Annotated in this window: 89 protein-coding genes and 1 riboswitch (1 of these 90 running past the window's edge); of the genes, 41 read left to right on the top strand and 48 right to left on the bottom strand. The window is 42.5% G+C overall.

What is annotated here, in order from left to right; genetic code table 11:
• The 3 genes from AC1DU2_RS19490 to AC1DU2_RS19480 all read right to left on the bottom strand — a co-directional run.
• On the bottom strand, positions 1–2,029 hold the 5' portion of the coding sequence (locus AC1DU2_RS19490; protein ID WP_477386183.1) for an ABC transporter permease. The gene continues 326 nt to the left of window position 1, outside the view; only the first 2,029 of its 2,355 coding nucleotides appear in the window; its start codon is at positions 2,027–2,029; its stop codon lies off the left edge, out of view.
• A gap of 250 nt (positions 2,030–2,279) precedes the next feature.
• The gene (locus tag AC1DU2_RS19485) at positions 2,280–2,957 is read right to left on the bottom strand and encodes an ABC transporter ATP-binding protein (protein ID WP_090652755.1); all 678 of its coding nucleotides are present in this window, start codon (positions 2,955–2,957) and stop codon (positions 2,280–2,282) included.
• A gap of 243 nt (positions 2,958–3,200) precedes the next feature.
• Complete coding sequence (locus AC1DU2_RS19480) at positions 3,201–4,454, bottom strand: efflux RND transporter periplasmic adaptor subunit (RefSeq protein WP_477386181.1); 1,254 nt, start codon at positions 4,452–4,454, stop codon at positions 3,201–3,203.
• Positions 4,455–5,024: 570 nt separating this feature from the next.
• Between AC1DU2_RS19480 and AC1DU2_RS19475 the strand changes: the two genes are divergently transcribed.
• The 5 genes from AC1DU2_RS19475 to AC1DU2_RS19455 all read left to right on the top strand — a co-directional run bounded on the left by AC1DU2_RS19475 (position 5,025) and on the right by AC1DU2_RS19455 (position 11,713).
• Complete coding sequence (locus tag AC1DU2_RS19475) at positions 5,025–6,383, top strand: sigma-54-dependent transcriptional regulator (protein ID WP_477367866.1); 1,359 nt, start codon at positions 5,025–5,027, stop codon at positions 6,381–6,383.
• Positions 6,373–7,722 carry a sensor histidine kinase gene (locus AC1DU2_RS19470; protein ID WP_477367863.1) on the top strand — a complete coding sequence of 450 codons (1,350 nt, stop codon included), beginning with the start codon at positions 6,373–6,375 and terminating at the stop codon, positions 7,720–7,722. Before AC1DU2_RS19475 ends, AC1DU2_RS19470 begins: the two co-directional genes overlap by 11 nt.
• A 702-nt stretch (positions 7,723–8,424) precedes the next feature.
• Positions 8,425–8,946, top strand: coding sequence for an NADPH-dependent FMN reductase (locus AC1DU2_RS19465; RefSeq protein WP_477386179.1), 522 nt, complete (start codon positions 8,425–8,427; stop codon positions 8,944–8,946).
• 230 nt (positions 8,947–9,176) lie between these two features.
• A complete protein-coding gene (gene htpG, locus AC1DU2_RS19460) occupies positions 9,177–11,060 on the top strand; it encodes a molecular chaperone HtpG (protein WP_477386177.1) in 1,884 nt (627 codons plus the stop codon).
• A 128-nt stretch (positions 11,061–11,188) separates the two neighbouring features.
• Complete coding sequence (locus tag AC1DU2_RS19455) at positions 11,189–11,713, top strand: DUF4251 domain-containing protein (RefSeq protein WP_477386175.1); 525 nt, start codon at positions 11,189–11,191, stop codon at positions 11,711–11,713.
• A 74-nt stretch (positions 11,714–11,787) separates the two neighbouring features.
• On the opposite strand, the gene eutC is transcribed toward AC1DU2_RS19455, so the two are convergent.
• The 13 genes from eutC to AC1DU2_RS19390 form a co-directional block, all read right to left on the bottom strand.
• On the bottom strand, positions 11,788–12,540 hold the full coding sequence (gene eutC / locus AC1DU2_RS19450; protein ID WP_477386173.1) for an ethanolamine ammonia-lyase subunit EutC: 753 nt from the start codon (positions 12,538–12,540) through the stop codon (positions 11,788–11,790).
• Positions 12,541–12,626: 86 nt separating this feature from the next.
• A complete protein-coding gene (locus tag AC1DU2_RS19445; RefSeq protein WP_477386171.1) occupies positions 12,627–14,006 on the bottom strand; it encodes an ethanolamine ammonia-lyase subunit EutB in 1,380 nt (459 codons plus the stop codon).
• A 124-nt stretch (positions 14,007–14,130) separates the two neighbouring features.
• A complete protein-coding gene (eat, locus tag AC1DU2_RS19440) occupies positions 14,131–15,477 on the bottom strand; it encodes an ethanolamine permease (protein WP_477386169.1) in 1,347 nt (448 codons plus the stop codon).
• 411 nt (positions 15,478–15,888) lie between these two features.
• Complete coding sequence (locus AC1DU2_RS19435) at positions 15,889–16,821, bottom strand: sugar phosphate isomerase/epimerase family protein (RefSeq protein ID WP_477367841.1); 933 nt, start codon at positions 16,819–16,821, stop codon at positions 15,889–15,891.
• A 412-nt stretch (positions 16,822–17,233) separates the two neighbouring features.
• Positions 17,234–19,831 carry an MGH1-like glycoside hydrolase domain-containing protein gene (locus AC1DU2_RS19430; RefSeq protein ID WP_477386167.1) on the bottom strand — a complete coding sequence of 866 codons (2,598 nt, stop codon included), beginning with the start codon at positions 19,829–19,831 and terminating at the stop codon, positions 17,234–17,236.
• A gap of 154 nt (positions 19,832–19,985) precedes the next feature.
• Positions 19,986–21,056, bottom strand: coding sequence for a dipeptidase (locus AC1DU2_RS19425; RefSeq protein ID WP_477386165.1), 1,071 nt, complete (start codon positions 21,054–21,056; stop codon positions 19,986–19,988).
• Between the two features lie 11 nt (positions 21,057–21,067).
• Positions 21,068–22,180 carry a D-TA family PLP-dependent enzyme gene (locus AC1DU2_RS19420; protein ID WP_477386163.1) on the bottom strand — a complete coding sequence of 371 codons (1,113 nt, stop codon included), beginning with the start codon at positions 22,178–22,180 and terminating at the stop codon, positions 21,068–21,070.
• Between the two features lie 94 nt (positions 22,181–22,274).
• The gene (locus AC1DU2_RS19415; protein WP_477367826.1) at positions 22,275–22,739 is read right to left on the bottom strand and encodes a RidA family protein; all 465 of its coding nucleotides are present in this window, start codon (positions 22,737–22,739) and stop codon (positions 22,275–22,277) included.
• A 205-nt stretch (positions 22,740–22,944) separates the two neighbouring features.
• Positions 22,945–24,051, bottom strand: coding sequence for a hypothetical protein (locus AC1DU2_RS19410; RefSeq protein ID WP_477367822.1), 1,107 nt, complete (start codon positions 24,049–24,051; stop codon positions 22,945–22,947).
• Positions 24,052–24,147: 96 nt separating this feature from the next.
• Positions 24,148–24,963 carry a hypothetical protein gene (locus tag AC1DU2_RS19405; protein WP_477386161.1) on the bottom strand — a complete coding sequence of 272 codons (816 nt, stop codon included), beginning with the start codon at positions 24,961–24,963 and terminating at the stop codon, positions 24,148–24,150.
• 29 nt (positions 24,964–24,992) lie between these two features.
• The gene (locus AC1DU2_RS19400; protein WP_477386159.1) at positions 24,993–26,546 is read right to left on the bottom strand and encodes a vanadium-dependent haloperoxidase; all 1,554 of its coding nucleotides are present in this window, start codon (positions 26,544–26,546) and stop codon (positions 24,993–24,995) included.
• A 26-nt stretch (positions 26,547–26,572) separates the two neighbouring features.
• Complete coding sequence (locus AC1DU2_RS19395) at positions 26,573–27,505, bottom strand: hypothetical protein (protein ID WP_477386157.1); 933 nt, start codon at positions 27,503–27,505, stop codon at positions 26,573–26,575.
• A gap of 245 nt (positions 27,506–27,750) precedes the next feature.
• Positions 27,751–28,299 carry a hypothetical protein gene (locus tag AC1DU2_RS19390; protein WP_477386155.1) on the bottom strand — a complete coding sequence of 183 codons (549 nt, stop codon included), beginning with the start codon at positions 28,297–28,299 and terminating at the stop codon, positions 27,751–27,753.
• Between the two features lie 264 nt (positions 28,300–28,563).
• On the opposite strand from AC1DU2_RS19390, the gene AC1DU2_RS19385 reads away from it, so the two are divergent.
• Positions 28,564–29,151, top strand: coding sequence for a TlpA family protein disulfide reductase (locus AC1DU2_RS19385; RefSeq protein WP_477386153.1), 588 nt, complete (start codon positions 28,564–28,566; stop codon positions 29,149–29,151).
• A gap of 199 nt (positions 29,152–29,350) precedes the next feature.
• Positions 29,351–30,907 (top strand): alpha-N-arabinofuranosidase, encoded by a 1,557-nt coding sequence (locus AC1DU2_RS19380; protein ID WP_477368306.1) that lies wholly within the window; start codon positions 29,351–29,353, stop codon positions 30,905–30,907.
• A 71-nt stretch (positions 30,908–30,978) separates the two neighbouring features.
• Here the strand turns inward: AC1DU2_RS19380 and AC1DU2_RS19375 are convergent, their stop codons facing one another.
• From AC1DU2_RS19375 to AC1DU2_RS19365, 3 genes are all read right to left on the bottom strand, one after another.
• Positions 30,979–32,433 carry a phytoene desaturase family protein gene (locus AC1DU2_RS19375; RefSeq protein ID WP_477386151.1) on the bottom strand — a complete coding sequence of 485 codons (1,455 nt, stop codon included), beginning with the start codon at positions 32,431–32,433 and terminating at the stop codon, positions 30,979–30,981.
• 65 nt (positions 32,434–32,498) lie between these two features.
• Positions 32,499–33,116, bottom strand: coding sequence for a beta-class carbonic anhydrase (locus AC1DU2_RS19370; protein WP_477368300.1), 618 nt, complete (start codon positions 33,114–33,116; stop codon positions 32,499–32,501).
• A 39-nt stretch (positions 33,117–33,155) separates the two neighbouring features.
• On the bottom strand, positions 33,156–33,797 hold the full coding sequence (locus AC1DU2_RS19365; RefSeq protein ID WP_477386149.1) for a peroxiredoxin family protein: 642 nt from the start codon (positions 33,795–33,797) through the stop codon (positions 33,156–33,158).
• A 423-nt stretch (positions 33,798–34,220) separates the two neighbouring features.
• Here AC1DU2_RS19365 and AC1DU2_RS19360 point away from each other — a divergent pair, with 423 nt between their 5' ends.
• Positions 34,221–35,873, top strand: coding sequence for a L,D-transpeptidase family protein (locus tag AC1DU2_RS19360; RefSeq protein ID WP_477386147.1), 1,653 nt, complete (start codon positions 34,221–34,223; stop codon positions 35,871–35,873).
• Positions 35,874–36,001: 128 nt separating this feature from the next.
• Here AC1DU2_RS19360 and AC1DU2_RS19355 read toward each other — a convergent pair whose 3' ends face one another.
• From AC1DU2_RS19355 to AC1DU2_RS19345, 3 genes are all read right to left on the bottom strand, one after another.
• Entirely contained in the window at positions 36,002–38,284 is a 2,283-nt protein-coding gene (locus AC1DU2_RS19355) for a GH92 family glycosyl hydrolase (RefSeq protein ID WP_477386145.1), read from the bottom strand.
• A 62-nt stretch (positions 38,285–38,346) separates the two neighbouring features.
• Complete coding sequence (locus AC1DU2_RS19350) at positions 38,347–40,464, bottom strand: alpha-L-fucosidase (RefSeq protein ID WP_477386143.1); 2,118 nt, start codon at positions 40,462–40,464, stop codon at positions 38,347–38,349.
• Positions 40,465–40,473: 9 nt separating this feature from the next.
• Positions 40,474–42,771: a family 20 glycosylhydrolase gene (locus AC1DU2_RS19345; RefSeq protein WP_477386141.1), complete on the bottom strand. Its 2,298-nt coding sequence runs from the start codon at positions 42,769–42,771 to the stop codon at positions 40,474–40,476.
• A 346-nt stretch (positions 42,772–43,117) separates the two neighbouring features.
• Between AC1DU2_RS19345 and AC1DU2_RS19340 the strand changes: the two genes are divergently transcribed.
• Positions 43,118–43,441: a hypothetical protein gene (locus AC1DU2_RS19340; RefSeq protein WP_477386139.1), complete on the top strand. Its 324-nt coding sequence runs from the start codon at positions 43,118–43,120 to the stop codon at positions 43,439–43,441.
• A 2-nt stretch (positions 43,442–43,443) separates the two neighbouring features.
• Here AC1DU2_RS19340 and AC1DU2_RS19335 read toward each other — a convergent pair whose 3' ends face one another.
• A complete protein-coding gene (locus AC1DU2_RS19335; protein WP_477386137.1) occupies positions 43,444–44,145 on the bottom strand; it encodes a uracil-DNA glycosylase family protein in 702 nt (233 codons plus the stop codon).
• Positions 44,146–44,220: 75 nt separating this feature from the next.
• Here AC1DU2_RS19335 and AC1DU2_RS19330 point away from each other — a divergent pair, with 75 nt between their 5' ends.
• Complete coding sequence (locus AC1DU2_RS19330; RefSeq protein WP_477386135.1) at positions 44,221–44,847, top strand: LysE family translocator; 627 nt, start codon at positions 44,221–44,223, stop codon at positions 44,845–44,847.
• A 61-nt stretch (positions 44,848–44,908) separates the two neighbouring features.
• Here AC1DU2_RS19330 and AC1DU2_RS19325 read toward each other — a convergent pair whose 3' ends face one another.
• Complete coding sequence (locus AC1DU2_RS19325; protein ID WP_477386133.1) at positions 44,909–46,540, bottom strand: carboxylesterase/lipase family protein; 1,632 nt, start codon at positions 46,538–46,540, stop codon at positions 44,909–44,911.
• 123 nt (positions 46,541–46,663) lie between these two features.
• On the opposite strand from AC1DU2_RS19325, the gene AC1DU2_RS19320 reads away from it, so the two are divergent.
• The 3 genes from AC1DU2_RS19320 (at position 46,664) to AC1DU2_RS19310 (ending at position 48,351) form a co-directional block, all read left to right on the top strand.
• Positions 46,664–47,404 (top strand): NUDIX hydrolase, encoded by a 741-nt coding sequence (locus AC1DU2_RS19320; RefSeq protein WP_477368007.1) that lies wholly within the window; start codon positions 46,664–46,666, stop codon positions 47,402–47,404.
• A 120-nt stretch (positions 47,405–47,524) separates the two neighbouring features.
• The gene (locus AC1DU2_RS19315; protein ID WP_274213482.1) at positions 47,525–47,956 is read left to right on the top strand and encodes a VOC family protein; all 432 of its coding nucleotides are present in this window, start codon (positions 47,525–47,527) and stop codon (positions 47,954–47,956) included.
• Positions 47,957–47,967: 11 nt separating this feature from the next.
• Positions 47,968–48,351: a DoxX family protein gene (locus tag AC1DU2_RS19310; protein WP_477386131.1), complete on the top strand. Its 384-nt coding sequence runs from the start codon at positions 47,968–47,970 to the stop codon at positions 48,349–48,351.
• 138 nt (positions 48,352–48,489) lie between these two features.
• Here the strand turns inward: AC1DU2_RS19310 and rlmB are convergent, their stop codons facing one another.
• The gene (rlmB, locus tag AC1DU2_RS19305; protein WP_477368000.1) at positions 48,490–49,257 is read right to left on the bottom strand and encodes a 23S rRNA (guanosine(2251)-2'-O)-methyltransferase RlmB; all 768 of its coding nucleotides are present in this window, start codon (positions 49,255–49,257) and stop codon (positions 48,490–48,492) included.
• Between the two features lie 306 nt (positions 49,258–49,563).
• On the opposite strand from rlmB, the gene dnaB reads away from it, so the two are divergent.
• On the top strand, positions 49,564–51,126 hold the full coding sequence (gene dnaB / locus AC1DU2_RS19300) for a replicative DNA helicase (protein ID WP_147059983.1): 1,563 nt from the start codon (positions 49,564–49,566) through the stop codon (positions 51,124–51,126).
• Positions 51,127–51,281: 155 nt separating this feature from the next.
• On the opposite strand, the gene chrA is transcribed toward dnaB, so the two are convergent.
• Positions 51,282–52,481, bottom strand: coding sequence for a chromate efflux transporter (gene chrA, locus AC1DU2_RS19295; protein WP_477386129.1), 1,200 nt, complete (start codon positions 52,479–52,481; stop codon positions 51,282–51,284).
• A 175-nt stretch (positions 52,482–52,656) separates the two neighbouring features.
• Positions 52,657–52,998, bottom strand: coding sequence for a tetratricopeptide repeat protein (locus AC1DU2_RS19290; protein ID WP_477367994.1), 342 nt, complete (start codon positions 52,996–52,998; stop codon positions 52,657–52,659).
• Positions 52,999–53,043: 45 nt separating this feature from the next.
• Between AC1DU2_RS19290 and AC1DU2_RS19285 the strand changes: the two genes are divergently transcribed.
• The 5 genes from AC1DU2_RS19285 to AC1DU2_RS19265 all read left to right on the top strand — a co-directional run bounded on the left by AC1DU2_RS19285 (position 53,044) and on the right by AC1DU2_RS19265 (position 58,012).
• Positions 53,044–53,781: an electron transfer flavoprotein subunit beta/FixA family protein gene (locus AC1DU2_RS19285; RefSeq protein ID WP_477367991.1), complete on the top strand. Its 738-nt coding sequence runs from the start codon at positions 53,044–53,046 to the stop codon at positions 53,779–53,781.
• Between the two features lie 36 nt (positions 53,782–53,817).
• The gene (locus tag AC1DU2_RS19280; protein ID WP_477386127.1) at positions 53,818–54,795 is read left to right on the top strand and encodes an electron transfer flavoprotein subunit alpha/FixB family protein; all 978 of its coding nucleotides are present in this window, start codon (positions 53,818–53,820) and stop codon (positions 54,793–54,795) included.
• Between the two features lie 24 nt (positions 54,796–54,819).
• A complete protein-coding gene (locus AC1DU2_RS19275) occupies positions 54,820–55,425 on the top strand; it encodes a bifunctional nuclease family protein (protein WP_147059973.1) in 606 nt (201 codons plus the stop codon).
• A gap of 236 nt (positions 55,426–55,661) precedes the next feature.
• Complete coding sequence (locus AC1DU2_RS19270; RefSeq protein WP_477386125.1) at positions 55,662–56,921, top strand: nucleoside permease; 1,260 nt, start codon at positions 55,662–55,664, stop codon at positions 56,919–56,921.
• A gap of 53 nt (positions 56,922–56,974) precedes the next feature.
• The gene (locus AC1DU2_RS19265) at positions 56,975–58,012 is read left to right on the top strand and encodes a DUF3667 domain-containing protein (protein ID WP_477386123.1); all 1,038 of its coding nucleotides are present in this window, start codon (positions 56,975–56,977) and stop codon (positions 58,010–58,012) included.
• 79 nt (positions 58,013–58,091) lie between these two features.
• Here AC1DU2_RS19265 and AC1DU2_RS19260 read toward each other — a convergent pair whose 3' ends face one another.
• On the bottom strand, positions 58,092–58,805 hold the full coding sequence (locus AC1DU2_RS19260) for a ThuA domain-containing protein (protein ID WP_477367979.1): 714 nt from the start codon (positions 58,803–58,805) through the stop codon (positions 58,092–58,094).
• 489 nt (positions 58,806–59,294) lie between these two features.
• On the opposite strand from AC1DU2_RS19260, the gene AC1DU2_RS19255 reads away from it, so the two are divergent.
• Positions 59,295–59,996 (top strand): DUF3291 domain-containing protein, encoded by a 702-nt coding sequence (locus AC1DU2_RS19255; protein WP_477386121.1) that lies wholly within the window; start codon positions 59,295–59,297, stop codon positions 59,994–59,996.
• A gap of 3 nt (positions 59,997–59,999) precedes the next feature.
• On the top strand, positions 60,000–60,248 hold the full coding sequence (locus tag AC1DU2_RS19250; protein WP_477386119.1) for a hypothetical protein: 249 nt from the start codon (positions 60,000–60,002) through the stop codon (positions 60,246–60,248).
• A 228-nt stretch (positions 60,249–60,476) separates the two neighbouring features.
• Here AC1DU2_RS19250 and AC1DU2_RS19245 read toward each other — a convergent pair whose 3' ends face one another.
• From AC1DU2_RS19245 to AC1DU2_RS19225, 5 genes are all read right to left on the bottom strand, one after another.
• Positions 60,477–61,193: a Dph6-related ATP pyrophosphatase gene (locus AC1DU2_RS19245; RefSeq protein WP_477386117.1), complete on the bottom strand. Its 717-nt coding sequence runs from the start codon at positions 61,191–61,193 to the stop codon at positions 60,477–60,479.
• Between the two features lie 46 nt (positions 61,194–61,239).
• Entirely contained in the window at positions 61,240–61,929 is a 690-nt protein-coding gene (locus tag AC1DU2_RS19240; RefSeq protein ID WP_477386115.1) for an SIR2 family NAD-dependent protein deacylase, read from the bottom strand.
• Between the two features lie 73 nt (positions 61,930–62,002).
• On the bottom strand, positions 62,003–62,581 hold the full coding sequence (locus tag AC1DU2_RS19235; protein ID WP_477386113.1) for a DUF6580 family putative transport protein: 579 nt from the start codon (positions 62,579–62,581) through the stop codon (positions 62,003–62,005).
• Between the two features lie 180 nt (positions 62,582–62,761).
• Entirely contained in the window at positions 62,762–63,856 is a 1,095-nt protein-coding gene (locus tag AC1DU2_RS19230) for a YncE family protein (RefSeq protein WP_477386111.1), read from the bottom strand.
• Positions 63,857–63,867: 11 nt separating this feature from the next.
• Entirely contained in the window at positions 63,868–65,895 is a 2,028-nt protein-coding gene (locus tag AC1DU2_RS19225) for a TonB-dependent receptor plug domain-containing protein (RefSeq protein ID WP_477386109.1), read from the bottom strand.
• A 112-nt stretch (positions 65,896–66,007) separates the two neighbouring features.
• Positions 66,008–66,204, bottom strand: a riboswitch (cobalamin riboswitch).
• 127 nt (positions 66,205–66,331) lie between these two features.
• Here AC1DU2_RS19225 and AC1DU2_RS19220 point away from each other — a divergent pair.
• Entirely contained in the window at positions 66,332–67,141 is an 810-nt protein-coding gene (locus tag AC1DU2_RS19220; RefSeq protein WP_477386107.1) for a tRNA pseudouridine synthase A, read from the top strand.
• 103 nt (positions 67,142–67,244) lie between these two features.
• A complete protein-coding gene (locus AC1DU2_RS19215) occupies positions 67,245–68,537 on the top strand; it encodes a DEAD/DEAH box helicase (protein WP_477386105.1) in 1,293 nt (430 codons plus the stop codon).
• Here the strand turns inward: AC1DU2_RS19215 and AC1DU2_RS19210 are convergent.
• Positions 68,534–68,758, bottom strand: a complete 225-nt coding sequence (locus AC1DU2_RS19210; protein WP_477368032.1) for a VF530 family protein — start codon at positions 68,756–68,758, stop codon at positions 68,534–68,536. The genes AC1DU2_RS19215 and AC1DU2_RS19210 overlap by 4 nt on opposite strands.
• Positions 68,759–68,952: 194 nt before the next feature.
• Between AC1DU2_RS19210 and AC1DU2_RS19205 the strand changes: the two genes are divergently transcribed.
• Positions 68,953–73,260, top strand: coding sequence for a hybrid sensor histidine kinase/response regulator (locus AC1DU2_RS19205; RefSeq protein ID WP_477386103.1), 4,308 nt, complete (start codon positions 68,953–68,955; stop codon positions 73,258–73,260).
• A gap of 1 nt (position 73,261) precedes the next feature.
• Here the strand turns inward: AC1DU2_RS19205 and AC1DU2_RS19200 are convergent, their stop codons facing one another.
• Positions 73,262–73,756 (bottom strand): hypothetical protein, encoded by a 495-nt coding sequence (locus AC1DU2_RS19200; protein ID WP_477368038.1) that lies wholly within the window; start codon positions 73,754–73,756, stop codon positions 73,262–73,264.
• Positions 73,757–73,772: 16 nt separating this feature from the next.
• Positions 73,773–74,426 carry a YceH family protein gene (locus AC1DU2_RS19195; RefSeq protein ID WP_477386101.1) on the bottom strand — a complete coding sequence of 218 codons (654 nt, stop codon included), beginning with the start codon at positions 74,424–74,426 and terminating at the stop codon, positions 73,773–73,775.
• A gap of 160 nt (positions 74,427–74,586) precedes the next feature.
• Here AC1DU2_RS19195 and AC1DU2_RS19190 point away from each other — a divergent pair, with 160 nt between their 5' ends.
• Positions 74,587–75,405, top strand: a complete 819-nt coding sequence (locus AC1DU2_RS19190) for an MBL fold metallo-hydrolase (RefSeq protein ID WP_477368044.1) — start codon at positions 74,587–74,589, stop codon at positions 75,403–75,405.
• Here the strand turns inward: AC1DU2_RS19190 and AC1DU2_RS19185 are convergent.
• Positions 75,402–76,178: a M90 family metallopeptidase gene (locus tag AC1DU2_RS19185; protein WP_477386099.1), complete on the bottom strand. Its 777-nt coding sequence runs from the start codon at positions 76,176–76,178 to the stop codon at positions 75,402–75,404. The genes AC1DU2_RS19190 and AC1DU2_RS19185 overlap by 4 nt on opposite strands.
• Positions 76,179–76,194: 16 nt before the next feature.
• Complete coding sequence (locus AC1DU2_RS19180; protein WP_477386097.1) at positions 76,195–76,905, bottom strand: DUF92 domain-containing protein; 711 nt, start codon at positions 76,903–76,905, stop codon at positions 76,195–76,197.
• Between the two features lie 61 nt (positions 76,906–76,966).
• On the opposite strand from AC1DU2_RS19180, the gene AC1DU2_RS19175 reads away from it, so the two are divergent.
• Positions 76,967–77,656: a class I SAM-dependent methyltransferase gene (locus AC1DU2_RS19175; protein ID WP_477386095.1), complete on the top strand. Its 690-nt coding sequence runs from the start codon at positions 76,967–76,969 to the stop codon at positions 77,654–77,656.
• Here the strand turns inward: AC1DU2_RS19175 and AC1DU2_RS19170 are convergent.
• Entirely contained in the window at positions 77,653–78,579 is a 927-nt protein-coding gene (locus AC1DU2_RS19170; protein WP_477368056.1) for an AraC family transcriptional regulator, read from the bottom strand. The genes AC1DU2_RS19175 and AC1DU2_RS19170 overlap by 4 nt on opposite strands.
• Before the next feature lie 150 nt (positions 78,580–78,729).
• Positions 78,730–81,609 (bottom strand): TonB-dependent receptor, encoded by a 2,880-nt coding sequence (locus AC1DU2_RS19165; RefSeq protein ID WP_477368059.1) that lies wholly within the window; start codon positions 81,607–81,609, stop codon positions 78,730–78,732.
• Between the two features lie 636 nt (positions 81,610–82,245).
• On the opposite strand from AC1DU2_RS19165, the gene AC1DU2_RS19160 reads away from it, so the two are divergent.
• The 3 genes from AC1DU2_RS19160 (at position 82,246) to AC1DU2_RS19150 (ending at position 89,770) form a co-directional block, all read left to right on the top strand.
• Entirely contained in the window at positions 82,246–85,794 is a 3,549-nt protein-coding gene (locus AC1DU2_RS19160) for a carboxypeptidase regulatory-like domain-containing protein (RefSeq protein ID WP_477386093.1), read from the top strand.
• 2 nt (positions 85,795–85,796) lie between these two features.
• Entirely contained in the window at positions 85,797–88,289 is a 2,493-nt protein-coding gene (locus AC1DU2_RS19155) for a hypothetical protein (RefSeq protein ID WP_477386091.1), read from the top strand.
• Positions 88,290–88,594: 305 nt separating this feature from the next.
• The gene (locus AC1DU2_RS19150) at positions 88,595–89,770 is read left to right on the top strand and encodes a DUF5009 domain-containing protein (protein WP_477386089.1); all 1,176 of its coding nucleotides are present in this window, start codon (positions 88,595–88,597) and stop codon (positions 89,768–89,770) included.
• 114 nt (positions 89,771–89,884) lie between these two features.
• Here the strand turns inward: AC1DU2_RS19150 and AC1DU2_RS19145 are convergent, their stop codons facing one another.
• The 5 genes from AC1DU2_RS19145 to AC1DU2_RS19125 are packed head-to-tail and all read right to left on the bottom strand — an operon-like array spanning position 89,885 to position 96,247.
• On the bottom strand, positions 89,885–90,643 hold the full coding sequence (locus AC1DU2_RS19145) for a ThuA domain-containing protein (protein ID WP_477386087.1): 759 nt from the start codon (positions 90,641–90,643) through the stop codon (positions 89,885–89,887).
• A gap of 52 nt (positions 90,644–90,695) precedes the next feature.
• Entirely contained in the window at positions 90,696–92,531 is a 1,836-nt protein-coding gene (locus AC1DU2_RS19140; RefSeq protein WP_477386085.1) for a glycoside hydrolase family 9 protein, read from the bottom strand.
• Between the two features lie 57 nt (positions 92,532–92,588).
• Positions 92,589–93,527 carry an alpha/beta hydrolase gene (locus AC1DU2_RS19135; protein ID WP_477386084.1) on the bottom strand — a complete coding sequence of 313 codons (939 nt, stop codon included), beginning with the start codon at positions 93,525–93,527 and terminating at the stop codon, positions 92,589–92,591.
• Between the two features lie 2 nt (positions 93,528–93,529).
• Positions 93,530–94,057, bottom strand: a complete 528-nt coding sequence (locus AC1DU2_RS19130; RefSeq protein WP_477386082.1) for a hypothetical protein — start codon at positions 94,055–94,057, stop codon at positions 93,530–93,532.
• Positions 94,058–94,108: 51 nt separating this feature from the next.
• Positions 94,109–96,247, bottom strand: coding sequence for a prolyl oligopeptidase family serine peptidase (locus AC1DU2_RS19125; RefSeq protein ID WP_477386080.1), 2,139 nt, complete (start codon positions 96,245–96,247; stop codon positions 94,109–94,111).
• Between the two features lie 191 nt (positions 96,248–96,438).
• Here AC1DU2_RS19125 and AC1DU2_RS19120 point away from each other — a divergent pair, with 191 nt between their 5' ends.
• The 12 genes from AC1DU2_RS19120 to AC1DU2_RS19065 all read left to right on the top strand — a co-directional run bounded on the left by AC1DU2_RS19120 (position 96,439) and on the right by AC1DU2_RS19065 (position 108,873).
• On the top strand, positions 96,439–96,900 hold the full coding sequence (locus tag AC1DU2_RS19120) for a nuclear transport factor 2 family protein (protein WP_477386078.1): 462 nt from the start codon (positions 96,439–96,441) through the stop codon (positions 96,898–96,900).
• Positions 96,901–97,255: 355 nt separating this feature from the next.
• The gene (locus AC1DU2_RS19115) at positions 97,256–98,434 is read left to right on the top strand and encodes a sensor histidine kinase (RefSeq protein WP_477386076.1); all 1,179 of its coding nucleotides are present in this window, start codon (positions 97,256–97,258) and stop codon (positions 98,432–98,434) included.
• Between the two features lie 143 nt (positions 98,435–98,577).
• Positions 98,578–99,273 carry a LytR/AlgR family response regulator transcription factor gene (locus AC1DU2_RS19110; RefSeq protein WP_477386074.1) on the top strand — a complete coding sequence of 232 codons (696 nt, stop codon included), beginning with the start codon at positions 98,578–98,580 and terminating at the stop codon, positions 99,271–99,273.
• Between the two features lie 111 nt (positions 99,274–99,384).
• Positions 99,385–99,762 (top strand): response regulator, encoded by a 378-nt coding sequence (locus AC1DU2_RS19105; protein WP_147059908.1) that lies wholly within the window; start codon positions 99,385–99,387, stop codon positions 99,760–99,762.
• Positions 99,763–100,005: 243 nt separating this feature from the next.
• On the top strand, positions 100,006–100,254 hold the full coding sequence (locus AC1DU2_RS19100) for a PqqD family peptide modification chaperone (protein ID WP_147059906.1): 249 nt from the start codon (positions 100,006–100,008) through the stop codon (positions 100,252–100,254).
• Positions 100,254–101,306 (top strand): ATP-grasp domain-containing protein, encoded by a 1,053-nt coding sequence (locus AC1DU2_RS19095; protein WP_477360936.1) that lies wholly within the window; start codon positions 100,254–100,256, stop codon positions 101,304–101,306. The genes AC1DU2_RS19100 and AC1DU2_RS19095 overlap by 1 nt, the downstream gene beginning before the upstream one ends.
• A 10-nt stretch (positions 101,307–101,316) precedes the next feature.
• Positions 101,317–102,672 (top strand): hypothetical protein, encoded by a 1,356-nt coding sequence (locus AC1DU2_RS19090; RefSeq protein ID WP_477386072.1) that lies wholly within the window; start codon positions 101,317–101,319, stop codon positions 102,670–102,672.
• Positions 102,669–104,828 (top strand): urea transporter, encoded by a 2,160-nt coding sequence (locus AC1DU2_RS19085; RefSeq protein ID WP_477386070.1) that lies wholly within the window; start codon positions 102,669–102,671, stop codon positions 104,826–104,828. Before AC1DU2_RS19090 ends, AC1DU2_RS19085 begins: the two co-directional genes overlap by 4 nt.
• Positions 104,810–105,994: a tetratricopeptide repeat protein gene (locus AC1DU2_RS19080; protein WP_477386068.1), complete on the top strand. Its 1,185-nt coding sequence runs from the start codon at positions 104,810–104,812 to the stop codon at positions 105,992–105,994. The genes AC1DU2_RS19085 and AC1DU2_RS19080 overlap by 19 nt, the downstream gene beginning before the upstream one ends.
• Positions 105,982–106,602 (top strand): tetratricopeptide repeat protein, encoded by a 621-nt coding sequence (locus AC1DU2_RS19075; RefSeq protein WP_477360928.1) that lies wholly within the window; start codon positions 105,982–105,984, stop codon positions 106,600–106,602. The genes AC1DU2_RS19080 and AC1DU2_RS19075 overlap by 13 nt, the downstream gene beginning before the upstream one ends.
• A gap of 148 nt (positions 106,603–106,750) precedes the next feature.
• Positions 106,751–107,833, top strand: a complete 1,083-nt coding sequence (locus AC1DU2_RS19070) for a hypothetical protein (RefSeq protein ID WP_477386066.1) — start codon at positions 106,751–106,753, stop codon at positions 107,831–107,833.
• Positions 107,834–107,967: 134 nt separating this feature from the next.
• A complete protein-coding gene (locus AC1DU2_RS19065; protein WP_477386064.1) occupies positions 107,968–108,873 on the top strand; it encodes a PepSY-like domain-containing protein in 906 nt (301 codons plus the stop codon).
• Between the two features lie 131 nt (positions 108,874–109,004).
• Here the strand turns inward: AC1DU2_RS19065 and AC1DU2_RS19060 are convergent, their stop codons facing one another.
• Genes AC1DU2_RS19060 through AC1DU2_RS19050 form a run of 3 tightly spaced genes read right to left on the bottom strand, consistent with a single transcriptional unit; the run spans position 109,005 to position 114,729 of the window.
• The gene (locus tag AC1DU2_RS19060; RefSeq protein ID WP_477386062.1) at positions 109,005–110,573 is read right to left on the bottom strand and encodes an FG-GAP-like repeat-containing protein; all 1,569 of its coding nucleotides are present in this window, start codon (positions 110,571–110,573) and stop codon (positions 109,005–109,007) included.
• An 8-nt stretch (positions 110,574–110,581) separates the two neighbouring features.
• Complete coding sequence (locus AC1DU2_RS19055) at positions 110,582–113,257, bottom strand: glycoside hydrolase family 2 protein (protein ID WP_477386060.1); 2,676 nt, start codon at positions 113,255–113,257, stop codon at positions 110,582–110,584.
• Between the two features lie 32 nt (positions 113,258–113,289).
• The gene (locus AC1DU2_RS19050; protein WP_477386058.1) at positions 113,290–114,729 is read right to left on the bottom strand and encodes an alpha-L-fucosidase; all 1,440 of its coding nucleotides are present in this window, start codon (positions 114,727–114,729) and stop codon (positions 113,290–113,292) included.
• Between the last annotated feature and the right edge of the window lie 614 nt (positions 114,730–115,343).

Genomic DNA, 115,343 nt, shown 5'->3' with positions numbered 1-115,343 from the left:
AGCCAATACAGCAGATAAAAATTGCCAGGCCGGCAAATATATTGGTGATGCGGCTGATCAGTTCTTCGGTGATGAATTTTTTGCCAAATTCCTGGTCAACAAACTGGTATTCGAAAATATTTTCGGGGTTATATTTTTTAAAAATGGTTTGCAATGCTTGTATGCCAGCCTGTGGCTTTACGCCATCTTTTAACCGCACAGTTACCCTGTTTGATCCGTTGGGGCTATAGTAAACCATCAACGGCTCAACAGGCTTATAAGGCGATTCCATTACTATGTTTTCAATAACGCCGGCCACAGTATATTTACGCGGACCGTAACGCATTACCATACCGATAGGATTTTTAAGGTTCATGGCATCAACAGCGGCCTTATTTAACAGCATCACGGCCGAATCGCCGGGCGTGGCGTTAAAATCGCGCCCCAACAGCACTTTGGTTCCCATGGTTTTGGTAAAATCAACATCGGTACTTAAGCCCGAAAAAATGATGGCGCCAGCAGGCTTGCCATCATAATCCGGCGATCCGGATTTCCACCAAACCTCAGTTATAGGCGCAGATGTACGGGTAACGGCGCTAATCAGGTTGGTGTTAAATAATTCCTGCTTAATGGCCACATAGTTTTTATCAACCGCCTGCGATGATGGTATCATTACCAGGTTATTGGGGTTATATCCTATGCCGCGGCTTTTAATATGCTGAATTTGCTGGTACACAATGATAGTAGCCGAAATGAGCAATATCGACATTACAAACTGCCCTATTACCAGGATGCGCCTTGGTAATACTGCGCTTTTACCGGCCGCAAAAGTGCCTTTCAATACCTTAACCGGGTTAAATGACGACAGGTATAACGCAGGGTAACTGCCCGCTACAACACCGGTAAACAGGATAATAGTTACCATACCTGTTAAAAAGAACCTGTCGAAAATTGCGAGGTGAAGGTTTTTGCTCACCAACGTATTAAACAACGGCATCAGCAGGTATACGCTTACGATGGCAAATACAAAGGCGATGCAGGTAAGAATAATTGATTCAAAAAAGAACTGGATAATTAATTGTTTTTTATCCGATCCCAATGTTTTGCGGATACCTACCTCTTTGGCGCGTTTCTCAGACCGTGCGGTTGATAGGTTCATGAAGTTTACACAGGCTATCAGGAGGATAATGATTGCTATTACGGTAAACATTTTTACATACTCAATCATGCCGCCTATGTTTTTACCATCCTTAAATTCGCTATACAGATGCCACCTGTTCATGGCGAAGGTGTAATAGGTGCTTATAGCATCGTGCGTATCGTTTTTGTGCTTAACATCATTAACATACTTATCTAAGGCTTGCGGATTGGTGCCGGGTACAGCTTGTATAAAAACAAAATTAGATGAATTTGTCCACTCATGCATGCGGGCTTTACTATCGGCAGATGAATACTCAAAAGGAGCTATAAAATCAAACTGAAAGGTAGAATTGCCCGGAGGATCGGCAATTACGGCGCTTACTTTAAAGTTAAGCTGGTTATCAATTTTAATTACTTTATTGATGGGGTCGTCGTTTCCAAAAAATGCCTTGGCGGCCGATTGGGTAATGACGATTGACCGCGGATCATTAATAGGCGTTTTAGCATCACCCGTGATAAACTTCCACGAAAACATTTTAAAAAACTGATCGCTTACCTGGTAACCTGTTTTATTTAGTTTTATATTACCATACTGCGCCATGTGTGTTTCCTGGTGCGATGTCATTACCGCATATTTTATTTGCGGGTTGCCGGTTTCCAGGGCTTTGGCCAGTGGGAAAGCCATATTCTCGTCGGTAAATATGCTGTTCTTAAAATCCCGGTTGGCCATTAACTTATAAATATTGTCATGGCTGGTGTGGAACTTATCGAACGAGACCTCATCCTTCACCCATAAAAAAATGAAGATGGAACAGGTCATGCCAATAGTCAATCCCAGAATATTGGTTAATGAGAACCCCTTATTCCTGATCAGGTTTCTCCACGCAATCTTTAAATAATTCTTTATCATGTTAATTGGTCATTAGTCATTCCGCTGCGCTGTCATTCGTGATTTGCAAGCGGGGTTTATTGGTACGCTATGGCCATCAACATCCGGAATAGTCCATCAAACAAGTCCAATGACTAATGACCAGTGACTAATGACCGCCTTAAAAGAGGGCAAAAACAAGCTTACCCCTCCATCGCGGAGGGGTATTAGCTTTTAACAACATTAACTTATATAAACTATCTTTTTATTGGGGCAGACGACACTTTTGGTTTTATACCATAATGTTTTCTACAACGGCCTGGCCGTCAAGTAACCTGATAATGCGGTGGCTGTAACGGGCGTCATGCTCAGAGTGCGTAACCATGATGATGGTTGTACCCTGCTCGTTCAGGTCGGTTAACAGTTCCATTACATCGTTACCATTGGTACTATCCAGGTTACCGGTAGGCTCATCCGCCAGGATTAGTTTTGGCTTGTTTACAACTGCACGGGCAATGGCCACACGTTGTTGCTGACCGCCCGATAACTGCTGCGGATAGTGGTTACGGCGGTGCATAATCTGCATTTTATCCAGCACCTCTTCTACCCTTTTAACACGCTCGGCCGATGGTACCCCGGTGTAAATCAACGGTAATTCAACGTTTTCAAATACGGTTAACTCGTCAATAAGGTTAAAGCTCTGGAAAACAAAGCCGATGTTGTGCTTGCGCAAATCGGCGCGTTTACGCTCGGTAAAATGTGCTACTTCAATATCGTTAAAAACGTAGCTGCCTTCATCCGGGTCGTCCAACATGCCCAGGATATTTAACAATGTTGATTTACCACAACCAGACGGGCCCATTATGGCCACAAACTCGCCCGTAGCAATTTCAATTGATAGCTTGTTTAAGGCTATCGTCTCTACCTCTTCTGTGCGGTAAAATTTTTCGAGATTAGTAATTTTTATCATTTGCCCCTCCTGAATAATCTGCCTTTCGGCAGACGATGTTTGTTTGATTTGGTTTATATTATTATTTATTAAATTAATTATCTGTTTATATGACGTTTAGCATCAGCGTTTCGTTGCAGCCGCAAATCATTTTATCTAAGTGCCGGCCCTATAAATCTCCACCCCGTTAAGGGGAAACTTTTTATCAGTTTCATTTTAAACCCTTCTTTTACCTCCTCCCCATCAGGGGAGGCCGGGTAGGGCCTATTTTTTCAGCACCAGTTCCTGTATATCACCATATGTTTCATAGCTGGATGTAATTACTTTATCGCCGGGATTCAAGCCATCGGTTACCACAAAATAGTCAGGGCTTTGGCGGCCAAGCTGAATGTTTACTTTGTAAGCACGCTTACCGTCTTCGGCTACTTTAAATATCCAGTTGCCACCGGTTTGCTGGAAAAAGCCGCCTTTAGGCACCAGTACTGCTGTGGTTTCATCGCTAAGCGCCAATCTAACCTGTAGCGTTTGCCCTTTACGAATCCCTTTAGGCACATAGCCTACAAATTGCATATCAACCTGGAACCTGCCGGCAGTTACCGTTGTAAAAACCTTTTTAATTACCATGTTATATGTTTTTTCGGCAAACTGAAAATCGCCTTTTAAACCCGGAAACACCCGTGATAAGTAATGCTCATCAATATCAACCCGTACTTTAAAGCCCGATTGTACGTCAATCTGGCCTAAACGTACGCCTTTGGTTTTGCTTTGGCCAACTTCGGCATCAAGGTTAGTTAACTGGCCGTCAATAGGCGCCGTTAGGGTAAGGCTGGCTACTTTTTTACGCATTAGGGCCAATGCTGTTTTCATTTGGGCATAATGCTCCTGCGATTGCTGGTCCTGCTGTTTTACCAGGGTGGTATCCTGTTTCAATATCTGGATAGCCAGTTTCCTGCGGTTTACCTGGTATTCATAATTATTTTTTGCCGATTGGTAATCCTGCAAACCCAAAGCTTTTTGTTCATAAAGCTTTTTATTAAGATCATAAATCCTTTTGGCTTCCTTGTAGGCATTATCTACATCGGCCATGGTGTTTAATTTATTAATGGTAGCCTGGCTGGCATTGTTATGTGAAATTTGCATCTGAGTTTGCTCTGCAAATACTGCCGACTCCTGTGTAGCCAGGTTAAGCTCTTCGTCAACGTTGCTTAGTTTCAGTATCGGATCTCCCTTTTTCAGCATGGCACCATCATCAACATAGCGCTCTTCAACCTCGCCGCCTTCTGTTGCGTCAAGAAAAATGGTGGTCAATGGCATCACGGTACCGTTAACAGGTATAAACTCCTGGAACGGGCCTTTAGTTATTGTACTGATAGTTATGCGTTCGGTATCAACATCTAATTTGCTTTTGCCCGATGTAAAATAAATACTGCCCCCTATTAATAAAATTATGCCTGCAATACCAGCAATAGTTAATATTCGTTTGCTGTTCCAGGTCTTTTTCTCAATTTTTCTGTCCACTGTAGTTTATGATATTTTGGATAATGGTTACAAAAACACATGCCACAAATTAAAACACTGTTTTTCAGCAATTTAAATACTTATTACCAGTTTAAGGCGTACGCTTCTGTTACATCAAGTGTTCGGTATTGATACACTAAAATAGCGCGGGTACACCCCGTAACCTATATATTTACCAATACTAAAATTACTAATTTTATCGCCCCTAACTATATTAATAATTGTATTTATACTAAGGGAGTGAAACTTATGCATTCAATTATTAATTTGCAGAAAGTTTTCATTAATTCATGGTTAATCGTCGACGGTTTATGGCAAATGGGGTTATTGTTGGTGCATGGTTGTGAAAGATCATGATTCGTAGTATAACTTACCGCAGTAGGTAACCACCATTGTAGCGATGAGTTTAAAACCCATCGCCACCTTGCAGATTGCTATAATAAATTTAAACTTGAGTAACGAAAACCAAAGATCATGCGTCTACTATGACAGCATCATTAACAGAACCAACAAGCAACACGAATCAAAAATCTTGATACTTGATACTTACTACTTGATACTACCCAAAAAATGATACTAAAAAAAGCTACTATTCTTATTGTTGACGACGACCCGGATGTGCTAACGGCCGTAAAGCTGTTGTTAAAAACCCAGGCCGGCGAGGTGATAACCGAGAAGAATCCCGAAAACCTGAACTGGCTGCTGCAACGCAACGAGGTTGACCTGGTTTTGCTTGATATGAACTTTAACAGCGCCATTAACACCGGCAACGAGGGTTTGTACTGGCTGCGTAAAGTAAAAGACTGGAAACCCAATGTTTGCGTAATAATGATTACAGCCTATGGTGATATTGACCTGGCCGTACGCTCCTTAAAAGAAGGCGCCGACGACTTTGTGGTAAAACCATGGCATAACGAAAAGCTGATAGGCACCATAAAAGAGTTATTGGATAAAAAGGAGGGTGGCGCCAAAGCCACCAAAGCACCTGCCAAAAATACGGCGGGGGATACATCGATATTGGGCGAATCGGAAGTGATGCAGGATATTTTTTATAAAGTAAATAAAATAGCCCCTACCGATGCCAATATTTTGCTATTGGGCGAAAACGGCACAGGTAAAGATTTGATGGCCAAGGCCATTCATGAACGCAGTTTACGTGCCGATAAACCTTTTGTTAAGGTAGATGTAGGTGCGCTTACCGATACTTTGTTTGAAAGCGAATTGTTTGGCCACAAAAAAGGCGCTTTTACTGATGCACGCGAAGACCGCGCCGGCCGTTTTGAAGATGCCCAGGGTGGCACCCTGTTTTTAGACGAGATTGGCAACATCAGTTTACAGCAGCAGGCCAAATTGCTCACTATACTGCAAAACCGGCAGGTTACCCGCTTAGGTACCAATAAGGCAGTGGATATTGATATCAGGCTGATATGCGCTACCAACGTACCCATGAGCGAACTGGCAAATGAAAACCGTTTCAGGAAGGATTTAATTTACCGGATAAATACCGTAGAGATTAATATGCCGCCCTTGCGCCGCCGCAGCGAGGACATTGTGATTTTGGCCAAACATTTTGCCAAACTATATGCCAGCAAATACCTGAAGCCTGCCATGGATTTTGACGCGCCGGCTTTAACAAAATTAAAATCATACAACTACCCGGGTAACGTTCGCGAACTGCAATATACCATTGAGCGCGCAGTTATTATGGCCGATGATAGTACATTGAGACCCGATGACCTTATCTTTTCGATACTGGAAACATCGACAGATAATAATATTAATGACGATAACATTCAGTTGAGCACACTTGAGAAGAATGCTATTTTAAAAGTAATTGAAAAACATAACGGCAACATTACCCGTGCTGCCAAAGAATTGGGACTAACCCGTACTGCCCTGTACCGCAGATTAAGCAAATATGATATTTAACCGTTACGAATGGCGGCTGTTGCTGCGCGTTTTTTTATTGTTCCTGGCACTTACAGCCGCCGCTTATGTAACGGTTAAAGGCCAGCCCCTATACCTGGTGATATTTATACCCCTGGTAATTTACGCGGTGATTGAGATGATACGCTTTCAAAAAAAGGCGCAGGACGAGGTAAACCAGTTTGTCGAATCCATTCACTACCGCGATTTCTCGCGCCATTTTGATGTGCGCAAAGCGCCAAACGAATTAAAACCGCTGCGTAAGGGATTTAATGACATCAACACCACTTTTAAACTAATAAGCCGGGAACGCGAAACGCAATACCATTACCTGCAAAAGATATTGGAGCTGGTAGATACGGGCATCCTATCGTACGAGGAAGAAACCGGCACCATCAGCTGGATAAATGAGGCCTTTAAAAAACTCCTCAGCATCCCCTACCTCAAAACCATCCAGTCGTTAGAAAAACGGGAACCGGAGCTTTACAACGAGTTACTTAAACTAAAACCCGGCGAAAGCAATATCATCAGCGTTACCCGCAACCAGCAGATGGTAAAAATTTTAATAACATCAAGTATGATGCGCAGCGACGACAAGCTGTACAAGCTGCTGGCATTTCAAAACGTGAGCGAAGCGCTGGACGAAACGGAATCAAAAGCATGGTCGAAATTGCTGAACGTGATGACGCATGAGATTATGAACTCGGTTGCGCCAATTTCGTCATTGGCAGATACCTTGAAAAACCGTTTACAAAGCCCCGAAATTACCGACACCATGGAAGCCTCGGAACTGGAAGACCTGGAGCTGGGCATAGATACCATTAAACGCCGTAGCGATGGCTTGCTGAAGTTTACCGAAAGTTACCGCAGCCTGAACAAGATAACCAAGCTGGAGCGCGACAGGATACTGGTGCGCAACCTGTTCGAGAACCTAAACAGCCTGATGAAGCCAACGCTATCTAAAAAGAACATCGAACTGGAAATTATCCTGCGCGACCCCGCCCTGGCCATTGAGGCCGATATAAACCTGATAGAGCAGGTAATGATTAACCTGCTGGTGAATGCCATTGAAGCCGTTAAAGACCGCGATGAGCCGCGAATCACCTTATCTGCCGAGGCCCAAAACAACAGTAAAACCCTGGTTAAAATAACCGATAACGGCATGGGTATGCCGCACGAGCTGCTGGATAAAATTTTCATCCCCTTCTTCAGCACCAAAAAAACCGGCAGCGGTATAGGGCTTAGTTTATGTAAACAGATCATGCTGCTACACAAAGGCAACATCCAGGTATTATCTACCGAGGGGAAAGGATCATCATTTATATTGCAGTTTGTACCGTAGGGCAGCCCCCTAACCCCCTGAAGGGGGAACTTTTGAATTGCAGGATTGATTATCAAAAAACAAAAAAGCTGTCATCCTGAGGTACGAAGAATCTATTCGTCGCTAATGCATAACCGCCGGAAAAGTTCGCTGGTAGATGCTTCGTTACTACCGACGACATGTTGAATTTTCGAGATGCGTAGGCCTATCCCCCTGAGCCTGTCGAAGGGCCGCGCGGAGAGGCCTTTGCCTGCTATGCTTCGACGGGGCCTCCCATGACATGTTTTCTTTTCGAGGTGCCCGGGCCCATCCCCCTGAGCCTGTCGAAGGGCCGCGCGGAGAGGCCTTTGCCCGCTATGGTTCGACAAGCTCACCATGACAGCCCTTTTAACTATGTCATTCTCACTTCAGAATTTCGCGAAATTTTACCACTCAGCATGACTGGAAAAAAAACGTTTTTTCCCGATGCCTGTGTCCTCACAGGCATCTTCCCGACATGTCGTCGATTATCGGTTTAGCAGTCAGGGATTGTAGATTAATATAGGTATTTATTACCATTTAAAGCCCGAAGTCATTTGCTAAACCATTTTAGCTTGAATTTTATCTCATTGTTTGTTCGGCCCTCCGAAAACATAAAAAGAATTGAACCTGATTACGATGGAAACTTACGAAGTTTTAAAAACTTCGTAAGTTTGGTTAGGCTCGAACAAATAACTATTTACCATGAAACACATCCTGGCCATTCCCGGCAGCCTCAGGGCCGGTTCAACAAATCATAATATCCTGAAACACTTAGGTGCCCTGGTACCTGCGGATGTTGATTACAGTATTTACAACGATTTGGCACTCATCCCCCCATTTGACCCCGGCAACGATGATGATTACCCGCCCGAACCCGTTTTTGAATTAAGGGAACTGTTAAAACAGGTCGATGGTGTTATCATCTGCACACCCGAATATGCATTCGGCGTACCCGGCCAGTTAAAAAACATGTTGGACTGGACGGTATCCAATGGTTCATTCTCCGAAAAGCCGGTCGCCCTCATCACCGCATCCTTAGGCGGCGAAGCAGCCCATGCCGCCATGCTATTGATCCTGGGCGCACTAAACGCGCAGGTTGCCGATGGCGCAAAGCTGAATATATCATTTATCAGGTCGAAGATGGATGTGGAGGGTAATGTTACAGATCACGATACTTTGAATTCATTGAACGTGGTTTTGAAAACGTTTTTGAGTAATATTTAAAATTCGTCGTTTATTTGGTCTTACCGGCTTTATCGCCGCTCCGGTTAATGACCTTAAATACCGTTATTGGCATTGTAGCCGGTACCTGTTGCATCGCACCCGGATTGCTGGAAGCCGGTTTACATCCGTTCAAATTATTAGTCTGCCAATTTGACAACTTCGCCTGCTTTGGAACATGCATTGATGGTTGCAGGTAGAAATTAATATTAATCCATTTATATATCAATATTATGCAAGAAAAAGGCAGCATTTCAATCCACACCGAAAACATTTTTCCGATAATTAAGAAATTTCTTTACTCTGATAATGAGATATTTTTGCGCGAGCTGGTATCTAACGCTGTAGATGCTACCCAAAAAATAAAACGCCTGGCTTCTTTAGGCCAATATAACGGCGAACTTGGCGATCTGCGCGTTGAAGTTGCATTTGACGAGGTTAAGAAAACCATCACCATTAGCGATAATGGCTTGGGTATGACCGCCGAAGAAATAAAAAAATACATTAACCAGATCGCATTTTCGGGCGCTACTGAGTTTATGGAAAAATTCAAGGAAGCTAAGGATGCCAACGAGATTATCGGCCGCTTTGGTTTAGGCTTTTACTCCGCTTTCATGGTGGCCGACAAGGTTGAAATACAAACACTTAGCTACCAGGAAGGTGCCGAACCAGCTTATTGGGTTTGCGATGGCAGTACCGAATTTGAAATTGGCGAAGGTATTTTGGCCGAGCGTGGTACCGAAATTACCTTGTACATCAACAGCGAATCGGAAGAGTTTTTGAGCAAATATAAATTGCAGGAAATTCTTGACAAATACTGTAAATTTTTACCTGTGCCTATTAAATTCGGCACCAAAACCGAATCTGTTGAGGATGGTGTTGACGAAGAAGGCAAACCTAAATACATTGACGTTCAGGAAGATAATATCATTAACGACACCAACCCTATCTGGACAAAAGCACCATCTGAGTTAAAAGACCAGGATTATCTTGACTTTTACAAACAGCTTTACCCTTTCAGCGAAGACCCACTATTCTGGATCCACCTGAATGTTGATTATCCTTTCAATCTTACAGGTGTATTGTACTTCCCTAAGCTGAAAAATGACTTTGAGATCTCGAAAAACAAGATCAAGTTGTTCAGCCGCCAGGTATTTATTACCGATGAAGTGAAGGATATTGTCCCTGAGTTTTTGATGCTATTACATGGTGTAATTGATTCGCCTGATATTCCTTTGAACGTTTCTCGCAGCTTTTTACAGGCCGATAGCAACGTTAAAAAAATAAACAGCTACATCACCAAAAAGGTAGCTGATAAACTGTCAGAACTATTTAAAGCCGACCGCAAAGCTTACGAAGAAAAATGGACCGACATTGGCCTGTTTGTAAAATACGGCATGGTGAGCGAAGATAAGTTTTATGATAAAGCCAAGGATTTTGTTTTAGTAAGTAACACCAAAAAAGAAAACTTTACTTTACCGGAATACAAGGAAAAAGTTGAAGCCATCCAAACCGATAAAGACGGTCAGCTGGTTTACATTTACACCAACGATCCGGCTAAACAGGATTCATTTATCCAATCGGCCAACAAAAAAGGTTACGATGTATTGGTGATGAACTCGCCTATTGATAATCACTTCATTAGCCAGCTGGAGCAAAAACTGGAGAAAACTTCGTTGAAACGCGTTGATGCTGATGTGGCCGATAAGCTGATTAAAAAAGACGAAGCGCCTGAATCAGTTTTAACCGATGAGCAATCAACAAAGGTCAAAGACATCTTCAACAAAGCGATTAACAAACCAGCGTATAGTGTTCAATTAGAGAGCCTTAACCCGAATGAATTACCGGTAACTGTAACCATGGATGAGTTTATGCGCCGCATGAAAGATATGGCAGCGATGGGTGGTGGCATGGGCTTTTATGGTAATATGCCCGATAATTACAAAGTAATTGTTAACGGAAACCACAAGTTGATAACCCGCATTTTACAGGAAGAGGATGAAACAGTACAAGCCCAGTTATCAAAACAGGCATTTGACCTGGCCCTGCTTTCGCAGGGGTTATTAACCGGCGCCGAACTTACTGAATTTGTAAACCGTAGTGTTAACTTGATATAACAATTATTGCCGATATAATAAAAGCCGCCTGCAAAAACAGGTGGCTTTTTTATTTAAATATTATTTAAATTTGATATGGAATAAACCTTACAACTGCATCCTTGTCATAAATATTAAATCATTTGGATATGAAACTATTAAAGAGATTTTCGTTATTGATAGCGATGGTATTGATGGGCACAGCTATTGTTAACGCTCAAACTACCCGTAAAGAAAAAAAAGCGGCCCACGTTGCCGAAATAAAGGCCATTGTTGAAGCCCAAAACTTTGTATTTAACGCCAACTATGTAAACCCAACACGCTTAAACAGCAGGGCGCTCACTTCAAGCTATGACCTTACAGTTACCAAGGATACTATCATCGCCTACCTACCCTACTTTGGCGTGGCCACGGTTGCGCCGACATACGGATCGTCTGAAGGAGGAATTAAATTTACTACCACCAAGTTTACTTATATAGCTAAACCCGGCAAAAAGGATGGCTGGAATATCACCATCAAACCAACGGTAAAAAATGTCAGTGATTCAAGGGATGTGCAATCCATGTACTTAACTATTAGCTCTGACGGATATGCTTCATTACAGGTTATCAGCACCAACCGTGATCCTATTTCCTTTAACGGCACAATTGAAAAAAGGCCAGCGAAAAATTAGCTCAAAGCTGAAGGCTTAAAGCTAAAAGCTTTTAATGGAGATGCTTTCTGCTTTAAGCCCTCGGCTTTGGGCTTTCAGCTTAATAACCCTGCATTGTCCTTTAAGTCTACACCCGATAACTTGCGTTTAAAAGCTTCGCTAATGAGGTAGAAGATTTTTTTGGCCGCCTTTTTATAGGTAAGACCTTTGGGGCGGATATTGGAAACGCAATTTCGGGATTCGTCTGTCAGCCCGGGTTTAGGGGCGTAAGTAAGGTACGCTCCTACACTATCTGCCGAGCTTAATCCGGGCCTTTCGCCAATAAGCATCAGAGATAGTTGCGCTTTAAGGTTATAGCCTATATCGTCGCCGATAGCTACCCTGCCCTGTTCAACAAGGCTTATTGGCGCAAACTTAAAACCAGCTGCCAATAACAGTGGAATAAGCTCTTTTAGCAATCCAAATGTATTTTCATTTACGGCCGTTGCCGAAAGCCCATCGGCTATAATGATGGCGATGTCGGTTTGAATAAAATAATCTTCCAATTGGCTTAACGAAGCTTCATTTAGTTTACGGCCAAAATCCGGGCGTTGAAGGTATTGCCGGCGGTGGGTTACCCGGCTGTGCAGCTGCAGAATGGGCAAATTAAACTGTTTAAATACTTCTGCTAAATGATTGATATCCAATTCCGAATAAACCGCGTCGCGGGCGTGGGCATGGGCCAGTTTAAAATCAAGCGATTGTTTCAGCGGGATACTTGTACCCACACGGCCAATTGCTATGCGGGCAGTAGTAAACTCCTGCAAGGCCTTCAAAGGCTCTATTTCGTGGGGAATGTTTCTTTTCATATTTCTATATACGAGAAAAAGGCTGGTTTTTCGATTATCCTTTACCCGGCCCTTTTTTCCTTTCACCTTTATCCTTTTACCTCTTACTAAACCATCGCTCCTAACAACCCATGCCCGGAGTTGATTGGTATCATATTACCTTTGGCGTCGATAATTCCTTGCTTTATCAACCATTGTTCAAATTCGGGCGCTGGTTTTAAGCCAAGTACTTTGCGCAAATATAGGGCGTCATGAAATGAGGTGGATTGGTAATTAAGCATGATATCATCGGCACCCGGAATGCCCATTACAAAGTTACAACCAGCCACACCCAACAGAGTTAGCAGGTTATCCATGTCATCCTGGTCTGCCTCGGCATGGTTGGTGTAGCAAACGTCGCAGCCCATGGGCAAACCAAGTAGTTTACCGCAAAAATGATCTTCTAACGCTGCGCGAATTATTTGCTTGCCATCATATAAATATTCAGGTCCGATAAAGCCAACAACAGTGTTCACCAACAGGGGTTTAAACTTTCGCGCCACAGCATATGCCCTTACCTCGCAGGTTTGCTGGTCGACGCCAAAGTTGGCATTGGCAGATAGTGCGCTCCCCTGTCCCGTTTCAAAGTACATCACATTATTGCCCACCGTGCCACGGTTAAGTGAAAGCGTTGCCTGGTAAGCCTCTTCAATTAAATTGAGGCTGATACCGAAACTTGTATTGGCTTTTTCGGTACCTGCTATTGATTGAAAGCAAAGATCCACTGGTGCGCCTTCATTAATCAGTTGCAAAGTGGTGGTAATATGGCTTAATACACAGGTTTGCGTGGGGATATTAAACTGTTGCCTAACATTGTCCATAAGCATCAATAAGCTACTTACCGCGGCGGGGCTATCAGTAGCAGGATTTATCCCGATGGTAGCATCGCCGCTGCCATGTAGCAGGCCATCAATAATGCTGGCCGCTACCCCTCTCGGATCGTCTGTCGGATGGTTTGGCTGTAAACGCGTGCTAAAATGTCCGCTTAACCCAATTGTATTGCGAAACCGCGTAACTACCCTGCATTTTTTTGCTATCGCGATCAAATCCTGGTTACGCATTAGTTTAGATACCGCTGCAACCATTTCGGGCGTCAGCCCATCGGCAATATCAGTTAGGGTTTGGGTATCTGTTTCATCACTTAACAACCAATCGCGTAATTCGCCAACAGTTAAATGGCTTATTTGATTAAATGATTTAAAATCATGACTATCAACAATTAAACGGGTTACTTCATCATCTTCGTAAGGGACAACAACCTCATTTAAAAATGTTTTGAGTGGCACATCAGCCAGGGTTATTTGCGCGGCAACCCGTTCTTCATAACTACCGGCGCAAACGCCGGCCAGCTCATCGCCCGACCGGTAGGGCGATGCCTTGCCCAACAAAGTTTTCAGGTCACGAAACTTGTAAACTTTATGTCGTATGGTGTGGCGGTAGTTAGTCATTGGTCATTTGCTTCGCGTCATTGGTCATTAGTCATTTGCTTCGCGTCATTGGTCACTGGGTCATTTGCTTCGCGTCATTAGTCATTGTATAAAAAATGACCTAATGCCCCAATGACTTAATGACCTAATCAGGCGTCGCCATCATTTCGTCTGTAAGGGCTACTTTGTGTTTACCCATAAGGATAAATATAACACTGATCAGGAGCAGGCCTGCAAAAAATATAATGCTCACCGTAAAGTTAAACCACGTAATGGCAAATAAACTTATTATTGTTATAAGCAGCGCTATACCCGGAAACCAGGGGTACACAGGTGCCTTAAATGGTCGTGGAAGCTTCGGCTCCTTTTTCCGTAGGATGAACAAACTCACCATACACATAATGTACATGACAACAGCCCCTAAAACCGACAGAACCAAAATTTGTGAGGTGCCATTTTTGGTATGGGTACCAATATAAATGGCTATAAAGCTAACAGCACCGGCCACAACCAGCGCCCAATGCGGGGTTTTAAACCGGTGGTTTAGGTTATCTAATCCTTTTGGTAGATAACCGCTCCTGGCCATTGCAAATACTTGCCTTGACGATGCCAGAATGGTGCCATGAAGCGATGCTATCAGCCCAAATAAGCCGATGCTGGCAAATATTTTGGTTAAGCCGCTTGCCTTACCCAGCACAATACCTATTGCTTCGGGTAAGGGGTAATCTAAAGTACTTAGTTTGCGCCAATCGGTTATCCCGCCGGTAACAATCATTACGCCTAATGCCAATGCTACCAGTGTAGCCAGTGCACTGATATAACCTTTGGGTATATCTTTTTTGGGGTCTTTCACTTCTTCGGCAACCATGGCTACGCCTTCAATAGCAAGGTAAAACCATATGGCGAACGGAAGGGCAGCAAACACACCTGCCCAGCCAAAAGGCATTGGATTGCTCATGTAGTTACTCATTTTAAAATGAGGCGAAACTATACCTAAATACAAAACCAATTCGGCAACCGCCAAAATGGTAATGAACACCGAAAATGCAGCAGATTCTTTTACACCGAAACCATTAAGCAACAGGAATGCCGCATTAAATACCAGGGCCGAGTGCATAACCGGGATTTCCGGGTATAAAAAGTGAAGGTAACTCCCTAACGAAATAGCTATTGCGGGCGATGCAAAAAGAAAATCAATAAGCGTGGCATAACCAGCTATCAGGCCGCCAAATGGGCCCATCGCCCGGTAACCGTAAGCAAAGGCCCCGCCTGCATGCGGAATTGCCGTGGTAAGTTCTGTGTAACTGAAAATGAACGTGATATACATCACCGTTATAACCACTGTGGCTATAAGCATCCCGATTGTACCGGCAACATCCCACCCAAAATTCCAGCCGAAGTATTCACCTGAGATAACCAACCCTACAGCTATCGCCCATAAATGGACTGGTTTTAAAACTCTCTTTAGTTGCTCTGCCGGGGGTGTTGCCATACGTTTTGATTTGCCGCCTTAAGATACTTATTGCGGGCCGAATATCAAAATTGACGTATGTTATGGAATTGTTAACGCAGCCCCCTCTAAATCTCCCCCTGAAAGCTGCTGTGTATACACATCTCTCTAAGTAAAGAAAATTGTCATTTCGATAGAGCATGCGTGGGGTTGTGCGGGAGAGCGAAAGAGAAACCTTATACGATTTGCATCGCACCGCGCAAGTTTGCAAGCATGACGTATAGGATTTCTCCTCACGCCAACGCTTAAAGCCCACCCCAGTTCGTTCAAAATGACATTTTTCTATTTATTGATAAGTTTCCAAAAGATGTGTACACACAGTAGCCCCTGAAGGGGGAGACTTTTGAGTAGCTTTCTTTAAGTCCTCCCCTTCAGGGGAGGATTTAGGTGGGGCTAAACCTTCAGCGTATTTTTCAAATAACCTATACTGCTGGTAATGCTGGCCAACGGATCTTTCGGGCCATCGTGTTCAACAAAGAAATGTTTCATGCCGGCTGATTTTGCAGCTGCGAAGATTGGCTTAAAGTCGATAGTGCCACTGCCCACCGGTAAAATAGTTTTACGCTCGGCATCCAGATCTTTTACGTGCCACAGCGGAAAACGGCCGGGATGTTGTTTAAACATTGCTACAGGGTCTTTGCCGCCTTTAACGGCCCAGGCCAGGTCAAGCTCCATCTTTACATTCTGTGGATCTGTTTCGCTCAACAAAAGATCATAAGGAACTTTGCCGTCAACGGCATGAAATTCCATATCATGATTATGATAGGCAAATTGGATACCTACCTTTTTGGCAGCCTCCCCCGTTTTGTTCAATACTTCTATGGTCGATTTAATTTCTTCGAGCGTTGCTGTTGGCGAATTAGCGCAAACCAGGTATTTAATACCACCTGCGGCTGCATCATCAACCAGCTCCTGCATATTATCGCGCAGGTTTTTCATTGGCGGTATAACCATCGGTTTGCCATCTGCGCCGTTTGGCAATTTTGTTCCGGGCGGGAGTTTAAATGGTGCGCCTAACACGTGGTGCGATGTCCAGTTCATGCCCAGGTCATTTACCATGGCTTTAAACTCTTTGGGTGTCATACCATAGTAGCCTCCTTTTTTGCTAAAGGCCGATTCCATGTCTTTGAAGCCAAGGGCTGCAATTTTCGTAAGCGTGCCTTTTACATCTTCGTCAATAACACCAAAAAAAGTGAATAGCTGCAAACCAATGGCATGCGGAGCAGCCATATTGCTTAATAAGGAAGCAGCCCTGCCAGATAAGGCCATACCGCCAAGCACCAAAGCCCCGGTGCTTTGGATAAATTTTCTCCTGTTGTAATTCATGCTGATAATTTAGTTTTAAGTGGTACAGTAAATCTAAATAATAATTATCAGCAAATTAAAGTTTATTGTGTCTTTTTTACACATTAACTCATCTAATCATCCACGGTAGAGAAAAGCTTATGATGTCGGGGACAAAAAAGCATCAAATGACACCTTGCTTTTTACTGCCTGAGCCTGGTTAAAAAACCCAAACCACCGCAACTATTTTGGCCAACAGGCACACAAATGGCGCTGCGTTTAATTTGCCCAAAACGTGAATTTCATGTTAACCATGAATAAAATACAAATAATTGACTACCAAATATTTATATCATATTTCATTCAAAATGTGTTAAGTTATGTTAACCCAGTTAAATGCTTTTATGCGGCATTTACATTTGATTTTAGCGCTCGTAAAGCGCTGTCATGGCGCCTATTTATGCAAACAATTAGCTATCAACCCCGTCCACCCGGTTTGGTGTGATGCGCCGATACCCCGCCCGGTATCACCATCAAAATATTCGTAAAACAGTATGTAATCTTTAAAATCAGGGTCGGTTTGCATCTTTTGATTATCGCCAAATATTGCCCGGTTACCCTTTTCGTCCCTCAAAAACAATCGTGATACCCTGTTATAAAGCTCGCCCGCAACTTCCCCTAAATTCATAAAAATACCAGAACCGGTGGGGCATTCCACTTTAAAATCGTCGCCATAATAATGATGAAAACGATGCAGGCTATCGATGATCAGGTAGTTTATCGGCATCCAGATAGGGCCGCGCCAATTGCTATTGCCGCCAAACAGCCCACTATCGCTTTCACCGGGGACATATCCAATACCAAATTGCATCCCGTTAACCTCAATGTTGTAGGGATGGTCTTTATGATATTTTGACAGCGAACGAATCCCGTAATCGCTCAGAAATTCTTTTTCATCCAGCATATATTTCAGGATGGATTTCATACGGTAGCCGCGTAGCAGGCTAATCAGGTGTCGCCCCGTACTGCTCCGCTCATTCCAGCGGGATACAAGGGATGCCAGGTCTGGTCGCTTTTCGGCAAACCATTTCATGCGTTCGGTAAAAATAGGACTATCTACGATATCTCTTTCATCTAAAACTTCGGTGGCAAATAACGGGATCAGGCCTACAATACTGCGTACCTTCATTTTTACAGAACCATCATCAGGAAACCGGAGCTGGTCATAAAAGAAACCGTCATCCTCGTCCCACAAACCCTGGTTGTTTTCACCGAGGTTTGACATCGCTCCAACTATATAAATAAAGTGCTCAAAAAACTTAGAAGCGATGTCTTCATAAGCCTTATCTGTTTCGGCAAGCTCGGTAGCAATCCGCAGCAGATTTAATGAATACATGGCCATCCAACTGGTGCCATCGGCTTGTTCCAAATGCTGGCCAGATGGTAATTTGGTGTTCCTGTCAAACACGCCAATGTTATCCATCCCCAGGAAACCGCCTTCAAAAATATTGTTACCCAAGGCATCCTTGCGGTTTACCCACCAGGTAAAATTGAGCATCAGTTTGTGAAAAACCCGTTCCAGGAAATAGGTGTCGCCTTTGCCTGCGTTAGCTATTTTATCGGTTTTGTAAATATTCCAAACCGCCATAGCGTGTACAGGAGGGTTTACATCGCCAAAATCCCACTCATAGGCAGGTAGCTGCCCGTTGGGGTGCATGTACCAGTCGCGGGTAAGCAATATGAGTTGATTTTTGGCGAAGGCCATGTCAACCGTTGCCAGCGGCAGGCAGTGAAAAGCAAGATCCCAAGCGGCAAACCAAGGGTATTCCCACTTATCGGGCATCGAAATAACATCCTTAGTGTTCAGGTGCTTCCATTTACTGTTGCGTGCTGTTTTCCGTTGCGCGGGCGGCTTTGGCTGCGACGGATCGCCATGCCGCCACTGGCGGATATCTGAATAATAAAACTGCTTGTTCCACAGCATTCCGGCAAAAGCCTGGCGTTGTATCATGCACCTATCGGCATCATCTTTATTACTATAGGTATCATTGTAAAACTCGTTAGCCTCCGTTAAACGAACATCAAATATGTGGTCAAAATCCTCGAAGCCATAATTGGCATCGGGCGATAACCTTAACCTAAAGCTAATACTTTGTTTAGCGCGTATAGTGATATCATAATTGACAGCAGCTTTAGTGCCGGTATTTTTAGGATTTAGCGTATCGGCGCCGTGAACAATGTAGTCATTGATGCCATCTTTATGGTATTTAAGCCCATCATCATAATTGTACAGTTTGCTGCCATTTGTTTCGTTATCGCAAAACAAAACTTGCGGGTTTCCCTCGGCATGCAGCCAAAGCTGGCCAAGATCTTTATGAAAAATGCCTGTTACGCCATTACCATTAGCGGTAAGGGCTGGTTTGTAAGGATCATAGCCCCAACTCCAGGTATTACGGAACCACAGCGTAGGCATTACATTTAAGGGAGCATCCACATCGCCCCTGTTGTGTATGGTAATTTTTATAAGGATATCATCCTGGGCGTTCTTGGCATATTCTGTAAAAACATCGAAGTATTCGTCCTTGTCAAAAATGCCGGTATCCATCAGCTCAAACTCGGGATCGTTGCGGGTGCGGCGCTTGCTTTCGTTAACCAGCCAGGCGTAGGGAAACTCGGTTTGCGGGTACTTGTACAAAGTTTTCATGTACGAGTGGGTTGGCGTGCTATCCAGGTAATAGTATAATTCTTTTACATCTTCGCCGTGGTTTCCCTCGGGATTACTGAGGCCGAAGTAACGTTCCTTGATGATGGGATCTTTTTTATTCCAAAGGGCCAAGGCAAAACAAAGATTTTGCTGGCGGTCGCAAATGCCGGCTATGCCTTCCTCGCCCCAACGGTAAGCTTTGCTGCGGGCCATATCATGGGTTATGTAATTCCAGGCATCGCCATTGGCGCTATAATCTTCCCTAACGGTACCCCATTGGCGGTCGCTTACGTAGGGCCCCCACTTTTTCCAGGTTGCATCCTTTAATCTTGCTTGTTCTGCATTCATTAATGCAAAGTAGGCTTATTTGCAATAATTAACAGAATTATAGGACATGTTTTACACGAGGGTGAAAAAGAAGAATCAAGATTTGAGTAAAATGTTTCCGGGCCTTTTACTCCAGAAACTAATAAAAACATTTAACAACATGGTTATTCAAATTCTATCCCCAGGCCTTCCTCAAAAACCTTAACCAGTTACCGTGCATCATGTTTTCAATATCAACATCGGTATAACCTCGTTTTTTTAACATATCCGGCACTTTTTGTAAATCGGCTATTGTCTCCAGGTCATATGGGCATTGTTCGCGGCCAAAGGCGCCATCAAGATCGGTGCCCATGCCAACGTGCAGGGCGTTACCGGCTATCTGGCAAATATGATCGATATGATCTATCATCACCTCCATATTGCAATTCATCCCTTTGGGGGTTGATACGCCCCTCACCCATCCCGGCACCATCATCCAGGCATCCAATGCAGCACCAATTACCGCCCCGCGATCAACCAACGCTTTAATCATCTCATCGCTGTACTGCCTGTTGTGGTTCACCAGTGCACGACAGTTGTTATGGCTGGCCCAAACGTGGCCGTTAAAATGATCAAGCGCCTCCCAAAAACTATCATCGCACAAATGCGTTGCATCCAGTATGATATTCAGGCGCTCCATTTCTTTGAGCAGTTCATGCCCTTTGGGGCCCATGTAGCCGGTGGCATCTGTGCCTTGCGCATACCTGCCCGGGCCATAATGTGCCGGGCCTACAGCCCGCAGTCCATAGTTGTAGGCGCGTTCCAGGTGTTGTACGGTTATAATAGAATCCGCGCCTTCCAAACTCAGTATATACCCAATAGCTTTATCGGCCATGGGTGCCCCATCGTTCCAATAAGCAAGATTTTTTTCTAAAGATGCTAAATCGTTTACCTGCACCATCTCGCCGGCATCTTCCATGGCTTTGTACCAGGCCACCTGCCCTTGTGTTTGCGCCCAGGCCTGTTCGGGTGAGTGCCAGCCGGGCAATGGGTTGCCAGGCGCCACGTAACGGCCAATTTGTGTAGCCACCACCAAACCAATATTGCCTTTACGTAATTCCGGTAGCGTAACAACGGCTTTGGCACGGTCGGGTTTGTCTGTAAGCCCTGCTTCACGCTGGTTTAATTCGGCCAGCGGGCGGGTAAGGTCGCGGTTCCACTCCAGCGCGTTCATGCTCAGATCTAAATGGGCATCAATTACAAACATATTTTTGGGTATCAGATGGTTATTTTACGGTCGCGGGCCAGGTTAAGCCACTCGCCGCTAAGTGTATTATTTTCGATGGTATAAACGCGTTCGTATAAGGCCACTGTTGGGCATACATGATGTGGGATGCCATAAAGCACGTCGCCTACCTTATAGCTATGGCCCTTGCCAGCATCAACAACCAAATGCTCTTCGCTTTGCCCAACGGGCACCAGTTGGGGCGCATTCAAAAAGTAAATTCGCTTGCTCAGTTCATTTTCGGCCGAAATAGATTTATGCCCAACATCTAGGCAAAGTTTGGTTGCATCGGGCAACGATACCACCCGTGTAACTACCAATACTGCCGGCAAAAAGGCCTGCTCTGGTATGTTCAATTTATAGCCCCTGTCCCAATAAACAAAAGTACCCGGGCTGCATTCTACAACAGGTCTTTTTGAATGGATGGTAAAGGTCGGCGAGCCACCGGCAATAATCACCGGTTCGGGATAATCTTTTGCTTTCAGATCCTGTTGCAGCTTTAATACAGGTGTAAAACCGGCGTCGCAGCGCTCTTTTCGTTTTGTCACATCAACATCGTGAATGTGGCCGTCATAGGCATGCAAGCCAACCGGCGTAATCCCGGGCAATACGGCGCAATCCATATACAATTGCAATGCATCAAAACCGGGCGCAATACCTGTACGGTTCATGCCAACATTTAAGTCGAGATAAACATCAAAGGTAGTTTTACCAGCCACGGCAGCATCCGAAATCTCTTTAGCTGCCGTATCGTTATCAACCAAACACGAAAACCGTGTTTGTGGGTAAGCGTGAATTAGTTTAATAAACCTAGCCAGCTTGGGGCCAACAGGCTGATAAGCCAGCAAAACATCCGGAGCTTTACACATACCAAGCAACTCCGCTTCGGCAATAGTAGCGCACTTGAACTTGTTAATCCCGGCTTCAAGCAATAGCTGTGTAACCTGTTTGTTTTTGTAGGTTTTAATATGCGGGCGCAACCGTGCAACATCATCAATCATGGTTTTAAGCAAATTGATGTTGGCCTGTACCCTATCGGGATAAACAACCAAAGCCGGAGTATCCAGCTTATCAATATTATCTATCGTGAACCAATGTTGATCCATATTTTGTCTGAACCGGAATTAAACGAATTAAAGAATTTTCAGAATTCCCCTTGCTAAGGTCTTGATACTTGATACTAACTACTTGATACTAAAATCAAATCAGTTCAAACAAAGCCTCAATTTCAACAGGAATATTATCGGGTAACGATCCCATGCCTACCGCGCTACGCACACCAATGCCATTTTCTTCGCCCCAAATTTTGGCAAAAAGTTCGCTGGCTCCGTTAATGATGAAGGGATGCTTTTCAAATTCGGGAGTGCAGTTAACCATACCCAATACTTTTATTACCCTTTTTACTTTGTCAAAACTGCCTATGTTTGCTTTTATAGTGGCAAGCATAGCTAATCCAACCTGACGGGCAGCAAGCTTCCCATCTTCCATATTAATAGTATCTCCAATACGGCCGATAATCAGGGTACCATCATCCTGTACTGTTCCGTGGCCAGAAAGGTAAAGGTATTTTCCATCAACTAAACATGGTTTATAAACGCCAAGCGGCTTTGGTGCAGGTGGCAGGTTTAAACCCAACGCTGCAAAATTTTCTTCGGGAGTGTTCATGTTGTAAAACTATAGTATTTTCAAATCTATAAATACTATTGACAAAGTTGCACAAACATATTTAAATATTTTAAAAACTTACGATATGGTAACTAGTGAATTAAAAACGATAAAAAGAAGAAGCATAATGTAAAAGTGTTTGCTATAAAAACAAAAAAAGCCGGGGATCTCAAGCCCGGCTTTTACTTAAACCATTGAATCAACTTTATTTAAATCTGTACGTAATTCCAATATTAACAGCGTAGTCGGCAAATGCCGCATCGCCTTGTGTGTATGTTCCGGTAAGACCGGTTGAGATTTTATCAGGAACACTTTGTGTACGTTCACGGCGCAGTGCAACAGGCACAAATGCATAAATAGAAAGTGTTTTTAAACGGAATGTAACCCCAGGCTCGGCCGAAAGGATATTACCAGGCCTTCTGAAACCGTTACTGCCACCTACAAGATCATGCACTGGTAAGCACTCATAACGTGCGCCTGCCGAAAAATCAAATTTACCTGTTCCATAACTTGCACCGGCCCTAAGCATAACCTGGTCTGGCACACTCATAATATCGCTGCCGTTAGCAATAGCTTTGGCACTTGCAGTACCACCGCGGGCTGTTGACACACCATTTTGCTCGCGTGGGCTTACCAGGTAATAAAAGCCACCATATACTCCAAATTTGTGTGTAAAATTGTAATAGGCATTAATTTCGGTTGTGATACCTGTACCGCCATCACCCAGCTGGATTGATTGATCAACCGGGCCAAGTACTTTAGCATCGGTTGTGCCCTGGTGGTAAAAATAATCCTGGTAGTTATAAGCGCCGGTAGCCAGTTTTAAGCCTAAGCCTACCTGTATATTTCCCTTACGGGCTTTAGCCGGATTTAATAACCAGGCATAAGCAGTTAACCTAACATCGCCCAAACCAAAGGAGTGTGTGTTTAAGCGTTCTTTACCGCCATGCTCATATAATGATGAACGACTGTTATCCACAATGGGTACATCCACCGCAAACGACCAGCGGTTGTTAAAAATACGGGTTAGCGTTATGTCATTGGTGTAGGAATGGTTAATAACATTGGTACCTAAAGCTATACGTTGTTTTTGTTCGGCTGTACCAACAAAATGTTTGTACGATCTGAAATAACGGCTATTGCTATTCAACAACCAGCTTCCCGCAGCAGCGCTGGCACTATCCGGATGTTCGTCCATCGCGCACAAACCACCTGTACTCCTGATGGCAACACAGCCCTGGGCGTTTACTTTTGTCGTGGTAAAAAGTGCAAATAATACGACTACACAGCTCAATTTTAAAATTACTTTCATAGTTTTTTTAGTTTTTATTATTGTTTAGATAATTGAATATTAAGGCCGGGTGATAAAACCCAGCTAAAACCTGCTTTTTACAGGGTATTAGGTTAATTAATTTGTTTGTAAATGCGACGATTTTTTAAAAGACCATGATAAAAAACCAGTAGGCGACCGCTTGACGGCAAACCATAGGGATAACAATACCCCATAGCTGCCGCCGCGCTCAACCCATTCAAATATTTCGTATTTAGGATAAAATAGTTCGCTTGTTATTTTCCAGATGATAAACACCAGCAGAACATTTGCAAAAGGGCGTATTAGTACAGAAAACGCTGCTAAAACTTCAAACATGCCAACTATTAGCGCAGTTTTACCCGGGTCTTTAAAACCTAAAGCATGGTATTGGTTAATTAAACCTTGCTTTTGGATAAGGTTTAACCAACCATGGCCCAACAGCAGCAGGAACGCGAACAGCCTTAAACAAGTTAAAACATTTTTTAAGGTATGTGCATCAAGGTTTACGTCGTCATTCATCCGGCCGAACCATTTTTTTAGCGGCATTTTAAAACCACCCTGCAATAGTAACAGCACGAAGGGAGCACCAAAATTACCTGCGCGTTCAATAAACTCGGCAAAAGGCTCACCCGATAAAGGACGCATGGAGGCTGTTATTATCCCCCACACTACCAGCCAGCCTGCTACCGCACGTATTGGATATACCAATAACGACAAACCAAACACAATATCCATCATGCCCACATATGGCATCAACGTGTACGACATATCGTGCCCAATACCAACTACTGCAAAATAGTTACACCATATTTGTTTGGTGATGATGCCAAAAGCACCATGACCTATAAAACACATTGCTGATGCAAATCTGAGCGTGTAGTATATATTTTTATCTGAAATTAAACGCGACATTTTATTGTATCTTAAACTCTCCCTACTCGTTATAATCCTGCTCCGTCTGCCTTACCCCTGTTAACCGCGAATTGACCTACTGCTTTGCCGGTTACCAAACCAACTTCACAGTCGCTGCGGAAGTGGATACCGCCATACAACCTCGACATGGCAGCTGCCTGGGCCAAATCTGTAAACTTAGATCCCCTATCAGGTAATAAATAAGTTAATACAGTGGCAGCTGCGCCGCTAAAGTTAGAGTGCCCCGATGTATAAGCCGGGAAATTTGGCACACCTGTTAGCGTTTTAATCAGCGGATCAACCTGCGATGGGCGTTGGTTAAAGTAAAAATATTTTGTATCCCAGCAAACTATAGCTGCATCCATCTCGGCCATATTTAGTAAGGCAAAGTTACGGGCCCAGCGTACTTCGCTATAATTTTGTTTCACAAACTCATCGGCAGCAATAGCATTCCAATGGCCGGCCGGCGTATAAGTTGCAATCCCATCGGCCCAAAAAGCAACTTGCTCTTCATGTGCGCGGCTATGGTCTTTGCTCATCGATAATACTTCATCAACTTCTTTCTTAAATTCGGCTGAAGTAGATAAATAAGGTGGGGCCGGGCGCAATGAAACAACAGTTAATGTATCAAACAAAAACGGGAGCACTTTTGAAAATAAAGGTAACATTGGCGGCCTTTTAGGTGTTTCTAAACTCACCCAAAACTTTCCTGATTCAAATGCTGTGCTTTGTAAAGTTGCCCAAACAGCCGGGGTACCAATTGCTTTACCTGCACGGTCTCCACGGGCGCGGGTCGCAAACAAGGCCGCAACCTGCTTTCCTAATGATTCGCCTGCTGTGATTTCGCCACGTGTATTAGCACCTGCCATTATGCGGTATTCTTTTTCTTCCTGCGCTTTTTGGTTGATATAAGCCAATTCGGTAGGGAACAATAATTTCATCAACTCGACCGTGGTACCGGCAACAACGGCATCCTCACTTGGGTACGATGGCAACTCGGAAACCGGCACCAGGGCTTGTACAGCCGCATCATTTTTGTATGGGGCCGTACGTTTATAGGTATTTTTAAAGTGCCATGCAGCCAACAAAGCATCATACTGAGCTGCGCTTACGTAAGCATAGGCACGTGCGGCATATGGTGGGTTCGAGAACGGAAATTCGGGATAATTAAAGGGGTTGGCCGAGTTTGGCGCAGGATAGGTACCATCTGCATTTTGATATGGTGCAACGTTATGTTTGGCCACCAACTCGCGCATAATCTCGTTCCACCTTAAAACAGCGCCTGCGCTCCAGTATTTGATAGATGCTTTTTGGTCGTCCGTTAAATTACGTTGCGCTGCCTTAATTTCGTTAATATCTGCCAGGTAAGCAGGTGATGTAACTGCATCAGGTGCAGCTACAGTAAGTGTGCTAAAATCTTTAACCAGCACAGGTTTCCAGGTATCGGCATTAAGATCAATATTAGCGGGCGCAAGTGCGGGGTATTGTTGAGTGCGGTCTACAATGTCTTTTTTACAGGATGCGCTAAATATAGCTACACCTATAAACATTGATGGTATTATATAAAGTAATGATTTTTTCATCAGATTCTCTTTTATATTATTAAAAATTATTTCTCTTTCCTGGTGTTAAAAATATAGTAAATACCACCGTAGAAACTGCGCGACTGACCAACATTTCTGCCTTTCAATACATAATTGCCGCCTGCTGTAAGTTCTAACCCAGGTATCTTGGTAAATGTGTATTTAAGGATGAGGCCCGCAATCTGCGAATTCATTTTATTACTTGGGAAAGGATTATCGTTTTTCCTGATATCAAAGCCACCATGTGTATCAACCTGTGTAAAAGTAGCCTCGGCATTAAATTGAAGGCTCCGGAAACCGGCGCTGATTAAATAATTAGAAACATCAGGCATTTGCACCTCGTTGGTGTAATGCATTTCGGTAGTGTAATACGAGTTTCTATCGATAGTGATATTGCTCCTGTGCACATACTGATAGGCACCAGCCACAAAAAACTGGCTCACCTGGTAATTGAGCAAACCACGTAAAGCAACGTTTTTACTGTGCAAACCAATAGACAATGGTAAAAAATCAGCCTCGTAGTTACTTGCAGGTATCGAGCCCGAAAGGATAGCATGTAAACTCAAAGATCCTTTACCTATCTCATGTTTAACAGCCAGCCATTTTACATACGCACTTACGTCCTGTAAATTATGTTCGCCGCGTAAAGTGCCCGCTGATGCATTCGTGCTAACATAAGGCAGTGCAACTGATACATTGATTTTGTTTGAAAGGCCATAAACAAAGCCGAGCATATAAGCATTCGAACTTACAGTACCCATGTTTGGCGCATCGCGTTTAAAAGTACCTTCCCAATAATGATCCCACTGGCTGTGTGTATAAACACCTGCAGCGCAAACGTAGTTTTTGGGAATCATCAGCGCGTCGGCATCGGTTTGGGCTTGTACATGTTTAGTTAAAGTAAGGCAGACAGCCAAAACAATACAGCATCTGTAAAAATACAGCAATGAATGTTTCATTCTATTTAAGTAAGGAAATTCAATAAAAATTTAATAATAAACTAACTGATAGAAAATGATTTAAAGCACAATACGGGGCGTTAAATATTAATTCAGCATAAAGCAGGGAAGCTCATAATATGTGTTACCAAATATTACTTTTACAGCACCACGGGCACTATTAAAAGTTATCAAATGGATAACCAAACTGTACTTATCTTTTTTTTGATAAAGAACAATTCAACATCATAATGTATAAGCTATAATTAGCAGATAAAATTCGGCGGTTTGCCGGGCGATTCAATGTAGGGATCGTTAACATGGTAGGCTATAGGGCTTGCAACGGCTTTAAGCAGTGTTGAAAAGGCAACAAACTGATAGTCTATTACCTGGAAACTATAATCGTTCCCTGTGCCCGACTTTTTAAGCGAATCGTGACCTTTTTTGCTGAGCGGTACGTCATTGATTTCTTTAGCAATAACCAGATTGGCAGATACCAGGCGGGTTTTAACGCTATTGGCGATACAAATGAACGACATGGTATCAGGCGACATTTTGTATCTTAAATAATTATAATAAACACCTTTTAGCTGTAACTGGCCGTTATCCCTAACATAATGATCCCATTTTTTTATGCCGGGAAGGTGAACGGGAATTTTGATTTCGACAAGTTTGGTAGCGTCAATCTTGTTTTCGTAAATCTCTTTCACTATCTGTACCTCGGATTGATGTATGAAATACTGAAATACAAACTGGTATCCGCCCAAATTGAACAGATGCACGTTAAGTAATAGTATTGCAATAAACCTTTTCACTTTTCCAGATTAACTATTAGGGTAATAATTACCGGTAAATATATTGTTACAATATTATTAAAACAAATAAATTTAAAAATTGCAGCCCGCAAGGTTTTAAACACGCATTGATAAATCAATTGGTTAGTTGATAATAATTACTTATTACAACAAAATAGCCCCTGGCGAGTTGTAAAATCTCGCGATTTTTAAACTCGGTATTAACTGTAAAATGTTCTCAATTAGTTACCTTGCTTCATCCCTTACACCGATTAAATTTATGAAATGATAAATAGAAAACACTTTTCGGCATCAAATATCATATTTGTAGTGCTCATGGTATTGGTTGTAATTACCTGGCTAAACCCTAGCGCCAAAGTCGAACTCATACGTGGGCTGATGGCAGTTGGTGCTTTTAAGCCAGATCCTGATGATTATGCCCGTAACCATAAAGAGCTTGTTAGGCTACCCGACTATAGTTACCGGGATACATCAGGAAATATTATATCTATATCCGGCCTGAAAAACAAAGTGGTATTTGTGAATTATTGGGCCACCTGGTGTCCACCCTGCCTTGCCGAAATGCCATCAGTTAATAAGCTTTTCATGAAGTTTAAAAATAACGCCAATATTGTTTTTGTGATGGTTGATACCGATAACGACCTGCTAAAGTCGGCTACGTACTTCAAAAACCATCATTACAGCCTGCCATTATATACATCGGTTAATAAATTTCCGGATACTTTACTGGATGGTACCATACCAACAACGCTAATATTTGGTAAGGACGGCAAGCTAAAATACAAACACACGGGCGCAGCCGATTACGACAGCGATAAGTTTAATGAGTTTTTGCAGAAAGAAGCGAAATAGAGTCAAGAATCAAGACAAAAGAATTTCTAAGTGAAATTCAAACAAAAGCCTATATCTATATATACGGGCTCACCGTACTATAGTATTGAAAACAAAACAATTCGTTACGCTCAACTCACCATTCATCAATAATTTTTATTGTTAAAACAACACTTATTAATTATTTTTTCTTTTCTTTACAGCATAAACCTGTTATTCCATGAAAAGAAATTTGCTCTCATCACTTGGCGCTGCCGCCTTGTGTTTAATTTCGGCATCCGGTTACAGCCAAACCGGAACGCTTAGTATCAGTACCGATTCAAAAACAACCATCAGCAAGCACATTTACGGGCAATTTGCCGAGCATTTGGGCCATGGCATTTATGGTGGTTTTTGGGTTGATAAAAACCTGCCGGTTAAAAAACAGGACAGGATTAGGCTGGATGTGGTAGAAGCATTAAAGAAGATAAAAATACCTAACCTGCGCTGGCCGGGCGGATGTTTTGCCGATGAATACCATTGGCGCGATGGCATTGGCCCCTCTGCATTGCGCCCCCGGATGGTAAACACCAACTGGGGCGGCACTACCGAAGATAACAGCTTTGGTACGCATGAGTTTTTGGAGCTTTGCGAATTATTGAAATGCGAGCCTTACGTAGCCGGTAATGTTGGCAGCGGAACTGTAGAAGAAATGTCGAAATGGATTGAGTACCTTAACTCAAACAGTACCAGCACTGTGGTTAAAGAACGCATAAAAAACGGCCATCCGGCGCCATATAAGGTAACCATTTGGGGCGTTGGTAACGAAAGCTGGGGCTGCGGCGGTAACATGACACCAGAATATTATGCCGACCTTTTTAAACGTTACGCTTCCTTCGCTAAAGATTACCCTGGTGCGCATCTCAAAAAAATAGCCAGCGGGCCAAATTCAGACGATTATAACTGGACAGAGGTTTGTATGAAAAACATACCAAACTGGATGATGTCGGGCCTATCAATGCATTATTATACCATCCCTACCGGTAACTGGGGTAAAAAAGGCTCGGCTACTGAATTCAGCGAGAAGGAATACTTTAACACAATGGTTAACTGCCTTAAAATGGAAGAGCTGGTTACTAAACACTCGGCCATTATGGATAAATACGATCCCGGAAAAAAAGTAGCATTGGTAGTTGACGAATGGGGTGTTTGGACAGATGTAGAACCAGGTACCAACCCTGGCTTTTTATACCAGCAAAACAGCCTGCGCGATGCATTAATTGCGGGAACAACACTTAATATTTTCAATAACCACAGTGACCGTGTGCGCATGGCAGCTTTGGCGCAAACTGTTAATGTATTACAATCACTTATTTTAACAGACAAAGAAAAAATGGTGCTTACCCCTACCTATCATATTTTTGATATGTACAAAGTGCACCAGGATGCCAAATACCTCCCTATTAAACTGGACGCACCGAACTACGAGGTTGATGGCAAAAAAATCCAGGCAATAAATGCATCAGCATCACAGGATAGTTCAGGAAAAGTGCATATATCATTGGTTAACCTTGATATGCACAATGCCATCACAATTACTACCGAATTAAAAGACGTAAAATGGAGCGCCGTTAAAGGCCAGGTGTTAACATCGGCCAACATTACCGATATTAATACGTTTGCAAATCCAAACAAGCTGCACCTGGTAAGCTTTACCGGCGCTAAAAAGGATGGTGATAAACTGGTGGTTACACTACCCGCAAAATCGGTAGTGACACTAGAGTTACAGCCCCTCTAAATCTCCCCTGAAGGGGAGACTTTAAAAAATCCCTTTATTAATAGTAGTAAAACCTTCTTAAGCCCTCCCCTTTAGGGGAGGGTTTGGGTGGGGCTTCTCCCCCATATATCTTTCAACGCTTTTTTTGCCGCATGATACCCGCACATACCATGCACCCCTCCACCCGGCGGTGTGGATGATGAACAAATATACAACCCTTTGGCGGTGGTTTTATAAGGCGAAGCCCTTAACACCGGCCGCGTAAATAACTGACCTATATCTATCACCCCGCCATTGATGTCGCCACCAATGTAATTGGGATTGTATTCTTCCAACTGAGCCGTGTTAAAAGTATGTTTAGCCAAAATAGTATCCCTAAAACCAGGCGCAAAGCGTTCAACCTGCTGTTCTATAATACCGGTCATATCTTTATTTGAGCCATTCGGTACATGACAATACGCCCATGCCGTATGTTTGCCTGCCGGCGCCCGCGATGAGTCGAAGATGCTTTGCTGGGCCAAAAGCACGTAGGGTTTATCCAGATGTTTACCTTTCCAAATCAGTTGCTCTCCTAAGGCTATTTCTTCAAACGTGTTGCCAATGTGCACTGTGCCTGCCTGTTTTACAGCTTCGGCCTTAAAGGGCACCGGGGCATCCAAAGCCCAATCTACCTTAAATACCCCGGCCCCGTAACGATAGCGTTCCAATTGCCATTTGTATAAGGGCGAAAATTTATGCCCGGCAATTTTTAATAGCTGTTTTGGCGTAATATCGAATAAAACAGCATGAGACGAGGGCAGTTGGTTTAATGATTCTACATAAGAACCCGTCTTAATTTCGCCGCCAATTGATACAAAATACGATGCCAAAGCCTTCGCTATTTGCTCCGATCCGCCTTTGGGCACCGGCCATCCTTTTAAATGCCCCTGCGCCATCAATACCAATGCAATGGCCGATGTGGCGATATTGCTTAAAGGCTGCATAGAATGTGCCGCCATCCCTGCTAATAGACCTTTTGCCTCTTTGGTTTTAAACTTTTTTACTAACCTGGTAGAGGGCATTATGGCGGGCAGGCCGAATTGTGCCAGCAACAATGGATGCTTCGGATAAGGCAGCGGGCCTAAAACATCTGCTGCTATTAGCGGCCAGTTTTTTACCACGGGTTGCATTAAATCAAGGTAAGCCTGTTCATCCTCACCAAGTAACCTGGCGGTTTCCGTTACCGATTTAAGCAAAACAGCAGCCGTTCCATCATCAAAAGGATGGGCGGCTGCTATCTCTGGAAATATATATTCAAGGCCATGCAGGGCAAGCGGCAATGTTTCAAAAAAAGGCGATGCAACCGCCAGTGGATGGATGGCCGAACAGATATCGTGTTTAAAGCCGGGCAGGGTAAGTTCGGCAGTGCGCAGCCCTCCTCCTATTTCACTTTTACCTTCAAGTAATAAAACGGAAAGACCGTTTTGCTGTAATAAAATTGCTGCCGCCAGTCCGTTTGGTCCCGATCCTACTATTATCGCATCGTAATCGCGCTTTTCAAGCTTCATGTATGGTGCAAAGAGGTGTTAATACCCCTAAGATATCCAAATTAACTATTTTAAGCCGACATTGTTTAGTTTAAAACCTCGCCTGCGTGCGTGGCCTGGGGCACCTCAATCAATTTGCCCGACCGCACATCATATATATAACCGTAAATGGGAATGTTACCGGCTACTAATGGATGATGCCTTATTCGTTCCACATCTTCAATAACGCTTGCTTCAAGATTTTTAAAGGTGAGAAATGCGATATGATTGGCCTCGTCAGACCCGCCGTTTTCATCAGTATTGCGCCAGCCGTTTTCGTCGATAGTGGCGGTATTCAGGCTTTTGGAGAGTAACCCGCGAATGATATCGTCGGTAAACAAGCCCATACCGCAATCGGTATGGTGTATTACAAACCATTCTTTGGTGCCCAATAATTTATGCGATATCACCAATGAGCGGATAGCATCATCGCTTGCCCGGCCGCCTGCATTGCGGATTACATGCGCATCACCCTCGGCAAGGCCTGCGTATTTAGCAGGATCAAGGCGGGCATCCATACAGGTTAAAATGGCAAACTGGCGTGCCGGCGGTATGGTAAGGTTACCCTTATCGCCAAAATGTTTTACATATTCATCGTTAGCTTTTAGTACCTGCCGGTGTACTTTGCTTTTAACTTGCTGAAGCTCATCAATTGCGTTTGACATAATTTTAAGTTTTTGTGAATAAACCTCGTTTTAAAATTATCAGGCTGATTTCCTGCTGTTAGCTATCAACGATGATTCGTAAACCGATGTAATGATAGCCTCACCATTGAAAGTTCCTAAAAAGTCAAGGTCAATATGGTTGTAAATCACCTGCTTATTGGCATCGATGATATAGGTGGCCAGTAAGGGCACATTAACATCAATGCCCGAAAAACGGTTCCAAACCGGGTCGTTGTCAGAATAAATCCTGAATGTTTGGGCTATGTTGTTCTCCTCATCGTGATAAAAGTTAAGGGTAAAGCTATTTTCCCAGGCTTGTTTTGCCAGCTCGTCGGTACGTTCATCGCTGATAACTAATAAACTTCCCCCATTAGCCCTTATTTCCTGCTGGATATTGTTTAGTTGCTGTAACAACTCAAAGCCTTCCTCTTTCCAGTGATGCGAGTAGAATGCGATAACTAATGGTTTTTTAGCCAGTTGCCTTAAAGCTATTGGCCCATGGGTTTGTGCACCGTTGAAAAACGATTGCCAACGGGTGTAATCATTGGAAAACTTTAAGTCAGGAATATAATTACCTGCTTTTACAGGTTGCAAAGCGCGGTAAGGTTTAAAAGCAATATCATTATCTGGAACAATTTCTGAAAGATCGAAAAACGGGTATTTATTATTGGCAGTTGACATTTTTTGTAATGTTATTAATGGTATTTAAATTACGTTCATTTGAGCAGATGAGAGATGGATTACCTTCAACAACGGCATAAGCCATAAATGATCTGCCTGTAATGCAACGCACTATTAAAAAATGGTCTGTTTAAATAATTTGTCGGGTAAGCGTTCATAAAATATATTAAATAACAAGGTCAGTAAACTTTTGGGAGGATCTGTGGTTTTAATGGAGAGAAACTCAACAGCAGCAACACATATACATTAGTCCTCTTAAATCGTGGCGATTTAAAAAGTTATTTGATTTGCATTTTATTGTGTTGCTTAACATGCCTTTGAATTAATGAAACAAATATACTATAAAGTCTATGTAATTAGTATACATTTTTATAAATATTTTTATTCTTCTTTTAGTTGCTTAACTTACCAATAAAAATATACATGTTAAAAGGCATTTGCAAATACATTTCCGTAATACTTATCCCACTCATATACATACCATTAGGCTGCAATCATGGCGCAAGGCCAAGTCAGCAGTCTTCGGCCGACTCACTGAAGAAAAAGGCCGCTAAGGAATGGAGCAAAACAATCCCCGGCAGTTTCAGCGATCAAACCGAGGCCGTTTTTGATAGCACACTGCTTGTTACTTTTGTTAAAACCCACCCTGCATTTGAACCATATGTTAAGGATATCAGCCTGTTTTACAGCAAGCGCAAGTTTGCTTACGCCTGGTACAATAAAGGAAAGTTGATTGAACAAGCCGGAAACCTGGCAGACAGAGTAGGAAATTTACAAAATGAGGGAATTTACAAAGCCATTCCCTACCCCAAAGTTTTAGACTCATTGATATTTGCGCCTAATAGTAAAATAACGAAACCCAATATCGAAACAGAGTTAATGCTGACGGCCCAGTATTTTGTGTTTTCAAAACTGGCTTTCCAGGGCATGAGCGAATCTACCAGTAAAGGTGTAAACTGGTTTTTACCGCGCAAAAAAATCTCCTATAATGATTACCTGGATACTTTGCTGAAGCAAACGGGCAAAGGCAGCAGTACATTGTCAGAACCCGTTTACAGGCAGTACGATTTATTAAAAAACTACCTCGCCAAATACCGGGTTTTAGACACGAAAGAAAAATGGACAACGATACCACCGGCCAAAGGCATAAAACCAGGCGACTCATCGGTTGTAATCCCATTGATACGAGCACGGCTTTTTAAATTGGGAGATTTTAAAGGCGACACGTTAAACAATGTTTTTGATGATGCTTTACAACAGGCTATAAACCAGTTTCAGCTAAGGCATGGCTTAACTGTCGATGGTTTGCCGGGACCAGGAACACTTGCAGAGATGAACGTACCCTTAAAAAAACGCATCAGGCAAATTATTGTGAACATGGAACGATGCCGCTGGCTGCCAATTAGTTTAAACAGCGATTACCTGGCAGTAAATATCCCCGAATTTAAGTTGCACGTTTATCATGCTGATAGTTTGTTGTGGAGTTGCAATGTGGTTGTAGGGCAAAAGGTGCATCAAACGGTTATATTTTATGGTCAGATGCAATATGTGGTGTTTAGCCCGTACTGGAATGTACCCGAAAGCATTGTACGGAACGAAGTTTTACCCGAAATGCGAAAAAACTCCAATTATATCAGCAAGCACAACATGATCATTACAGGCCGCGAGAATGGTTTGCCGGTAGTTAAACAAAAACCGGGGCCCGAGAACTCGTTAGGGCTTGTGAAATTTTTATTCCCCAATAGTTATAGTATTTATTTGCATGATACACCATCGCGATCATTATTTGGCGAGTCGTCAAGGGCGTTTAGTCATGGTTGCATCCGGGTTGGCGAACCCGCCAGGCTTGCCGCCTTTTTGCTAAAGTATGATACCACCTGGACTGCCGGTAAGATTAACAAGGCAATGCATCTGGGCAAAGAACAAACCATAACACTAAAGCAAAAAGTGCCTGTATTTATCGCCTACTTCACAGCTTTTACCGATAGAGATAACAAGCTGAATTTTCGCCAGGATATTTATGAGAGGGATGAACAACTGGCGTCGATGATATTATCGGGAAGCGGGAAATATTAGAGAGAATGTTAATTTACAAAAAAACTTCATTGCGAGGTACGTAGCAATCCCCTACATGCTAATTAGCTTTGCTTATCGGGGATTGCTTCGTACCTCGCAACGACGTGATTATATGACAATGACTACTTCTACTTCAACACTGATACCGCTTTATTGGCATCCCCAACTCCCCAAACAGTACCTGGTTTATCGCCCATGGTTATTTCCAGCTCGCCGCCGGCCATCAGGGTTTCGTGCGCAAAATAAGTTTTGGTATAGTTTACACCATTTAGTTTCATGGCGTTGATATACATATTTTTAGGCCCGTTATTTTTTATTACAACGTGAAATGTTTTATTTCCCTGTAGTTTCAGCGTTGCCTCGGTGATTACCGGGCTGCCAAAAACGTAAAGGCCATTTGCGGGGTTAACGGGGTAAAAGCCAAGGGCCGATAGTACATACCATGCCGACATCTGGCCAACATCTTCATTACCAATAATACCGTCGGTTTTAGTGGTGTAAAAGTCATCCAGGATATAACGCACCTTAGCAGCTGTTTTCCATGGCTGGCCCGAGTAATCGTAGTAATAGGCCATCGGGTGCCCAGGTTCGTTACCGTGCGCATATTGGCCAATTAAACCGGATACATCTGGCGATTTAAATTTGCCCATATCCCCCTCGGCAATAAATAACGAATCGAGCTTGATATTAAATTTATCTTTGCCACCCAGCAAGTTAATTAATCCTTCAACATCCTGGGGCACCAGGAAGGTATATTCCCAGCCATTGCCTTCGGTAAAGTCGCCGGTTTCATGAATTGAGATAAACGGGCTGTAAGGTGTGCGCCATGAATTGTCGGCTAAACGGCCACGCATAAACCCGGCTTTAGGATCGTAGTAGTTTTTGTAGTATTTACCGCGTTTGCTAAAATATTCATAATCGGCTGCTTTGCCCAGTTTCTTGGCAACCTGTGCAAGGCACCAATCGTCAATGGCATATTCTAAACCCATCGAAACAGATTCGGCAGTGCTATCCGCAGGAATAAAACCCAGTTTTTTAACAAATTTAACACCGCGTGCATCCTGCATCGCCGTGGTTTTCATTGCTTCATAAGCCAGATTGGCATCAAAGCCTTTATATCCTTTCAGCAACGCATCGGCTACAACAGGCACTGCGCTATAACCAACCATACAGTTAGTTTCATTAGCCATTAAATGCCAGGTTGGCAATGTACCCTGCTGCTGATAAATAGCCAGCATTGAGTTTATCATATCATTAGTATGCTCCGGGTGAATGATGGTTGACAGCGGGTTGTTAGACCTGTAAGTATCCCATAACGAAAATGTGGTTACGTTATTAAAACCAACGTTTTTATGCACCTTCTTATCGGTACCCCAATATTCGCCGTTTACATCATTAAATATAGATGGCGCTACCATGGAGTGGTAAAAAGCGGTGTAGAATTTCTTTAATATCGACAATGAATCTGCTTTAATGTTGATTTTGCCCAACTGTGCATTCCAGGCCTGGTCTGCCTGGGTAACAACTTTTGCAAAATCCCAGCCTGGTATTTCGGCTTTGATGTTCAGCATGGCATTGGCCGAGCTTACCGGCGAAATTCCAACTTTAGCGTAAACAACCTCGCCTTTTGAGGTAGTAAAGCTGATAACGCCTTTAACTTTTGCTCCTTTTAACTTAGTACCAGCCGCTTTTGCTGTACTATCGTAAACGGCAAATTTTTCTATCGGTTTTGAGAAAACAGCGGTAAAGTAAATACGCTGATCAGCCGCCCATCCCTTTGAAAAGCGGTAACCGCTGATGGTGTATTTATCTTCCTGCTTAATATAAGTTTCATATGATCTGTCCCAGCCAATACCTTCCTGTAAGTCAATCACAATGTGGGCATCTTTTGAAGATGGGAAAGTGTACTTGTGCATCCCAACCCTCGTGCTGGTTGTAAGCTCGACACCGATATCGTAGCGTTTTAGCTTAACCTTATAATATCCGGGCTTCACAACTTCGTCTTTATGGCTAAAAAGGGAAACATAGCCATCTTGCATATCTTTCAAACTGCCTTTATAAGTTTTGATGGCACCGGTGGTTGGCATAAAAGATATATCGCCCAAATCGCCGATACCGGTACCACTTAGGTGTGTATGCTGAAACCCAATAATAGTTGAATCGGAAATATGGTAGCCCGAGCACCAATCCCACCCTTCGGACAGGTTAGTTGGCCCTAATTGCACAGCACCAAAAGGAACGTTTGCCCCAACAAACACGTGCCCGTGGAAACCGGTGCCGATATAAGGATCGACGTATTTGGTAAAAGACACAGGTGCAATACCTGTCGTTTTTTTAGCTTTTGGTGCCTGGCCAAATGCGGTCACTGTTAAAACTGCCAGTATCCCGGCTAAGAGGGTCGTTTTTTTCATTTGTAATGTGTAGAATGTATGCCGGGTTTGCTCAAACATAAGCCCCGCTATATAATAGATTATTAATAAACGCTTAATTCTGCAACGCTAATGCCATTGCCCGCTATAACATGTTCAGCCTCAAATTTAAAATACCTGGCGCTTACCGGGTTGCTTAAAACAACCGGCTGCTCAATCGGGTTCGATTTAATATTCGAGAACTCTCCCGAAGCAACTTTCACCCATTCCATACCATCCAGGCTTGTGTAAAATGTATAGCGGTCAACAATACCATCGGGTTGCTTATCCTGCCTTGGTAAATATCCAAATGCTTTGATTTGGCGAGCTGCCCCCATATCAATGGATATTTGCTGCGGAAATTTTGCATCACTCTTGATTAATGTGCTGTATAGCGTACCTGGGTGCTCATCAATCGCATTTTCTGCCCGGTTACCACCGTCATTTGCAGCAGTCGCGTCAATTATTTTCCAATCTGCTTTGGCATAGCCAAATGAAGCAAAAGCAACATCGCTTTTCTGCCCCTTGCCTTCAAAGCTACGTGCTTTAACAATGCCGCCGTTAACCAATAAAACCGGCTCCTTGTAAACCGGCGACGCAAGGGTTGGTTCCTGCCCGTTCAAAGTATACCTGATGGCACTCACCGGCGCTTCTGTTGTTATGCTAACCTCGCCTTGTTTATTCCGCAGAATTTTAGGAGCAGTTAAATGCACCGGTTCCTTAAATAATCCAAAATCGCTAAGCGCAATGGCAACAGGCGATTTTGTTATGCTTAACCTTAATTTACTTGCCGTAATGTTTTGAGTTAAGCGGATCAGCCTGTTACCGCCTATGCTGGTGGCTGCGCCAATCTGCTGCCATTTGCCGTTCACAAAAGCATCAATCTCAAAAGCTTCTATCCGCTGGCCTAACTTAATATTTTCGCGTAAGCGGATAACGTTGAATGTTTTTGGCGTGTGCAGGTCGATAGTTAAACTGGGCGTGGTTACTTTATCATCAGTAGCCCAATAACTATACCTGTCATTATCTAACAAAAGCTGCGGGCCAAAGCTTAATTTATTGCCACCACGTATGTTGCTTGCCGTAACGGCAGCGCCTTTTGCCAGGTTAACCGCAAAGGTTTGTTTTAACAGGTTACCAAATTGGGTAAGCGATTTAACGTCTATCTCATTTACAATCCCCCGCGGATCAGGCGACAAGCCTAAATCAAGCGCGGCACCGCGCCCTACACTTTTATAATACAGATCGAGCAATGTATAGGGCGATTTTACGCCATCATCCTGTGTTTTGTGATAAAACCAACCTGGCCGTAATGATACATCGCATTCTGCGGGCATCCAGAAATCGCCATTGCGGGTACCTTCAGTGCCTTCGTAGTCTTTTACAAAACCGTTGCCCGGCTTTTTGCCTTCTACCGGGGCATGGGGCGTATAGGTGGCCCAGCAGGTTTCGCCGGCATGGCCCTCCTCGTTGCCAACCCAGCGTACATCGGGGCCAACATCACCAAAAATAACGGCGTTAGGCTGCAGTTTACGGGTAATAGCCCAGGTGGTATCCCAGCCATAGTAGGTGGACCTGTCGATATGCCTCACCTCGCGCTTGCCGCCATAGTAGCCATCGCCACCGTTGGCGCCATCATGCCATGATATAAACAGCGGGCCATAGTTGGTATATAATTCGCGCAATTGCTCGCGGTATATTTTGATATATTCATCCGTACCGTAGTTAGGGTTATTCCTGTCCCAGGGCGAGCAATATACCCCCAGTTGCATTCCTAATTTATTGCAAGCTTCGCGGTACTCTTTTAAAATATCACCTTTTCCATTTTTGTATGGGCTTTTGGATATGTTATGTTCGGTTGTTTTGGTGGGCCAAAGGCAAAAACCATCATGGTGCTTGGCAACCACTACAACGCCTTTAAAACCGCCGGCTTTGGCGGCCGCTACAATTTGCATGGCGCTAAATTGCGACGGGTTAATGAGCTTAGGATCTTCATCTCCATAACCCCACTCCTTGTCGGTATAAACATCAACGCCATAATGGATAATGCAATACATACCCATTTCCTGCCAGTTTAACTGTCCTTTTGTTGGTAATGGGCCGTATGGCTTCGGTGCCGTTTGGCTAAATCCTTTTAGGCCGATAGCCAACAACAGTAATATGATACCTGTAACCTTTTTCATGAATACATCTTAATTTTTAAACCAACCAGCCGGTACATCCTGTGGTGCCGAACCATTAACACTATACTTCAGGCCAAGTTTAAATCCGCCTCCTCCCTCAATAAAATCGAGTTGAAAAGGATGGGCACCCATTTTTAACGCTACTTGCCCACTGCGTTCCTGGGCCGAATGGTTTCCATCGTTATTTACAACCATATTGGGGCCTATTTTTAATACTCCTCCATCATCGCAGGTTAAATAAAAGCTATAAATACCATCGGCAGGAACATCAATATAGCCTTTGTAGGTAATACCAAATGATGGCGCTTTTACAGTTGCCGGTACCTCAATTTTATCGGTAGTAAAAGTACTATCAACTTTAGCATCCTTCATAAAAGCTGTTGCTTTAAAGTAGGCTTTGTAATAAGTACAGGCCAGGCCGGGTTTGGGCGGCGCTATTTTAACCGGACCAAGCATTTGCTGTTGAGTATAATTCAGGTTGTAAACATCGCCGCGGGTGCCATTTGGTGTAAATGCTGCAACCCTTACCGATTCGGATTTTTTGATAACTAATGGCGTGGGCAATACCGCTGACTTTAAGCCAGGCAAGGTTCCATCAGTAGTGTAACGGATGGTTAAAGTTGGCAAAGGCGATGCAATACTTAATTTGCCTTCATCGGTAAATACATACTCGTTTAGCAGGCCTGGCAAATCCGGCAGGCGATAATTTATCCCCAGAGCATCCATCCTGCTATATTGGCGTACCAGGCGCTGCAGGTATGAATTATATTTATCAGGCTGATTTGTCCAAAGCATTTCGGCAAGGGCGGTCATCCGGGGCATGACCATATAATCGGCACGGCGCTCGGAAGGGATCTGTTCTGTCCAGATGTTAGCCTGGGCACCAATAATTGATTTAGCCTCCTGTGCATTAAGTACTTTGGGGATGGGGTTAAAATGATATACCCTGTCAATAGCATACTGGTCGGGCTGGTTATCAAAATATAAGGGCTCGCCGGGGGTCATAATCACGGTATTGCCGTTTTTAACCGCCTCAACCGGGGCTTTAGGCACCCATCCGCGCCAGTACATTACAATAGCTGTGGGGCTTATACCACCTTCAATAATTTCATCCCATCCTATCAGTTTGCGACCTTTGGAGTTAAAAAATTTCTCCATGCGGTTAATAAAATAGCTTTGCAGGGCTGCGAGGTCTTTTATGCCTTCCTTTTCCATCAAAGCCTTGCAGGCATCAGATTTACCCCAATCGGTACGGTCAACCTCATCGCCGCCTATGTGAATGTATTTGGATGGAAAAATATCCATAATCTCGGTAAATACGTTTTGTGCAAACTCAAAAGTGGTTTCGTTACAGGGACAAATAGGCTTGGTAAACAGGGTTCCCCATTTATTCTCGCCATTACAGGTTAAAAACGGGTATGAGCTAATGGCAGCCATCATATGGCCCGGCATATCAATCTCGGGGATAATATCAATATGCCTTGCAGCCGCGTAGGTTACAACGCCCTTCATTTCCTGCTGGGTATAAAAACCTCCGTAAAGGGTTTTACCATCGCGCTGGATAATGTGCTCCTTATCGATCACAAAATCGGGATTGTCCTTTGAACGTTTCATGCATGACGAATCCTGGTTGTTGAATGTACGCCATGCCCCTTCTTCAGTCAGTTTGGGATATTTTTTTATTTCGATACGCCAGCCCTGGTCGTCGGTCAGGTGCAGGTGCAGCTTGTTCATTTTGTAAAGCGCCATCCTGTCGATAAACTTTTTAAGATAGCTGATAGAAAAAAAGTGCCGCGAAACATCCAGGTGCATGCCACGCCACTCATAAGCAGGTTCATCTTCGATGGTTAACACCGGCAAAGCAAACTTTTTACCAGTGATGCCCCTCTCTATTGATACGGGCAACAGTTGACGGATGGTTTCGATTGCGTGAAAGACGCCTGCACCAGAATTAGCTAAAATTTCAACATGATTTGGCTTGATAGTAAGCCGGTAGCCTTCTGATGCTGTTATATCGGTACTTTTAATAATGCTTACAGCTGCTGCGGATTGGCTTTTAGCTTGTGCTAACTTTTGTCCAAGCCCTTTTTCTAAAAAAGCCATGAGTTCTTTAGCCTCGCTCTTAAATGCTGGCCCGCTCACAGTTGTTCGTGCGGTTATAACAAATGCACCTTTGCCTGATGTTAATTTTGCAGGATAAGGTATCAACGGAAATTTAGCTACGTCCTGTGCGTTTGCGCTATACCATAAAAACAAAAGTGGGATTACCAGTTTGATGCCGGCATTTTTTCGTAAAAAAGCTATCATTGATAGTTTGAATTTTGAGTAATATTTTCCTGAAATTATTCGCCGCTATTTATGTCACCCACCTAACAAAGTTATAATAAACCCTGCTTATTTTGCCCTGTGATAACCGATCTGAATAATTTTATAAACATATCAAACTTTTTAATTTTATTAAAGAAGATTAACACAAATTGCCCTAATTAAGGCGAATTAGCACAAATATTGGTTTTCAAGTTGACGAACTAATTATTACTACAGAGCTTAAAATTTGGCAAACTTTTCAAATTCGTGAAATTCGCTTCAATTCGTGTATATTTCAAATTCGTCTTCTTTCAAACATTTATCCAACCTGCCTGTTCCTTTCTTTATGATAACCAGCGGCGTAACATTCGGCATTAACAAGGAAGACGGAGAACATATTAATATCGCGGTCGATCCGGCAGATATTAATAAAACTGACGAAAACAGCAACGGAACCTACAAGCTATATAAGGATATAGATAGTCCGAAAACCTTTGATAAAGGATATTTGGGTGCTATTTTTTTAGATAACACCGATCCGGGATATCATTATTCCGGCGGTACCGACCTTACCGATTTCGAATTAAAACAATTGGCCAAGCTGATAAGGGATTATCATGCTACCGGTAAAGAGTTTGACGATCATCAACGCGATATCAGCACCAAATAGCTTTACGGAATAACAACCGCATTAAAAGCCTTCAAATATTTAGTTATATAATCTTGCTTCGTTTTTGATTTGTATTGCATAATAAAACGTGGGTGCTCCAGCGCCACAACTTGTTTAAAGAACCGGTGCTCTTCATTAAGTTTGCGTAAAAAGTTTTCGTTTTTACCGGTACCAAAGCAGAAACAAACATCGGTTTCAAATCCTATAGCAATTTGCTTTTTGATGTTTTCTACAATGAAAGGGTACACTGCTTTTGTTAGTTCGGGCGTATCGTAGTAATTATAGTTTACCTCTTTACCTTTTGGCCCAGTTATGGTGAAACCCAGCGGGCAAACGGAATGAATATAAAATTGCCGGTAAAACTGTTCTATTCCCCCAAAGGCTTCAATCATATCGTAAACATATTCTGATGATGGTTCATGCGTTATTGGGCCGGTATAGGGTATGTGGCATTTGCTAATCATTCGTTTAGGGTCAGTAAAGGATACTCCCGTCATACCCGAACCAAAACGCCCCGGATTTATTCCCAACACCAAATGGCGGGGATGATTATCGCCGTAATATTTATTGTAAAACTGCGTGGATACATCCAATGCAAAATCATTGTCCCTAAAGGGGTTCATAATGCTTACCCCTGCTGGTAGCTTTCCAGTATATTCCAGTTGTTGGTTAAAGGTTATTATTCTATCGGCAAAGGTGTTCATACAGGGTAAAATTAGCAAAAAGCAAAATGCTTAAGGAATAAAGTTATTTTGGATGGATCTGTTTACTTTTACGTTATGGGCATTATCAACTTTACTACTTTCCTCGTTACTTCCTTTCTGTTCATCATCTCACCGGGTATCGATACCATTTTCGTGCTTAACAAATCAATAGCCCAGGGCAAAAAGGCTGGCATTTACGCAACGCTGGGTATCACTACGGGGGTGCTGGTACATACTACGCTGGCTGCTTTTGGTTTGTCGTTAATATTATCACAATCGGCAATGGCTTTTAGCTTTTTAAAATACGTCGGCGCTGCCTACCTTGTGTACCTTGGCATCAGTAAGCTTTTTTCAAAAGAAGAAATTTTACAAAGGGATGTGGCCATCGTATTAGAGCCTGTGCATAAAACTTATTTATCTGCGGTGTTAACCAATACCCTTAACCCAAAAGTTGCCATATTTTTCCTGGCATTTTTCCCCCAATTCATCCATCCGGCACAAATTAACAATGCCCTGCCCTTTGTTTTGCTTGGTATAACCTACGCGCTAATGGGTTTAGCCTGGTTTGCTGTGCTCACGTTTTTTGCCGGCTCATTATCCGGGCGACTAAAAAAGCAGCCTTTATTTAGTATTTGGCTTAATAAATTTTCGGCGGGTGTTTTTGTGTTGATGGGCATTAAAATTGCTTTCACCAAAAGGTAAACAAAAAAAGTCCCGGCTACTTTACAGCAGCCAGGACAATTCAAATCACCCTAAAAAAATCTTACTTCATATATTCTTTGTCCAGGAACAAATACCTTGCCCTGTCGTTTTCTGTTTTTTGTTCGCTTTTTACGTCAATGACCATAAATTTGACAGGGCTTTTGCCCGCTGTGTTGGCGTCCCACTTTGGTAATCCTGCACCGTTTGGATTGTAATTTTTAATAAAATTAGCAAAATAGCTTTCCATGGTTTCCGATACTTTAAAGTCGTCAGGTGTCCAGGCGTAAACTTTATTTCCGGCGAGGTTACCCATAGCATACTCAATTTCGGATGCATGCGATGCGCCAACTGCCGCAGGCGTTTTTGGCATAGCCATTCCACCATTATTTTTTACCACACCACCCGCAAGCCCTGCGGAGGCATTACCCATTTGTGCTGTCATGGCCGGACGTATGCGCGAAAAGCAATACCGATAAACCGGTTTACCGCCTGTTTTTATCTGCAAATCGGCCCATTTCCAGGTGCTGTACACGATAAAACGATCGCTTGATAAAGCTGTTGCCGATTTAATTACTTCTTCGTCTGTAGATGCCGGGTAAAGTTTCATTACTTCTTCGGCTTTATCGCCATACAATGTGGTTAATGTTTTTTTATAATTATCCAATGTGGGGGCATCGCCGCGCATTACAAACTGGTAAGGCACCTCGGCCGAGTTCCAACCAACTAAAATCGGGATTTTAGCCTGCTCGCCGGCCTCAAAAATCTCCGGTAACGATTTTGGCAGTAAGTAGCCATCAATAGTAGGTGTGTTTGGGGTTGCGTTTGCACTATACGCTGCGTTAAGCAAATCGGCGGCAGGTATAGCCCTTAAATCGGCTATTGATCCGGCTTTCATGTTTACTGCAAATTTCGCTCCATTTTTTTCGGCATCAGCCAAGGGGATTGAATTCAAAGTTGGCTTAATGCCGGCGCCGCTCTCTCCTATCGCTGCATTGATTAAGTTTTTTGATAATGGAGATGCCATTTGTACCGATACAGATATCGACCCCGCCGATTCGCCTGCAATAGTAACATGGTCAGGATCGCCGCCAAATTTAGCTATATTTTTTTTCACCCATTCCAATGCCGCATGCTGATCAAGGTAACCATAATTACCCGACGAATGATTTGGAGATTCGGCAGTTAATTCCGGATGCGAAAAGAACCCGAATATGCCCAAACGGTAATTTACTGTTAACGCCACAATACCACGTTTTGCCATGCTTTCGCCGTCATAACGCGATTCGGAACCATCACCGGCCGCTAAACCGCCGCCGTAAAAATAAACCAGTACCGGCAACTTTTCCTTCATGGTTTTGGCTGGTGTCCATACATTAAGATAAAGGCAATCCTCGCTCACTCCCGATGACCTGAAATTCATATCACCAAAAATTGGTTTTTGCATAGGGTTGCCCGCAAAATGATCGGCCTTTAAAACGCCTGTCCAGTTTTTTGCGGGTTGCGGCTCTTTCCAGCGCAAATCGCCAACAGGCGGCTGTGCAAAAGGGATACCTTTAAAAATTGTTATGGCCGAGCCGGCTTCTTTTACGCCTTCCAGTGCACCGTTTGCAACAGTTACTTGGTTTGTTTGTGCAATTACCTTCATGGTAGTTAGCTGCACCAGCAGCAATACTGCTAAAAATGGTTTCCTCATATGGTTTATAATTGGTTATTGAGAATTAATACAAACACCAGTTGTGTTATTGTATCATTATGTTACAATAATAATTTATTTTTACGCCGCTAACAAATTTTTTTGTTAATTGCTATAATATATATGCCTTTAAACAATAACGAGTTCAAAAAACAGGAAGCTGATGCACAAGGCGAAGGTTATTTACCTGGCCTGGCTATTGATGCGGTGATTTTTGGCTTTCATGACAAACAGCTTAAAGTCTTGCTGCTTGCCTATAAAAACACCAGCTTATATGCCCTGCCCGGCGGTTTTATTCATGATTACGAAGATGTTAACGAAGCTGCCCGACGCGTATTATTTGATCGTACAGGGCTAAAAAACATCTTTCTTGACCAGTTTTATGTTTTTGGCGACAGAAGCAGGCACGACCCGGAGCCGCTGAAAAAAATCATGTCGGTAAGAGGGACTACGCCACCGGCCGACCATTGGCTGTTAAAACGTTTTGTATCTATTGGCTATTACGCGCTGGTCGATTTTACAAAAGCCATCCCCACTCCGGATAGCATTTCAGATAGTTGCTGCTGGTATGGCCTCGATGATTTACCTGTGCTGATGCAGGATCACCAGTTAATCATAAAAAAAGCTTTGGAAACCCTGCGCGTAAACTTAGATCAGAAACTGATAGGCTTTAACCTGCTCACCGAAGATTTCACCATGGGCGATTTGCAAAGCCTGTACGAAACGGTATTAAACAAGAAACTCATCCGTGCAGCCTTTCAGCGTAAGATGCTAAGCCTGGGGATATTGGAGCGAATAGCCAAGAAATTTACCGGCGGCGCACACAAAGCCCCGTATGTTTACCGGTTTATTTCTGATAAGTAAGCTATTGTCTTAATTATCCCCTCTAAATGTCGGATTCTGCCCTTTGGGTTTAGGTTTAATCAGTGTAGATTTACGTATAAACCATTAAGAAAATTTTATCAATTAAAAACCTCGACTAAGATGGCAACAATTAATCCTTATTTAAACCTACCTGGTACAACCGAAGAAGCATTTAATTTTTACAAATCGGTATTTGGCGGCGAGTTTTTGGCCGTGATACGTTTTAAAGATTCGCCAGGAGGATCTGAGAATGTAGCCGAAGCGGACAAAGACAAACTGATGCATATTGCCCTGCCCATAGGCAAAAACATCCTGATGGCTACCGATAGCATTGGTGAAATGGGCATGGGCTACAAACAAGGTAATAATTATCATGTCTCTATCAATGCTGATAGTAAGGAGGAAGCCGAAACCATATTTGCAGCACTATCTGCAGGCGGCCAGGTTATGGTGCCGCTTGCCATGGCCGAATGGGGCGACCTGTTTGGTTGGTTTACCGATAAATTTGGCATATCATGGATGGTAAGCTACTCACCTAACCGCCCACAATAATCTTCATTGTTATGAGCGCAAAAACAATTAACATCACCTACTGGGTGCTGACAGTATTGCTGGCTTTAGTTATGGCCGGGGATGGCTTTGGTGGAGTTACCAGGCAACAGGCAGGCATCGATGTATTGAAACACCTGGGCTATCCTGTTTATTTTATGGTGATAATGGGCACTGCCAAACTTCTTGGTGTAATAGCCATATTGCAAAACAAATACAAGGTGGTTAAAGAATGGGCCTATGCTGGCTTTTCCTTCACCTTTTTTGGGGCAATTGCCTCAAGGGCATTTGCAGGCGATGCGGCCAGTGAATTTATCCCACCCATCGTTATGCTTGCGTTCTTGTTTGTTACCTACTATTTTGGGAAAAAATACAATCAATTAAATCAAAAACACTAAAGCACAGATTTTCGATATAAAATACCGGCCGATAATTGACGTGCATGGCAAATCGGTAAAACTATAGCTAACGGGTAATTGCCTGGCTGATTGAATTGATTCGTTAAAATCGCAGGAAACCACACACCTGTTCAATCATTAATTAGTCAGTCCGCGTTGCCTTATCGCTTCATACAAAATAACCCCGGTTGATACCGATACGTTAAGCGATTCGATCTCTCCAAACATCGGGATTTTGGCCAGGTGATCCGCTATGCGGATGATCTCGTTGCGTATACCGTCTTCTTCCGATCCCATGATAATGGCCGTTGGGGCAGTATAGTCGGGTACGTAAATATCTTCTTTAGTTTTTTCGGTGCAGCAAACCAGCTGCAGGCCCGATTCCTGCAAAAACCTAACGGTTTGCATAAAGTTATCATGGCGGCAAACCGGTATCTTATATAACGCGCCGGCTGAGGTTTTGATAGCATCCGGGTTAATCTGAGCCGATCCTTTCGCCGGGATAACTATGGCATGCACGCCTGCACATTCGGCGGTACGTGCAATCGCCCCCATGTTGCGCACATCGGTAATAGAATCTAGTACCAATATCAGCGGTACCTCGCCTTTTTCAAAAACATCGGGGATAATATTCTCTATTTTTTGATAAACAATTGGCGAAATAAAAGCAACGGCGCCCTGGTGGTTCTTGGCGGTAAGCCTGTTCAGTTTTTCAATAGGCACTTGCTGTGCTGTAATATTATATTCGGTAAGCAGGGCTTTCAACTCATGCGATAAGCCGCCGGCCGCACCACGTTGTATGTATAATGCCTCAATCTCTTTGCCCGAAGTGATCGCTTCCATGATAGCCCTGATGCCAAATACCATCTGGTTACTTTCGCGCTGAGGTCTTGAATTAAATGTCATTTTTGGTATGGATAATTTTGGCAAAAATAGCTATATTAATTGATTAAGCGGTTATTGAACTCAATTGACATTTTGGTTCACACCATTACAACTAACATTTTCAAACTTTATTAACACCGTTTTAAGTGGCTATCAATGAACTCTTTAATATCACAACTAACATCTTACTAACAATTGTGTGTTAATATTAAAAGCATTCAACACTATAAATTATTAAATTGAGAATGATTGCTTTAAAACGTCAATACACTATGTGGATGGAATAGTAGCATAGGTAAACTAATTTTTGTATATTTTTGTTGCCTTATGAGTTTTGAGAACGAGAATCAGTACAAGCCTAATACAAACGAACGCCGTAGCCGCATTACCAACCCAACTCCATATACCGGAATGGGCAAGTTACCCCCACAAGCTACAGACCTGGAGGAAGCCGTTTTAGGTGCGCTGATGCTGGAAAAAGATGCACTGTCATCAGTTATCGACGTACTAAAATCCGAGGTTTTTTATCGAGACAATCACCAGAAAATATTTTCGGCGATAAAAGAACTTTTCGAAAAATCCCAACCGATAGATATCCTTACCGTTACCGCCCAGTTACGCAAACAAGGCGATTTGGAAATGATTGGTGGGGCGTACTATATTACCGAATTAACCAGCCGCGTAGCGTCTGCCGCCAATATTGAGTTTCACTCGCGTATTATTATTCAAAAATATATCCAGCGCGAGCTGATTCGTATCTCTACAGAAACAATCAACAGCGCCTATGAAGATACCAGCGATGTTCTTGACCTGTTAGATAAAGCGGAGAAAAACCTGTTTGAGATAGCCCAAAGCAATTTACGCCGTGACGCCCGTAAAATGGACGACCTGGTACAGGAGGCTTTGCGTGATATCGAATCGCTGAAAGATAAAAAAGATGGCTTAACCGGTGTGGCATCCGGGTTTACCGGGCTTGATCGTATGACTTCGGGCTGGCAAAAATCCGACCTCGTAATTATAGCTGCCCGCCCCGCGATGGGTAAAACAGCCTTTGTGTTAAGCTGTGCCCGTAACGCCGCGGTTGATTTTGACAAACCGGTTGTAGTGTTCTCGCTCGAGATGTCGTCAGTCCAGTTGGTGAATCGTTTAATTGCGGGTGAGGCCGAAATTGAGCAGGAGAAGATCCGTAAAGGAACGTTAGAAGAGTGGGAATGGCAACAGATCCACTCAAAAATTGGCCGCCTGGAGAAAGCGACCTTCATTATTGATGATACCCCGGCATTAAATATATTTGAATTCAGGGCAAAATGCCGCCGTTTAAAATCGCAGCATGATATCCAATTAATCATCATCGATTACCTGCAGTTGATGCATGGTAAATCATCAGATGGTAAAGGTGGTGGTAACCGTGAGCAGGAAATTGGTAGTATATCGCGTGCCCTTAAATCAGTAGCCAAAGAATTAAACGTGCCGGTTATCGCACTATCGCAATTAAGCCGCGCTGTAGAAACCAGGCCGGGTAATGCTAAAAGGCCAATGCTATCGGATTTACGTGAGTCGGGCTCTATCGAGCAGGATGCGGATATGGTTTTGTTCCTTTATCGCCCCGAATATTATGGCTTAACCGAAGACGAAGATGGCAACCCAACCCAGGGCGTGGGTGAGGTTATTATCGCTAAACACCGTAACGGTGAAACAGGTACCGTAAGGCTTAAATTTGTTGGTAAATATGTAAAATTTGCCAACCTTGAAGAAGGCATGGACAGCTTCCCTCCTGCTGCCGGTAACGCATTTAGCGGGTTGGCACCATCGCAGGATTTTGAAAAGCAAAGTAATTTTATTATCCGCCCATCAAGGATGGATGATATTGATGATGAGCCGCCGTTCTGATGTGCAGATTATAGATTTCAGATGTGCAGATGTTTGTTAAATAATAAAGCCTCAATTTTAAAAATTGAGGCTTTATTATTATTTATATCGCTGCTGCGAGCTTTCAGCTCGTGGTGAACACTGGTTGCAGCTTTCAGCTGCCCTACCACAAAGGTTTAAACTATTAACCCTAAAACCACCCCCATAATGATTATTAGTGGCGCTTTAATTTTTGTAAACTTTAATAATAAAAAAGTACAAGCCATTAACAAATAAGCCACCCAGTTACCGCCGAAGGGGCGTACCAACAGGATAAAAGCTGTTGCCATAAAGCCTACTGCCACAGCGTTTATGCCGCTTAACGAGTTTTTGATGCGCGTTATTTTTTTAAGGTCCTCCCAAAATGGAACGATAAAGAGTATCAGAATTAGCCCCGGAGTGTTTACGCCTATTACCGCTACCAGGCTGCCAACTATTTGCCCGCCAATACCATATCCCTTATTACCTAAAGTTATTCCTCCCAAAAAAGAAGTGAAAGAAAACGTAGGCCCGGGCAATGCCTGTTGCAAAGCATAGCCTGAAAGAAACTCCGAACTACTGAGGTAATGTTTCACTTCAACAAATTCGGTATAAAGCAAGGGTACCATTACCTGCCCGCCGCCAAATGTGAGGATGCCGTTACGGTAAAAGTTTTCGAACAGGCGAATAGGCAAACTGAAGGGCGATGTTTGGTTAATAACGGCACCAAGGGCTGCAAAAAACAACAAGATGCCTATAAAGTAAGCTACCTTGTTGGGGTTTACATTGGAGTAAAGTTTTACCCTCAGTTCGTTTTCCTGTGGCTGCGTCTCCATCGCCGATGACAGGATGCCTCCTAACAAAATCAACAATGGAAAAGCGTAGGCATTTTGTAATATCAGCGTAGCTATTAATGATCCAATAGCCAGCATGGTGCTTACCTTGGTTTTCAAAAACTTGTGGGCAAAACTGAAGGTTGCGTAGGCAACAATACCCACAGCTACCGGCTGTACATAACTTACCACATGATTAAACTTAGCCTGATTGGCAAACATTTTATAGCTGATGGCAGCGATCCCCATTATAGCAGCCGAAGGCAAAATCCAGATAAAAAAAGTGATCAGCGCTAATTGTAAGCCGCCAACTTTCCAGGCTATACCTACCAGTGTTTGAGTTGATGAAGGACCGGGCAACACCTGCGATAAGGCGTTCAGTTCCATCAATTCCTCTTCGGTAACGTAGCGCCGCTTCTGCACAAACTCGCGCAGCAAAACTGCTATATGCGCCTGCGGACCGCCAAAGGCCGTAAAGGTGTACATCAAAACATCGCGAAGAAATAGTAAGCTTCTTTTGTTCATTAGTTCATTGGTTCACTGGTTCATTGGTATCGCTTTATTACTTATCTGATGGTTTATGGCACCCATTGTTGGGGCCGCCTTACTTCGTTGCTGTTGCATTAACCGCGAACTGAAAAATAGCACATCCGATGGAAAAGACCAATGAACCAGTGAACGAACAAAGTGAACCAATGAACTAATAATCGTCATCATCTTCCTCAATTCCCATTGCCTGCCGGTAAACGGCCTGCAATTCCGAAAATGCGTGGTTATCGCGCTTGGCTTTTGTGATTTTCATGCCGTTTTCATAGATGGCAATAGCGTCATCTTTGCGGTTTAGCGCCTCATAAAGCTTACCTAAGTGGTAATAGGTACCGGTATAATTGGGGTGGTTATTTACCAGGTCTTCATAATATTCAAGCGACTTATCTACTTGATTAAGACGAAGATATTCGGTAGCGAGCGCGTATTTTAAAAACTCGTCGTTAGGTTCATTTTTAATAAATTCCAGTAGCTTATCTAATCTGCTCAACTCCATTTTAAACTCTATGTTTTTTAGTTAAATTTGCCAAAACCTATTGTTATGAAGATTTTGGTATGTATAAGTAATGTTCCCGATACCACCACAAAAATAACTTTTACTGATAACAACACCCAATTTAATACCAACGGTGTTCAATTTATATTAAATCCTTACGACGAGATAGCACTTTCACGGGCTATCGAATTAACCGACGGCGGAAAAGGTACAGTAACAGTTATCAATGTTGGCGAAGTAAATACCGAGGCCACAGTTCGCAAAGCGCTGGCCATTGGGGCCACCGATGCGGTACGGATTAACGCTAAGCCACATGATGCATGGTATGTAGCTTACCAGGTTGCCCAATATGCGAAAGCTAACGCTTTCGACCTCATTCTGACTGGTCGTGAGTCTATTGATTATAACGGATCAAAAGTTGCAGGCATGCTGGGCGAGCTTTTGGATATTCCCTCGGTATCTATCATTAAAAAGCTGGATGCAGCGGATAATGAGGCGACGGTTGAACGGGAGATAGAAGGCGGCAAAGAGATTTTAACCATTCCGTTCCCTTTTGTTGCCGGCACTGCCGAAGGTGTTGCCGAGCCGAAGATCCCGAATATGCGTGGTATCATGTCGGCACGTACCAAACCTTTAGTTGTGGTGGAACCTGTTGACGTAAAAACATTTTCGGAAATCATCAGTTATGAAACACCGGCCCCGCGCGGACAGGTTACTTTGGTAGCCGCAGATGACGTGGCCAAATTGGTTAATCTTTTACATGCCGAAGCTCGCGTTATCTAATTTAATTCAAATCGTTTTTTACGAAACTCATTATATATGTCAGTTTTAATATATGCGGAAAATGCCGGCGGCACATTCAAAAAATCAGTTTTTGAAGCTGTAAGCTATGCCAAGGCCATTGCCGATCAAAATAATACCGACCTGGTAGCCATCTCTATCGGCGACGTAGATGCAGCCGGATTAGCTTCCCTGGGCAAGTACGGTGCAAAAAAAGTGCTTAATGTATCGGGCGATAAGCTAAAAAACTTCATAAACCAGGCCTATGCTTCTATCATAGCCGAAGCTGCAAAAAAAGAGGGTGCTGATGTTGTAGTACTATCAAACACCTTTTCGGGCCGTGGTTTGGCACCGCGTTTGGGCGTTAAGCTGGAAGCCGGTGTTGCCGATGGTGCCGTTGCCCTTCCGGAGCAAAATGATGGCAAATTCAGGGTTAAAAAAACAGCCTTTTCGGGCAAGGCCTTCGCGGTAGTTGAGTTAACATCGGCAAATAAAGTTATCGCCCTTATTCCAAACTCCTATAAAGTTGTAGAAACCGGTGGCACCGCGCAGGTAGAAGATTTTGCAGCAACAACCAAAGAATCGGATTTTAAGGCGATAATAAAAGAGATTGTTCGCGCTACTGATAAAGTTTCGTTGCCTGATGCCGAAATAGTTGTATCCGCCGGACGTGGGTTAAAAGGCCCCGAAAACTGGGGTATGATAGAGGAACTAGCTAATTTACTTGGCGCTGCTACAGCCTGCTCAAAACCGGTATCTGACGCAGGATGGCGGCCACATAGCGAACATGTTGGACAAACTGGTATAGCTGTCAGTCCAAATTTGTATATTGCGATAGGAATTTCAGGTGCTATTCAGCACCTGGCAGGTATCAGTTCTTCAAAGGTAATAGTGGTTATCAATAAGGATCCCGAGGCGCCGTTTTTTAAAGTGGCAGATTACGGAATAGTTGGCGATGCCTTTGAAGTGGTGCCCCAATTAATAGCGGCAGTAAAAGAATATAAAGCTTCAGCATAAATATTAGGTGCGATGGGTAATAACATGAAAAAAATTAAGCTGGATATTGTAGGCTTGTCATACAGCCAAACACAATCCGGCGCTTATGCTTTAGTTTTAGGCGAAGTTAGCGGCAGGCGCAGGCTGCCTATTATTATAGGTAGTTTTGAGGCACAGGCTATTGCGATTGAAATAGAAAAAATGACGCCAAGCCGCCCGCTTACGCATGATCTTTTTAAAAGTTTTGCGGAGGCCTACCAGATAGAGGTGCAGGAGATTATCATATACAACCTGGTTGATGGTATTTTTTATTCCAAGTTAATTTGCAGCGATGGTAAACGCTCGGTTGAAATTGATGCCCGTACATCTGATGCTATAGCTATAGCGGTTAGGTTTGATTGTCCAATTTTCACCTACGAATTCATCCTGTCGACAGCCGGAATAGTAATTGAAGGCAACGACTTTGTTTACCTTGAAAATATCAACGAGACGCAGGAAGAAAAAACAGTTAACACATCAACAGTAGGCAGTGGCTTTGCTTCGTTAAGTGTTGATGAGCTAAAAACAAAATTGCAGGAGGCCCTTGCCGAAGAATCATATGAAAAGGCCGCCAAAATCCGCGACGAACTGAATAAACGAAAAGCCTCCTGATTTCGGATTTGAGAATTTCGATTTCGGATTTAGTTAATAAAGCTGTACCGAAATTCTCAGATTCTATTATTCATACCTATCAAATAAAGCCCTCTTTTTGTGAACCCGGCACCAAAGCATAGCATTTAGGGCCATTTTGCTAAATTCTGCATCCCTTAGCTTCTTGATTTGCGTTTATTTCGCTACTTTCCCGTTTTTAATTTAACACTGATTATCATTATTAAAACCCATACCATATGAATATTAAGTTCCGCTTAATACTGATGAATTTTATGCAATTTTTTGTGTGGGGGGCTTGGTTGCTTACTATTGGACATTACTGGTTTGACAATAAACTTGGAACGGCAACCCAGTTTTCAGCTATTTTCTCTACAATGGGAATCTCGTCGATATTAATGCCAGCCTTTACTGGAATATTAGTTGATAGGGTAATTAATGCAGAAAAGTTATACGGTATTTTGCACATTTTAGGAGCAATAGTCTTGTTTACCCTACCTCTTGTAAAAGATCCAACGATTTTCTTTTGGGTGATGTTACTTAATATGATGTTTTACATGCCCACAATATCGTTGTCGATTACAATTGCATATACGGCTTTAAAAAACGAACAAAGAGATGTTGTGACAGAATTTCCGCCTATTCGTACTATAGGAACTGTTGGCTTTATTGCGGCGTTATGGGCAGTTAGCTTAACTCATAATGAGTCATCACCAAATCAATTTTATATAGCGTCTGCAGTGGCTCTTGCGCTTGGGCTATATTCCTTTTCTCTTCCTAATTGCCCCCCATTATTCAAGAAGACAGGTAAAAAGTCACTTGTAGAATCGTTAGGACTTAATGCATTTACTTTATTTAAATCGCCAAGATTTGCGATTTTCTTCATATTTTCTATGCTTTTAGGAGCAGCACTACAATTAACCAATGCGTATGGTGATGTATTTATCGGCGATTTTAAAAGTATACCAGCTTACAAAAACACATTAGCGGTAAAATATCCTGCCATAATTATGTCAGTATCACAAGTATCAGAAACGCTATTTATTTTGGCGATACCTTTTTTCCTAAAAAAGTTTGGCATCAAAAACGTGATGCTAATAAGTATGTTGGCTTGGGTATTGCGCTTTGGTCTGTTTGCAATTGGAGATCCAGCTAACGGATTGTGGATGATCATATTGTCATGTATAGTATATGGAATGGCGTTCGACTTTTTTAACATCTCGGGCTCTTTGTTTGTTGAAACTCAAACGCCTGCTGAAATAAGGGGAAGTGCACAAGGACTATTTATGATGATGGTAAACGGCTTTGGTGCATTGTTCGGGAGCATGGCGAGTGGAATTATTATTGATAAATTTTTTTTACTATCAGATCATAGTAAAAACTGGTCGGGTATCTGGTTTACTTTCGCTGCTTATGCATTAATTATTGCAATTATATTCCCGTTTGTATTTCGCTATAGGCATAATGCTGCGCTTGAGCATGCCATCAAACATGCTTAGCTATAGAATTCAGTAAGTCAACTTATCACCGATAAAAGTAATTTGCCTCACCAATGAAAAAACACTACCGCGAGGAAAACGACTGCCTTAACTGCGGGGCAATTTTGCAGGGTAAATTTTGCTCAAACTGCGGGCAGGAGAACCTTCAGGTAAAGGAAAGCTTTGGCCATATGATGAATCATGCCATCAGCGATTATTTCCATTTCGATCATCAGTTTTTTCATACGTTACAGCCGCTGCTTTTTAAGCCAGGGAAGCTTACAACCGAGTACCTGGCCGGGCGCAGGACGCAATACCTGCATCCTGTTAAAATGTATATATTTATTAGCCTGGTATATTTTGTACTGTTGTTTAAAAGCAATACGGCAGATATCGTGACCCTAAGCAATGATAAGGCAAAATCAGAGGAAGCGGCGGATAACATGAAAATATCCGTTAAAAATGGGATTGATAACAGTATTTTCCTCAGCGCAGATCAAAAGAAGGCGATCAAAAAAAATGTCGATTTTAAGGCCGATAGTATTAAGCGGGACATTAAGGCCGCTAATAAAAAGGATTCCATCAAAACTTATGAACAGTACCTTGCTACCCAGCGACAATTACCGGCCGATAAAAGGGACGGTGTGATAAGCAGGTATTTAGAGAAGAAACAATTTGAGTGGGCAAAAGAGGGTAAATCTGCAAATGAAGAGATTAATGAGGGCATTAAGCATAATGTGCCTAAGATGATGTTTTTACTACTGCCACTATTTGCGTTGATACTTAAGATCGCGTTCTCCAAAAACAAAAAGTTTTATGTGGAGTACCTCATCTATTCGTTCCATCTCCACTGCTTCGTATTCTTGTTCCTGGCATTTCTTATGTTGGTACAGTTGCTTATCCCGCATAAGCTTATCGATCTTATTGTTATAATGGATGTAGCAGCCCTGTTTTTTATCCTCTGGTATATGTACCGCTCCCTGCGTGTTGTTTACGGTAGAAGCAGGCTAAGGACAATTACAAAGATGATTGGGATATCGGTGAGTTACTTCCTGGTATTTGCCATTTGTCTAACCATCCTGGCTACCATTACCGCGGTTACAACATTATAATCAGGATCAGAATTTACAGGATTTATCAGAATCAAATTCTGAATATTCTTAAATTCTGTAAATTCTGATTCAGACGATTTTACTTCTTCCCTATCGCATACTGTATACCACCCAGCAAATGCTTCAGGTATAATGGATCGGCGTATGACTCATCGGTATGCCCCAACTCCGTGTAAAAGGCGCGGCCGCCATCAAAGCTGTGGTACCAGGCCATAGGGTGGTTATCACCGTTTTCGCCGCCTGTGTAGCTTTTCTCGTCTATCTTGATCAGTACATGCAGGTCGTCGGCTATCCATTTGTAGTTATACCATTCGTCCCAGCGTTTCCAATCTTCGGGAAGGTGTTTGGTGGCGATAAAATCGCGGTCGACCACATGCAACACCGCTTCCTGTTGTTTAGGATGACTTTTAAAATAAGCGCCAACCAGCTTGCCATACCACGCCCAGTCATATTCGGTATCGGTAGCAGCATGTACGCCAACAAAGCCGCCTCCGGCTTTAATATACTGTTCAAAGGCTGTTTGCTGCGCATCGTTCAATACATCACCCGTAGTACTTAAAAATATTACAGCCGCATATTGCTTTAAGTTGGCGGCAGTAAACTTTTCGGCGTTGGTGGTGCTATCCACAGCAAAGCCATTTTCGGCACCCAGCTTCATAATAGCCGGTACGCCAACCGCTATAGAATTGTGATGAAACCCGGCTGTTTTGCAAAATACCAGCACTTTGGTTTTGGCGGCTGCATCAATGATAGCCAAGCCTGTTAGCAGGCAAATGATGAATAATTTTTTCATAATTTATATTTCAAAAGGTTAGTTTGGGATTTTCATTCCGTAATGCAATTTAGTATTAATGTTTCACGTAGCAAGGTTTAGTTTTGAAAGCTGCAAATCGTCTGCTGCAGCTGTCGCGGCACCTTTACCGGGCAAAAAGCACCTAAAGTGGGTTAACATAACTTAACACATTTTAGATATTCCATTCATAAGTATTTGATAATTAACACCTTAAAAATAATCATGGTTAACACTAATTTGATGTATCGCGCAATTTGAGTGCATCCCAATATTTGTACCTGCTGTTAGCCAAAACAGGATGTCGAGGCGACCTGGATTTTTTAGCCAGGATCAGTCAACAAACGTAAGTATCGTTTTAGCAATTATTCAATAACAGCTTGTCGCCGCTAATTATTCAGATGCGTTTACCCTGACACTTTTATGTAAAAATTTTGCTTCCTGAATGTAAATTCCAACTATATCATATTAAATCTTTTATTTAGCAGGTACATGTATGTTAGCTTAACCATAATACGTTACCGCAAGCTGTTTATACCATTCGCATTATTGGCCATGGCTATCCACCGGCTGCCCTTAATACTGCAAAAAGGTTGTTCATTTTACAAACTGCTTGGCTCGGGTAAAAACGGGACTTTTGATTTACAACCCGACTGGCAGCAATGGGGTTTATTGGCCTGCTGGGAAAGCCGGGAAGATTTTGACCAGTTTTATAACCGGTCTTTTGTATCGGGCTGGTGGAAAATATTTGGTAATGAGGGCTATACTGTACTATGCCAGCCGCTGCAAAGCCATGGTAAGTGGAATGGCAAAGAGCCCTTTGGTAATCCCGAAGCTACAAATTACGCCGGTCCGGTTGCTGTGTTAACACGGGCCACCATCCGTATAAGCAGGCTTAAAAATTTTTGGAGCCATGTAGATGAGGTGGCCGGGTTGATGACATTGGCCCCAGGTTACGTTACATCGTTTGGTGTTGGCGAAGCGCCCGTTTACCGGCAGGCAACATTTTCTGTATGGAAAAGCATCGATGATGTAAAAAACTTTGCCTACAAAAGCCGGGAGCACGCCGAGGTAATAAAACTTACCCGTAGCGAAAACTGGTACAGCGAAGAGCTATTTGCCCGCTTCCGGCTGGTGGCCAGTTTTGGATCGCTGGATGGAAAAGACCCTTTAAATGACTTATTGAAAAATTAAAATATGAGAATTATTGCCGAACTACCGCACCCCGATTTTAAAGTTACTATCATGAACATGAACCAAAAGTTTATTGTAAAGATAGAGCAGGGTACCCTGGAGCAAAGTTTTAAAATCGCCGAAATGGATTTAACAGATGGCGTTAACAGTGTTTTTGAATTGCTTGATGAGGAGTTTTTAACAAAGGTAGGCGCCAGGTTTATAGAGATGCGTACTGATTTTAAAGATGCGTACTATCGGTACAATTACTAACAGGATTTACAGGATTAGTAATTGATTTACAGGATTTTAAAATATATAATCTTGACAAGCAGAATTATATTTGGCAAAACAAGCAAAATACATGTAATTAACAACCTAACTCTCTCTGGTTATTAAACTAAAAATCTAACTAAATAACAATAAATTATTGTCTATTAATAATTTACATTTTTATAATTAATTTTATTCGGTTACAATATCAGCCAAATAAATGGGAGGTTAAGCTAAAATAAGGTCGCAATACCAAAAACCGGCTGGCTTTTGATCCGGGCTTGTAACGCAGGAATCGTCGGTATTTTTTGGGGCCTGGTATTCCTTAAATATTTTAATCCCCGTTTGATAGCTGACGGGCTTTGAAAAAATTGGCCCCTTAAAAGTGAAGGTATGAAACTCACCGTTCTCGCCGCAAACATCTACATCATCGGGCAACGCATCAATCAGTTCGGCGCTTATCTCCTTCCCTACTATTCGCTCAAGGCGTGCCTGGGTGCAGGCTATCACTGTTCCAAATCCAAGGCTTAAAAATTCGTTGATGAGTTCGTGGGTGTCACGTTTCCATAAAGGATAAATACCGGTAAGGCCAACTTCGCTCAGCCTTGCATCACGATAGTCTTTTAAATCCTGCAAAAAAATATCGCCAAAAATAGAATGCGTTATACCCTCGTTTTTGAAGTGAGCCAGGTGATAATGCATAACCTCGTCATACTCCTTCATACCGGGCATTTCGGGTAACCGGATCTGGTATAACGGTATACCAATACTTTCGGCTTGTTTTATCAATAGTTCCGTGCGTACGCCGTGCATCGAAATCCTGTCGGCAGCATCATTAATAGTTGTTACCAGGTACCGTATGTCAAGGTCAGGATTTTGCAGGCAATGGTACAAAGCCAACGCGCTATCCTTACCGCCGCTCCAGTTAAAAATACACTTCTTCATTTTAATTATTGATTTAGTGAATTATTGATTTAGTGAATGCGGTATTTTATTGTTCTTTTAGCAATTCATCCACCAGGGCCACTACTCCTACTGTTGCTTTTTCCTGGATCTTGATAACCGGGCCGCGCACATTGATATGGGGTATTTTAGGGTCGATAACATACCGGGGCACATCGCGGTTTACATAGCCAATTAATCCGGCCGCCGGGTATACAGCCAATGAGGAGCCAATCAGCATAAAAATTTCCGCGCGGCTACAAATCCTCGCTGCCGTTTCAATCATGGGCACAGCCTCGCCAAACCAAACAACGTGGGCGCGCAACGGCGATCCAAGTTCGCATAGCTCGTCCATCCCAATCTCCCATCCATCAATAGGGTAAGTAAGTTCAGGGTTAACACTTGATTGCGAACGGGTGATGATGCCGTGCAGGTGTACCACCTTGGTTGAGCCTGCACGTTCATGCAGATCATCTATATTTTGGGTAATAATAGTTACATCATATTTTTCTTCCAATTTGGCCAGGGCATAGTGTGCGGCATTAGGATTTGCATCCATCACATTTTTACGTCGCTCATTATAAAACTGCTGTACCAGGGCCGGGTTACGCCGCCACGCTTCGGGTGTAGCCACATCTTCTATATTGTACCCCTCCCAAAGGCCGTCGCTGTCTCTGAAGGTCTTTAAACCACTCTCAGCGCTTATTCCTGCACCCGTTAATACTACCAACTTTTTCATAAAGTAAAATCTTAGTTCATAAAAAAAGCGACCTGCATAATGGCAGATCGCTTTTCAATTTTATCAATTTAAATTAAAGTGCCAATTGTTTTTGTGTGCGTAAAAAAGTGTACCTGGTTTTAGCCAGCTCAAAGCCGCCAAATAGTAGTAAGCCAAACACCAGATTGCCATATACCATATTCTTCTCGAATGGCAATGCTGCCACCAGCGATTTGCCATAGCCTGCTAATGTATTAGGGTAAAGCTTCAGCTCGGTATAAAACCAGGGCATATCCGTAATTAGCCAATGGATAAGCACAACGCCGATAGATGCTAATAATACATTAACAAAATTTACCTTTTTTATTAAAGTCCCGGCCAGCACCATAATAGCATAGCTAATATAAACACCAATGATACCATCGTACATTATTGAAAACTTTGAGGTATAAAGGTAATTAATCACTACATCTGTACATAAAAGCGTAAGCAATACAATTACATATCCCTTCCATTTATCAACAAAGTAAACGCCGCCAAATAAAGCTATTGCCCCTACCGGGTTAAAGTTGCTCAGCTCTTTATATCTAAAAGCTAATAATCTGAATGCGGCGGCAACAATGATCATTAAAACAAGGATAATGTTACGGCTTATGGTATCTTTTTTATTCATGGTTTTATTTATGATGTAAAATTACTCATTATAAGTACAAATAAAAATAGCTGGTGCTAAGTCAATAGTACTAAGTCGTAAGTCCAAAGTCGAATTTTTCTTTTTTGGCTTAGAACTTAAGACTTTGGCTAAAGACTTGTTACTTTTTCCATCTTGATTCCTGACTCTTGACTCTCTCCCCTATTTGTTAACAAGAATTACTTTACCCGGATTGATGCCTGTGGTTATAGAATATTCTTTTTTACCTGTTTTGTCAAAAGCAAACAAAGTTCCGTTTGACGCATAATCTTTGGCATCGGTAACAAATACTTCGCCTGTTGTTGGGTCGGCCGCTATCGTGTATGGTGTAGTTATTACGGTGCCATCGGTAATAAAGTTGGCTTGTACCGCAGTTTGTGTTTTGGCATTGTAAACTGCAATCTTATTATCGGCTGTTAAATAGTAAACAAAATCGCCCGATACTGTGATTGGAATGATGTAGCCTACCGAAATTACCGGGGCCGTTTTTACCACATCAGTTTTACTGTCAATAATAGTTAAACCGCCGGCAATTTTATCATAATCGCCTAATGATACCACGTAAACATTATTGTAGGCATCGGTAGCCATACTTACAGGATTTGCTGTTACTGTTATCTTTTTTGTCTCGGTTAAAGTACCCAGGTCAATTACCGAAACCGTATTATCGAAAACACCGGTTGATGATAAACCGCCAGAGTTAGCCACATACAATTTCCCGTTAGATACCACTAATTGCTCGGGATTGCGGCCAACGGTAATGTACTTGATAATGGTTAATGAAGCCGTATCCATTACTGCTACTGTGCCATCATAGGAGGTAATAAAGGCATTGCTCTTGTAAAAGGCTATGCTTCTTGGCTGGCGGGCACGCGCTTTATTTTTTAATGTGGTATTTACAATACTGTCCTGTTTAATCAGTTTGCCGGTTTTAGCGTTCACAACATCAACTACGCTTGATACATTAACAACGATGTACATTTTTGAGCCATATATCTGGGCGTCATTACCTGTATCGCCCAGCGGGCTGCCGTTTACGCTGCTATAAAAATCGGCAGTAAGTAATTTAGTTGTATAGTTGTAAAAAGTCAGGCTGCTGTTATTACTACCAAAGCCACCCTGGTTAAGAATGTATAAACCAGCCCTTTCGGCCGTTGGGGTATCGGTTGTTGGAACGATTTTGTCTTTATGGCATGATGAAAGCAGAGCTATCATCGTTGAAGCAATAAATAAATAATTGAGTTTGTTTTTTTTCATAATATGGATTGTTAGATAGTTATTTGAATGGAAAACCTGACAGACCGGCCGGGCATCGGATAGCTTTGCACAACGGCGTAGCTTTTTGCAAAAAGATTATTAACCTCTGCTGATGCAACAACAGCTTTCTTTTTTAATAAAAAGTGATAAACAACAGATGCATCGCTGATGGCGTACCCGGCTAAATAATCAGAAGCAAGATTATCGTTGGTATAATATCGCGATGATGAAATTACCTGGTTATAATAAACCCCTAAATGGCCGCGATCAACACCTGCATTAAGCGAAACTGTGTTTTTAGGCGTATAAGGCAACTGGTTAAGATATACAGAAGATGTAGGGTCGGTTACATTTAGTGCCTGCTGGTACGAATAATTTACAGCCAATGATGCCTTCCAGCCTTCGGCGGGTTTAGCCTGCGTTTTTAAGCCTACATCCAATCCCTTAATATCAACCTTGCCAAAATTCTGGATCGACCGGTTAAAGGCGTCCTTCGGGATAAATACAATCTTATTATCCACATGATTATAATATGCATCGGCTGTTAAAGTGATGTAATTAAAAAAGCCGCTTAATGCCTTGCCATAGGTGGCGCCCAAATCAAATTGTTTGGTATACTCCGGTTTTAACATAGGATTGCCGATGGCGCTGTAATAAAGTTCATCAAACGTAGGGTTGCGAAAAATATATTTGTAAAAGGCCCGTATCTGAATATTTGAGGTTTTCAAGGGCTGAAAGGTAGCCTCAACCGTGGGCGAATAAACATTCTTAGGCGGGGCCGCGGCACCGTTTTTTACAGTTTCGGTAATATGGGTATTCAGCAAACTTCCCTGCAACTGGAATTTACCGATGCGCAGGTTACTGGCCAATACATTTAATAATGTCAGCCTTGTTGGATAACTAAAATTGGCAAGGTTTGCATCAAGATTATTGACCGACAAATCGGCAGCGTAGGATACTTCCCATGCAGTTGTTAGATGGTAAGCCAAAGCTGCCGAACCATAATATTCGTGTTGTGTAAAGCGCTGGTCTAAACGACCTTCATTGTTAAAATAATCAGGATCAAGGTAACGGAGATAGTTTTTTGAAACCTTCGCGTTTATTAACAGATGTAAAGAATTGTGCCACTGACGTTCATAGCCGCTCTGCAAAAAAAAGTCCTGGTTCCAAAGCCGCGTTGCCGATATGGTGGGATTATAAAGCACCACAGCGCCGGGAATGCCCCGTTCAGCATGATAATAGTTTACGTGTAAATTAAATTTGTTACTATCGGTTTTGGCCCAGTATAAAGCGCCATCTACCTGTTGGGCGCCGATATCATCATTGCTGCGCGTATGTACAGAGTCGGCCCCAACGACGCTGGTTTTATAGTTATACCGGCCGTTAGCATGCTCTGTGTAACTGTTTACTATAAACGACCAGTTATTATTAACACGTTGTTGCCATTGGAGATATGGGTTTACTAAGCCAAAATAACCTGCCTTAACACCCGCTGTTACCTGGTAAGGATTACCAATACTAAGATTGGGTTTTACAGTTTTAATAGCCAGTACACTTGATGATGCAAACGACCGCGCCGGCATACAAATACCAGGGGGCTGGCCAATATAAAGTGAAATTTCCTGTACGTTGTTCAGGTTTAACTTACTAAGGTCAACCTGGCCGTTTTCGGCATCGTTAATTTGTACACCATCATATAAAACAGCAGTGTGATTGGCACTCAGGCCGCGTACCGAGACTGTTTTTAGGCCCCCAACCCCACCGTAATCCTTCAGTATAACACCGGCAAAATTACGGATAGCATCGGCAACATTAAATGCGCTGTAACGTTCAAAATCGCCGGCCGAAACCTGCTGTGTTGGTGTAATGGTTTGAATTTTGGGGATGGCAGACGAAGAAACGGTAACCTCTTTGATTTTTTTTGCGGTGTCTGTTTGAGCGGATGCGCTATTGTAAACAACAACCTGCAGCAAAAAAAACGCTGCCGCTAAAACCGGTGCGGGTAAATGCTTATGAAAACAAAGTAAGTTTTTTTTCATGTTGTTGTACGCAAAGCGCTCACAGCACACACGGAAACAGAATTGTTTGAAATGAAAATACGCCAATAAGCAAGAGCATTCACATCCAAGCTTCAATCCCCGAAAGCTATGAATCGCATTATCGCTCTGGCAGGTCTTCTGACTTACTCCCCTTTCGTTCTGTCTTCCCTTTGCCTAAGCGCAAGTGACTTTAATAGAATGAACTATGGTTATGGAGCTTACAGCTGCGGGACAGTTCCGGATTCACACCGTATTCCCTTTTAATCCTTTATGATATACTATAAAGGAACCTAAAGCGCCGCAAAGGTAGTTTATGTACGGCAGATACGCAAGTTGTTTAAAATGCCCAATGCTGGTGTAAAGTCATCCGTTTAGCCATCCCACTCGTTTTTGTATGGCATTACCATAATTTTTGCGGATTTTTGGATCCAAGATCATGCGCTATTTTTTTCATATTGGTTATCACGGCACACAGTACAGCGGCTGGCAAAAACATGCCGGCGTTGCAAGTGTACAAGCTGTTTTTGAAACCGCTTTAAGTCAAATTTTAAAAACGCCTATAACTGTTAACGGCTGCGGCCGTACCGATGCGCAGGTGCATGCCAGCCAATTTTTTTTTCATATAGATGTAGAGCAGGAATGGGATTTCGACCTCCTTTTCCGCCTCAATAAAATGCTGCCGGATGATATCGCGGTATTTGATATCATCCCGATGCAGGGCCTGCCCCACGCCCGGTTTGATGCCGTGCAACGCTCCTATGATTATTTTATTCATACTTATAAAGATCCTTTTTTAAGTGCTTTTAGCGCGTTATACCCCGAAACCAATCTTAACATTGATGAAATGAAAAAGGCGGCGGCGCTGCTACCGCTTTATAACGATTACCGCGCCTTTTGTAAAATGCCCGACAGGATTGACCATACCATTTGTAACGTGAGCTTGGCAAGCCTTTTTGTTAGCAGCAACGGCGACAGGCTCCGGTTCAGCATATCGGCTAACCGGTTCTTGAGCAAAATGATCAGGATCATTATTGGCCGCCTGTTGGAAATTGGCCGTGGAGAAATGAGTGTTGATGAATTTGAAAGTCATCTCATCAGTAAACAAACGCCCAGAATTATTATCCCTGCTTATCCCCAGGGATTGTACCTGTCAAAAGTAACCTATCCCTACCTTGACATTCCCGCCAAACCAACGTTTACCGGCCTGCTCCAAAAGGACGAAAACACTGTTTGGCAGTCAATATAATACCTAAAGTATTCCCTGTCTTGCCTCTTGATTCTTGATTCTTGACTCTTTTCAAGGAAATTTAGGTAAATTCGCCCTCTTAAATACTTAATAAGGTTCTCAGATGGTGTGGTTTGAAAAATTGAAGCTGAAAAAACAGCTGGTTCGGTCGGTAAATGAAGCTGGTTTTATAAACCCTAAAGAACTGCAATTAAAAACGCTTTCGAGAATTGTAGGCGGCCAGGATATCATCGCCATTGGTTACGAAGGCAGTGGCAAAACTACCACCTATGTACTGGGTGTTTTAAACCGCTTTAATTATGCCCCCGAAGGCGTCCCGCGTGTATTAATCCTTGTGCCCGATAAAGAGGATGTATTTGGAGTAATTGAGCAATTCGACCGCCTGAACAAAAATAAATCGATAAAAATTGTTGGTTTATACGTGGCTCCGGGCATTGAAGCCCAGATGGACGCATTAGCCGATGGCGCCGATATTGTAGTTGCTACTCCTGACAGGGCGCGTGCTATTTACCTGAAACTTGCCCTTAACCTTAACAAGGTTGATATGTTTGTGGTTGATGATGCCGATGAAATGATAAAAAGAGGCTTGCAGCTACCTGTTGTAGAACTGGCAAATAGCATTGGCAAAAGTCAAAAACTGGTATTTACCGAAGTAATGCACAGCAAACTGCAAAAAATGCTTGATCCTTTTATGAAAGACCCTGCTATTGTAGAAGTAGAAGCACTGGCAGAACAGCCTTTGGAAACACATCCGCAATTTTTATATAACGTACCCAACTTCGGCACTAAATTAAACCTGCTCAATTTGTTTATGTACGATGAAGAGCTATTTACCAAAACCGTAGTGTTTGTAAATACACGTGCAACTGCCGATAAAGTTTATAAAAGCCTGCAAACCCGTTTACGTACAGCAGTGGCGTATTTAAACCCCCAGTTTTTTGATAGCCCGGGTTTTAAATCGATAAATGATTTTAAGGCTGATGAAGGTGCCAGGGTGCTGTTGGTAGCTAATGAGCAGGAAGAAACTTTTAGCCTGGCCGATATTCCTTTCATCATTCATTTTGATGTGCCGGCAGAAAAAGAACTATTTATTGATCGTGTGACAAACCATTACCCCGAAAGCGGGAACGAGACAATGGCCCTTACCTTTGCCACCGACCTGGAGCTTAGCCAGGTTAAAAAGATTGAGCAGGCCACCGGCAAAAAAATAGCCCTTGCCGAGTTACCCGAAGAGCTTATTATTGAAAAAGAGGTAAAAGCAAAAAAAGAACCTAAACCAAACCCCGATGCGCCTATAATTGGCGCGGCTTTCCATGAAAAAAAGGCTGCCAATTCAAAAACTTATAACTTTAGTTCGGGCCAAAAGGCTAAAATGAACAATAAGCGCAAGCACTAATTTTTTTTGGCAAAGTAGTAGATGTACATATCCTCTACCTTTTTACGTGCCCACGGCGTTTTGCGCAAAAACTTCAGGCTAGATGATATGCTGGGATTATCCAAAAAACAATTAATTCTTATCTGGTAGCCTAACTCGGGCCAGCCAAAACGGGCAACCAGTTCGTTCAAAATCATTTCTAAAGTTTTACCGTGCAGCGGGTCTTTGTTTTTTTCGTCCATATGGGCAAAGTTAAAAAATATGGTTCAGCTTGTTTTAGATAAAATGCTATGTACTACCGGTAACCGGTTGTTAATATTGGCATAACTAATTTAGTCTTAACCCCGTTTAACTATTCATCAAATAATTATAAACAATCCCGTAATAAGTTTTAAATTAGAAATCTGTGCATACGCCAAAATCTTATGTTTTTCTGATGTCAATAAGGGGCTTAAAGTATTACCTGTTATTCATTTTTATAGCATGTTCATTTTGGGTTTCGGCCCAGGAGCATCCTATGCACTTTCAGCACATAGGCAGTAAAGAAAATCTTTCTGAGCTTAACATCAACGCCATGATCCAGGATAAGCAAGGCTTTATCTGGGTTGGCACCCGCGACGGCCTAAACCGTTACGACGGCAATAAATTTAAAGTTTTCAGGAATGATGTTAACGATAAAACCAGCATTAGCAACAACTACATAAACCACATTGCCGAAGATAAGGACGGCAGTTTATGGGTAGCCACAAGTGGAGGCCTTAATAAATTCGACCCGAATAAGAATCGTTTTACGCGTTTTCTGCACAACGATAAAATTCCAAACACACTGGCCAGCAACTTTACCGTAAATATTGCTTTGGATAATAACGGTAATTTATGGATAGCTACCTTGAAAGATGGCGTTGACCAATATATTATTAATCAGCATAAATTTATCCACTACCGCAACAACAAGCGCGATTCAACCAGTTTAAGCGATGATAACGCCAGGGTTACCTATGTTGACAGTAAAGGCGATGTTTGGATTGGAACCGCCTATGGAGGCATCAATCTTTTTAACCCAAAAACCAGAAGCTTTACCAATTTTAAACACGACGAGCGTGATGGCGGTACCATATCGGCAGATAGGATAACCAGTATTTTCGAGGACAGCAACCATCGCCTATGGGTAGGCTGCGGTTCTGGCGGTTTAAATCTCTACGACCCGGCTACGGTAACTTTTCGCCATTTCAAAAACGACCCCAATAACAGCAATTCATTAGCCTATAATAGCATCCAATGTATTGCCGAGGATGGTAACCATAATTTATGGATTGGCACCGAAAACGGCGGCCTTAGCATTTTTAATTATGAAAAGGGCACATTCAGCAACCATTTGCAGGATGAAGTAGATAATACGAGTATCGCCAGCAATTCAGTTGATGTGATACTAAAAGATAACACCGGTAACATGTGGGTGAGCGGTTTTGCCTCGGGTATCAGTTTATATAAAAAGGTAACCGATAACTTTAAACATTACAACCATAACTCGCTGGCCAATAGCATATCCAATAATTTTGTTTTAAGTATCCTGGAGGACAAAAAAGCAAACATCTGGATAGGCACGGACGGTGGCGGGCTCAACCAGTTCGATCCTAAAAAAGGCACATTTAAAGCATATCGTTATAATGATGCCGACAAAACAAGTATAGGCGGCAACTACGTTTTAGCGTTAAAAGAAGATTACAAAAATAATTTGTGGATAGGCACCTGGGGGGATGGCATGAGCGTAATGGATTTACAAACCCACAAATTCAAATCGTATCGCAATAAACCCAACGACTCTACCAGTTTAAGCGGCAATAATGTTTATGCTGTTGCCGTTACTCCCGATAATAAAATTTGGTGTGGCACACTGGGCCAGGGCCTGGATTTATTTAATCCCAAAACAAATGGCTTTATCCATTACCGGCATGATCCGGCTGATCCAACAAGCGTAGGCAGTGATAATATTAACTCCCTTTTAGCCGATTCGAAAGGAAACCTTTGGGTTGGCACCAACGATGGCAGCCTTGATTTGTTTGACCCGGAAACCAACTCATTTAAAATATACAAATACGATGTATTAAAAAACAGCACGGGGAATAATGCCGCGCTTGATTTATTTGAAGATCACCTGGGCAACATCTGGATTTGTACTTATAATGGATTAACGCACTTTGATACACATACCAGGCAGTTTAGCAATTACAAAGCAAAAGACGGCCTGCCAAACGATTACACCTATGCCATAAGGGAAGACAGGAACAACAACTTATGGATAAGCACCAATAATGGTATTTCAAGGTTTAATCCCCGTACAAAGCAATTCAGGAATTTCACAGTAGAGGACGGTTTACAATCTGACGAGTTTAAACCCCATTCGGCAGCGATTAGTAAAGACGGCACCATTTATTTTGGAGGAATCAACGGTTTCAACATGTTTGATCCTGAAAAAATAAGTGAAACTTCATATGACCCGCCGCTGATATTAACCGATTTCCAGATTTTCAATAAAACCGTACCGGTAGCTCAAAACGATAACGATCCTTCACCTTTAAAAGAAGATATTTCGGAGGCCAAATCAATTACGCTAACCCATGAGCAGTCGGTAATTTCATTTGAGTTTGTATCGCTTGATTTTGGGCTGGCGAGCAAAAAACAATATGCTTACCAATTGGTGGGCTTTGATAAAATATGGAACTATGTAGGTAACAAAAATACGGCTACCTATACCAACCTATCGGCGGGCACTTACACGTTTAAAGTGAAAAGCCGTAACAGCGATGGTAAATGGTCGCGTCACGAACTTACTTTAGAAATTATTGTTTTACCCCCATTTTGGCTAACCTGGTGGTTTTTATCACTTACTACCTTGTTTGTATTTGCCATAATTTACAGTTTATATAAAGCCAAGGTAAATAACATCGAAAGACAAAAACGTTTGCTGGAAGAGCAGGTATCTGAGCGTACGGCCGAAGTTTTACAACAATCGCAGGAATTAAAAAAGCAGTCGGAAGATTTGCAGGTGTTAAACGAAGAATTGCAATCCCAATCAGAAGAATTGCATGCCTTAAACGAGGAATTGCTATCCCAGTCGGAAGAGCTTGAATTGCATATGGCGCATGAAAAAGAGGCCCGCGAAGAGGCCGACAAAGCCAACCAGGCCAAAAGCATTTTCCTGGCCACCATGAGCCACGAAATCCGCACACCGATGAATGGTGTTATAGGCATGGCTTCTCTTTTAGGCGAAACCGAGTTGAACACCGAACAGCGGGAATATACCGATACCATCATTTCATGCGGTGATAGTTTGGTAAATGTAATTAATGATATTCTCGATTTCTCGAAGATAGAATCGGGTAAAATGAACATGGAGCAGGAGGATTTTGACCTTCGCCATTGCATTGAGGAAGTGATGGACATTTTCTCGCCTATAGCTTCGCAGCAAGGCCTGGAGTTGGTGTACCAGATAGACCCTGCCCTGCCCCAGCAGGTTATTGGCGATAGTTTGCGCCTTAAACAGGTTATCACCAATTTAACCGGCAATGCGCTCAAATTCACGCAAAAGGGCGAGGTATTTATAAAGGTATTTTCGTCGAAAACACATCCCGATGGACAGATTGAAATAGGTTTCAGCATCATGGATACCGGCATAGGTATTTCTGAAGAAAAAGTATCCAGCTTGTTTAACGCCTTTTGGCAGGCCGATTCATCAACAACGCGCAAATACGGCGGCACCGGCCTTGGCCTGGTAATTAGCCAGCGCCTGGTTAAATTAATGGGTGGCGATATTTGGGTAGAGAGTGTGTATGGCGAAGGATCGGTATTTGTGTTTACTATAAAAGTTGCGGTAAGCCAAAAACAATCAAAATATGTCCCCCTGGTGTTTGATACCGCCGACCTGGAAGGCAAAAAAGTATTGGTGGTTGACGATAATAAAACCAATCGTTTTATCCTTAAAACGCAACTGGAGCAGTGGGGCCTTATTACACGCACAGCGTCATCTGCCACTGAGGGACTTGATTTGCTGGCCAATGAGAAAGACTACAACCTGATTATTACCGATATGGAAATGCCGGAGGTAGATGGCGTTGGCTTTGCCGAGGCTGCCAAAGCAAAATATCCGCAGCTCCCCATTATCATGCTCAGTTCCATTGGCGATAGCTCGAAGGTAAAATATCCTGGCTTATTTGCAGCTATTTTAACAAAACCCGTAAAACAAAACCAGTTGGGCAAAAGCGTACAAGCTGAATTGAGAAGCGCTGGGAGTGCACCTGTGGCAGAGCCAAAGGCAGTTAAGCTGCTTGACAGTAACTTTGCGGCGGAATTCCCTTTAAATATACTTGTAGCGGAAGATAACCAGGTTAACCAAAAACTCATTAGCCGGATGTTGAGTAAGCTGGGTTATGAATTTACAATGGCCGAAAACGGGCTTGAAGTATTAAAGAAACTTGACGAGCAGGAATTTAATGTGGTATTGATGGATGTGCAGATGCCCGAAATGGACGGTTTTGAGGCCACCCGGTCAATCCGCGAAAGCGACCGCAAGCTACAGCCCTTTATCATCGCCATGACCGCCAATGCAGGCCCTGATGACCGTGACTTGTGCATAGCCGAAGGTATGGATGATTATATTGCGAAACCCATGAAATCGGAAGGGCTAATTGCCGTGTTGAAAGCGGCGCATAAAATGATGGCCTGGGTGAGTAAGAAGGTTAAGTAGATCAATAATACGGAAGTGTTTTACTCTTAAAACGCTCCAAATCTATAGCTTCCGTGAAATAACTTCCAAATTTCCTGGAAAGGTACGGATCCCTGAATTTCACAATTGTATATCCACTGTCGTAACAAACAATCTCTATCTCTGCATTAGGGTGTTGTATATTTCCATTTTTCCAGATCAGGGGATTACCTTCAGCAAATGGCAAATTATTTTCATCTATCGCCGGCTCAAAAGAACCAGGTATTCCCAAAATGACGCCCCAATATATTTGCAAATCGGCAGCGAGCAGTCGCTGAAATTCATTTTCGGACAATAAAAAATAATCTTCATCATGATTTACCGGCACCGCAAAAGCTTCAACCGAACCTGATGTATTATATTCTAAATCCGATATCAACCAGTTAAACTGTTCCAAGTCTTCTAAAATGGGCAACAAAACCTCATTCAAATAAGTATGCCCCGAAAGCCTGATACAACTTCTTATAATCCAATTCATGTTTTTGTTTAGTGCCCTACCCCATCAACTCCTTCATCAGCTTATCAAAAGCTTCTTTCATTTCGGCAAGTTCGTGCTCCAGTTTGGCTACACGTGCTTCAAGACCGCTTGGTGAACGACCGCCTGCTTCTTCTATTTCCTCGTCATCATTAATATCAGGAGTGCCGGCTAATAAGTGAGCGTAACGCTGTTCTTTTTGACCGGGACGTTTAGGCAACTGTACTATGTAAGGCATGGCCGGATCGGCCAGTTTTTCCAACATTTCCTGAACTTCTTCTATCGATTCAAATTCATACAACCTGCCCGAGTTGGTGTTTAACTCGCCAGGAGTTTGCGGACCACGCAATATCAGCAGACAAATCAAAGCCACTTCGGCCGGGATCACCGGGAAAACAATAGCAAAATTGTGTTTGTACTTGATATTACGGATAGATCCGCCGGTTGCCGTTGAAATTAGTCCGCGCCGTTTAAGGGTATTCAACGCTTCGGTTACGGTAGTTTCATCATAGTTCACTACAGGCTTGCGGGAGGTTTTCTGGTTACAGGCTGCGGTTAACCCGTTAAGGGTCATTGGGTAATAGTCGGGCGTGGTTTTGCTTTTTTCCATCAGCGAGCCAAGCACACGCAGTTCGGCGGCATCAAGTACGGGTAAAGTTTGCGGTGAATCCATGGCTAAATATAAGCAGGTTTTTATAAGTGCAAAAAAACTTCAGTTTATTTAAAAGACTAGGCAAGTCAGAAACAAAAATATTCAGTAAATCCGTTACTTTGTATCATACATTTGAAGTGATGGCCTTTAACTTTCGGCCTTCAGCTTTTGGCTCAAAAACATGTCTTTATTTATTACATCACTAAATTCGGGAAGTAATGGCAATTGCTATTACGTGGGGAACGATCAGGAGGCTATTTTGGTTGATGCAGGTATATCTTGTCGCGAAACCGAAAAACGCATGGCCCGCCTGGGCCTACCCATGAGCAAGGTAAAAGCCATTTTTGTATCCCATGAACATTCCGACCATATCCGGGGCATTCCGGTACTGGCCAAAAAGTTTAACCTCCCTGTTTATATTACCCCTGGCACCTTGCTCCATTTAGGAAATACCGTGGATGCCAAACTAATCCATCACCTGCGCGAGTTTGAAACGGTTGCCATTGGCCAGCTGGAAGTAACATCCTTCCCCAAAGAGCATGACGCATCAGAGCCACATAGTTTTATAGTTAGCTGCCGCGACATTAAAGTTGGGGTGTTTACCGACCTGGGCATGGTTTGCGACAGGCTTATCCGCTATTTCAACCAATGCCACGCCGCCTTTTTAGAGGCTAACTACGATGAGGTTATGCTGGACACCGGGGGTTACCCGTATCACCTTAAAAGGCGTATCCGCGGCGGCAAGGGGCACCTGAGTAACAAGCAGGCGCTGGCTCTTTTTACAACACATCGCCCGGCACATATGACGCATTTGCTGCTGTCGCACCTATCCAAAAACAACAACGATCCAAAACTGGTAGAAGAGCTTTTTACCGCCTGCGCCGATGGTGTTCACATTGTTGTTGCTTCCAGGCACGAAGAAACCCCGGTTTATCTTATTGACGGCAACCAGGGTAAAACGCTGGAAGTTTTAGGGCAGCTTGATTTGGGCTTCAATTAATCGCCGGCCCTATCCTGCATAAATATGGTGCTTAATATTTCGTAGAGTTCGGGATGCTTGTGTTTGAGTTCAGTTGGCTTTTGAAAGAAATATTCAGCCACTACCGCAAAAAATTCAGCTTCGTTGGTAATTGCATAGGGATTGATATCCGATTTACCTGCTTCAATTTTATGAATTTCCTGGTGTATCATCTTTAACCAAGGCAACACATACTCATGCGCCAGCAGGTTTTCGGGCACGCCGTCGGTAGCGCCATCGCTTTTATCCAGCAAGTGCACAAATTCATGAATAGCGGTATTCTCTTTCCCTGCCGATTTGGAGAAACCTTTGATGAGCGCCGCACGTGATAATATCATCTGCCCGTTCATGTAACCGCTGCCTACCATACCTAATATGTTCCTGCTCCCGCCTTCAAACTGAAATTCGCCATCAAAAGTATCCGGGTATAATATTACATTGGTCAAGTTGCGGTATTCCCAATCTTTAAAACCAAAAATGGGGATCACCGCACTTGAGGCTATCATCACCCTGTCTGTATCATCAACCACAGTTCCCACACCTTCTATGGTGATGCCCGTTAAAAAGCTATTTACTTTCTGCTCAAACAACAGTTTGCCTGCGTTGTCCAGCTCCTGGTAAAAGGATATATTTTGCAATAAAATGGGTTTGTAATCTGTAGGAGCAACAATATTTGCCGATTTTGATTTGTTATTTTTCAAAACCAAGTAGCCAATAAGTGCTAAAACGATAAAGCCAATTATGATAAAAGCCATGCAGTAAATATGAGGATTAAATAAAGTAAAACAACAGCATAACCAATGCGGCAATAAAAGTATTTAAAAAGTTAACAGCATTATTACCGATAATGCCTTTGCGCTCCAACAATGCCCCAAATACCGAATCACTTAAATTTCCGGCTGTGCCCGCTATAACTATCCAAATCAGGTTCAGGCCCCAGCCAAAACCAATGCCATAAATTAAGGCTATTATACAGCTTCCTGCAATACCAATTAGCGTACCTTCTGCGCTTATTACGCCATCCAATCCCCGTTGGTCGGGTTTCAAGCTGATAACATTGAAAAACCTGGTGCCATAAACCGTCCCCAGTTCAGACGATAACGTGTCGGCTGTGGCCGAGGCAAACCCAGCAGCCATCATCAGCGTAAATAAATGACTATAACGGGGATAAAATAACACCAGGATGCCAATAACAGCAGGCACGCCTGCATTGGCCAATACCTGCCCGGTTGTTCGGCCACCTTTATGTTCTTCGGCTGTGGTAAACGCCTGCTTTTTATTTTGTTGCCAGGATGTAGCTGCCGACCCTAAAATAAAAAAGCTGGTCATCATAGTTATCCCTGTAAATCCGGCGCCGGTAAAAACCAGGTAAGCCACTACCCCGCCCGTTAAGGCAGCGGCAATGGTTAGCTTTTTGGCGATAACGCTATAGCTTATACCCGCGATGATAATGGCAGCCAATAAGGCATTACTGTTAAACATAATTGCCAAAGGTATTTAATGTACCGGTAATTAGGCGGTCAATTGCTACTTTTGCCACAGTATGAAAGATATTTTAGGCCAGGCCATACATAATCATTACTATAAAAAAGCAACCCACAAATTGTGGATTAACAACCAGTATGGCCCAAAGGAGGAAATGCCTATTGAAACCTATTTCAGGGACGAGGATGATATGCCGGATATTGAATGGCTTGCGCTGAATGAATGCCGCGGCGAAGTATTGGATATTGGCGCGGGTGCCGGCAGCCATGCCCTCATCCTACAAGACCGCGGCTTTGATGTAACCGCATTGGAAATTTCTGCCTTAGCAATAGATGTGATGCAGACACGCGGTGTTAAAAAAGTGGTTACCGCCGATATTTTTGAATACAACGATCATAAATACGACACCCTGTTGCTGCTTATGAATGGTATCGGCCTTACAGGTACATTATCCAACTTAAAAACTTTCCTGCAGCATACCAAACTGCTGCTTAATAAAGGTGGACAGTTGCTTTTTGATTCATCTGATATTGCTTACCTGTACGAAGGAAGCCTGCCCGACACCGGCAAATACTACGGAGAACTTAGCTACCAGTATCAATACAATCGCCAAACATCCGATTGGTTTCCGTGGCTTTATATCGACGAAAAAACGTTAACCACTATTGCCAACGAAGCCGGTTATGACATGGAAGTTTTACTGGAAGATGAATATCAGCAATACCTGGTTAGATTGAGCCTCCTCTAAATCTCCCCCTGAAGGGAGAGACTTTTAAAACTATAGGGGCTATTGACGATTTTTCCGTTATAATGATCCATATACTCCCTTGGCGATTTACCGGTTACCGAACGGAATACCCGGTTAAAGTTGGTAATGCTTTTAAAACCACATTGATAAGCCGCCGCCGAAATACTTTCAACTTTATTGGCATTTAATATCTTACAGGCCTCGTTGATACGCACTTCGTTTAAAAAAGTGACGAATGTGTTACCTGTATGCTTTTTAAAATACCTGCAAAACGATTCGGACGTCATAAAGGCGGCTTTAGATACATCCTCCAGCGTTATAGGCTCCGTATAGTTTTGCATGATGTAATTGTAAATGTTACCTATCCTAATGCCCTCATTTTCGGTGATTCCGGGTAAATTACCATAAGATGATAGCGGCTGCAGCTGTTCGTTTATCTCGCTTAAGCCTTTCATCAGTTTTATAAACTGGATAAGTTGCCCGGCACCAGTGGTATCTCTTAAGGCAGTCATATTAATAATAGCCTTTTCCACATCGGGCAAGGGCACCTTAAATCCTTGCTGATGGTGTTGTATAAATAGCTTAAAGGCCCTCATTTCCGGCAGCTCAAACAGCGGCGTTAATATTCCATCGGGATTAAAAAAAATACTCAGTGCGCTTATCGCATCCTCTGTTTCATTTTCAAAATATTCGGGATTGCTTTTAAACAGGTGCGGCAAATTTGCACCTATTAAAAAAACATCGCCGGGCGCAAAATGGTGCATATTATTGCCGGCTATAAGTGTACCCTCCCCCTTTTGTATCCAGGTAATTTGCGCCTCTTTGTGCCGGTGCAGGTAAGGGTAAAAATAAGGCAGGCTAAACTGATCGGCAATTACGCTTTTATCATGTGGTACAGGAATGGTAAACTGTAAAACTTTCATCTGCAATTGCCTATTAACAAGCAAATATTATCATAAAATTGCTTATTTGTAAAATTATTCGGCTAATATCTGTCAAACACTACTAAAATAAGACAAAAAAATCCCCCGGCTGATTATTAAGCCGGGGGATTATTAAGCTATAGGTTGTTGTTAAAAGTGTAATGCCAGTTTGGTAAACATCCTCATACCGTTAAAACCCATTTGTACAGCATCAAAAGGACCGCCCGATTCACTATCACCCCATGATGATTGATGCGCGCCTTCTGTAACAGCTAAATCCGGGTGTACGTTAAATATGTTATCTACACCAACTGTCCATGAAATTTGCTTTGATATTTTATAAGAAACGTATATATCGGTAGTAGCTTTTCCGTGGAAAACAAAGTTTTCGGGAACAACACCTTTGCCGTTATCCAAATCAACATAAGGGTCCCAACCATTACCCGATGCAGAAGTATTAGCGCCGCCCGGGCCATCAGGGTTGGCGCCTGGTACGCTGCTATAACCGAAGCCTTGGGTGGTCAGTTTGCCATAATAGGTAATATGGCTACCGGCGGCAAATTTACCATATCCGTATTCAAGCCCTAATGAGAATTTTTCGGCGGGAGCTGAAGCCTTTAAAAAGGCCGCTTCCCTTGTGCTAAAGTATGCTTGCTGGTGTGCATAGGTATCATTCAGCGCGGCCGGAATATTAACCTTATTGATGGTTATCCCTTGAATGTTACCGGCAAATAAAGCTGTGAATTTATTTTTACCCCATGATTTGCGATAATCTAACACAATGTCAATACCTCTGTTAGTTGTATTAACCGCATTGGTAAAGAAGTTGGCATTTGATACATTATTAGCTATAAGGTAGTCTTTTAGTGCGGCTACCGAGGTATCAAAAGCACCTGTAATTACTATCCTGTTTTTAATTTTAATGATGTAACCGTCAACTGTGACATTAAAATCATGCGTTGGTTTCCATGTAAAGCCTAAGCTGGTATTGGTTGAGGTTTCCTGGGTAAGCTTTGGAATCCCTACCTGGCGGGCGGCATCGGCATAATTTGGAATCAATTTAGCGTAAACCAGTTCACCTGCAATAATGTTAGTATTGGTATTACTAAAATTCATTTGTTGCAGTGAAGGCGCCCTAAAGCCGGTACTAAATGATCCCCGTACATTAAAGTTGTCGCTTACTTTATAGCGGGATGCTAATTTAAATGTGCTTACCCCTCCAAAATCCGAATAATGTTCAAGCCTGGCTGCACCGTCAACCAACCAATCTTTGGTTACATCTAAAGTACCTTCAATATAGGCGGCCTCATTTGTTCTGTTGGCTGTGGTTGCATCAGTTGGCTGGTAACCAGGATACCCTTCGGAACCGGAAGCTTTAGGAACACCGTTTAACAAAGCTCCGCCATTTCTGTAGGAGTCGGGCTCGCCAGCGTATAGCTTATAGCGCTCATACCTGTACTCTCCGCCAAATGACAGCGTAAATCCTTGAGCCACATGTTCAAAATGTTTGGTTACGTCTAAATTGGCTGTGTTTTGTAAAAAGTTGAACCCGCCGTCATTAAACCTGGTTTTGGTATATTGCTCTGGTAAGGGCAATGAAGCATTAAAGGTTTGGTTACCCCAATAATGGAAATCATTATAGCCTGTATTATTACTCAAATCCCAGTCCCAGCCATCACCAATAGTCCCCTTAAAGCCCAATGCAGCCGACATATCTTTTATATAAACATCTTCCTGCGGGTTATAATATACATTGGCAGTGTCCAAAGCTCCCGGCGTAGGGTCAAAAACACGCATAATACCGGGTACAAATATCATCTTTCCGTTTTCGTCAGTCGGAAATTTTATGTGATTACTTGCGCTGCTCCACCTGCGTGTCCAGGCGTAAACATTGGAGTGTTTATAGTTATAACCGCCAAAAGAATAAAATGTGGTTTTACTGCCGGCAAGCGGGATTTCCATATTATACATTCCGCCGCCTGACTTTACAGATCCATCGCCAAAAGCCCGTCGCCAGGCATCAACACTCAGGGCATTGGGGTTGGTATCCCAATTTGTTTCGGGTACGGCCCTAAACGTTTTACCCTGATCCATAAAGTTACCGCCAAAATTGATAAAGCCACCATTTTTACCAATAGCCAGCCCGTAGTCCATCCCTAAAGTAAATGTTTTACCGTCAATCTGCGAACCGGTATAATATTGGCTCGGGTCGACGTTGTTCAATGTATTGTATTTATGATCGTAGTAACCACTGCCACCGATGTTGATATTCAGTTTATTTACATCTTTCTTCAAAACAAGATTGACAACACCGGCGATGGCATCAGAACCGTATTGCGCCGAAGCACCATCACGCAAAATCTCCACCCGGTCAATAGCAGCTTCGGGTATGGCATTTAAATCAGTACCGCTATTGCCGCGGCCGCGGGTACCCACCTGGTTTACAAAGGCGGATAGGTGACGGCGTTTGCCATTAATGAGTACCAATGTTTGATCGAAACCCAGGCCCCGCAAACTGGCGAAGTCAATGGCGTCAGATCCGTCGCCGCCGCTTTGCTTGTTGTAGTTAAATGAAGGCACAGCCTGGTTTAGCTGGCTCATCAAATCGGGCTTGGCCGTGGTTTCGCCTATCTGGTTCATCCGGAGTACGTCTACAGGTACGGGCGAATCCATTTTAGTACGACCACCGCCGCGGCTTCCTACAACTACTACCTCTTTTAACCCTTCGGCCGAAGGTGCAAGATCCATATTCAATACCTTGGTTTCACCGGCAGCAAGCTGAATTGAGACTGTTTTCTTCTCAAGCCCTATAGCCGAAAAACTTACCTGGTAACTGCCCGCTTTTAATGTTAAACTGTACTTGCCATCTGCATCTGTAATAGTGCCCGTGCCTGTAGGTACCACCTTAACCGTGCCCGCAGTAACGGGCTGCCCCGCGCTTGTAACAGTTCCCGTTAGCTTTTGGGCAAACACCGGCAGGCAGGCCAGTAGCAATGCCCCGAAAAGGAAAAAATGTAGTTTTAAATTCATGCTTTTGTTTGATTGGGTTGATTGTCATGTTAATTAATCAACAAAATAGCAATAAATTCTAATTAAATATCATTTTTGTTACAAAACACATAAAAAAAAGAACAATTTTTATATAGTATTTTATATTAGACATTAAAATTTAAACGTTTTAATGAAATTAACTGGTTAATTTTTAACAAATTTTACAGATATATCAAAAAAATATAATTTCAAATCAATAATTTTATGATATTTTATACGAAAAAACGTTTTTAGTAGTAAAATAGTTGTTTTTTTTCACTAATTCAATTTCAAATACAATTATTTACATTAAAAAATTACTCATTAATAATTCATAGTGTTATAAATACACTTAAAATCATATTACAACTTTAAATGCGAAGGCCGCTAACACTATGTTTTAGCCCCGGGAATTAATCGACAATATTTTCGTGCCCTGCTATTTTCCCGATCGGCACATGTAACGATATTGGCATATTTTAAAATGATTAATTTTCATAACTTTATCTCAATCCAGATAAACCTAATAGCGTAGGCTCTATAATAATGTCGGTACCAATAACTTGGCGGTAAATACTTCGGCTGGCTTATTTTGTTATCTATTATTATTAAGCTATGCTACCTAAATCAATCGCAATGAAAAAAAGCATTGTTCTTTTACTGATGGTATTACCCTTTACATGCCTGGCGCAGGTAAATATATCGGGCAAGGTTATTAACCAGGCCAACGGCGAACCCGTAGGTAGCGCCAGTATTTTTTTAAGCAATGCCACCATTGGTACAAAAACTTCAAACGACGGGAGTTTTACCTTAAATAAAGTTAAAACCGGCAAGTACAACCTTGTAGTTTCCATCATCGGTTTTGAAAGCTATCACCAGGTTGTTATAGTTAACAATATTGGGATCACACTGCCTGATATCCACATTATTCCTAAAACCATCAGCTTGATGGAGGTAAAAATAAAGCCGCAAAACAATGCCAACCGGCAGCGTAACATCCAGTTATTTATAAATGAGTTTATAGGCACATCTGCATTGGCCAGGGAGTGTAAACTCATTAATCCGGACATACTGGATGTTGATTTTGATGAAGCCACCAATACGTTAACTGCATCGTCTGTTGATTTCCTGGTTATTGAAAACCGAGGCCTGGGCTATCGCCTAAAATACCTGCTTGCAGATTTTTTTAACAACCGCAACTATTACGGCAGCCTTAAAACACACTTTGAGGGCTCTGTACTTTTCGAAAATTTGACAGGTACACCTGCCGAAGAAAAACGATGGAAGAAAAACAGGGAGCAGGTTTATGAAAACTCGCCGATGCATTTTTTACGTTCGGTTATAACCAACCAGGTTGAGGAGGAAGGCTTCAGGGTATTTCAATATGCTAATGAACCAAATCCGGAACGCCCTGGTGATGATTTGATAACGGCTAAAATCAATCAGTTTACAAAGCTGAGAGCAGCAGGTAACAAACGCTATACCGATTCGCTCTCCTACTGGGTTAAAAAATCAAAACTTGATAAAACCTATCTAAACCTCAGGAACTTTTTCCTTAATCAATCGGATATTTTAAAGCCAACTGATGTAACCAAAATGTACGCGCTTAACTGCGAAACGGATGGTTTACATGTAACCTACAATAAAGACCGTCGTTTTAGTAAAAGCGGAGCATTAAATCACCTGAACGAATTTTACAATACTGAAACCTCGTTGATTACTTTTAATACACCCTACGCATTGGTTGATAATAACGGTGGCCTGGTTGACCCAAACAGTTTATCATACAGCGGCGCATGGACCCATTACCGTGTTGCCGAGCTATTGCCTGTTGATTATGAGCCGCTACAACATGCACCAGCTGCACCAGCAGCTATATTAGCCGAAGAAGCTATGGCCAAATTAAAAAACTACGCCGAAATACATGTCAATGAAAAAGCATACCTGCATTTTGACAAACCATATTATGCAACCGGCGACACCGTTTACTTTAAGGCCTATATAACCCAGGGCGACAATCATGAACCGACCAGGACAAGTGGCATATTACACGTCGACCTTATCAATACAGCCGATAAGATTGACCGCTCAATCAAATTAAAAATTGCTGATGGCGTAGCCTGGGGCGATATCGTGCTGCCCGATTCATTACCAAAAGGAAACTACAGGATAAGAGCTTACACGAACTGGATGCGTAACGATGGTGACGACAATTATTTTGAACAGATGATACCAATTGGATCAACCAATGAAACCAAGGTATTTGAAAACAGTACTTCTAAAAAATTAAAGAACATTGGTACACAAGCCGATGTTCAGTTTTTTCCTGAAGGGGGCCGCTTAATTAACGGTGTAAAAAGTAAAATAGCCTTTAAGGCAATATTGCCGTCTGGATTGGGTGGGAATATTACCGGCGAGGTGCTCGATAATGACGATCAAAAGATTGCAGAGTTTTCATCGGTACATTTAGGGATGGGGTATTTTTACCTGACACCGCAACAAGGCAAAATTTACAAAGCAAAATTAACTCATACCAACGGGGCAACAAGCACATTAAATTTGCCCGTTGCCGAAAACAAGGGCCTTGTATTATCAATAAACAATGATTCGATACCTAAAGCTACCGCCCGGATAGAAGCAAGCAAGGCTTATTTTGAGGAACACAAAAACCAGGATTACACGCTGCTTATTTGGTCGGGCGGGATAATTACTCCAATAGCCTGTAAATTAGATAAGGCTGTTATAGAAGTTGACATTTTGAAACGGAAACTATTCACCGGGATAACTAAGGTTACCCTGTTTTCGCCGGCGAACGAACCTTTGGCCGAGCGGTTGATTTTTGTACAAAACTATAACCGGTTAAACTTAAATGTAAATACAGATAAACCAGACTATACTAAACGAGGGAAAGTAAACATCAACCTAAACGTACAAAACAGGGCCGGCGATGCGACTGAAGGACATTTTTCTGTTGCTGTGACTGATGCAGAAAAAGTAAGCATTGACGAAAATGATCAAAATTCGATATTCGCCAGCCTGTTATTAACCAGCGATCTTAAGGGATACGTAGAAAAGCCTAACTATTATTTTAACAACATTACAGCCGAAACCACGGCCAACCTTGACCTGGTAATGCTAACACACGGGTATCGCCGTTTTGAATGGAAACCGATATTGACAAATAGCTATCCAGAAGTAGCTTATCAGCCCGAGACCGGGCTTAATATAAGCGGCGTAGCAAAAAGTATATGGGGAAACCCGGTAAACAAGGGGCTTGTATCGCTTTTACCACGCGGCGGCGGACAAATAATTAACCAGTTTACCGCAACTGATGGCAGTTTTAGCTTTGATAATTTGATGTTTAATGATAGTACACGTTTCATTTTACAGGCGGTAACTTCAAAAAACAGCAACAACACCGTACTCACCCTAAAAAATGACAAGCCTGGGCCAATTGTAATAACAAATAATGCCGGTAGCAAAAACGAAGTTGACTGGCTGATGACAGCTTATATTGATAATAGTAAAAAGCAACAGGAAAGTGCTTCGAAATTTAACAGCAAAAAAATTATCAACCTTAAAGAAGTAAAAATTAAAACTATAAAAAGATCTGATAATTATCGCTCATCGGCTTTAGGAGGGCCAGGCGGCGCAGATATCGTTGTACGTCGCGAAGAATTGGAACGATCAAACCTGGATATCAGGAATGTGATATTACAAAAATTTCATGGACACACAGCAGGGTACGTACTTGTTGACGGCGCACCGGGAATGGACCCAACTGACCTGAACATACGCGACATTGAAACCATGGAGTTATTTTACGGCCCTTCGGCTGCTATTTATGGAATACAAGGTGCCCGTGGTGTTTTAGTAATAACAACCCGGCAAGGTAGGGGATTGCAGGCTAAAGACATTCCATCAAAAGGGATTCTCCCCATAACTGTTGCTGGTTTTTACAAAGCACGCGAGTTTTATAGCCCGAAATATGATGGCCCTGCAACTAATCAACCCGATTTACGCAGTACCATTTATTGGAACCCCGAGGTAATTACCGACAAGGACGGCAAAGCAAACTTTAGCTTTTTTAACGCCGACGGAACCGGAAAATACCGTGTAATTATTGAAGGTATTGATAACGACGGCAATATAGGCAGGCAGGTGTATACGTATGTAGTAAATTAAAAATGAGCAAAAGACTTGTTTTACTATACCTTTTGTTTTCGTCCCTTTACAGTTTAGGACAAAGCAGTGCTCCGTTGGACAAAATGGGACAAGTTGATAATGCCTTCCAAAAAAATCCGACAGCCATTATTTCGGCAGATTCTATCCTGCAGAAAATGGCATTATATAAAAACGTTCATCCATCGGGCATCCTCTACGTACATTTTGATAAAACCGTTTATACCAACAATGAGGATATTTGGTTTACAGTCTACTTGTTAAACTGTCCGTCTCCGGAAAAGCACACCACACTTTCTGTCGCGTTGATTAACGATGTTGACCGTAAAATAGCGATGGAAGAGCTATTTTTGATAAACGATGGCTTGTCGTTCGGGCACCTTACTCTACCCGATACCATTGCCCCAGGCAATTACCATTTATTGGTGTACAGCAATGTATTAGATAAAGCCGGGAAACCCGCTGATGTTTTTAGCCAGCCGCTTACAGTAAAAACAACCCGTTCATCGGGCTTTAGTGCATCTGTAAAGCTGGTAGATACCATTAGGGATAGCCATGGCAACTTAACAGCTATTGTAAGGGTGGATAGCAAAAACATCAATATCAAACCATCGGCAGATATTGAATATTCATTTGGTAAAAAAACAAACAAGGCGAAAACTAATCCTTTTGGCGAATATGCCATTAACATCCCTGCGGAGGCTGGTAATTTATTAAGAATCACTGTGAGGAAGGGTACCGATCTCCAGTTTTTAAACTTACACCTGCCGGTTTTTCGGGGATTGCCCCGCATTCGCTTTTTTCCCGAAGGTGGTAATATGATAGCGAATATTGATAATATTATTGGTTGGGAGGCCCGCTCATCAACCGGTGAATATTTAAAAATGACCGGGGTGCTATATCAAAACAACCGCGCCATTGATACTATTGAAACTAATTATTACGGCATAGGTAAGTTTAAGCTTTCACCCCAAAAAAACAGCAGTTACTCATTTAAGATAGTAAAGTCGGGCAGTTTTGCCGGTATTAAAGATACCGTTTATAATTTACCGCAGGCCCTGCCGGCCGGCCCGGTCATGCACGTTGTTAACGTTTTGGCCGGGGATACATTAACCTTACAGCTAAAAAGTACCAACAAGCAAAAAGTAAGCTTGGTGCTGCACAATTTCAAAAACATTATTGCTTACAAGGAACTGAAAACAGAACCGGTAGGTTACCAGGTAAAATTTGTGCTTACCGAAGCGCCGAAAGGCCTGGCTACAATAACACTTTTAGACAGCATTGGCCGCCCACTGGCCGAAAGGCTTTTTTTTGCCCATTACCGGCAACAAGAAAGCATCAGCCTGCAAACTGACAAAAGCGAATATAGCACGCGTGAAAAGGTTAACCTTAAACTTCATTTAAACAGCCTGGAAGGAGGCGGTATGGTATCTATCGCCTGTGTACAGGAAAACAGGGTTGAAAACGATAAACAAACGGATATAACAACCTATACTTACCTTAAACACGATCTCCAGGAACTTCCTGCCGATCCACTTGGCAAAAATTACGATAATCCAGAGTACATTAAGGATATCCTGTTGGTAAAAGGCTGGCGCAGGTACACCTGGGCGGATATGGTCAATACTGCTGCCAGGGATACAATCAATGGTTACCCGTCGGCTACCTTTAGTGGTGTAATAACCAAAACAGAAAAACCGCTTAAAAAGTCGACGACGCTAACTTTAATTGGCGGCCGCAATATTAGATCAATCAACACGGGCGGTACCGGAACTTTTGAGATACCGGAAAATAATTTATTAACGGAACCCGGTAAAAAAGTAATGCTGATGGTGGCAGATAAATACCCCGAGCTATTTGAAATTGCTTATACGAATCCATATAAAAAACGCAATCAAAACCTTGCAGACAACATTTCAATTGACCAAGCGAAACTGGCACGGGAAACAAACACCAATTCGCAAACTATACCCGGTTTTGAAAAAGCCATAGCCTTAAGGGAAGTGGTGATTAAAGACAAAACGACTGACAATATTTATGGCATTAAATGGCATGCGGATGAAGGTACCTGTGATGATTATGTATGCCTTTATAATTTTTTAAATTGTTCGGCACATAAAAAAGGCTATACCGGAACCACAATTCCGATAATTGGCACAACATATTCATCTGAACGGTATGGAAACATTGTTTACAAAGGGTGTATCCTATCAAAAAAGGCTGCCGAACCTAAATACAAAATTTCTATTGCCGGGATAAACCTGCCAAAAGAATTTTACCCTATCGATTCAACCATGGTAACCGCTCCGGAGCCGCAATACGTATCTACCATTTATTGGAATTATGGTGTAAAGTTAAAACCTAACGAAGATGTTAACCTCTCCTTTTACACCGGCGATATCACTGGTAGGTTTCGCATTATTGTACAAGGAGCAGGCGAAAATGATGTATTTACCAACCAGCTCAACTTTACCGTAAAAAAGAAAGTTGATCCATAAAAAGGTTAAAGTTTACTTTGGTTTGGGCACCCGACCTATAAACCGCGGGCCCTTTCCATCAGTTGTTTGACTATCAATCCTACCAACATAAGTTTGTCCGCAATTAATTATACATGTGCACCCGTTAGTGTGTGCATCATAAACCTTATGTTATGGGCTATCATTTAACCAAAACCATAAAATAGATAGGCGTAAAATCCAAAATCAATAGTTTTACAAAAATTTTAAAAAGAACTAAAATGTTTTTAATATTTTATGATAATTCCATGAAAACAAGTATTTTAATGGCCGGTAATTAAATCATAATGAACCAGCTCCCTAAACGCCTTTTATCTATTGATGTCCTCCGCGCCGTCACTATGTTACTCATGATATTTGTTAATGACGCCAGCGGCGTAAAGCACATTCCCGAGTGGATAGACCATGCCGATGGTAAGGCCGATGCGATGGGTTTTGCAGATACCATATTCCCTGCGTTTTTGTTCATTGTGGGGCTTTCGTTGCCTTTTGCTATAAAAAACAGGATGAATAAGGGCGATTCTTTTTCATCAATATTAACCTATATACTTACCCGTAGCGCCGCATTAATTATTATGGGCTTTTTTCATGTAAACCTGGAAAATTATGCGCTAACGGCGGGCATCGTCCCGCAGGCGTTATGGGCTATATTAATAACCATCGGTTTCTTCCTCATTTGGCTGGATTATCCTGAAACTATGGCCAAAGCAAAGCGGTACACCCTTATAGGCGCCGGTATTTTATTACTCATTGTAATGGCTATTATTTATAAAGGAGACGAAGACGGTGTTATTCAGGGTATGCGCCCTTACTGGTGGGGTATTTTGGGCATTATAGGCTGGGCTTACCTGGTATCGGCGTTGGTATACCTTTTAGCCAAAGGAAAAATGAATATCCTGATAATTGTACTGCTCTGTTTTGTAGCTATAAATATTGCCAGGCATGCCGGTGTTTTCAAATTTAAAATCCCGGTACTGGGCGATGCATCGGCTGTATGCCTGGTAATGGGTGGTGTTATCATCTCCGAGCTTTATGCGCTGCTTGTATCAAAAAATAAAACACAATTGTTGTGGGTAATATTTGGCGCAACAGCATTGCTACTAATTGTATTAGGTTTATTAATCCGCCCGTACGCCGATGGAATTTCAAAAATACGCTCTACCCCCGCCTGGATCTTTATCTGTAGTGGCATAACCCTATTGTTTTTCGAGCTGATGATTTTCCTGGTAGATGTTAAGGGTAAAAAGAATTGGTTTAAGCTGATATGGCCCGCCGGCACCAGTACACTTACCTGTTACCTGATGCCCTATTTCCAGGTTTATATTTTGAAACTTTTTCACCTAAAGTATCCCGATGTTTTTAATTATGGAGCCATCGGGCTTGCGCGTTCGATGGCAACCGCTTTTATACTGATTGCCCTGGTTGGTTTAATGGAAAAGAAACGAATCCGCCTGAAAATTTGAAGTCCTGAGCCTGAAGTATTAAGTCCTAAGTCGGAAGTCTTGAATTGAAAGTGACAATTTAAAATTCGCCTTGTACTTAAGACTATTGACTTCAGAATCAGGACTTAAGACTTACTACTTAACACCCGCAGCCCACATCATAGCATTTGTAACCAACTTTACCCAGGCCGGGTTATCCAGCAGGTTTGGTGAGTGACCCATAAAAATATAAATGTTCCGGGCCTTAACGTGCTCATTAGTCCACACCACGGGGTGATCGCCCATTTTTACATCACCTTGTGGATCGTAGGTCGATTCATTAACACTTGCCAGTACGTGTACATTGGGCCGGGGGCTTTTATCATAGGTATACCACTCCTCCTGTTCAATCCGGAAGGATGCCGGTAGGCCCTTGATTACGGGGTGCTGCCTATCCTCCACGTTCACCGTGCCTTTGGCAAACGTTCCTATATAATTTTTCCAGCTGATGCCTCCCATAAAATCCGAAAACCATTGCCATTCATGAAATCCGTCAAACTCGCCAAGCAAGGTGGCATGGTGAAATCCAACCCATCCTCCCCTGCCTTCGGCAATATATTTTTGAAAAGCGGATACGGCTTTATCGGGCCAGCCGTAGGGTACATAATCCAATTGCAAAAACAATTGGTAATGGCTTAAAAATTCATCGTCAATTTTATCTGGCTTTTGGATATAATCGATAGTAAACCCCTTTTCGGCAGCCAATTTATTCAACCACACAATTGCCCGGGTTGAAAAGGCGATGTGATGCCCACCATTTTCATATAAGGCCAGCACCTTAAAATGCTTGGGCTGGGCTTTTAAACTAACCGAGGCAAAAACAATGAGTGTAATTAGGGATAGTATTTTTTTCATGGATATTATTATCATTAGTAGCCAAACCCGAAGGCTATATTTTGTTGATTTATTACTCGTGCAAGGCAACCGCAAGCAAGTACCACGCAGTGTGCGGCAGCCACTGCTCGGCCCAACGCCAGTCGTAGTCCTTATGAATCTGGGCGTATGACAAGTTAAAATCGATATCATTTTCATCATACAGGCCCGATGTTATGCCATTTACAATGCCACCCGGAGCATTTGTATACTCAAACGTACCAAAAAAACCATATGCGGGGTTATTGTGACCTGTACCCTGCAGCATGCTGGCATCAAACGGGTTAAGGCCTAATACCCAGTTCAATTGATCAACAGCAAAAGTTTCCAATTGATCATGAAATGGCTTATCATCGATAAACAAACCGGCGGCAAGCCTCGCAGCCGTCGCCATTGATGATAAACGGGCATTCTCACCCTGCCACCACGGCGATGCATCGCTGCCTTGCGGGAAGAAGAACGATGTGCGCCTGTTGCCCAACGTATCCTGTACCAGCTGGCGACTGTAGCCAAAAGGATTATTCACTTCATGTGTCACCTTAAACTCAAACTCAAACGAACTTTTGATTACTTTTTTTATGGATGCCTGCATCATAGCATCGGCATAAGGATAATAATAAACCAGGCTGGTTACGGGCAAGCCTGCATCTGATGGGTGGAAGAACGGCCTGTCGGTACTATCGGCACGCCAGTAGTTTTTATATTCCTTCCAATTGGATAAACGACCTAACAGGTTAGTGGCGCGTTTAGCAGCAGCAAGCAAATATTCCGGCTGTTTAGTGGCTTTATACAGCTCGGTGGCTGCACTTAAAGCACAGTAATCATCGAGGATATTTTCCTTCCCATCAAAAGCCATGAGCTTATTGTTGGCCTCCAGGAATTTAAAAGCATTTTCGGCCGCCTGCAAATATTGAGCATTGGTAAAATCGCCGCTCGCTTTTGAGGCAGATGCCATAGCCAGTGCTGCAATAGCAAAGCCCCCGCCCGACCGGTAACTGGCCTGGTAGCGGTGCCAATCGTTATTTTGGGCATCGTTTTTTAACGTTTGATCTTTTGTTTGTTTGATACGGTAAGATGCATCTTCGGCCCGGATCACCCTATCCTTTGCCAACTTACCGGGGCCAGGAGCGGATACCGACCGGTAAAAGGAGCCATTTTTAGCCTGCATACGTACCAGGTAATCGGCACCATACACTGCCTCGTCCAAAACCCGGCGGTTGATCTGCCTGAAATCAGTTACCTTTTTTTCATTGAGCAATTCATTTGTTTTAAACAGGCTATAAACCACTAAGGAAATCTGCTGCGGATTAAAATACAATGAGAATGACAGGTGCGATAAGTGTTTTCCATAATCGCCGGTAGCATCATACCAGCCACCGTGGGCGTCAACAGTATCGGTAGTTTTGCCGGCCAACAGCAGGTTATGGTCAGCCTTATCAATTTCGCCCGCGCTACGCTGGCCTTTAAAATAATAAACCACATCGCTCAGGGTAGCCTGCTCTAATACATTTTTACCAATTTTGAAAGGATATGAAATGATTTTTTTGCCGGGCAAATCAACCTGTATCCTGTAATTACCGGCGGTGTTAAAGCTGCTAAAATCAATTGTATAAAACTCCCGGCCTTTCCAGCCTTTCACCTGGCCGTTATATACTGGCCTGCCGGCAAAAACGGTGTTATCAGCCTCATCAAGCAACTCAAATGAACTGACAGCGTATTTTTTATCGGCAACTATAATAGCCTTTTTTGCCTGTGTATCCTCGTAGCCCACCTGGTTGGTAACTACTTTTATGTTTTGAGCAAGAGCCATGACGGGAAGGGCAATCGCGATAACTAACGCGAGTAACGGCTGTATTTTTTTATTGATCATAACGTAGGAAGTTATGCCGAATATAAGAATTACACAGTTTATTTCATTGTAATAACTTTAATGGGTAATGGTATTGGCAATATCAGCAAAAGCGTCTGTTTGGTTTTTCACATCCTGTGCCGTTGGGGTATCCTTGCGTGCGTCAAGGCGTGTAAAAACATGCAGGTTTGAATGTACCAACTGGGCGTCAGTATTGGCGCCCGTGCTGGTTTTTGTCCCTTTGTATATCAACACGGCGCTTACCGGGTCGGCCGTATCATCTTTATCTGCTTTAAATACTTTTAGAGTGCAACCAGCGGGCAGTGTAATGCCATCCTGTAGTTGCTTACGTACGGTATTTATAACATCATTCAGCTGATCCAACGTTTCGTAGGGCCGGTAATGGAAATAATACATAGCCTCGCCCGAGGTATTGTCAACAGTAGTATACCCGATAACGGGGCCCAGCGCAGCCACAAGCGAAAGCGTTTTATTGGATGGGATTATAATCGGATCGACGAGGAAAATATGTTTAGGTTTTACATGATTGTTAAAATAGCCTTCGGCGATCAGCTCCAATATCAGGATGCTCCCCGTTGATGAACCTGCTAAACTGATGTTGGTGTATCCCTCCTGCTCCAGTTTACTGTACTCATTCATGATGGGTTGCCTCCAGGTTTTCCAGGTTGAGGATTTAAAATTATCATAGTCAACACCATGCCCGCCTAACAGTACCTGCGAGATAGAAAAGTCGGTACGGTTACCGGCCCAGGCGCGAAACTCGTCCCATTCAAAGGTGGTGGCACCGTAACCATGCACCGCAATGATGACTGGTTTAGTCGCGTCGGCCGGTGTGGGCGTTGGCTTTGCTACCGAAACCAGGTATTTTTCGGGGTGACTTAACGATGGATCTGGAAATTTGCCGCCATCCAGCATGGTATTATCAATTTTGGGATTTTTGCCACAAGCCGAAAGTAATAGCCCTGCAGTTAAAATGGTAATTATAACTTTTTTCATGGCTACAGTTTTGCGATATTATAAGTTACACTCAATTGGTAAAAAAACGGGTACAAAGTTCCCGCGCCCGATGTTCCGTTACCGGTTATGGCATTATAGCCAAATGACAGGTTTAATTTTGCCGGAAATTTAAAAGCGTAGGATAAGCCTGCATCGCCGGATACGATGGCCGATGTATGGGGTAAACTATCAAATATTGGCGAACCATAGTCGGCAGTAAAATAACCCAGGTTCGCCCGTAAAAAGGGTTGAAGCGAATGTGCGGGCCTGAATTTATAAGTGCCGGATACAAACACGTTATCTTGCTTAATAGCATTTGTTCCCCACGCGGTACCCAGCCTGCTGGTAACGTAGGCTGCCCCGAGCACCCAACGGCGGGTGAGGTTATACTGGCCGGTTATTCCGTTTTCGTAATAAAGGCCAACACTTTTTTGAAAGCGCATCCCTACATCAAAAGTGTGTACCTGGGCTGTCACCGGTTTGCAAAATGCAATAATCAGCAGGAGTAAAACAACATATGTGTTTTTCATGAATCATATATAAGCCGGGCTTTGATTTACCGGTGAGGTTTAATTGATATGTTATTGTACCGGCTTAAAATCCGGGTGCCCGGCCTGCCATAAAGCAAAGGCGTACTGTGTGGCAAAGTTACGGTAAGCAATTTCTTTGTTCTCCGTAAAGTGGCCGTTGTTGTAATTTACCGACATTAATACCGGTTTGCCTGATGATGTGGCATTTTGCAAAGCCGCCGCAAACTTTCCCGGCTGCCAGACAATAACACGTGGGTCATTCATCCCTCCTACACAAATTACAGCGGGATAAGCTGTACCGTCTTTAACATGCTGCAAAGCATCCATCTGGTATAAGGCCCGCGATTCAACCGAATCCTTTACGGTACCAAACTCTTTGGTGTTATTCAGGCCATTTGGCGAATTTTCCATCCGCAGGGCGTTACTACAACTTACATTACTAATCGCTGCAGCATACAGGTCAGGGCGTTCGGTAATGGCGCGGCCTATTAAAATACCACCCGCGCTGGTTCCTTCGCCTATCAGGTGCTTAGCGCTTGTATAATGGTTATCTACCAGGAATTGGCCCGATGCGTTAAAATCCTGCCAGGTGTTAGGTTTGGTTTTCTTGAAGCCGGCCTTGTACCATAACTGCCCCTTTTCGCCCCCGCCGCGCACGTGGGTTTCGGCAACTATCACCCCTCTGTTCATCAACGCCAGTTCATAAATACTAAAATACGGGGTAGATGAAACGCCATAGGCGCCATACCCTGTCATATAGCAAATTGCGTTACCATCCAGTTTTACATTTTTGTTGTACATAATGGTGAGCGGTACCATAGTTCCGTCCAAACCTTTAATTTCCTTTTCTTCTACTATGATATCGTTTACGCCAGGATATTTCAGTTTAGGTGCCCATGGGGCCAGTTTTTGTTTCCCGGTAAGCGGATTATAATTGTAAATGGTAAACGGCTGCTTCCATGAAGTTAGGCCCAACAACACATCATTGCTGGTCACTTCCAGGGGATTTACAAAAGCCTGCCCGGTAAACGGTAATGTAATTTGGGCAGAGTTCCGTTTTGCGAAATTGTATTGGTAGGCTGTTGAATTAATACCATCGTTAGTGGTAAAATACATATAGTCCTTACTCCTGCTTATATTATCTATAGTAGCCGCAAGTTCGGGAATTATAGTTTCGGCATCGGCAACATCCAGGTTATTGATATTGGTTTTGGTGATTTTAAATTTTGTGGCTCCCTCATAAGTAAGCATGTATATATCGGCACCGTTGAAAAAATAATCGGTTACATGATCCTCTGTTTTAAACAACCTTCGCCAACTGATAACTGGTTTCAATAATTCGGTTGCCGGTGCATAAAAGGAGTTTAAATCCTGGTTAACTCCATCCAGCGAAGCTACGACGTAATTATGGCCGGCTGTATAGGTTATTCGGCAAATATCTTCCGTTTTAATGGACAGGTTAGGATATTTTATCCGACTAAAAATCAGTTTATCTGCTGATGCTTTTGTGCCAACCACGTGGTACATAACGCGGGTATCGGTCATTGAACTTTCCGCGGTATTGTCGCCGTTATTTTGCAATGTGTAAATAAAGCCCTTACCATCCGGCGACCATCCGCTTACTCCAAACCACGATGGGTAGATAGTTTCAGGATACAGCGTTTTAGTATCTACATTCATCACATGAATGGTTGATGTTTCTGATCCGCTTACAGATACCCCAAAAGCTATTTTTTTACCGTCATCGCTCGGCAAAAAATAGTTGATAGAATATTGTTTCCCTTTTACCGGCTTGGGGTCGTACAATAAAATTTCCGTTCCCGTTTCGCCAGGGCGGTAATACAATTTGCCAACATTTTGCCCGGTTATGGTTTTTTTGTAAAAATAACGACCACCCTTTTTCTTCAAGCCACTTATTTTAAACGGCTCCAACGAGTCATAATACTTCAGCGTTTTTACCAAACTGTCCCGGCCGGGAATTTTATCTATGATGCTGTTGGTGTAGTCGGCTTGCGCCTTAAACCAACTTTTAACGGTAGTATCTTTGGTATCTTCAAGCCAGCGGTAATTGTCGGTAACCTGCATGCCAAAATAGGTATCAATTACCGGCTTTTTTGGTGTTGCCGGTGCCTGTGCATACAGGTGAGCTGCAATATGCACAGCAATAATGAGGGGCATTATTTTTTTCATTAAGATAAGATTTCCAGCAATTTATATAATAATTTTTGATAGAGATTAAATTCCGATCAAAAAGCGTAAAAACACCTAAGGGAAAGGCGTTTAAGTACTCAAATTGTTATTTAGTTCATCAAACAAACACCGTTGTTTTTGGCTGGCAGAAGTTTGAAAAATCAATACCTTTAACCATCAATTATAAAATCATGAAAAAAGCAGGCTTATTCCTCGTATTCACACTTTTAGTGGCTTTTCATTCGTTTGGGCAAGACCAAAAGGCTATGTTATACAGCAAAGACCCCCAACTTGCCAAAAACAAAAAACTGGTTTATGATTTTTGGCGCGAGGTGCTTGAAGGCGGCCATCTTAACCTTGCCGCAAAATACCTGCTGCCAACCTACATTCAGCATAACCCCAATGTACCTACCGGGCGGCAAGGGTTTATTAATTTCTTTTCCAAATTTGCCAAACCTTTAACTATCCAGGCCACTGTAAAAGCTCCGCTGATTTCGATAGTTGCCGAAGGCAACCTGGTAGTACTTAGTTTTAAAAATGAACACCCAGATCCGAAAGCAAAAGGCAAAAAATATACCACCACCTGGTTTGATATGCTGCGTATAGAAAACGGCAAAATAGCCGAGCATTGGGATAGCGCGCTTAAAGAGTAATACATTTCTTTACCGGCTTCTCTCCCGCTTGTATTTATATAGGCTTTGTCTATTTCGTCAGCTTCTTTTTAACCATTCATCTATACAAAACCACGGTTCACCGATAAACGGTTGCCCCTTGCCCGGTCATTTATCACCTTTGAGCCAGTAACCGGGATATCGGGACATTTCCCGGCTACTGTGTTCTGTTTTTTTTCATAAGGTTGCAAGCGCCCCGTGGTTAATTCCGGGGCGCTTATTTAAACCCTCAGAACTACCCAAATGAAAAACAAATGATTAACTGAGTTTAACTATTTTAACATGATCGATAATTGGCATTGCAACGGCTGCTATATTTAATAAATTTTTTAACCAGATGATCGTTTCTAAAAAAGCCACTAATATATTCATTCATGCAGCCGGCTGGCTGGTATTCTTTGGCTTTCCGTTGTTATTCATGAACCGTACGCAGCAAAGCAGCAGCAGCACCTACAACGTTATTTTATCGCCCTATTACTGGCTGTTTTGTCTTACCTATATTTTCATGTTTTACTTTAATGCCTGGTACCTGGTACCAAGGTTTGTATTCCATAAAAAATATGTCGTTTACGGGCTTATCGTATTATTACTATCGGGCTGCGTATACTTTTTGCAGCCGTTTGATAACCTGCTTTTACATAATTTACTCAAAGAAAAACAAAGCACCACTGCCCCTATCGGGCCGCAATTGATGCCCGGGGCCGATAGCGGTAATGCCGACCCAAAAAATCTTCCTTTTGGGCCGCTGCCTCATGAGGATTTAAGGATGCAGGACCCCAGCCTGAAAAAAACGTCCAACCAAATCATTTTTATTCATCAATCGGGTAATATTGATATGGTAGGCTTGTTCATTTTCATTATTGTAATAGGTTTGGGCATAGCTATGAGTACGGTGCAAAAGTGGCAGCTTACCGAGCAAATGGTGATCAGGGCCGAAGCAGAGAAAACCCATGCCGAGCTATCCTTCCTCAAGGCACAAATCAATCCCCATTTTTTGTTCAATACGCTGAATAATATCTATGCTTTATCGGTAACGGATAGTGAACATACTTCAGAAAGCATCATGAAACTATCCAACATTATGCGTTACGTAACAGATGAAGTGACAGAGGATTTTGTGTTGCTGCAAAGCGAAATAGATTGCATCAACGATTATATTGATTTGCAAAAGCTGCGCTTGGGAAAAAAAACCAAGTTGGATTTTAACTTTTACGGCGATATGGCACAAAAGAAAGTGCCCCCGTTGGTACTGATGACCTTTATTGAAAACGTGTTTAAGTACGGCGTAAGTAAGCACGAACCTTCGGTAATCAGCATAAATTTGAAAGTAACCGACGACAAGATATTATTCACCTGCGAGAATACCATATTTGATAACCGCCCTGCAAGCAGCCGCAAAGGCATCGGTATTACAAATACAAGGCAACGGTTACAGCACATTTACCCGGGCAGGCACAGGCTAAACATTAGCCAGGAAGCCGCAATGTTTAGGGTTGAGTTGGAAATAGATGCTTAAGTTATATTACATAGTCGGAAGCCATAAGTCGAAATCTGTCTTTTCAGGACTTAGAGCTTAAGACTAACACTCATTTTACATTGACAAGACACTTAAAGCTTTCTGCTTTACGCATTCAGCTTTTAGCTTAAACAAATATCATTATGCAGTTAAAATGTGTAGCCATTGATGATGAACCGCTGGCGCTGGAGATCATCAAAAAATATGTATCAGATTATCCATCGCTGAAGATGGTAAATACTTTTGAAGACGCCATTTCGGGTGCAGAGTACCTAAAAAGAAACCCGGTAGATGTGCTGTTTGTGGATATTAATATGCCCGATATTACCGGGGTTGACCTGGTGCGCTCATTGGACGAAAAGCCGATGATTATATTTACCACGGCTTATAAAAAATTCGCGTTTGAAGGTTTTGAACTGGAGGCGTTGGATTACCTGCTGAAACCCATCAACAGCAACCGCTTTGGCGCAGCCGTGCATAAAGCCATTGATTATTATCAATTTAAGCATACCGACCACACCGCCGGGGATGAACACATTTATGTGCATTCGGAATACCGGGTGATAAAAATCGGAGTCAGGGATATCGAATACATTGAGAGTATGCAGGATTATATTAAAATCCACCTGCTCAGTGCCGAAAAGCCTATTCTTACGTTGATGTCGCTAAAAAGCATGATCGAAAAAATACCGGCCACCCAGTTCATCCGCATCCACCGAAGTTTTGTGGTGGCAAAGGCTCAAATCAGGTCAATATACAACCGCAAGGTAAAATTGCGCAATATCGAACTTCCGATAGGCACCAATTACGCCGATTTCATCAAAGACTGGTCTAAATAATTGTCTTTTAACCCGTTCATCGGCACATTGGGGGTATTAACCGACACATTGTTTTTAAACAGCGGCATTAAGGCGATTTTTATACTATAAACTTATTTAATCCCCTAAAAGATGAAAACTACAGGCAGCAAAAAGAAGATCCTGATTTTAGATAAAAACAGCAGAATGTTATCTGTAATTGATGATATTATGTATTATGGCAATTTTGATGTACACCTTACTTATGATCCTAATGCCATTTATGATAAAGCAAAAGTGATACATCCAGATCTGATCATTTTAGATTATTTACTGTTAGATATGGATTGCGCGTTAGTTTGCCAGGATTTTAAGGACGATGAGCAATTGAGGCAGGTACCCATAATTGTGGTTACAGCTTTCAAAAGCAAAAAAGCCGAACTGGAATCATACAAATGCGATGCTTTATTTGTAAAACCATTGGATATGGAATTGCTGGCATCACGGATGGAATATTTGATGGCATCGTAATTGGGTTGGATTGAGTTAGCGTAAGTTGATTAAGTTGGATTGAGTTGATTAAGTTGGAGCAAGTTAATCGAGTTGGAGTAAGATGATGGACTTGGATCAACTGAATTTAACCTAATCAACTTAATCCAACCTAATCAACCTAATCAACCTAATCAACCCAATCAACCGAAAACATCAATTTTGTAAAACCCGCGTAAACCTGTTAAGTTTAGCCTTTATTATTTACCGTACCTGCAATTATAAATGAAAATTAAAAGTAACATAGCTACCAGCGAAAACGGGTTTATTTTTAACCCGGCAACCGGCGATTCTTTTTCGGGAAATGCCATTGCTGCACTGCTGTTATTGGCTATGAAAAGTGGCAAAACAGAAAGTGAGATAAAGCAAGATATACTGAACAGGTATAACGTAAGTGAGCGCCAACTGGATCTTGACTGGGAAGATTGGATGGTACAGCTAAAGGAAGCAAACCTGCTTGAAACTGAAGGATAATGCCAAACAAGTACAGTAACTTATGTATTGCAGTTACCGGCCTTAACGCCAACGACAACCCAGGGCCGGGTATGGCGGTTATCCGCTCATTAAGGGAGGCTTTTGGGGCAGGATTAAGAGTTATCGGCTTATCCTATGAATCATTGGAGCCTGGGATTTATTTGCGGGAACATGTAAACAAAACCTATCAAATACCTTACCCAACAGAAGGTACCAGTGCCTTATTGGAAAGATTGGCCTATATCCATCAGCAGGAAAACCTGGATGTGGTTATTCCGAATTTTGATTCGGAGCTGTTTAATTTTATCAAGATAGCACCGCAGTTACAGCAAATGGGTATAGCTACTTTGCTGCCTTCGCAACAACAGTTGGCACTGCGTGATAAAGTAAATTTGAAGGATTTTGGAACAAAAAATGGATTTTATGTCCCTGCCGATCATAAAATATACCATGCCGATGAACTGAAAAAAGCAGCTGATGAGTTTAACTTCCCGATGGTAATAAAAGGGAAATTTTATGATGCCTATGTGGTATATACCATGGACCAGGCCCTTAAAGCGTTTCATCAGCTTAATGCCACATGGGGAGTACCGGTAATAGCACAGCAATACATAACCGGTACCGAAATAAATATAGCTGCGCTGGGCGATGGTAAAGGCAACAATACCAGCGTAGTGGCCATGCGGAAACTATATATTACCGATAAAGGCAAAGCTTGGGCCGGAGTTACCATCAAGGAAGATAAGCTTATTGAACTGGCCGGCAATTTTGCTAAAGCAACCAATTGGAAAGGTAGTTACGAAATGGAGATCATGAGCAATGCCGAGGGGCATTTATATATATTAGAGATTAACCCACGGTTTCCGGCATGGATTTATTTAACAGCCGCTGCCGGCCAAAACCAGCCCGAAGCTATGGTAAAAATGGCTTTGGGCGATGATGTTTTACCATACACCGATTACCAGGCAGGTAAACTGTTTGTGCGGTATTCATGGGACCACATTGCCGATATCAGCGATTTTCAGCACATATCGGTATTTGGCGAATTATAATTTGATTACAATGGAAAAGCTGAAATACGAAAAGCCATATATTAAAAAACTGCACGCCGGCGTGATGAACAAGTTTGGCACACGCACCGGCATACAGCCTATTAAAAGCATCGAGGGTGTTTCTGTTAAAAGCTTGGTCGACCAATACGGCTCGCCGGTTTTTGTATTATCAGAAAAACAGATCCGTAAAAACTACCGTTCGGCGTACCGGGCTTTCAGTACCCGTTACCCAAAGGTGCAATTTGCATGGAGTTATAAAACCAATTACCTGAATGCTGTTTGCCAGGTATTTCACCAGGAAGGTAGCTGGGCCGAAGTTGTATCCGGTTTTGAATATCAAAAAGCATTGGGCAACGGCGTGCCGGGCTGCAAAATTATTTTTAACGGGCCAGGCAAATCAAATGACGAATTAAAGCTGGCCATTGAAAACGACTCGCTTATCCATATAGATCATTTTGAAGAGCTTAACCAGCTGCTTGCATTAAGCAACAACCTGGCCAACAAACCACGAGTTGCCATTCGCGTAAATATGGATACCGGCGTATACCCGCTTTGGGACCGTTTTGGTTTTAATTATGAAAACGGCGAAGCATGGACAGCATTATCAAAGGTAATTGATTCGGGCAAGCTACAGCTGGCCGGGTTACATTGCCATATCGGCACATATATGCTTACAACAGCAGCCTACGGTATTGCGGCAACTAAACTATGTGATTTGGCTATGCGCTGCCAAACGCAATTGAGTCATAAAATAGAATATATTGATATGGGCGGTGGTTTTCCATCAACCAATACTTTAAAAGGCGCCTATTTGCCCGGGAATGACACGGTGCCTTCTGTTGATGATTTTGCCGAAGCTATTACATCGGTAATGCTCAATTTTGGCTTTGCAAATGACGATTTACCTTTACTTATCCTGGAAAGCGGCAGGTTATTAATAGATGACGCCGGTTACCTGCTGGGTACGGTAATAGCCAATAAACGCTTAAGTAATGGTAAAAGGGCTGCCATAATGAATTTTGGTGTTAATATTTTATTCACCTCATTTTGGTATGAACACCAGATAAGCCCGGCCCAGGACTTTGCGCCGCATACAGAAAATATGGTGGTTTACGGACCGCTATGCATGAATATTGACGTAATAAGGGAAAGCATTAACCTGCCCCTGCTTAACCCGGGCGATAACGTGGTAGTACACAAAGTTGGCGCTTACAACATGACGCAGTGGATGCAGTTTATAACACTTAGACCGGCTGTGGTTTTAATAGATGAACAGCAGCGCTCCCACCTTATCCGCAGCAACGAAACACTTGAATACACAGAAGGGCCCGAGCTTATGCCCCAACATTTAAAAGCCAGCAAGTGAAGCAAATCACAGCATTTATAAAATCGGTAGTTAGTTCCTATTCGGTACTGTTTTTTTCACAGAACCGAATATTGGGGACCATCTTGCTGTTGGTTTCTTTTTTTAATCCTGTATCTGGCTTTGCCGGGTTAGGTTGTGTTGTTTTTTCGTTAATAGTATGCCGGTTGTTAAAGTTTAATGGCGACAACCTGCAACTGGGTATTTACAGTTTTAATTGCCTGTTGTTGGGCATTGCCTTCGGCGCGTTTTATAGCGTAACCCCTGTGTTTCTGCTGTGGCTTTTTGTTGCCTGCTGTGCTGTAATTGTGGCCACCATCATTATCTCCACACGGTTAGGTACGCTGGGGTTGCCCATGCTATCATTGCCTTTTGTACTTATATTTTGGCTGGTGCTGCTGGCATCTAATAGTATTTTCGCTATGGGCCTGCAACAAAAAGACAGCTACCTGTTAGAAGAGATTTATGCCGGCCCGGGCAACCATATGGCAGGCATTGAGGGTTACCTGGCTACGGAATTGCCGCAATTTGTGAGTCTTTTCTTCCGCTCATTAAGTGCGGTGTTATTTCAGCATAATATCATCGCGGGGATGCTTATCAGTTTAGGGATGCTTATTCATTCGCGCATTGCTTTTAGCTTGCTTATCGTCAGCTTTGTAAGCGCAATTGGCATTAACGGGCTTACGCATACTTACCCAGAGGGAATTAGCTATTATCATTTAGGAGCCAATTTCATGATGGCTGCAGTAGCCATCGGAAGTTTTTTTACAATCCCATCCCTCCGCTCCTATTTGCTGGCAATTTTGAGCATCCCAATGGGCTTTCTTATTATTAACGGCTTAACAGGTTTTATGTCGGTACATGCATTGCCGGTATTTTCGCTTCCATTTTGTATCGTCAATATCAGCCTGTTGTATTTTTTAAAACTGCGGCATACCAGTGAAAAATTACAATTGGTTGTGTTCCAGCACTATTCGCCGGAACGAAACCTTTACCAGTTTTTAAACCAGGAGGAACGGCTGAACGATCTTAAATATTACAAACTTAACCTGCCGTTTATGGGGTATTGGACGGTGTCGCAGGGATACAATGGTAACATAACACACAAAGGAGACTGGGGCCAGGCACTGGATTTTGTGATCAGCGATGATGAACATAACACATTTCAGTATCCGGGTACCTTGCCCGAACATTTTTATTGCTTTAACAAACCTGTTTTGGCTTGCGGCCCCGGCGTTGTTGAACAGGTTGTAAACAATATAGAAGATAACGCCATCGGCAAAGAAAACCTTAAAGAAAACTGGGGAAACACCGTGGTGATCCGTCACGCAGCAGACTTTTATTCCAAAGTATCGCACCTCAAAAAAAATTCGGTAAAAGTTAAGCCCGGCGATGTTGTAAAAACCGGCGATTTGCTTGGTTTGTGCGGCAATTCGGGGCGGTCCCCCGAACCACATCTGCACTTTCAAGTGCAGGCTACGCCCTACATCGGGTCCAGAACGTTGAGTTATCCCATATCCCACTATATTAGCCGGGCTAAACACAAGAACAGCTTTATAAGCCATACGATACCTACAGAAGGCGAGCTTGTTGGCAATCCTGAAATTGACAACCAAATTAAAAAGGCATTTGATTTTCAACCAGGATATGTTGCAAGCCTGGTATCCGAAAATGGAACAACCGAAGATTGGGAGGTTTTTAAAGATGGATTAGGCCAATCTTACATCTATAGCAAAACAACAGGGGCAGTTGCCTATTTTATCAACAACGGCGTTATGTTTTATTTTACCAGTTTTTACGGTAGTAAGAAATCGCTGCTTTATAACTTTTACCTGGCGGCATACAAAGTTGTTTTTAGCAATAACGAAGGGATGCCAATAACCGACAAATTACCGCTTAACGAAACAGCCAATAAACTTTTACTTTGGATACAAGACGTTATTGCACCATTTTACGGGTTTATTAATATTAATTACCATAACTACAATCTGGTTAATAAAAATGGAGTAAGCATCACGTCTAAAATTCATACTGAAATAGCAGGTAAAAAAAACGAGGATGCTGAAGTAAGCGTTTATGTAGATCATGGCAACCTGGTTTCTTTCAGCATCAATTCAAATGGCAAAAACATTACAGCAAAATGGGGTACAAAAAACTAATACTGCTTTTTACTTTATTTGCTGCGCTGGCCGCTAAAGCGCAGGATAACAAATTTGCCGTAGCCGATAGCACTGCCGAACAACTGTACAATGCCGGCGATTGGAAACAAATGATCGTATTCGGCAACAAAGCCATTGCGGATAGCGTTGATTTTCCGGGCCTGCGTTTTAAGCTTGGCTATGCTTACATGATAACCGGAAACTACAAAGCGGCTATCGAACAGTTTGACCTGGTATTAAGTAATAATTCGGCCAATTTTACGGCACGCCTGTACGATTATTACTGCAATACCTATTTAAATAACGACCTTGGAGCATCATATAACGCCGGAAAACTGGATACGGCAACCAGGCGTTCTCTGAAACTTTCTCCATTTGGGGTGATAGATGCAGAACTGGAAAGCGGCCTAAAACTGCCCAACAATAGCCAGCGCGATAATGGTTTTTTTGAACGTGTTGGATTAAGTAACCGCCTGTCGTGGCGTTTGCAGTTAGATCAGTCGTTCATGTTTTTCAGTCAAAACATATTCCGGTCGTTATTTTACGACAAGGACGCAGACAAATATCTATCGGGTAAAACAGACAGGCAAACAGAATATTTTGTTAGGGCACAATTTGGTATTAGCCCGCATGTAAACGTCATTGGATCGTATCATTACATTTACACTACTTACCGGGGTAGCGTCAACAATAGTAATTTAGGTTTATTAGGAATAAAATACACTGGCCGTTTTGTTGACTTGCAGGCAGATGTTAATTTTGGCCGATTAATAAACAACACTTTAAAACAATATAATACCAGGCTAAATTTTTACCCATTGGGCAATCTTAATTTATACACAACAAGCAGGGCATCGGTATTAAACTTAAGCGGAACCAACAGTTTTGTATACAACCAGGCATTGGGCTTTAAAGCATTTAATAAAACATGGCTTGAAACATCGGCAACTTTTGGCAATCAAGACGATTATTTGGATGCTGATGGTCTTTATGTATATAATTCTATCGACCCAACAAAATTTAAATGCGGGGAAACAGTTTTTTACCAGTTAAACGCCCACGCCCTGTTGAATTTAAACTATATTTATGAAAAGAAGGCGGATATTTACCGTTCTGTAAACTATAATCAAAATTCTGTTACGTTAGGTATGATATGGAAATTTTAAAAAAAACGTTTATAGCAGTATTTTTAATTTTATTTGCGTTACAGCTACAGGCCCAAACAAATGCTGTGCTGCAAAAAGCATTTCGTAATAGCTATGTAAATGAGCAGAATAAGAATTATACGGCAGCTATCAACGATATTTATCCTTATCTGACTGATAACAGCTATGAGATAAATATCCGCTTAGGCTGGCTGCACTACCTCAACAAAAACTATACAGCTTCGCAAGCCTATTATCAAAAAGCCATTAGCATAAAACCTGGTGCTATTGAACCTAAGTTTGGCTATGTAAAACCCCTTTCGTTTTTACAAAGCTGGGATAAAGTGCTTGAACAATACCTTGCTATTTTAAAAATAGACCCGCAAAACACACAAGCCAATTACTGGGCCGGTGTAATTTATTATAACCGTAAACAATATGATGCCGCTGTAAGGTGTTTCCGGGTAGTTGTAACCCTTTATCCTTTTGATTATGATGGTAACCACATGCTAGGCTGGAGTACGCTGATGGCCGGCAAAAAAACAGATGCCAAACCCTTTTTTGAACGTGCGTTGGTTATTAAGCCTGCCGATGCTTCCAGCAGCGATGGATTAAACCGTTGTAATTGATTGATCGGTATAATATGACCGTTTATCGATTCACTAATTTTTTTGCGCAGCCTGCATTATACTTTTGATTAGATTAAAAACGATTGGCGAGTTTCTGTGTTAAATATCGGCCAACCATTAAGGTGCCATTACCGTATATAAGTTATAAATGAAAATAAAATATTTACTTTTAAAAATGCAGCTTATTGGCTGTCTTTCAATAACTATAGCTTTTAGTTCCTGCAAAAAAGATAAAACAAGTGCGGTTGTAAACGCAACGCCGGTAACCATTGGTTTATACGAATATGCCAGCGACGTTGATAAAAGGCTATTAGTTCCTATTACAAAAATAGGCACGCAAACTGTAAACTACGGGACTATATTTGATACCGGATCACCGGGAATGACCCTGGATGCTACCGGTATTTTGCCTGCATCAATGATAACTTCTACGGGTATCACAGTAACAGGCGACTCAACGGTTGTAAATGGCATCACGGTAACCTCAAAAACATCAACAGTAAGTTTTGGAGATGCAACAGGTACCACAACAGAATACGGAAATTTAGCTTATGCCAACATTACCGTTGGCAATTCATTAGGAAGCCTGGAATTAAAACGGGTTCCATTTTTTTTATATTACAAAATAAAAGACAGCAAGGGTAACACATATCCCGCCCATTCGGCGGATGTTTTTGGGGTAGGAACGGGAACGAGCAGCACAAATACGAATATATCGAGCCCGTTAAAATCCTATTCTTACGGTACTGGCCTAACCAGCGGCTTTAAACTGGCAACGTTAAGCAGTACGTCGTTCCTGGGCACGCCTACGTATGTTTCCAACTTACTTACGGTTGGGTTAACCAGTGCCGATTTATCGTCGGCTGGGTTTATTATGCACCCATTATTGCTAAAATACAGCTACAACCCATACATCGAAGGAACGTTAACTTATAACAATAAAACCATTGATGCTATATTTTTATTTGATACAGGTACGCCATCAGTTAGCACTATCGAAGACAAGCTTGCGGTCGCCGCTGTCTCTTTGCCCACCAATACGACAGTTACCTTAAAAACCAACCAGGGTTTTACTTATACCTATGTTACATCAAGCACAGGTAATCTTACGCAGGTAGCAAACCCTAATACTACACAAGATTACCGCACCATTTTCAGCCTCGACTTTTTTATAAAAAACGAGTATTTGACAAATTACGCAAGTCGCGTTATTGGGTTAAAGAATAATTAACAGTAAAATTCATTCATCGATAAATAACCGCCTTTTATCGACACATCGTTGTCTGGTAACCCCCATCACTGGTAATTTTAATTAACAACCCCGATAACCATATCGGGTACCATTATTAATCAAAATAAATCCAGATGAAAACGAAAATTACTTATTTATGGGTATTGGCGCTTGCTGTTACGTTCGGTTTTGCTTCATGCCAAAAAGAAAGCGGATCTAAAACAACAACTACAACTACCCCAACTTCTACAACCATTGCGTCAACAGGGGCTATTGCCATCAGCCTGGCTTCGGGTACAACCGACTCGGTTTATATGGTTGGCTGCTTGGGCCATCATGACAAAAAAGACTCTGTTGCATTTAGTGCGCTGCCAACAGCTATTGGCACTTACCTTGCCGCAAGTTACAGCGGCTACACGTTTAAAAAAGCATATGCAATTACCGATAGTGCCAAAACAGTTATTAACTACATTGTGGTAATTAAATATAACAATGCATTGGTTGGCCTTAAATTTACCGCTGCCGGTGTATTTGTAAGTACCCTTGAACAGCGCGACGGACATGATTTACAAGGCCCGGGATGGCACCACGGCGGCCCGTTTGATAACAGGGATGGTAAACACCGTGATACCGTAGCGTTAACGGCTTTGCCATCTGCGGTAAGCAGCTATTTTAAAGCCACTTACCCAACAGACACTTTGCTTCATGCGTCTATTACGCCAGATAGCGCCTATGTATTAGTAAGTAAAAACAAAGGTTTATTTATTACAGTTGTTAAAGCAACAGGAACTTTAGTAAAACGTACCCAAATTGACAAACACGTTGGCACCCATGTTGCGGTAACGGCGGCTAACCTGCCAGCTGCCATTACCACTTATTTAACAACAACCTACCCCGGCTACGTTTTTGACAAAGCTTTTTCGCATAGTGTAAGCGGAGTTATTAAAGGGTATGATGTAGAGATTACCTCCAACAGTACTAAGTATGTAGTTGTATTTGATGCTACAGGCACCTTTGTAAAAGCCTTCGCTGTTCATTAAAACATTCCTGATTAATATATATAGTAAAGCCGGTCCTCGTTAAACTGAGGCCGGCTTTTTTATTTTCATCCCTGGCGTCTGTTTCTCCTGGAAATAAATAAGCTCTGTTGTCTGGGATACCTATAGTTCAACTACTTTTTAGGCTGATAAAGCTGGTTTAAAAAAATAGTAATGCCATACTTAGCATTTTTCCATTTTTCGTCAAGCGCATCAGGCACTGCGCCGGGGCTTTGGGCAAAATTACCGGCAATAATGTCTATATCCCCATCGCCGTCAATATCTGCTTTTTCGAGTGTGAGCGACTTTAGCGGAATATCGCTTTTAAGTGTGTAGGATTTGAAGGTGAATTTTTTTTGATCCGTATTTTCGAGGTAAACAAATGATTCATCAACCAGCTTACCAAAGTCGGGGAAGAAAGCGCTGCAGGCAAAATCGATATCGCCATCTTTGTCAAAATCTTCTGCTACTACACGGGTTACGCCGTATATGGGATAAAAAAACTGTTCTTTAAAAACACCGTCGCCCTGGTTAATATTGATGCGTATACCGTGATAGGCTTTCAATATCTGCGAATAATCTGCATTATCGCCATGTACCGTTACAATATCCATCAGGCCATCGTGGTTATAGTCAACAAGTGTCATATCGGTGGTGCCATAATCAGGCGGAAAACGCAGCACACGTTTGGCTTTAAACTTAAGGTTATCTTTCTGATAAAATATATACACACTTTCATCACCTTGCGAAAACATAGCAACAATATCCTTTTTGCCATCGCCATCCATATCTTTTATATAGCATTTTATAGCTCCCGGGAGCGGCAGCAGCACATCCTCGGTATACTTGCCTGCTTTGTTTTTTTTAAACAATGAAAGGCCGCCTGTTTTATTACCAAAATTACAAACGATGATCTCGGGTACATCATCGTTGTTCAGGTCTTCAATCTCGGTATGCACAGGGCGGTGCAATAAGCTCAGTAGTGTTGTGCTCGCGCTATCTTTGTAATTAACATATGCACCCAGGCTCAGTTCGCTCGGGTACAACTTTCCTATTTCTGTAAAATATGTATTGTCTTTATAAAAATTGAAATCAACAACCGGGCTTTTTGTTTGGATGGTTTTGGTTACCCCGATATTATATTTCCAGGTAAGCACTTCGTTAAAATAATTACCTATCCATAAAGTTTTGTTTGCTGTGTCGTACTCCAGCCCGGTTATCATTGAAGGTCCTTCGGCGCTCACCTGGATATCCTGCCGGGTAAATTGTTTTAAAGGGTTATTACGGTTTAGCCGGCTTTCATCAGCCATGACAGTGTCAGGCGCCAGGTCGGTAATGTATTTTACAAGCTTGCTCCACTCCTCCTGTGTTAATACAGCCTGATCAGGAATAATATTATGCTTGTTAACAATTGCCTTTTCTTCGTCTGATAAACCCCGCAACGGGTTATAACCAGGATAAATGATTCCCATTCGGGCAGCCATAACAGGCAATACATGCTGTGTCCATACCCGTTTAGTTAAACCTGCCGGATCAGGCAACATGTGGCAGCTGGCGCAAAAAACAGTAAATAAAGCTTTACCGTTATCATCGGTTTTATACCGCTTTGACTTTGCGGCAACAGAGTAAGTTGTAAATGAATTCAGACCGATCATCAGGGTTAGCAGGAAAAGTGCTGTTATGATGACCGGTCTGATTTTCATATTTGTCTCTATTCGTCAATACTTATCGTTCGCGGAACATTTGAGGCGTTCCAACCATTAATGCTCACTTCAAGCTTTTTCTTAGATGCGGGTGCATTATAATCAATAATTAACTTTTTTTCCTCTCCCGGCAACACTGTAACATAATTATCACTGTAAAATGCCGGCAATATCCTTGTTTTACTATCTGCATCTACCAACGATACCCGGTTAAAAAAAGCAAGCACACTATTCTCTTTGTTAACTAACGTAACTTCTACCCTGCCTGGTTTTATATATTTTGCTTTAACCGATAATTCTTCGGCTTTCATTTTTTGCAGACCGGAAAATCCGCCTTTGCTATCCGGAATCCAGTAAGTATTATCAGTAATTAATTTTTTGTTTTCATCCAGCAACTGTAACGACAGAAAAACTCCCTCCTTTGCAGCCAGTTTGTCAACTGTACCTTTTATAGAGAAGTACTTTTTAACGGTAGTGGCGTTTATATCTGCAAAAACCTGGGTTAGCAAATTTTCTTTGCCCTCCATATCATAAGTTTTTACTACCATCATCATACTGCGCCTTGCTTTAAAAGTATTGTTAGCCACCATTACCATTCCGTTAATTGGGTTGTACATGATATGGAATGGGGCACTGCCGTTATGCAAGCCATATAAACAGGCATTGGGGTCAAGGTAATAGTCATACATCTGGCCACGCATGGCTGTCCATGGATTTTGGGTTTTCCAGATGATGAAACCTGTATACCAGTCCCACATGTGCGATGTAAAACCTTCGGCAAGGCCGCGATACTGGTCGTAGTTTACCAGTTGGGCTTTCATGGCAAAATCGGCAGCATTTTTGGCTTTACCATATTTATTAATGGCGGTATCATAGCCAATATATTTATGATAATCCCAAACGCTGTCTGTTTTTGTTTTGTGGGTTTCTTCGTCATATACGGGCGGTATCATGTTGGCTGTGGGTATAAAACGCTTCAACGATTCATAATCGCCAACGCCAACCGAGCCAACTTCGGAATTGAAAGGAAATGTTTTAAACTCCCAGAATACCGACAACGGCTGAATTCCGTATGGCCCATCCCCGTTACCACCCAACACATTGTGCGACATGCTATCGGAGTTGGAGTAATCAACAAACCAGCGGGTATTATCCAATTTTGGCAAAATGGTATCGCGCAAAGCAGTAAGGATATCTTCAGGCGGGGTTATCTCGTTCCCCCCACACCAAATGGCCAGTGACGCATAATTACGTACCATTTTTATCTGGTCAATTGCCGAGCGTAAGAACAACCCGTGATCATCAGGGTATTGGCGGCGTGTCCATTGGTCGTCCAGTTTTTGTGGATCCTGCCAGCGGCCATTACAGTCGCCAGATCCCCACAAATCCTGGAAAACCAGCATACCGTATCTATCACAGGCCTCAAAAAACTCAGGACGTTCAATCATGGCGCCACCCCATATCCTGATCAGGTTCAGGTTCATATCGCGATGATAACGCACTTCGGCATCATAACGCATATCCGAAAGGCGCAGCATGGCATCAGATATTACCCAGTTACCTCCTTTGATAAAAATTTTCTGGCCATTAACCATAATCTGGCGGCTGCCGGTATGTTCGTTATATTCACTCGTCAGTTGGCGTACCCCTATATTAAGCTGATGCTGATCTGAAACAGCCTTACCCGCCGCGGTAAACTTTAACTTGAAATTATAAAGATGTTGGTCGCCGTAACCATTAGGCCACCAGAGTTTAGGATTGGTAAGGTTGTAATCGGCAAAACTAACATTGGTAGTAGAGTTTGGTTTCAGGCTAACTGCTTTTGAGATAGTTTTACCATCCAGTTCAAAACTTAACGAGCCATTTACCGCTGCCGGCGTTGGGTTGCTTAATTCGGCCGCTACTTTAATAACAGCGGGTTGTTGCGCCCCTTCCGGAAGCCTTACCCCGGGTACCAGTGTTACAATGTGTTCGTCTGCAATGCGTACTGCTCCTGTTTTTTGAATGGTTACCTTGTCCCATATACCAGTATTCCTGTCGCGCATGGGCTGTATCCAATCCCAGCCTGCTGTGTACTGTAAACCAACGTTACGCGCAATTGTACCGTCGCCGCCCTGGCCGCCATTTGGGTTGCCAACAACATCTGGCGGATGCACCAATACAGCCAGGCGGTTATCTCCATTTTTTGCAAGATAAGCCGTTATATTGTAGTTAAACCGCAAAAACATCCCTTTTTGAATTGTTTTGTTCAGCTTATGGCCGTTCAAATAAATATCGCAGCTATAGTTAATTCCCCTAAAATTAAGGTAAACCTGGTTACTGCCGGTTGCCGGCGTTTCTTTAAAATCTTTGGTAAACCAATAGGTATAATAATCGGCACCGGTTTTATAAATATCGGCTATGTGCTCGTTGTTCATGCCCCAAAATGGATCGGGCACTTTTTGGTTGTTTAATAACGTGGTCAATACTGTTCCCGGTACAGTAGCCGGCATCCAGGCTGCAGTGTTAAATGCTGTAGTCGATAGTACTGTTCCGCTTTCTTTTACACTGCCGATAGGCGCACACTTCCAGCCGGAATTTAGTTCGTAACTACTTTGGGCGTATATATTAGCAAAGGGCAGTATCAGAGCCAGCGTAACAAGCAGTTTTAGCTTTGCCGGCCTGTAAGTTAAAGTTGGGGGCATTTTTTATAGTTTAGTATATGATGTAGTAAATGTTAATATTGAATTTTAAATACCGCTGCTTGTTTTAAACCAGATTGCGTTTGCAAAGATGAAGGTATAGTTATATTTACCACGCCTTCGCCCAGGGTGTATTTAACTTTTGCTTTAACACCCAGCAAACTAATTTTTTTCACTTTGTTTTTACCTGTCAGGTGCAAAGCAATTTTTTCAGGCAAAACCACATCATCCTGGTCTTTGGGCGCCAGCACAAAAGCGTATACGCTATTACCTGCTTTGGTATAGTAGGTATTTCCCTCAGAGTACGGCGCTATAGCATCCGAACTATAAATACCATCCCCGTTAATTTTCATCCAGTCGCCAATTTGCTTGAGGCGACTGTAAGCCACCGGATCCCAATCGCCATCAGGGCCGGGGCCAATGTTCATGAGCAGGTTACCGCCGCGTGAAACAATTTTTACCAACAGGGTTACTATTTCATTAGCTGATTTATAATGGTCGCCGGCCACATAACTCCAGGAATTGCCCATGGTAATACAGCTTTCCCAGGGATGATCAAGCGGCGCATCGGGCACCTGTTGTTCAGGCGTGGTATAATTTTCATATTGGCCGGCTACCGTACGATCAACAACGATAAGACCCGGTTGCTTAATCCTGGCTGCTTTTGCAATTTTTGCCATATCAATATCCTGGTCATACGGAATGGTACGTTGCCAGTCAACAGCGGTGTCTATTGTATTTTTGGGCCGTACCCAACCGCCATCCAGCCACAAAATATCAACTTTGCCGTAATCGGTCATCAATTCCTGTATCTGGTTAAAGGTAAAATCCTTAAACTTTTGCCAGCGATCTGGATGTTTGGCCGGATCGTAGTTTACATTTCTGTCCTTGGGCGGAAAATATGGCCACCAATAATATTCGGTATGCCAGTCGGGCTTTGAAAAATAAGCCCCGATCATAAAATTCTCTTTGCTAAAGGCGCTGAAAACTTCCTTGGCCACATTACTGCGCGGGTTACTTGAAAACGGCGTTTTGGTGCTGGTTACTTTATAATCTGTTTGTTTTGTGTCAAACATGCTAAAGCCATCATGGTGTTTAGTAGTAAATACCACATATTTCATCCCGGCATATTTGGCCGCTGCCACCCACTTTTCGGGGTTAAATTTGGTTGGATTAAAAGTAGTTTGTAAATTTTCATAGGCCTTTTTATATCCGTTATAATCGGCACTGTAAGGCCCGCGACGCTGGGTCCAGCCTTCATCTTCGGGGCAAATACTCCAGCTTTCAACTACCCCCCATTGGCTGTAAGTACCCCAATGCATAAACAGCCCAAACTTAAGGCCCTGCCATTTATGAAGATTTTTTTGCACCAGCGAATCATCAGGTACCACATAATCTTTTGACATATTATGTTGTTGTGACATCGCTTTACCCATGGGTAAAAGGAGTGCTATAATAAAAAGGAGTTTTTTCATTTATATATTTATTTTTTGTTTCTTTATTAAAATAACCAATTAAAACATCTCAAAAGCAAATTCTGATAAAATCCAATAAATACAGGATAAAATTCGGGTATTTTTACCAACTTTTTTTGAGTATTAAATTATAAAAAAGCGCACTTAGTGTAACAAGTACAAGATGAACTAACAGGCAAAAATGTTAAAAAAGCACCAATACCCTACTATATTTATATACATTTCAACCAAAATAGCAACATAAAATGTCAATTAAACATTTTAAAACCGCCTAAAATGGCCCTAAAACACACTATTGACAACTTTTACAGCCAATTTGCCTACACACTAAGTAAATTTATTTTGAGTTAAGTTGGTTTACAGTAAAAAAGTTGTTAAAATTAAAATAAATACTTGTTTTTGTTATCAAATTGTTACATTGCATCGTTATATTGTTTTGGTGAACACTAACTATTAAACTATTGAAAATTTCTAAAACAGATACTTCGGGGTTATGGCAACGGCTTTGTTTTAATGATGATATTAAAGCATTTGAGTTATTGTTTCATAATTTAAATACCCGGCTTATTAAGTTCTGTATTTTTTATATTCGCCAGAAAGAAGCGGCCGAAGAC

This window comes from Mucilaginibacter sp. P4_C11, assembly GCF_056402115.1.
The sequence above is the reverse complement of the archived record's forward strand: the minus strand, read 5'-3'. Positions and strand labels throughout refer to the sequence as shown.

Excerpts from the sequence above, each read along its gene's own strand:
- AC1DU2_RS19375 (WP_477386151.1), bottom strand. The coding sequence starts at position 32,433 with ATGAAGCTTGAAAAGCGCGATTACGATGCGATAATAGTAGGATCGGGA.
- AC1DU2_RS19050 (WP_477386058.1), bottom strand. The coding sequence starts at position 114,729 with ATGAAAAAACTCCTTTTTATTATAGCACTCCTTTTACCCATGGGTAAA.
- AC1DU2_RS19210 (WP_477368032.1), bottom strand. The coding sequence starts at position 68,758 with ATGGACGAAAAAAACAAAGACCCGCTGCACGGTAAAACTTTAGAAATG.
- AC1DU2_RS19365 (WP_477386149.1), bottom strand. The coding sequence starts at position 33,797 with ATGTCAACTGCCAATAATAAATACCCGTTTTTCGATCTTTCAGAAATT.
- dnaB (WP_147059983.1), top strand. The coding sequence starts at position 49,564 with ATGAGTTTTGAGAACGAGAATCAGTACAAGCCTAATACAAACGAACGC.
- eat (WP_477386169.1), bottom strand. The coding sequence starts at position 15,477 with ATGGCAACACCCCCGGCAGAGCAACTAAAGAGAGTTTTAAAACCAGTC.
- AC1DU2_RS19275 (WP_147059973.1), top strand. The coding sequence starts at position 54,820 with ATGAAAAAAATTAAGCTGGATATTGTAGGCTTGTCATACAGCCAAACA.
- AC1DU2_RS19485 (WP_090652755.1), bottom strand. The coding sequence starts at position 2,957 with ATGATAAAAATTACTAATCTCGAAAAATTTTACCGCACAGAAGAGGTA.
- AC1DU2_RS19160 (WP_477386093.1), top strand. The coding sequence starts at position 82,246 with ATGAAAAAAAGCATTGTTCTTTTACTGATGGTATTACCCTTTACATGC.
- AC1DU2_RS19095 (WP_477360936.1), top strand. The coding sequence starts at position 100,254 with ATGCCAAACAAGTACAGTAACTTATGTATTGCAGTTACCGGCCTTAAC.
- eutC (WP_477386173.1), bottom strand. The coding sequence starts at position 12,540 with ATGAAAAGAAACATTCCCCACGAAATAGAGCCTTTGAAGGCCTTGCAG.
- AC1DU2_RS19240 (WP_477386115.1), bottom strand. The coding sequence starts at position 61,929 with ATGAAAAAGTTGGTAGTATTAACGGGTGCAGGAATAAGCGCTGAGAGT.
- AC1DU2_RS19140 (WP_477386085.1), bottom strand. The coding sequence starts at position 92,531 with ATGATCAATAAAAAAATACAGCCGTTACTCGCGTTAGTTATCGCGATT.
- AC1DU2_RS19445 (WP_477386171.1), bottom strand. The coding sequence starts at position 14,006 with ATGACTAACTACCGCCACACCATACGACATAAAGTTTACAAGTTTCGT.
- AC1DU2_RS19065 (WP_477386064.1), top strand. The coding sequence starts at position 107,968 with ATGAAAACGAAAATTACTTATTTATGGGTATTGGCGCTTGCTGTTACG.
- AC1DU2_RS19260 (WP_477367979.1), bottom strand. The coding sequence starts at position 58,805 with ATGAAAAAATTATTCATCATTTGCCTGCTAACAGGCTTGGCTATCATT.
- AC1DU2_RS19170 (WP_477368056.1), bottom strand. The coding sequence starts at position 78,579 with ATGAAAGTTTTACAGTTTACCATTCCTGTACCACATGATAAAAGCGTA.
- AC1DU2_RS19230 (WP_477386111.1), bottom strand. The coding sequence starts at position 63,856 with ATGAAAAAAAACAAACTCAATTATTTATTTATTGCTTCAACGATGATA.
- AC1DU2_RS19475 (WP_477367866.1), top strand. The coding sequence starts at position 5,025 with ATGATACTAAAAAAAGCTACTATTCTTATTGTTGACGACGACCCGGAT.
- AC1DU2_RS19325 (WP_477386133.1), bottom strand. The coding sequence starts at position 46,540 with ATGAGGAAACCATTTTTAGCAGTATTGCTGCTGGTGCAGCTAACTACC.
- AC1DU2_RS19270 (WP_477386125.1), top strand. The coding sequence starts at position 55,662 with ATGAATATTAAGTTCCGCTTAATACTGATGAATTTTATGCAATTTTTT.
- AC1DU2_RS19070 (WP_477386066.1), top strand. The coding sequence starts at position 106,751 with ATGAAAATAAAATATTTACTTTTAAAAATGCAGCTTATTGGCTGTCTT.
- AC1DU2_RS19285 (WP_477367991.1), top strand. The coding sequence starts at position 53,044 with ATGAAGATTTTGGTATGTATAAGTAATGTTCCCGATACCACCACAAAA.
- AC1DU2_RS19175 (WP_477386095.1), top strand. The coding sequence starts at position 76,967 with ATGAAAGATATTTTAGGCCAGGCCATACATAATCATTACTATAAAAAA.
- AC1DU2_RS19185 (WP_477386099.1), bottom strand. The coding sequence starts at position 76,178 with ATGGCTTTTATCATAATTGGCTTTATCGTTTTAGCACTTATTGGCTAC.
- AC1DU2_RS19190 (WP_477368044.1), top strand. The coding sequence starts at position 74,587 with ATGTCTTTATTTATTACATCACTAAATTCGGGAAGTAATGGCAATTGC.
- AC1DU2_RS19105 (WP_147059908.1), top strand. The coding sequence starts at position 99,385 with ATGAAAACTACAGGCAGCAAAAAGAAGATCCTGATTTTAGATAAAAAC.
- AC1DU2_RS19215 (WP_477386105.1), top strand. The coding sequence starts at position 67,245 with ATGGTGTGGTTTGAAAAATTGAAGCTGAAAAAACAGCTGGTTCGGTCG.
- rlmB (WP_477368000.1), bottom strand. The coding sequence starts at position 49,257 with ATGACATTTAATTCAAGACCTCAGCGCGAAAGTAACCAGATGGTATTT.
- AC1DU2_RS19470 (WP_477367863.1), top strand. The coding sequence starts at position 6,373 with ATGATATTTAACCGTTACGAATGGCGGCTGTTGCTGCGCGTTTTTTTA.
- AC1DU2_RS19245 (WP_477386117.1), bottom strand. The coding sequence starts at position 61,193 with ATGAAGAAGTGTATTTTTAACTGGAGCGGCGGTAAGGATAGCGCGTTG.
- AC1DU2_RS19355 (WP_477386145.1), bottom strand. The coding sequence starts at position 38,284 with ATGAAAAAAACGACCCTCTTAGCCGGGATACTGGCAGTTTTAACAGTG.
- AC1DU2_RS19395 (WP_477386157.1), bottom strand. The coding sequence starts at position 27,505 with ATGAAACATTCATTGCTGTATTTTTACAGATGCTGTATTGTTTTGGCT.
- AC1DU2_RS19080 (WP_477386068.1), top strand. The coding sequence starts at position 104,810 with ATGGGGTACAAAAAACTAATACTGCTTTTTACTTTATTTGCTGCGCTG.
- AC1DU2_RS19370 (WP_477368300.1), bottom strand. The coding sequence starts at position 33,116 with ATGTCAAACGCAATTGATGAGCTTCAGCAAGTTAAAAGCAAAGTACAC.
- AC1DU2_RS19130 (WP_477386082.1), bottom strand. The coding sequence starts at position 94,057 with ATGAAAAACACATATGTTGTTTTACTCCTGCTGATTATTGCATTTTGC.
- AC1DU2_RS19465 (WP_477386179.1), top strand. The coding sequence starts at position 8,425 with ATGAAACACATCCTGGCCATTCCCGGCAGCCTCAGGGCCGGTTCAACA.
- AC1DU2_RS19110 (WP_477386074.1), top strand. The coding sequence starts at position 98,578 with ATGCAGTTAAAATGTGTAGCCATTGATGATGAACCGCTGGCGCTGGAG.
- AC1DU2_RS19385 (WP_477386153.1), top strand. The coding sequence starts at position 28,564 with ATGATAAATAGAAAACACTTTTCGGCATCAAATATCATATTTGTAGTG.
- AC1DU2_RS19290 (WP_477367994.1), bottom strand. The coding sequence starts at position 52,998 with ATGGAGTTGAGCAGATTAGATAAGCTACTGGAATTTATTAAAAATGAA.
- AC1DU2_RS19455 (WP_477386175.1), top strand. The coding sequence starts at position 11,189 with ATGAAACTATTAAAGAGATTTTCGTTATTGATAGCGATGGTATTGATG.
- AC1DU2_RS19420 (WP_477386163.1), bottom strand. The coding sequence starts at position 22,180 with ATGGATCAACATTGGTTCACGATAGATAATATTGATAAGCTGGATACT.
- AC1DU2_RS19060 (WP_477386062.1), bottom strand. The coding sequence starts at position 110,573 with ATGAAAATCAGACCGGTCATCATAACAGCACTTTTCCTGCTAACCCTG.
- AC1DU2_RS19220 (WP_477386107.1), top strand. The coding sequence starts at position 66,332 with ATGCGCTATTTTTTTCATATTGGTTATCACGGCACACAGTACAGCGGC.
- AC1DU2_RS19225 (WP_477386109.1), bottom strand. The coding sequence starts at position 65,895 with ATGAAAAAAAACTTACTTTGTTTTCATAAGCATTTACCCGCACCGGTT.
- AC1DU2_RS19400 (WP_477386159.1), bottom strand. The coding sequence starts at position 26,546 with ATGAAAAAATCATTACTTTATATAATACCATCAATGTTTATAGGTGTA.
- AC1DU2_RS19380 (WP_477368306.1), top strand. The coding sequence starts at position 29,351 with ATGAAAAGAAATTTGCTCTCATCACTTGGCGCTGCCGCCTTGTGTTTA.
- AC1DU2_RS19120 (WP_477386078.1), top strand. The coding sequence starts at position 96,439 with ATGAAAAAAGCAGGCTTATTCCTCGTATTCACACTTTTAGTGGCTTTT.
- AC1DU2_RS19165 (WP_477368059.1), bottom strand. The coding sequence starts at position 81,609 with ATGAATTTAAAACTACATTTTTTCCTTTTCGGGGCATTGCTACTGGCC.
- AC1DU2_RS19135 (WP_477386084.1), bottom strand. The coding sequence starts at position 93,527 with ATGAAAAAAGTTATAATTACCATTTTAACTGCAGGGCTATTACTTTCG.
- AC1DU2_RS19405 (WP_477386161.1), bottom strand. The coding sequence starts at position 24,963 with ATGTCGCGTTTAATTTCAGATAAAAATATATACTACACGCTCAGATTT.
- AC1DU2_RS19115 (WP_477386076.1), top strand. The coding sequence starts at position 97,256 with ATGATCGTTTCTAAAAAAGCCACTAATATATTCATTCATGCAGCCGGC.
- AC1DU2_RS19265 (WP_477386123.1), top strand. The coding sequence starts at position 56,975 with ATGAAAAAACACTACCGCGAGGAAAACGACTGCCTTAACTGCGGGGCA.
- AC1DU2_RS19100 (WP_147059906.1), top strand. The coding sequence starts at position 100,006 with ATGAAAATTAAAAGTAACATAGCTACCAGCGAAAACGGGTTTATTTTT.
- AC1DU2_RS19195 (WP_477386101.1), bottom strand. The coding sequence starts at position 74,426 with ATGGATTCACCGCAAACTTTACCCGTACTTGATGCCGCCGAACTGCGT.
- AC1DU2_RS19435 (WP_477367841.1), bottom strand. The coding sequence starts at position 16,821 with ATGAATTACAACAGGAGAAAATTTATCCAAAGCACCGGGGCTTTGGTG.
- AC1DU2_RS19125 (WP_477386080.1), bottom strand. The coding sequence starts at position 96,247 with ATGAAAAAAATAATGCCCCTCATTATTGCTGTGCATATTGCAGCTCAC.
- AC1DU2_RS19150 (WP_477386089.1), top strand. The coding sequence starts at position 88,595 with ATGAACCAGCTCCCTAAACGCCTTTTATCTATTGATGTCCTCCGCGCC.
- AC1DU2_RS19410 (WP_477367822.1), bottom strand. The coding sequence starts at position 24,051 with ATGAAAGTAATTTTAAAATTGAGCTGTGTAGTCGTATTATTTGCACTT.
- AC1DU2_RS19145 (WP_477386087.1), bottom strand. The coding sequence starts at position 90,643 with ATGAAAAAAATACTATCCCTAATTACACTCATTGTTTTTGCCTCGGTT.
- AC1DU2_RS19205 (WP_477386103.1), top strand. The coding sequence starts at position 68,953 with ATGTCAATAAGGGGCTTAAAGTATTACCTGTTATTCATTTTTATAGCA.
- chrA (WP_477386129.1), bottom strand. The coding sequence starts at position 52,481 with ATGAACAAAAGAAGCTTACTATTTCTTCGCGATGTTTTGATGTACACC.
- AC1DU2_RS19055 (WP_477386060.1), bottom strand. The coding sequence starts at position 113,257 with ATGCCCCCAACTTTAACTTACAGGCCGGCAAAGCTAAAACTGCTTGTT.
- htpG (WP_477386177.1), top strand. The coding sequence starts at position 9,177 with ATGCAAGAAAAAGGCAGCATTTCAATCCACACCGAAAACATTTTTCCG.
- AC1DU2_RS19075 (WP_477360928.1), top strand. The coding sequence starts at position 105,982 with ATGGAAATTTTAAAAAAAACGTTTATAGCAGTATTTTTAATTTTATTT.
- AC1DU2_RS19330 (WP_477386135.1), top strand. The coding sequence starts at position 44,221 with ATGGGCATTATCAACTTTACTACTTTCCTCGTTACTTCCTTTCTGTTC.
- AC1DU2_RS19350 (WP_477386143.1), bottom strand. The coding sequence starts at position 40,464 with ATGAAAAAGGTTACAGGTATCATATTACTGTTGTTGGCTATCGGCCTA.
- AC1DU2_RS19310 (WP_477386131.1), top strand. The coding sequence starts at position 47,968 with ATGAGCGCAAAAACAATTAACATCACCTACTGGGTGCTGACAGTATTG.
- AC1DU2_RS19180 (WP_477386097.1), bottom strand. The coding sequence starts at position 76,905 with ATGTTTAACAGTAATGCCTTATTGGCTGCCATTATCATCGCGGGTATA.
- AC1DU2_RS19360 (WP_477386147.1), top strand. The coding sequence starts at position 34,221 with ATGTTAAAAGGCATTTGCAAATACATTTCCGTAATACTTATCCCACTC.
- AC1DU2_RS19425 (WP_477386165.1), bottom strand. The coding sequence starts at position 21,056 with ATGTTTGTAATTGATGCCCATTTAGATCTGAGCATGAACGCGCTGGAG.
- AC1DU2_RS19155 (WP_477386091.1), top strand. The coding sequence starts at position 85,797 with ATGAGCAAAAGACTTGTTTTACTATACCTTTTGTTTTCGTCCCTTTAC.
- AC1DU2_RS19415 (WP_477367826.1), bottom strand. The coding sequence starts at position 22,739 with ATGAACACTCCCGAAGAAAATTTTGCAGCGTTGGGTTTAAACCTGCCA.
- AC1DU2_RS19090 (WP_477386072.1), top strand. The coding sequence starts at position 101,317 with ATGGAAAAGCTGAAATACGAAAAGCCATATATTAAAAAACTGCACGCC.
- AC1DU2_RS19345 (WP_477386141.1), bottom strand. The coding sequence starts at position 42,771 with ATGATAGCTTTTTTACGAAAAAATGCCGGCATCAAACTGGTAATCCCA.
- AC1DU2_RS19430 (WP_477386167.1), bottom strand. The coding sequence starts at position 19,831 with ATGAATGCAGAACAAGCAAGATTAAAGGATGCAACCTGGAAAAAGTGG.
- AC1DU2_RS19255 (WP_477386121.1), top strand. The coding sequence starts at position 59,295 with ATGTATGTTAGCTTAACCATAATACGTTACCGCAAGCTGTTTATACCA.
- AC1DU2_RS19340 (WP_477386139.1), top strand. The coding sequence starts at position 43,118 with ATGATAACCAGCGGCGTAACATTCGGCATTAACAAGGAAGACGGAGAA.
- AC1DU2_RS19235 (WP_477386113.1), bottom strand. The coding sequence starts at position 62,581 with ATGAATAAAAAAGATACCATAAGCCGTAACATTATCCTTGTTTTAATG.
- AC1DU2_RS19280 (WP_477386127.1), top strand. The coding sequence starts at position 53,818 with ATGTCAGTTTTAATATATGCGGAAAATGCCGGCGGCACATTCAAAAAA.
- AC1DU2_RS19250 (WP_477386119.1), top strand. The coding sequence starts at position 60,000 with ATGAGAATTATTGCCGAACTACCGCACCCCGATTTTAAAGTTACTATC.
- AC1DU2_RS19200 (WP_477368038.1), bottom strand. The coding sequence starts at position 73,756 with ATGAATTGGATTATAAGAAGTTGTATCAGGCTTTCGGGGCATACTTAT.
- AC1DU2_RS19335 (WP_477386137.1), bottom strand. The coding sequence starts at position 44,145 with ATGAACACCTTTGCCGATAGAATAATAACCTTTAACCAACAACTGGAA.
- AC1DU2_RS19315 (WP_274213482.1), top strand. The coding sequence starts at position 47,525 with ATGGCAACAATTAATCCTTATTTAAACCTACCTGGTACAACCGAAGAA.
- AC1DU2_RS19320 (WP_477368007.1), top strand. The coding sequence starts at position 46,664 with ATGCCTTTAAACAATAACGAGTTCAAAAAACAGGAAGCTGATGCACAA.